At 43.1% G+C, this 115343-nt stretch carries 98 protein-coding genes and 3 pseudogenes (1 of these 101 running past the window's edge); 60 read left to right on the top strand and 41 right to left on the bottom strand.

The features are described 5' to 3' along the window. The first annotated feature begins 89 nt into the window (after positions 1-89). The 15 genes from queF to MHI27_RS16480 all read left to right on the top strand — a co-directional run bounded on the left by queF (position 90) and on the right by MHI27_RS16480 (position 15373). Entirely contained in the window at positions 90-563 is a 474-nt protein-coding gene (queF, locus tag MHI27_RS16550) for a preQ(1) synthase (protein WP_042193989.1), read from the top strand. A 29-nt stretch (positions 564-592) separates the two neighbouring features. After that, positions 593-1255: a 7-cyano-7-deazaguanine synthase QueC gene (gene queC, locus MHI27_RS16545; RefSeq protein WP_405174230.1), complete on the top strand. Its 663-nt coding sequence runs from the start codon at positions 593-595 to the stop codon at positions 1253-1255. Further along, positions 1255-1737, top strand: coding sequence for a 6-pyruvoyl trahydropterin synthase family protein (locus MHI27_RS16540; protein ID WP_405174229.1), 483 nt, complete (start codon positions 1255-1257; stop codon positions 1735-1737). The genes queC and MHI27_RS16540 overlap by 1 nt, the downstream gene beginning before the upstream one ends. Beyond that, positions 1730-2452, top strand: coding sequence for a 7-carboxy-7-deazaguanine synthase QueE (gene queE / locus MHI27_RS16535; protein ID WP_405174228.1), 723 nt, complete (start codon positions 1730-1732; stop codon positions 2450-2452). The genes MHI27_RS16540 and queE overlap by 8 nt, the downstream gene beginning before the upstream one ends. Positions 2453-2579: 127 nt before the next feature. Further along, a complete protein-coding gene (locus tag MHI27_RS16530; protein ID WP_042188616.1) occupies positions 2580-3104 on the top strand; it encodes a cysteine hydrolase family protein in 525 nt (174 codons plus the stop codon). Next, positions 3105-3923, top strand: coding sequence for a VanW family protein (locus MHI27_RS16525; protein ID WP_262495755.1), 819 nt, complete (start codon positions 3105-3107; stop codon positions 3921-3923). It abuts the gene before it with no gap. Between the two features lie 81 nt (positions 3924-4004). After that, positions 4005-5141 carry a zinc-dependent alcohol dehydrogenase gene (locus tag MHI27_RS16520; RefSeq protein ID WP_405176756.1) on the top strand — a complete coding sequence of 379 codons (1137 nt, stop codon included), beginning with the start codon at positions 4005-4007 and terminating at the stop codon, positions 5139-5141. 141 nt (positions 5142-5282) lie between these two features. Further along, positions 5283-6197 (top strand): DMT family transporter, encoded by a 915-nt coding sequence (locus MHI27_RS16515; RefSeq protein WP_405174227.1) that lies wholly within the window; start codon positions 5283-5285, stop codon positions 6195-6197. Positions 6198-6229: 32 nt separating this feature from the next. Next, positions 6230-7075 carry a bifunctional 2-polyprenyl-6-hydroxyphenol methylase/3-demethylubiquinol 3-O-methyltransferase UbiG gene (locus tag MHI27_RS16510; protein ID WP_042188610.1) on the top strand — a complete coding sequence of 282 codons (846 nt, stop codon included), beginning with the start codon at positions 6230-6232 and terminating at the stop codon, positions 7073-7075. Positions 7076-7316: 241 nt separating this feature from the next. Next, on the top strand, positions 7317-8816 hold the full coding sequence (locus tag MHI27_RS16505) for a sugar ABC transporter ATP-binding protein (RefSeq protein WP_405174226.1): 1500 nt from the start codon (positions 7317-7319) through the stop codon (positions 8814-8816). A 32-nt stretch (positions 8817-8848) separates the two neighbouring features. Further along, positions 8849-9841 carry an ABC transporter permease gene (locus MHI27_RS16500; protein WP_076283610.1) on the top strand — a complete coding sequence of 331 codons (993 nt, stop codon included), beginning with the start codon at positions 8849-8851 and terminating at the stop codon, positions 9839-9841. A 60-nt stretch (positions 9842-9901) separates the two neighbouring features. Further along, positions 9902-10882, top strand: a complete 981-nt coding sequence (locus MHI27_RS16495) for an ABC transporter substrate-binding protein (RefSeq protein WP_060623448.1) — start codon at positions 9902-9904, stop codon at positions 10880-10882. Positions 10883-10995: 113 nt separating this feature from the next. Continuing rightward, positions 10996-12606 (top strand): response regulator, encoded by a 1611-nt coding sequence (locus MHI27_RS16490; protein ID WP_405174225.1) that lies wholly within the window; start codon positions 10996-10998, stop codon positions 12604-12606. Continuing rightward, positions 12603-14387, top strand: a complete 1785-nt coding sequence (locus MHI27_RS16485) for a sensor histidine kinase (RefSeq protein WP_405174224.1) — start codon at positions 12603-12605, stop codon at positions 14385-14387. Before MHI27_RS16490 ends, MHI27_RS16485 begins: the two co-directional genes overlap by 4 nt. Beyond that, positions 14384-15373: a substrate-binding domain-containing protein gene (locus MHI27_RS16480; protein WP_405174223.1), complete on the top strand. Its 990-nt coding sequence runs from the start codon at positions 14384-14386 to the stop codon at positions 15371-15373. The genes MHI27_RS16485 and MHI27_RS16480 overlap by 4 nt, the downstream gene beginning before the upstream one ends. A gap of 65 nt (positions 15374-15438) precedes the next feature. On the opposite strand, the gene MHI27_RS16475 is transcribed toward MHI27_RS16480, so the two are convergent. Continuing rightward, positions 15439-16323 carry a LysR family transcriptional regulator gene (locus tag MHI27_RS16475; protein ID WP_405174222.1) on the bottom strand — a complete coding sequence of 295 codons (885 nt, stop codon included), beginning with the start codon at positions 16321-16323 and terminating at the stop codon, positions 15439-15441. A gap of 332 nt (positions 16324-16655) precedes the next feature. On the opposite strand from MHI27_RS16475, the gene MHI27_RS16470 reads away from it, so the two are divergent. The 10 genes from MHI27_RS16470 to MHI27_RS16425 all read left to right on the top strand — a co-directional run bounded on the left by MHI27_RS16470 (position 16656) and on the right by MHI27_RS16425 (position 23996). Continuing rightward, positions 16656-17588: a phosphate ABC transporter substrate-binding protein gene (locus MHI27_RS16470; protein ID WP_042132223.1), complete on the top strand. Its 933-nt coding sequence runs from the start codon at positions 16656-16658 to the stop codon at positions 17586-17588. A gap of 91 nt (positions 17589-17679) precedes the next feature. Beyond that, a complete protein-coding gene (pstC, locus tag MHI27_RS16465) occupies positions 17680-18582 on the top strand; it encodes a phosphate ABC transporter permease subunit PstC (protein ID WP_042128137.1) in 903 nt (300 codons plus the stop codon). Then, positions 18579-19475, top strand: a complete 897-nt coding sequence (pstA, locus tag MHI27_RS16460; RefSeq protein ID WP_042128135.1) for a phosphate ABC transporter permease PstA — start codon at positions 18579-18581, stop codon at positions 19473-19475. The genes pstC and pstA overlap by 4 nt, the downstream gene beginning before the upstream one ends. A gap of 39 nt (positions 19476-19514) precedes the next feature. Next, entirely contained in the window at positions 19515-20291 is a 777-nt protein-coding gene (pstB, locus tag MHI27_RS16455; RefSeq protein WP_405174221.1) for a phosphate ABC transporter ATP-binding protein PstB, read from the top strand. 119 nt (positions 20292-20410) lie between these two features. Then, positions 20411-21013 (top strand): nitroreductase, encoded by a 603-nt coding sequence (locus tag MHI27_RS16450; RefSeq protein WP_076283615.1) that lies wholly within the window; start codon positions 20411-20413, stop codon positions 21011-21013. 240 nt (positions 21014-21253) lie between these two features. Further along, positions 21254-21433: a helix-turn-helix transcriptional regulator gene (locus MHI27_RS16445; protein ID WP_042132222.1), complete on the top strand. Its 180-nt coding sequence runs from the start codon at positions 21254-21256 to the stop codon at positions 21431-21433. A gap of 2 nt (positions 21434-21435) precedes the next feature. Further along, on the top strand, positions 21436-21903 hold the full coding sequence (locus MHI27_RS16440) for a DUF6773 family protein (protein WP_405174220.1): 468 nt from the start codon (positions 21436-21438) through the stop codon (positions 21901-21903). Positions 21904-21986: 83 nt separating this feature from the next. Continuing rightward, positions 21987-22703 carry an MBL fold metallo-hydrolase gene (locus MHI27_RS16435; RefSeq protein ID WP_405176755.1) on the top strand — a complete coding sequence of 239 codons (717 nt, stop codon included), beginning with the start codon at positions 21987-21989 and terminating at the stop codon, positions 22701-22703. A gap of 1 nt (position 22704) precedes the next feature. Then, entirely contained in the window at positions 22705-23277 is a 573-nt protein-coding gene (locus MHI27_RS16430) for a TetR/AcrR family transcriptional regulator (RefSeq protein ID WP_405174219.1), read from the top strand. A gap of 26 nt (positions 23278-23303) precedes the next feature. Then, positions 23304-23996 carry a hypothetical protein gene (locus MHI27_RS16425; protein WP_405174218.1) on the top strand — a complete coding sequence of 231 codons (693 nt, stop codon included), beginning with the start codon at positions 23304-23306 and terminating at the stop codon, positions 23994-23996. 71 nt (positions 23997-24067) lie between these two features. Here the strand turns inward: MHI27_RS16425 and MHI27_RS16420 are convergent, their stop codons facing one another. From MHI27_RS16420 to MHI27_RS16410, 3 genes are all read right to left on the bottom strand, one after another. Continuing rightward, positions 24068-24250 (bottom strand): hypothetical protein, encoded by a 183-nt coding sequence (locus MHI27_RS16420; RefSeq protein WP_042128123.1) that lies wholly within the window; start codon positions 24248-24250, stop codon positions 24068-24070. Positions 24251-24471: 221 nt separating this feature from the next. Beyond that, complete coding sequence (locus tag MHI27_RS16415; protein WP_405174217.1) at positions 24472-25701, bottom strand: aminopeptidase; 1230 nt, start codon at positions 25699-25701, stop codon at positions 24472-24474. A 51-nt stretch (positions 25702-25752) separates the two neighbouring features. After that, positions 25753-26985: an aminopeptidase gene (locus MHI27_RS16410; protein ID WP_042188585.1), complete on the bottom strand. Its 1233-nt coding sequence runs from the start codon at positions 26983-26985 to the stop codon at positions 25753-25755. Between the two features lie 177 nt (positions 26986-27162). Here MHI27_RS16410 and MHI27_RS16405 point away from each other — a divergent pair, with 177 nt between their 5' ends. Beyond that, positions 27163-27438 (top strand): hypothetical protein, encoded by a 276-nt coding sequence (locus MHI27_RS16405; RefSeq protein WP_042188584.1) that lies wholly within the window; start codon positions 27163-27165, stop codon positions 27436-27438. Positions 27439-27499: 61 nt separating this feature from the next. On the opposite strand, the gene MHI27_RS16400 is transcribed toward MHI27_RS16405, so the two are convergent. Then, positions 27500-28846 (bottom strand): TrkH family potassium uptake protein, encoded by a 1347-nt coding sequence (locus MHI27_RS16400; RefSeq protein ID WP_081393020.1) that lies wholly within the window; start codon positions 28844-28846, stop codon positions 27500-27502. Between the two features lie 161 nt (positions 28847-29007). Between MHI27_RS16400 and MHI27_RS16395 the strand changes: the two genes are divergently transcribed. The 3 genes from MHI27_RS16395 to MHI27_RS16385 are packed head-to-tail and all read left to right on the top strand — an operon-like array spanning position 29008 to position 30193. Beyond that, positions 29008-29361 carry a VOC family protein gene (locus MHI27_RS16395; RefSeq protein ID WP_042193979.1) on the top strand — a complete coding sequence of 118 codons (354 nt, stop codon included), beginning with the start codon at positions 29008-29010 and terminating at the stop codon, positions 29359-29361. Positions 29362-29386: 25 nt separating this feature from the next. Continuing rightward, complete coding sequence (locus MHI27_RS16390) at positions 29387-29815, top strand: GNAT family N-acetyltransferase (protein WP_340969834.1); 429 nt, start codon at positions 29387-29389, stop codon at positions 29813-29815. A gap of 24 nt (positions 29816-29839) precedes the next feature. Further along, complete coding sequence (locus MHI27_RS16385) at positions 29840-30193, top strand: hypothetical protein (RefSeq protein ID WP_405174216.1); 354 nt, start codon at positions 29840-29842, stop codon at positions 30191-30193. 36 nt (positions 30194-30229) lie between these two features. Here MHI27_RS16385 and MHI27_RS16380 read toward each other — a convergent pair whose 3' ends face one another. After that, positions 30230-31555, bottom strand: a complete 1326-nt coding sequence (locus MHI27_RS16380) for a hemolysin family protein (RefSeq protein ID WP_340969830.1) — start codon at positions 31553-31555, stop codon at positions 30230-30232. Positions 31556-31668: 113 nt separating this feature from the next. Here MHI27_RS16380 and MHI27_RS16375 point away from each other — a divergent pair, with 113 nt between their 5' ends. The 13 genes from MHI27_RS16375 to MHI27_RS16315 all read left to right on the top strand — a co-directional run bounded on the left by MHI27_RS16375 (position 31669) and on the right by MHI27_RS16315 (position 49729). Beyond that, on the top strand, positions 31669-32436 hold the full coding sequence (locus MHI27_RS16375; RefSeq protein WP_042188578.1) for a DUF1836 domain-containing protein: 768 nt from the start codon (positions 31669-31671) through the stop codon (positions 32434-32436). A 91-nt stretch (positions 32437-32527) separates the two neighbouring features. Then, positions 32528-33730 (top strand): MFS transporter, encoded by a 1203-nt coding sequence (locus MHI27_RS16370; protein ID WP_405176754.1) that lies wholly within the window; start codon positions 32528-32530, stop codon positions 33728-33730. 192 nt (positions 33731-33922) lie between these two features. After that, positions 33923-35527, top strand: coding sequence for a TerB N-terminal domain-containing protein (locus MHI27_RS16365; protein ID WP_405174215.1), 1605 nt, complete (start codon positions 33923-33925; stop codon positions 35525-35527). Between the two features lie 15 nt (positions 35528-35542). Further along, the gene (locus MHI27_RS16360; RefSeq protein WP_405174214.1) at positions 35543-36862 is read left to right on the top strand and encodes an ATP-binding protein; all 1320 of its coding nucleotides are present in this window, start codon (positions 35543-35545) and stop codon (positions 36860-36862) included. Then, the gene (locus MHI27_RS16355) at positions 36859-39057 is read left to right on the top strand and encodes a DEAD/DEAH box helicase (RefSeq protein ID WP_405174213.1); all 2199 of its coding nucleotides are present in this window, start codon (positions 36859-36861) and stop codon (positions 39055-39057) included. The genes MHI27_RS16360 and MHI27_RS16355 overlap by 4 nt, the downstream gene beginning before the upstream one ends. 178 nt (positions 39058-39235) lie before the next feature. After that, entirely contained in the window at positions 39236-40906 is a 1671-nt protein-coding gene (locus tag MHI27_RS16350; protein ID WP_405174212.1) for a spore germination protein, read from the top strand. A 37-nt stretch (positions 40907-40943) separates the two neighbouring features. Further along, positions 40944-42047, top strand: coding sequence for a GerAB/ArcD/ProY family transporter (locus MHI27_RS16345; protein WP_405174211.1), 1104 nt, complete (start codon positions 40944-40946; stop codon positions 42045-42047). Further along, positions 42040-43230 (top strand): Ger(x)C family spore germination protein, encoded by a 1191-nt coding sequence (locus MHI27_RS16340; RefSeq protein WP_405174210.1) that lies wholly within the window; start codon positions 42040-42042, stop codon positions 43228-43230. Before MHI27_RS16345 ends, MHI27_RS16340 begins: the two co-directional genes overlap by 8 nt. Before the next feature lie 190 nt (positions 43231-43420). Further along, the gene (locus tag MHI27_RS16335) at positions 43421-44794 is read left to right on the top strand and encodes an extracellular solute-binding protein (RefSeq protein ID WP_042188568.1); all 1374 of its coding nucleotides are present in this window, start codon (positions 43421-43423) and stop codon (positions 44792-44794) included. 76 nt (positions 44795-44870) lie between these two features. Beyond that, positions 44871-45764 carry a carbohydrate ABC transporter permease gene (locus MHI27_RS16330; RefSeq protein ID WP_405174209.1) on the top strand — a complete coding sequence of 298 codons (894 nt, stop codon included), beginning with the start codon at positions 44871-44873 and terminating at the stop codon, positions 45762-45764. Between the two features lie 17 nt (positions 45765-45781). Beyond that, on the top strand, positions 45782-46705 hold the full coding sequence (locus MHI27_RS16325; protein ID WP_405174208.1) for a carbohydrate ABC transporter permease: 924 nt from the start codon (positions 45782-45784) through the stop codon (positions 46703-46705). A gap of 77 nt (positions 46706-46782) precedes the next feature. Next, entirely contained in the window at positions 46783-48564 is a 1782-nt protein-coding gene (locus tag MHI27_RS16320; protein WP_339241375.1) for a sensor histidine kinase, read from the top strand. Further along, positions 48545-49729, top strand: coding sequence for a response regulator (locus tag MHI27_RS16315; RefSeq protein WP_405174207.1), 1185 nt, complete (start codon positions 48545-48547; stop codon positions 49727-49729). Before MHI27_RS16320 ends, MHI27_RS16315 begins: the two co-directional genes overlap by 20 nt. A 74-nt stretch (positions 49730-49803) precedes the next feature. On the opposite strand, the gene MHI27_RS16310 is transcribed toward MHI27_RS16315, so the two are convergent. Both MHI27_RS16310 and MHI27_RS16305 read right to left on the bottom strand, forming a co-directional pair. Beyond that, the gene (locus MHI27_RS16310; RefSeq protein WP_283907517.1) at positions 49804-50118 is read right to left on the bottom strand and encodes a DUF4190 domain-containing protein; all 315 of its coding nucleotides are present in this window, start codon (positions 50116-50118) and stop codon (positions 49804-49806) included. Positions 50119-50142: 24 nt separating this feature from the next. Then, positions 50143-50922 (bottom strand): GNAT family N-acetyltransferase, encoded by a 780-nt coding sequence (locus tag MHI27_RS16305; protein WP_405174206.1) that lies wholly within the window; start codon positions 50920-50922, stop codon positions 50143-50145. Positions 50923-51097: 175 nt separating this feature from the next. Here MHI27_RS16305 and MHI27_RS16300 point away from each other — a divergent pair, with 175 nt between their 5' ends. Together MHI27_RS16300 and MHI27_RS16295 are read left to right on the top strand one after the other, a co-directional pair. Beyond that, entirely contained in the window at positions 51098-52321 is a 1224-nt protein-coding gene (locus tag MHI27_RS16300) for an MFS transporter (RefSeq protein WP_405174205.1), read from the top strand. Continuing rightward, on the top strand, positions 52318-52842 hold the full coding sequence (locus MHI27_RS16295; RefSeq protein ID WP_076283636.1) for a GrpB family protein: 525 nt from the start codon (positions 52318-52320) through the stop codon (positions 52840-52842). Before MHI27_RS16300 ends, MHI27_RS16295 begins: the two co-directional genes overlap by 4 nt. A gap of 11 nt (positions 52843-52853) precedes the next feature. On the opposite strand, the gene MHI27_RS16290 is transcribed toward MHI27_RS16295, so the two are convergent. Next, positions 52854-53717, bottom strand: a complete 864-nt coding sequence (locus MHI27_RS16290) for an AraC family transcriptional regulator (RefSeq protein WP_405174204.1) — start codon at positions 53715-53717, stop codon at positions 52854-52856. A 254-nt stretch (positions 53718-53971) separates the two neighbouring features. Here MHI27_RS16290 and MHI27_RS16285 point away from each other — a divergent pair, with 254 nt between their 5' ends. The 13 genes from MHI27_RS16285 (at position 53972) to MHI27_RS16225 (ending at position 65863) form a co-directional block, all read left to right on the top strand. Then, complete coding sequence (locus MHI27_RS16285; RefSeq protein WP_405174203.1) at positions 53972-55270, top strand: alpha-glucosidase/alpha-galactosidase; 1299 nt, start codon at positions 53972-53974, stop codon at positions 55268-55270. A 130-nt stretch (positions 55271-55400) separates the two neighbouring features. Continuing rightward, a complete protein-coding gene (locus tag MHI27_RS16280) occupies positions 55401-56078 on the top strand; it encodes a succinylglutamate desuccinylase/aspartoacylase family protein (protein ID WP_405176753.1) in 678 nt (225 codons plus the stop codon). Between the two features lie 160 nt (positions 56079-56238). Next, on the top strand, positions 56239-56619 hold the full coding sequence (locus MHI27_RS16275; RefSeq protein WP_042188506.1) for a GntR family transcriptional regulator: 381 nt from the start codon (positions 56239-56241) through the stop codon (positions 56617-56619). Then, the gene (locus MHI27_RS16270) at positions 56616-57485 is read left to right on the top strand and encodes an ABC transporter ATP-binding protein (protein ID WP_405174202.1); all 870 of its coding nucleotides are present in this window, start codon (positions 56616-56618) and stop codon (positions 57483-57485) included. Before MHI27_RS16275 ends, MHI27_RS16270 begins: the two co-directional genes overlap by 4 nt. Beyond that, positions 57478-58113 (top strand): ABC-2 transporter permease, encoded by a 636-nt coding sequence (locus MHI27_RS16265; protein ID WP_405174201.1) that lies wholly within the window; start codon positions 57478-57480, stop codon positions 58111-58113. The genes MHI27_RS16270 and MHI27_RS16265 overlap by 8 nt, the downstream gene beginning before the upstream one ends. A 17-nt stretch (positions 58114-58130) precedes the next feature. Next, on the top strand, positions 58131-58769 hold the full coding sequence (locus MHI27_RS16260) for an ABC-2 transporter permease (RefSeq protein ID WP_405174200.1): 639 nt from the start codon (positions 58131-58133) through the stop codon (positions 58767-58769). A gap of 83 nt (positions 58770-58852) precedes the next feature. Next, positions 58853-59950, top strand: a complete 1098-nt coding sequence (locus MHI27_RS16255; protein WP_405174199.1) for an ATP-binding protein — start codon at positions 58853-58855, stop codon at positions 59948-59950. A gap of 146 nt (positions 59951-60096) precedes the next feature. Continuing rightward, positions 60097-60519, top strand: a complete 423-nt coding sequence (locus tag MHI27_RS16250) for a MarR family winged helix-turn-helix transcriptional regulator (protein ID WP_231573276.1) — start codon at positions 60097-60099, stop codon at positions 60517-60519. Positions 60520-60545: 26 nt separating this feature from the next. Further along, on the top strand, positions 60546-60770 hold the full coding sequence (locus tag MHI27_RS16245) for a DUF896 domain-containing protein (protein ID WP_149647472.1): 225 nt from the start codon (positions 60546-60548) through the stop codon (positions 60768-60770). A 277-nt stretch (positions 60771-61047) separates the two neighbouring features. Continuing rightward, positions 61048-61986, top strand: a complete 939-nt coding sequence (locus MHI27_RS16240) for an alpha/beta fold hydrolase (protein WP_405174198.1) — start codon at positions 61048-61050, stop codon at positions 61984-61986. A 106-nt stretch (positions 61987-62092) separates the two neighbouring features. Beyond that, positions 62093-63274, top strand: coding sequence for a hypothetical protein (locus MHI27_RS16235; protein WP_405174197.1), 1182 nt, complete (start codon positions 62093-62095; stop codon positions 63272-63274). Positions 63275-63445: 171 nt separating this feature from the next. After that, the gene (asnB, locus tag MHI27_RS16230; protein WP_405174196.1) at positions 63446-65323 is read left to right on the top strand and encodes an asparagine synthase (glutamine-hydrolyzing); all 1878 of its coding nucleotides are present in this window, start codon (positions 63446-63448) and stop codon (positions 65321-65323) included. Between the two features lie 15 nt (positions 65324-65338). After that, positions 65339-65863 carry a putative immunity protein gene (locus MHI27_RS16225; protein ID WP_405174195.1) on the top strand — a complete coding sequence of 175 codons (525 nt, stop codon included), beginning with the start codon at positions 65339-65341 and terminating at the stop codon, positions 65861-65863. A 946-nt stretch (positions 65864-66809) separates the two neighbouring features. On the opposite strand, the gene MHI27_RS16220 is transcribed toward MHI27_RS16225, so the two are convergent. From MHI27_RS16220 to MHI27_RS16170, 11 genes are all read right to left on the bottom strand, one after another. Then, the gene (locus MHI27_RS16220) at positions 66810-67808 is read right to left on the bottom strand and encodes an NADP-dependent oxidoreductase (protein WP_405174194.1); all 999 of its coding nucleotides are present in this window, start codon (positions 67806-67808) and stop codon (positions 66810-66812) included. Between the two features lie 80 nt (positions 67809-67888). Then, a complete protein-coding gene (locus tag MHI27_RS16215) occupies positions 67889-68971 on the bottom strand; it encodes an alkene reductase (protein WP_340969773.1) in 1083 nt (360 codons plus the stop codon). A gap of 43 nt (positions 68972-69014) precedes the next feature. Continuing rightward, complete coding sequence (locus MHI27_RS16210; protein ID WP_076298629.1) at positions 69015-69713, bottom strand: SDR family oxidoreductase; 699 nt, start codon at positions 69711-69713, stop codon at positions 69015-69017. Between the two features lie 239 nt (positions 69714-69952). Next, a complete protein-coding gene (locus MHI27_RS16205) occupies positions 69953-70531 on the bottom strand; it encodes a TetR/AcrR family transcriptional regulator (protein WP_405174193.1) in 579 nt (192 codons plus the stop codon). Between the two features lie 465 nt (positions 70532-70996). Continuing rightward, positions 70997-72868 carry a M56 family metallopeptidase gene (locus MHI27_RS16200; RefSeq protein ID WP_405174192.1) on the bottom strand — a complete coding sequence of 624 codons (1872 nt, stop codon included), beginning with the start codon at positions 72866-72868 and terminating at the stop codon, positions 70997-70999. After that, positions 72865-73278, bottom strand: coding sequence for a BlaI/MecI/CopY family transcriptional regulator (locus MHI27_RS16195; protein WP_405174191.1), 414 nt, complete (start codon positions 73276-73278; stop codon positions 72865-72867). The genes MHI27_RS16200 and MHI27_RS16195 overlap by 4 nt, the downstream gene beginning before the upstream one ends. Positions 73279-73353: 75 nt before the next feature. Further along, complete coding sequence (locus tag MHI27_RS16190; RefSeq protein WP_341044391.1) at positions 73354-74085, bottom strand: hypothetical protein; 732 nt, start codon at positions 74083-74085, stop codon at positions 73354-73356. Between the two features lie 412 nt (positions 74086-74497). Next, a complete protein-coding gene (locus MHI27_RS16185) occupies positions 74498-74893 on the bottom strand; it encodes a BlaI/MecI/CopY family transcriptional regulator (protein ID WP_076283655.1) in 396 nt (131 codons plus the stop codon). A gap of 579 nt (positions 74894-75472) precedes the next feature. Next, positions 75473-77674, bottom strand: a complete 2202-nt coding sequence (locus MHI27_RS16180; protein ID WP_405174190.1) for a M1 family metallopeptidase — start codon at positions 77672-77674, stop codon at positions 75473-75475. A 435-nt stretch (positions 77675-78109) separates the two neighbouring features. Continuing rightward, a complete protein-coding gene (locus MHI27_RS16175) occupies positions 78110-78490 on the bottom strand; it encodes a hypothetical protein (protein ID WP_405174189.1) in 381 nt (126 codons plus the stop codon). Next, positions 78481-79560, bottom strand: coding sequence for a DUF418 domain-containing protein (locus MHI27_RS16170; RefSeq protein WP_405174188.1), 1080 nt, complete (start codon positions 79558-79560; stop codon positions 78481-78483). The genes MHI27_RS16175 and MHI27_RS16170 overlap by 10 nt, the downstream gene beginning before the upstream one ends. 532 nt (positions 79561-80092) lie before the next feature. Here MHI27_RS16170 and MHI27_RS16165 point away from each other — a divergent pair. After that, a pseudogene (locus tag MHI27_RS16165) lies at positions 80093-80416 on the top strand (IS3 family transposase); the annotation flags it as partial. Between the two features lie 64 nt (positions 80417-80480). Here the strand turns inward: MHI27_RS16165 and MHI27_RS16160 are convergent. From MHI27_RS16160 to MHI27_RS16065, 20 genes and pseudogenes are all read right to left on the bottom strand, one after another. After that, positions 80481-80684: pseudogene (locus MHI27_RS16160) on the bottom strand (hypothetical protein); the annotation flags it as partial. Between the two features lie 10 nt (positions 80685-80694). Then, entirely contained in the window at positions 80695-81663 is a 969-nt protein-coding gene (locus tag MHI27_RS16155; RefSeq protein WP_405174187.1) for a glycoside hydrolase family protein, read from the bottom strand. A 208-nt stretch (positions 81664-81871) separates the two neighbouring features. Further along, complete coding sequence (locus MHI27_RS16150) at positions 81872-84151, bottom strand: chondroitinase-B domain-containing protein (RefSeq protein WP_405174186.1); 2280 nt, start codon at positions 84149-84151, stop codon at positions 81872-81874. 157 nt (positions 84152-84308) lie between these two features. Further along, on the bottom strand, positions 84309-85439 hold the full coding sequence (locus MHI27_RS16145) for a glycoside hydrolase family 88 protein (RefSeq protein WP_076299866.1): 1131 nt from the start codon (positions 85437-85439) through the stop codon (positions 84309-84311). Between the two features lie 21 nt (positions 85440-85460). Then, on the bottom strand, positions 85461-86336 hold the full coding sequence (locus tag MHI27_RS16140; protein WP_076299865.1) for a carbohydrate ABC transporter permease: 876 nt from the start codon (positions 86334-86336) through the stop codon (positions 85461-85463). Positions 86337-86348: 12 nt separating this feature from the next. Then, on the bottom strand, positions 86349-87302 hold the full coding sequence (locus tag MHI27_RS16135) for a sugar ABC transporter permease (RefSeq protein ID WP_042188470.1): 954 nt from the start codon (positions 87300-87302) through the stop codon (positions 86349-86351). A gap of 106 nt (positions 87303-87408) precedes the next feature. Continuing rightward, a complete protein-coding gene (locus tag MHI27_RS16130) occupies positions 87409-89079 on the bottom strand; it encodes an ABC transporter substrate-binding protein (protein ID WP_405174185.1) in 1671 nt (556 codons plus the stop codon). A gap of 173 nt (positions 89080-89252) precedes the next feature. Then, on the bottom strand, positions 89253-91613 hold the full coding sequence (locus MHI27_RS16125) for an AraC family transcriptional regulator (RefSeq protein ID WP_405174184.1): 2361 nt from the start codon (positions 91611-91613) through the stop codon (positions 89253-89255). 21 nt (positions 91614-91634) lie between these two features. Next, entirely contained in the window at positions 91635-92816 is a 1182-nt protein-coding gene (locus tag MHI27_RS16120; RefSeq protein ID WP_405174183.1) for a polysaccharide lyase 6 family protein, read from the bottom strand. 282 nt (positions 92817-93098) lie between these two features. Next, a complete protein-coding gene (locus MHI27_RS16115) occupies positions 93099-93809 on the bottom strand; it encodes a metallophosphoesterase (protein WP_076299862.1) in 711 nt (236 codons plus the stop codon). 941 nt (positions 93810-94750) lie between these two features. After that, complete coding sequence (locus tag MHI27_RS16110) at positions 94751-95677, bottom strand: VanZ family protein (RefSeq protein WP_405174182.1); 927 nt, start codon at positions 95675-95677, stop codon at positions 94751-94753. A gap of 788 nt (positions 95678-96465) precedes the next feature. Then, positions 96466-98217 (bottom strand): S41 family peptidase, encoded by a 1752-nt coding sequence (locus MHI27_RS16105; protein ID WP_405174181.1) that lies wholly within the window; start codon positions 98215-98217, stop codon positions 96466-96468. A 539-nt stretch (positions 98218-98756) separates the two neighbouring features. Beyond that, positions 98757-98849, bottom strand: coding sequence for an S-layer homology domain-containing protein (locus tag MHI27_RS16100; protein ID WP_405174180.1), 93 nt, complete (start codon positions 98847-98849; stop codon positions 98757-98759). 400 nt (positions 98850-99249) lie between these two features. Next, positions 99250-99825 (bottom strand): CPBP family intramembrane glutamic endopeptidase, encoded by a 576-nt coding sequence (locus tag MHI27_RS16095; RefSeq protein WP_405174179.1) that lies wholly within the window; start codon positions 99823-99825, stop codon positions 99250-99252. Positions 99826-99970: 145 nt separating this feature from the next. Beyond that, complete coding sequence (locus MHI27_RS16090) at positions 99971-100738, bottom strand: ABC transporter permease (RefSeq protein ID WP_405174178.1); 768 nt, start codon at positions 100736-100738, stop codon at positions 99971-99973. Continuing rightward, on the bottom strand, positions 100735-101508 hold the full coding sequence (locus tag MHI27_RS16085; RefSeq protein ID WP_405174177.1) for an ABC transporter permease: 774 nt from the start codon (positions 101506-101508) through the stop codon (positions 100735-100737). The genes MHI27_RS16090 and MHI27_RS16085 overlap by 4 nt, the downstream gene beginning before the upstream one ends. Then, positions 101505-102218 carry an ABC transporter ATP-binding protein gene (locus MHI27_RS16080; RefSeq protein ID WP_405174176.1) on the bottom strand — a complete coding sequence of 238 codons (714 nt, stop codon included), beginning with the start codon at positions 102216-102218 and terminating at the stop codon, positions 101505-101507. The genes MHI27_RS16085 and MHI27_RS16080 overlap by 4 nt, the downstream gene beginning before the upstream one ends. Positions 102219-102310: 92 nt before the next feature. After that, on the bottom strand, positions 102311-103318 hold the full coding sequence (locus MHI27_RS16075) for a sensor histidine kinase (RefSeq protein WP_405174175.1): 1008 nt from the start codon (positions 103316-103318) through the stop codon (positions 102311-102313). Further along, positions 103315-103992: a response regulator transcription factor gene (locus tag MHI27_RS16070; protein WP_042188454.1), complete on the bottom strand. Its 678-nt coding sequence runs from the start codon at positions 103990-103992 to the stop codon at positions 103315-103317. Before MHI27_RS16070 ends, MHI27_RS16075 begins: the two co-directional genes overlap by 4 nt. Positions 103993-104242: 250 nt before the next feature. Then, complete coding sequence (locus MHI27_RS16065) at positions 104243-106123, bottom strand: peptidoglycan D,D-transpeptidase FtsI family protein (protein ID WP_405174174.1); 1881 nt, start codon at positions 106121-106123, stop codon at positions 104243-104245. A gap of 1159 nt (positions 106124-107282) precedes the next feature. Here MHI27_RS16065 and MHI27_RS16060 point away from each other — a divergent pair. Together MHI27_RS16060 and MHI27_RS16055 are read left to right on the top strand one after the other, a co-directional pair. Beyond that, a pseudogene (locus MHI27_RS16060) lies at positions 107283-108431 on the top strand (glycosyl hydrolase family 8); the annotation flags it as partial. Beyond that, positions 108408-109124, top strand: coding sequence for a discoidin domain-containing protein (locus MHI27_RS16055; RefSeq protein ID WP_405176752.1), 717 nt, complete (start codon positions 108408-108410; stop codon positions 109122-109124). The pseudogene MHI27_RS16060 and the gene MHI27_RS16055, both read left to right, overlap by 24 nt. A 384-nt stretch (positions 109125-109508) precedes the next feature. On the opposite strand, the gene MHI27_RS16050 is transcribed toward MHI27_RS16055, so the two are convergent. After that, positions 109509-115343, bottom strand: the 3' portion of a protein-coding gene (locus MHI27_RS16050; protein WP_405174173.1) for a stalk domain-containing protein. The gene runs 939 nt beyond the window's last position; only the last 5835 of its 6774 coding nucleotides appear in the window; its start codon lies off the right edge, out of view — the gene reads right to left on this strand; its stop codon occupies positions 109509-109511.

Raw genomic sequence — 115343 nt, 5'->3', positions numbered from 1 at the left:
GAAATCTCGTTCTTCTTTCCATTACCGGCCAAGGCCGAAGGAAAAGAGAGGGGTTTTTTGTCGTGTCAGAAGGAAGATTGAAAGAGGAAATGCAAGAAGTCACTTTACTTGGTAATCAGGGAACGCAGTACAAGTTTGGTTATGATCCAGCTATTCTTGAGGTGTTTGATAACAAGCATCCAGGGCGTGATTATTTTGTTAAATTCAACTGCCCTGAGTTTACTAGCTTATGTCCTGTTACAGGCCAGCCGGATTTTGCCACACTGTATATTTCGTATATTCCTGAACAGAAAATGGTGGAATCTAAATCATTAAAGCTGTATCTGTTTAGCTTCCGTAACCACGGTGACTTTCATGAGGACTGCGTCAACATTATTATGAATGATCTGATCTCACTGATGGACCCACGATACATTGAGGTATGGGGCAAGTTCACTCCGCGTGGAGGAATATCTATTGATCCTTATTGCAACTATGGAAGACCGGGTACGAAGTATGAGGCGATGGCGGAGCACCGCTTAATGAATCACGACCTCTATCCGGAAAAAGTGGATAACCGCTAATCCCAACAAGTTGATAAGGAGAGATTAAGATGAACAAAAAAGCACTCGTCGTATTTAGCGGCGGACAAGATAGCACCACTTGCCTGGTTTGGGCAATGAAGCAGTTTGAGGAAGTGCAGGTAGTTACCTTTAATTATAATCAGCGTCATGCGGCTGAAATCGAAGTTGCTACAGAAATAGCAGCTAAGTTTAATGTAAAACAGCATATCCTTGATCTTGGGCTGCTTAATCAGCTGGCACCAAATGCACTAACCCGCCAGGATATTGATATCGTTGCTGGCGAAGGTGATGAGCTTCCTAGTACATTTGTTGACGGACGGAATCTGTTATTTTTGTCTTTTTCCGCAATATTAGCTAAACAATTGGGTTACTCCCATATCGTCGCTGGTGTCTGCCAAACGGACTTTAGCGGGTATCCGGACTGCCGTGATGTATTTGTGAAATCATTGAATGTTACGCTGAATTTATCTATGGACTATGAGTTTGCGATACACACTCCATTGATGTGGCTGGATAAAAAAGAAACGTGGAAGATGGCAGATGAACTTGGTTATTTTGATTATGTTCGCGAACACACATTGACCTGTTACAACGGTATTATTGGCAGTGGCTGCGGTACTTGTCCAGCCTGTCTGTTGCGTCAGCGTGGTCTTGAGCAATATGAGGCGGAGAGAATGGAGGCCGGTTCTTAATGCTTAACGAGGTTTCAGTCTGCAAAATATTTACGTTTGATGCGGCGCATCAACTAATTGGTCACAAAGGGAAATGCAGCAATCTGCACGGACATACTTATAAGCTCGAAGTAGTGCTTAAGGGCAAACCAGAGGCTACGGAAGGCCATTCAGACGAAGGGTTTGTTATTGACTTCAGTGATATCAAGACGACAGTGCAACAAAGCCTTGTAGACCGTCTAGATCATGCTTTTCTCGCTATGGGAAATGAACCTGTGTTAGAGACGTTAACGAATACGGGCTCCAAAGTAGCCTTGTTGTCTTTCCGCACCACAGTGGAGAATATGTCTTCATATATTGCCTACAAGCTTAAGCAAGCAGGGTTGCCTTTGTACTCGGTAAAGCTATGGGAGACTCCAACCTCCTGGGCAGAGGTGCTGGCTGAAGATGTTCCGGATGAAGGGCCATCCTACAGTTTATATGGAGGCTGTGACTGTGAGTAAGATTCCTGTAATTGAAATGTTCGGTCCAACTATTCAAGGCGAAGGTGCGGTAATTGGAGTGAAGACGATGTTTGTCCGCACCTATGGCTGCGATTATCGCTGTGGCTGGTGTGACTCTGCTTTTACTTGGGATGGTACTGCTAAGGATAAGGTTCGAATGATGACCTCGGATGAAATTATGAATGAACTTTTAGCTATAGCTGGAGATAATTTCGACTGTGTTACGATTTCAGGCGGAAATCCTGCTTTGATTGGTGACGGGATGGGCACTTTTATTAACCTGCTACATGAGCGCGGGATTCAAGCTGCAATAGAAACTCAGGGGAGTAAATGGCAGGAGTGGTTCAATGACGTGGATGTGCTGACAATTAGCCCTAAACCCCCAAGCTCAGGAATGACGACGAATTGGGAAATTCTAGATAACATCATGAGTAAAATGGAGAAACTGGGTCGTTCTATGCATAGCTTGAAGGTCGTAGTGTTTGACGATAAGGATTTTGATTATGCAAAAGACATTCACCAGCGATATCCCAATGTAAAGCTCTTTCTGCAGCCTGGGAATGATGATGTCACTGAAGAAGGCGACATTTCTGCTCGACTTTTGGGAAGGCTGGAATGGTTGTTTAATAAAGTAATCATAGACTCTGAGATGAATAGAGTACGTGTCCTTCCACAGCTGCATGCATTGATCTGGCATAATAAGCGTGGCAAGTAAAAAGTATTTAAATGTAATGGGTGTCTGCTCAGCAGATGCCCTTTTTTTATTGATTTAAGCCTTTAAATAGTAGATAGAATGTCCCATAATCTGGTATGATTTTCATAAAAGTTGTAGGAGGTACTAAATGGGAAATTCAACTGCACTATTAATTATCGATGTTCAAGAAGCTATGTTCTCCTATCCTGATCAAAAGCTGTATGATGAAGAGGGTGTAATGGAGAGAATTATTTCCCTTCAGAACAAAGCTAGGGTAGCAGGTACTCCAATAGTTTATATTCAACACACCGAGGATGAGGAATATACAAAAGGTACGCCCACATGGCAGATCAGTCACCGCATCACACCGCAGGAAGGTGAAGTTATTGTGGAGAAGCCTACTTGGGATGCTTTTCACCGAACCGAACTGCAAGAGGAGCTACAGAAGCTGGGGATCACGAATCTGGTGATTTGTGGGATGCAAAGTGAGTTCTGCCTAGATACGACAATAAGACGCGCATACAGTATGGGTTATAAGAGTGTTCTCGTACAAGATGCTCATAGCACCTTTGATAATGGGGTACTGAATAGTAGTGAGATCGTTAAGCATCATAATGCAGTAATCGGAGGGAGATTCGCCCAGTTACGAGCTGAAAGCGAGGTTCAGTTCTAGATGAGTACACCTCAGGCTGCCATGAAACCTATTCAGCGTTCTCGACTTAGACTATTTGCCGGAAAGCGATATTTTATTTGGAAAAGATATTTGAAATGGTGCACTAGCCGCAGCAAGGTGGCGAAGCAGCGCACTAGTGAAATTTTATCTAATGAAGTAATGACTCATGCTACACCGTTATTAAGAAGTCTACGGAATGTAGATATGGTGCTTCAATACAATAAAATAACCAATTTACGTCTGGCGATAACGAAGCTGGATGGGCTCATGGTGCGCCCGGGTGAGACTTTTTCCTATTGGAGAAGCATCGGTAAGCCCAGTAAGCGAAAAGGGTATCTAGAGGGGATGGTGCTGCATTATGGTGGCTTCCATTCTGGAGTCGGCGGGGGACTGTGCCAGTTGTCCAATCTGATCTACTGGTTGACACTGCATACACCTCTTACGGTTACAGAACGGCATCGGCACAGCTATGATGTATTTCCAGATGAACAGCGTACACAGCCATTTGGAAGCGGGGCCACCTGTTCTTATAATTATTTGGATCTTCAAGTGAAGAATAACACGAATCAAACGTATCAATTAAAGCTCTGGCTGGATGACAGCCATTTGCATGGGGAATGGAGATGCGATGAGCAGTCCCTTTATAAATATGAAGTGTACGAAAGTGATCATCGGATAAGCCTAGAACCATGGGGCGGATATATCCGTAGCAATAAGATCAGTCGAAAAATATTCACACGTACCGGCGACCTAGTTGGAGATGAAGCTGTAACGGATAACTATGCGCTTATGATGTATTCTCCGCTTCTTCATGGATAAGAGGATAAGGTAATGGGTTATAACATAGAAGACACGTTATCGTTCTATCCTATGCTATACTCAAAGGAGCGGCTTAACAGCATGAAAGCATTAACCTACCAAGGGAAGAAGAAAGTGAAAGTTAAAGAGGTTGCTGATCCGAAGATTGAGAAAAAGGATGACATTATCGTTCGAATTACTTCTACAGCGATTTGTGGCTCAGATCTGCACATTTTTAACGGTGAAATTCCAGGTATGCATGATGACTATGTTATTGGTCATGAGCCCATGGGCATTGTTGAGGAGACCGGTCCAGACGTAACTAAGGTCAAGAAAGGCGACCGGATCATTATTCCCTTTAATGTAGCCTGTGGTCAGTGCTACTTCTGCCAGCATGAGATGGAGAGTCAATGCGACAATGCTAATGACGCCAAGGATACAGGCGGATATCTGGGTTATTCCGATACTTATGGGGGCTTTGCAGGAGGGCAAGCCGAATTACTGCGGGTTCCTTATGGTAATTTCGGCCCTTTTGTCGTTCCTGAGGATGCAGAAATGGAAGATGAGAAAATTCTTTTCTTATCTGATATTGTTCCTACTGCTTGGTGGGGAGTAGAAAGCGGCGGAGTGAAGCCAGGGGATACAGTCATTGTTCTCGGCTACGGGCCTGTTGGTCTGCTTACTCAGAAGTATGCCTGGATCAAAGGCGCCTCAAGAGTAATTGCAGTTGATCATATTGGCTACCGTCTGCAGCATGCGAAGCTGACCAATAATGTCGAAATTTACAACTTTGAAGAGATTAAGGATATTGAAGCTCATTTGAAGGAGATAACACATGGGGGAGCAGATGTAGTTATTGACTGTGTAGGTTTGGATGCCAAAATATCTGCTTTGGAGAAAGTGGAAACCACTCTGAAGCTACAGGGAGGCTCACTCAGTGCATTTAGAATGGCCTCGGATATCTTACGTAAATTCGGAACTATTCAGCTTGTAGGAGTTTATGGGCTTAATTACAATATGTTCCCTTTGGGTCATCTATTTGAACGCAACATTACTTTAAAAATGGGACAGGCTCCAGTGATTCACTATATGCCTTTGCTTTATAAGATGATTAAAGAGAATAAATTTGATCCAACAGATATCATTACACATCGCTTGCCTATCAGCAAAGCGGAGCATGGCTATGACATTTTTAGTGAGAAAAAAGAGGATTGCATAAAGGTGGTTCTGAAACCTTAGCCTTTAAGAAGCATGAGCTCTCGTCAGAAATGACATTGCTTATGCTTTTTTTAGTGAAATCTAATGAAAATAGATGCATTTTTTCACGGTCTGCGTTAAATTAACATAAGTGACTTAAGATAGTGAAAGGACGCGTACCATGTGAAGCTTAAAAAACCGCCACTTCCTATTCCGATTTTAATGTTGATTGGGATTGTGGCCATCTCTTTTTCCGCCATTTTTATTAAGTGGTCAGCAGCGCCAGCATCTATACAAGGAATGTATCGGCTGTTGTTCACCTCGCTGCTGATGTTGCCTTTTGCAAGACCATACAGCGGAGCAGCGTTCGCTCTTCGTAAAAAAGACTGGATCATGCTAGTGCTCTCAGGCACTATGCTAGCTCTACATTTTTTGCTTTGGATGGGCTCTTTGAAGTATACTTCGGTAGCTAGTTCAACGATGATCATGGCGCTGGAGCCAGTGTTTATTATGCTGGGCGTTTATTTTTTGTATAAGGAAAGAACGGCTGTGTCTGCTATTCTGGGGCTGAGTATTGCTATTGGCGGAGTAGTGTTTATCGGCTGGGGAGATATTGGTATCTCTGCAGATAATCTTAAAGGTGATTTGTTATCGGTTGGAGGAACAGTAGCGGTAGCTGTGCATATGCTTATCGGTCAAAAGCTTGTAGTGCGCATGCCCTCATACCTGTACAGCTTGATAGTTTTCTTATCAGCGGCTGGTGTGTTTGCCATATACAATCTGATTATGGGGATTTCCTTTTTCAATTATCCTGCGAAAGAGTGGGGGATTTTCCTATTGCTAGCAGTGGTTCCTACGGTGTTTGGCCATATTTTATTTAATTGGCTGCTTCAGTATGTATCCGCAACTACGGTATCTATGAACATCTTAGGAGAACCAGTGGGGGCTAGTATCCTTGCTTATCTGCTCTTGGGTGAACAATTAACTGCGCTACAATGGGCAGGTGGACTTTCGGTTATGTTAGGACTTGGCGTATATTTGTACGCTGGAAGAAAGAAAACGATTCAGGTGGCAGATGCCATTCAGAATGCTTCATAACAGATATTTTAATCATAAAGGGGTCGCAAGGTATGGAAGAACAAGATCAAAATTTAGAACTGCATCCTGGAAAAGGCACTGCGCCAACGAGTGAGGAACTATGGAACGAAGACACGTACACAGCTTGGGTTGCTCGATTTGGTACACCGTCTGAGGCTGCAGCCAAGTTAATTAAGGAACCAAGTGCAAAGCTGTACCCGCTCTCTTCTTATTTTGGAGATGTACAGGGTAAAAAGATGATGAATCTCATGGGATCAAACGGAATGAAAGCAGTCGCGCTGTCATTACTTGGAGCGGACCTTACTGTTGCTGACTTCTCAGAAGCTAATGCGCGTTATGCAGCTGATCTCGCACAAGAAGCAGGTGTTCAGCTTAACTATATCGTATCAGATGTTCTTAAGCTGCCAGATCACGTGCTTGATGGTTCATATGATATCGTATTTGCTGAATTAGGAATTGTACACTACTTTACCGACCTAGCACCGTTTATGGAAACCGTCCGCCATTTACTTTCTCCTGGTGGGATTTTTGTTCTACGTGATTTCCATCCTGTGACAACTAAGCTTATATCCTCTAAGGGTTCTACAGCGAAGGTTCGTAAGCACAAAGTTAGCGGGGACTATTTCGATACGACATTGGAAGAAAAAAAGGTCTCGTACTCTAAGTATTTGCCTTCCACAGGCAAACCAATAGACGAACAGGAACATAGCGTTGTATATTGGCGCCGCTGGACGCTTGGAGAAATTGTAACAGCTGCTGCCAGTTCCGGGCTTGTGATCCGCCAATTGATCGAAGAACCCAATCTATCCTCGGATGTTTATGATAAAGGAATACCAAAGACATTCACCTTGGTGGCAGGAAAGGGTCAGAACCTGTAGGCTATTCGAATGTAAGGATCACAACTGTTATACACATATGAGCTGATCTAAAGGCTACTTCGTCCGTAAAAGGACGGTGTAGTCTTTTTTGCTTGATTCAAAACATAAAATTTTAAACTTTTTTACGGAGAATATTCCATTACATTGGAAACTTATAGGTAATACAATAATTTTACATTCAACATTTGAAAGCGATTACTTTACAAAAAGGCAATCATAAAGGATTTGAGGTGGATATGAAATGGACGAAGTATTACTACGAATGGCGGGGATTGATAAATTTTTTCCTGGTGTTCATGCATTGAATCAATGTCAATTTGAGCTGAAGCGTGGGGAAGTGCATGCCTTAGTCGGTGAAAATGGCGCAGGAAAGTCTACCTTAATGAAGATTGCAACAGGAGTCTATTCCAAGGATGCGGGTCAGATGTGGTACAAGGGATCTGAGGTGGAGATTGCTAATACTCGCGCTGCGCAGGAACTCGGGATTAGTATCATTCATCAGGAACTGAATCTAATGCCGCATCTTACAGTGGCCCAAAATATATTTATTGGTCGTGAGCCGCGCAAGGTACTGAAATGGTTCGTTGATGATCTGGAGCTAAATCGTAAGGTGCAGGAACTGTTTGATCAGATGAATCTAAAATTAGATCCGAAGACTTTGGTCTCAGATCTGACAGTTGCTAATCAGCAAATGGTTGAAATCGCAAAAGCTTTGTCCTTCAATGCGGAGGTACTGATCATGGATGAACCAACTGCAGCGTTGACAGATACGGAAATTAACGAGTTATTCCGTATGATCGAGCAATTACGAGAAAAAGGTGTAGGTATTATATACATCTCTCACCGCATGGATGAGTTGAAACGGATCACAGACCGCATTACAGTCATGCGGGATGGTTGTTACGTGGATACTGTTCGGACGGATTCAATAACCATTGATCAGATTATTAGCATGATGGTTGGTCGTGAACTGTATCAAACGTCGAAGCCAACACATTCGTTACAGACAGAGCAAGTCGTACTAGAGGTTCGAAACTTATCCAGTGGGCAAATGTTGAAGGATATCAGCTTTCATCTGAATAAAGGTGAGATTCTGGGCTTCGCTGGATTAATGGGCGCTGGACGTACTGAGGTTGTTCGTGCCGTATTTGGGGCTGATCCTATCGATAAGGGTGAGATTAAGCTGCATGGAAATACGGTTCGTATAAAACATCCTCATCAAGCCGTGCAGCATGGAATTGGCTATTTGTCCGAAGATCGCAAACGCTACGGGCTGCTTGTAGATATGGACATTAGCATGAATAATGCGATTGCTTCCTTCTATAAATTCCGTAATGTATTCGGATGGATGAGGGATCGGGAGATGCGAAAGTCCGCGGAGCAGCATGCGGAAGCACTAGCAACCAAGACTCCAAGTGTAAGTCAAAAAGTCAAATTCTTATCCGGTGGGAATCAGCAAAAAGTAGTTATCGGGAAATGGTTAACAAGAGATTGCGATGTGTTGATCTTCGACGAGCCAACACGTGGTATTGATGTAGGAGCGAAAAGTGAGATCTATAAGTTGCTTGATCAGCTAGCAGGTGAGGGAAAAGCGATCATTATAGTCTCTTCAGATCTCCCAGAGATTCTAAGAATGAGCCATCGCATTATTGTCATGTGTGAAGGACGTATAACTGGTGAACTACTCGCAGAAGAAGCATCGCAAGAAGCGATAATGAAATATGCGACGATGCGTTCATAATCGTTCAAGAGTTTATCGGAGGTGTCAAGGTCATGAAGATCGCAGATAAAGGGATTAGCCAGCCTATCAGCTCGAAGCAAACCGGGGCGCAATCAGGGTTTAAACAAAAATTACTAGCATTCGCAAGTTTGATCATTCTGGTCATCGTATTTTCAGTAGCATCAAGTAACTTTTTTCAGTTTTCTAACCTAGTTGGAATCCTCGTCTCGACAGCTGTAATTGGGGTATTAGCGCTGGGTGCAACCTTTGTAATTATTACGGGCGGGATCGACCTTGCTTTGGGTACTGTGATGACCTTCTCCTCGGTGATGGTTGGCGTCATCATTACATTCTGGGGCCTACCTGTTCCACTCGGAATAGTAGGCGGGATTCTAGCTGGTGCACTATGCGGTTTTATAAGTGGTTTAATGGTGGCGAAAATGAATATTCCACCTTTTATTGCTACTCTGGCGATCATGATGGTCACTAAAGGATTATCACTTGTCATAACGGGTGCCAAGCCGATTTATTTCAATGATGATCCGATTTTTGCCAAGATTGCAATGGGCAAGATGATCCCAGGCATTCCTAACACCATCGTAATCTTCCTATTGCTCGGTGTTATCGCAAGCATCATCTTATCGAAGACAATTATTGGACGCTATAACTTTGCACTTGGCAGCAATGAAGAAGCAACTCGCTTATCAGGTGTGAATACGGTCAAATGGAAGATTGTGATCTATACCATCACAGGGATTTTCAGCGGAATCGCTGGTATCCTGATGGCATCACGTCTAAATTCAGCCCAGCCATCACTTGGCACTGGTTATGAACTTGAAGCTATAGCAGCTGTCGTCATTGGAGGCACATCTTTAAGCGGGGGCGTAGGTTCTATTCTAGGTACAATTATTGGTGCACTGATTATGAGTGTACTGACGAATGGCTTACAGATTATGTCCGTTGCTCAGGAATGGCGGACAGTCATTGTTGGTGTTGTCATCATCATAGCAGTGTATGCTGATATTCTTCGCAGACGGAAGCAATGAACGAGGTATTATCTCCATACGGAGTGATATACAAAGCAAATGACGAGGGGGAAGATTTAAATGAAACAACGTCGAAGAGGGATTATCATGCTTGCTAGTTTGTTATTGGCTACTACCTTACTTGGTGCTTGTAACAACAGTGATAGCAAAAAGAGTGCATCCGGTTCAGACAAACCATATATCCCAGTCATTTCAAAAGGCTTCCAACATCAATTCTGGCAAGCGGTGAAGCAAGGAGCCGAGAAGGCTGCCAAGGAGTTTAATGTCGAGATTACGTTTGAAGGACCTGAAAATGAGAGTCAGGTAGATAAACAAATTGAGATGCTGCAGACAGCGCTAGATAAGAAACCAGCAGCAATCGCGTTAGCAGCTCTCGATAGCAAAGCAGCGATTCCATATCTGGAAAAGGCAAAGGAAAACAATATTCCAATCATTGGCTTTGACTCTGGTGTAGATAGTGATATTCCTGTAGCAACCGCAGCGACTGACAATAAAGCGGCAGCAGCTTTGGCAGCTGATAAAATGGCTGAGTTGATCGGCAAAAAGGGTAAAGTAGGTTTAGTTGTACATGACCAAACAAGCAGCACAGGTCAACAGCGTCGTGATGGCTTCTTAGAACAAATGAAAGCGAAATATCCAGATATTGAAGTGTTAGAGCCGCAATATGGCGGCGGAGATCAGTTGAAGTCCACGGATCTTGCAAAAGCGATGATGCAAGCCAATCCGGACCTTAAAGGAATCTATGGATCAAACGAAGGATCTGCAGTAGGAGTAGCTAATGCAGTAAATGAATTACAGATGGGTGGTAAGATTGTGGTTATCGGCTTTGACTCCGGTAAACAGTTAATGGATGCTATTCGTAGTGGTGTTGTAGCTGGCGCTGTTACACAGGACCCCATTGGTATTGGATATCAAGCGGTGAAGGCAGCTGTGCAGGCGATTAAAGGGGAAACCGTAGAAAAGAATATTGATACCGGGTTTCACTGGTACGATAAGAACAATATAGATTCCGATGAGATCAAACCTCTGCTGTACGAATAGAAGAGATTAATAATAGAGGTTGCCTCAAGAAGGCAACCTCTATTATGCTTATCCCAAAAGGTAAACATTTACATTACATGTACTCGATGAGTCAATAGCTGAGGAGGTGTTGGATGTATAAGATTATTCTAGTTGATGATGAAGACGAGGTTCGTGAGGGGATTAAACAGAAGATAGCATGGAATAATCATGGTTTTGAACTTGTTGGAGATTTCGATAACGGCAGAGATGCCCTTGATGCAGTCGAGCAGTATCGACCGGATGTGATTATTACAGATATTTGCATGCCCTTTATGGATGGACTAGGATTGGCTAAAGCTGTAATGGAACGATACCGGGACATGAAGGTCATTATCGTAACTGGTTATGAAGACTTCGAATACGCTAAACAGGCTATAACCTTGAAGGTGACGGAATATTTGTTAAAACCAATTAATGCTCGTGAGTTTGCCGAATATCTAAGCAAGATGAAGCAGGATTTGGATGAAGAGCATTTACAAAAGGCCAATATCGCTAAGCTTCGTATGCAATTAAATCAGAGCTTTCCTTTGCTTCGCGAACGTTTTTTGGAGAAGCTTGTTACTACTCGTATGAAAAACGACGAGATCGAGAATAAAATGAATTATTTTCATATACAGCTGCAGGGTGAGGCTAACCTTGCAATCGTAATCGATATAGAAATGGACAATCGTAGCCTAGATATTGCTTCTGATGCTGAGCTACTGCGCTTTGCTGCTTTTAACATTGTGCAGGAGCAACTTGAGAAGGAGCAGGGCGGTGTCGTATTTCAGACGAGAGATGGGAAATTCGCTGCGATATTATCAGGGGATTCCGAAGAGATCGAAGTCATAACACAACTTCTTGCAGATCAAGTACAAACCAGCCTGAACAAGTACTTGAAGCTGACGGCAACCATCGGCATCGGTAGAAAATACGCTGATTTACAGCAAATTCCACAATCATTCCAGGAAGCGATTTCATCCATAGAATATCGATATCTTTTAGGTATAGATAAGGTTATCTCCATACAGGATCTTGAGTTCGGCAAAGGATTGGATCAAGCACATTTCTCTTCATGGGAAAAGCAATTCATATCCGCGTTGAAGACAGGGAAAGCATCAGCGATCTCGGAGGTCCTCTCAAAATGGTTTCAGGAGCTAAAGAGCAATAGCTCTTCAATAGAAGACTGCCGCAGTAGCATCTACCAAATGCTCGTCTCTCTAATGAACTATGTGGTCGATATCGGATTCCCAAATACAGAGCTTGTTTCGCATAATATGTTTGCTGAGGTTGCAGCCCTTAAGACTTTAGATGAAGCTAGGAATTATTTGGAGAGAACTTGCCATGAGTTGATACTCAAGCTATCGGAACAAAGAACAACCGTCAGAACCTCTCAGATGAAAGCAGCAGAAGCTTATATTCGGGAGAATTATTGTAATGACAGCTTTTCACTTAATGAGCTGTGCAGTCATATTTTTATGAGCATCAGTTATTTCAGTGCGACTTTTAAACAGCATACTGGAGAGACTTTTATTGAATATTTGACTCGTCTTCGCTTGGAAAAAGCTAAAGAGCTCCTTACCGTCACACAGTTGAAGACTTATGATATCGCTGCTAGAGTTGGCTATGCTGATCCTCAGTACTTTAGTGTGATTTTCAAACGTAATGTTGGGATCACACCGAAGGAATATCGACAGCGACAGAAGGAGAATCTCCTTCTATGAAACCTCACCGCTTCTTCCGAAGTCGAAGTATTCATAATAATATCGCTATTTCTTTTTCACTTCTTATCCTCTGCACGACTATAGTACTAAGCTATACTTCATACCGACTCTCCTCAGCTGCCGTCATGGGGAATTCCGTAGCCTATACTTCACAATTAATAGAACAAGTAAAACTGAACATCGAGAATTATATTAGCAACATGGAGAGTATTGCTGCTTTGGTATTAACTAGTAGTGATCTTGAGAGATATGTAAAAGGTTCGAGTTCGGGACAAGAAGGGAAGGTCAAAGATAAGCAGTTAGCCAGCCAATATCTTCGATCTGTCGTCCAATCCCGCACCGACATTTCTTCTATAGTGTATGCAAGCTCGGAGGGGATAACGGTTTCGGATCGACTGGACGCAGTTTTGAAACCGCTTCCTGAGTTGATTGCTCAAGAGTGGTATCAGCAAGCTTTGAACCAGACGGAAGTGGCTGTCTCCTCCTCACATGTGCAGCATTTATTTCAGGATGAATATCGTTGGGTAGTGTCGATCAGTAGAAAGCTATCAGATACCTTTTCAGAAATGGAAGCAGATCGACAAGGTGTGCTACTTGTAGATCTTAATTACAGCGTTATTAACAATTTGTGCAAACAAATCGAACTGGGAAAACGCGGTTATGTATTCATCGTAGATCCGTCAGGGAGCCTAGTCTATCATCCTCAACAGCAGCTGATCTACTCGCAGCTCAAGTTCGAGCAATTGGAAACCGTTCTTGGGATTAAGAGCGGGTCGGTTACAGTGAACACAGGGAACGAGCAGAAGCTGTACACGGTGGATACAACCAGCTTTGGCTGGAAGATTGTAGGGGTGACCTATCCGGATGACCTGGTTGCTAACAAACAGCAGATGCAAGGTACAGCTGCCTTGTGGGGAGCTGTAAGTCTCATCTTTGCCATGGCTATATCTGTGCTTCTTTCGTACGCACTAACTAAACCACTTAAGAATCTAGAAATAAACATGAAGAAGGCTGAACGCGGAGAGTTCGACATTCGCGTGGAGATTGAAAGTACGAACGAAATTGGCAAGCTTGCCCGAACATTTAATCTGATGATCATGAAGATTAAAGAGTTAATGAGCCAGATTGTGATGGAGCAAGAGATGAAGCGTGTGAGTGAGTTGAAGGCATTACAAGCGCAGATTAAGCCCCACTTTTTGTACAATACGCTAGACTCGATCATCTGGATGGCAGAGACCGGTAAGATGGAGGAGGTGGTCGAAATGACCTCATCATTATCGAAGCTGCTGCGTTCTACGATTGGTGAGGGCGAGGAATTGATTCCGATCGCAAGAGAATTAGAACATATTCGACACTATCTAACGATTCAGAATATGCGCTATCGCCATAAATTCACATATTCGATAGAAGTGGATGAAGACATTCTTGAATGCAGTATATTGAAATTGGTCCTTCAACCCTTAGTTGAAAATGCGATTTATCATGGGATAAAGCATAATCCTGAGCAAGGGCACATCCTGATTAGAGGTAAAAAAGAGCAAAACGATATTACCATTCAGGTTATTGATAATGGTGTTGGTATGAATCCAGAGCAGATGAACAAGTTATTGCTTCAAAAGGCAGATTACAGGATTGGCAGCGGGGTTGGCGTCGCAAATGTGAACCATCGCATTCAGCTATATTTCGGGGACCATTACGGGTTGTCTTTTACGAGTGAAATGGAAGAAGGGACGACGGTCACTTTAAGAATTCCTGCGCTCTATGAGGAGGAGAATCCATGAGCTCACTATTGTCGAAAATAGGCTTGTCTGCTCTACTGGTAATCTTCATTGTAGCGCTCGGGTGGGCAGGTTATCGTATGTTTATGAACGATCTTGATCCAAAGGTCAGAACCATTATCTACGTTCCTAAGACTATCGATACCAGTATTGAATTCTGGGAGGTAATGAAACAAGGAGTGGCGACTGCTGCCAAGGAATTCGGTGCAGATGTTCATACGGTAGGAACAGATACCGAGCTAGATGTAGATAAGCAGATTCAATTACTGGAACAGGCGATTGAGGAGAAGCCCGATGCCATTATTTTAGCTGCTACCGACTATTATCGTCTCGTTCCGATTGCAGAGAAGATTAAGGCTGCTGGTATCACTCTTATTACGGTGGATTCGGGACTGAACGGCGGTGTATCGGAGAGTTTTATCGCCACAGATAATTATGAAGCAGGCCGTAAAGCAGCGCAGAAGTTGATTGAAAATATTCAAAGCGACGATCAAGTCGCCATTATGAATTTTGTACAAGGCTCCGCTACAGCTATCGAAAGGGAGAAAGGGGTTCGGGATGCTTTATCTCAGAATGGAGTTAATCTTGTGCAGGATACTCTTTACAGTAACGGATCTTCGAAGAAGGCATATCAATTAACTGTTGATCTTCTAAAGAATCAGCCACAACTAAAGGGAATCATTGGCTTAAATGAGCCCTCTACATTAGGTGCGGGACTGGCAATTATGGATATGGGCTTAAAATCAAAAGTGAAGCTGGTTGGGTTCGACAATTCCAGTAGTGAGGTTCAGTTGCTGGAGAACGAAACGATGCTGGGAACGGTGATTCAAAAACCTTTTACTATGGGGTACTTGGCTGTGAAAACTGCACTTGAAGTCGTTTCAGGTCACAAAGTAGCTCCTGTTATGGATACAGGCTCCGAATTCATTACGAAGGAAAATATGTACACAAGTGAGAATGAAAAGTTAATGTTTCCCTTTATAGAATAAGCAAATAAGAGCGCTCAAAACCATTTTGGCTTTGGGCGCTCCCTTTTATAAAATAGAAGGACCTATTAGTTGTTGTTTAATATATCGGCAAAAGATTGCTGCAACGGTGTTAATATATGATCTTTTCGCCAAGCCAGTACAAAACCACCGCTCTCAGGCAAAACTCCCGGTAGAGGAGCATAACAAAGACGACCTAACGCAAGTTCTGCTTCAATGCTAACTCTAGAACAAATACCTACGCCATCTCCCTCGCCAACTAACATCTTTAGAGTTTCAGGTGAATTCAACTCGGATCGGTTCCACAAGCGAATATGATTTATTTCTGCCCATTGATCCGCAAATCCCCGTAAACAAGAACCACCCTCATACTGAATCCAAGGCTCAAGCGCGATCTGTTCTGGTGTTAACTTCTCTATAGTTGCAAAAGGGTGACTAGGGGCAAAAATGATCACAGGCTCGTCGCGGACAACCAGCTGAAAGTTAAAGGATTCATCATGCCAATCAGAAGTGTGTAAAATAGCCATTTGAATTTCTCGGCTTCGGAGTCGTTCCTTTAACAAAGTATCACTTTGGATCGACATTGAATTATTAATCCCAGGATATTGTTTCATGAATTGGATTAGCGCTTTAGGTAAAATATAAGTTGCAGGTATATAACTTGCTTCCAGCTTTAAAGTACCTTGTGTTGGTGAAGAAAACTGTTTAACAGTACGTTCAGCTTCAGCTGTAAGTGAGACAATCTTGAGCGCATATTGATAAAGGGCCCGACCCGCATCTGTGAGCAGTACTCTTCCACTTCGATATTGGAATAAAGGCGTTCCAAATTCATTCTCTAGATTCTTCATATGAAAAGATACTGTGGGTTGTTTAAGGCCTAATTCAGCAGCTACATCGGTTACTTTCTTATATTTTTCAAGTAGGATAACGATCTTTAACTTCATAATATTCATGACTTTCCTCCGTACAATGATAAGTTGGATAACAAATTATATCTCCATTATAGATTAAATCTATACATATATATAGTTTCTATTGGTATTTTTATCGTTGGCTTTACAAAGTTAAGAAGTTTCTCTAACGAACGAGCTCTAGAATAAGAAGAGTCAGAGGGGCCAAGAAGCTCCGGACAACAACAATAACATATGCGTACAATGCACTTTTACAGTAAACAAGCATATGGGGGCCAAAGCTCCACAACACCATGTTAAAGCTTTCGAAGCCAGTTCCGTATGAACTGTATGAGGAAGCCGTGCTAACAAAACATTTAGGAGGAGACAAAACAATGCAATTCAAAAAATCTTGGGTTATGACTTTGGCTTTAACAAGCGTACTAGCACTTTCAGCTTGCGGTAATGGTGGGGCAAACAACACGGGAGGAAACGCTGCAGCTACAAATGAAGGTAGCGGCGCTAAAATAAGTGGTTCGATTCTAGCTTCAGGTTCAACAGCATTACAACCATTGGTTGAGCTGGTAGCCGAGAATTTCATGGATAAAAATGCTGGTGTGGACATTCAGGTTCAAGGCGGCGGCAGTGGTACTGGTCTTACTCAAGTAGCTGAGAAACAAGTAGATATCGGTAACTCTGACGTATTCGCAGAAGAAAAACTAAAAGATGCAGATGCAGAAAAAGCAGCAGCTCTTGTAGATCATCAAGTAGCAGTAGTAGCGATCGCAGCAGTAACTCATCCGGATGCTGGTGTAGACAGCTTGACTAAGCAACAACTTATCGATATTTTCACAGGAAAAGTTACAAACTTTAAAGAAGTTGGCGGAGCGGATCAAAAAATCCAAATCATTAACCGTCCAGGCAGCTCCGGTACTCGCGCAACCTTTGAAAGCTTTGCACTTGGAACTAAAACTGAAGATATCCCAGGATCGATTCAAGAAGATTCCTCCGGTACTGTTAAGAAAATGATCGGAGAAACTCCAGGGGCTATCGGTTATCTGGCTCTTTCATACCTTGATGATTCAATCAAAACACTTAGCCTTGATGGTGTAGAGGCATCTGTAGACAATGTTATTTCTGGTAAATATCCAGTATGGGCTTACGAGCACATGTACACAAACGGCGAACCAAATGAAACAGTAAAAGCATTCCTTGACTTTTTCTTGACAGACGAAGTACAAACAGGTGAAGTCGTTGAGCTTGGATACATTCCAGCAGTAAAAATGCAAGTTACTCGTGACGTTGCAGGAAATGTTACAGCTAAGTAATTCACTTCTAAGTAATTAGTAAGGATTAGAATCTCAAGTGATTAGAGGCGGATACATCTGCCTCTCTTTTCACTTTAGAAAGAGGGAGCAATTGAGGGTGAAACTAAAGAACTCACGCATCGAGAAACATCATATTGAAGATTTTGTGGGACGTACATATATGTCCTTCTGTGTACTGCTATTGATAACAATCATTGTATCGATGGTATATTTTGTGGCGTCTAAAGGTATTTCAACTTTCACAAGCGGTGATGTTAGCGTTACTGATTTTCTATTCGGAACAAAGTGGTCACCTGAAGCAGATACGCCATCCTTTGGTGCTTTTCCGTTTATTACTGGATCCTTCTTAGTTACTCTACTTGCAGCATTGATTGCTAGTCCACTTAGCCTTTGCGCTGCGCTGTTCATGACTGAGATTGTCCCAGGATGGGGCAAAAAATTGCTTCAGCCCGTAATCGAGCTGTTGGCAGGTATCCCTTCAGTTGTTTATGGTTTCATCGGATTAAGTGTTATTGTACCGTTTCTACGCAACAACCTGCCTGGTCAAGGCATCGGGGTAGCTGCAGGCGCGCTTGTGCTCTCGGTCATGATTCTTCCGACGATTACAAGCGTGGCTGCAGACGCGCTGGCTTCATTGCCGCAAAATTTAAAGGAATCCTCCTATGCGCTTGGTGCCACCCGGTGGCAGACGATCTCTCGAGTGATTATTCCGACAACGTTTCCTGCTATTATGACTGGTATTGTACTGGGGATGGCACGTGCATTCGGTGAAGCCCTTGCTGTACAGATGGTTATCGGGAATGCGCCATTCGTACCAAAATCACTCTTTGAATCAGCTTCTACCCTGACGAGTGTAATCACGCTTGGAATGGGGAACACAACCATGGGCTCTGCGCACAATAATGCTCTGTGGAGTATGGCACTGGTTCTTATGCTGATGACCTTTGTATTTGTCTTCTTTGTGAGACTGCTTGAAAGGAGAAATAAAATTTGAAGCCGAGAACCGTAAATAAAATTGCCACAAGCCTTATTGTGTTTTTCGCATTGCTCATCGTAGCTATTCTGGTTGGTCTATTAGGATATATCCTCTTTCGGGGTCTTAGTCACATTAGTTGGGATTTTCTATTCTCTGCACCGCAAAAAATTCGAGCAGGTGGAGGAATTGGCCCTCAGCTATTCAACTCCTTATTCCTTTTGGTACTCACGCTAATAATTACAGTACCTCTAGGACTGGGTGCCGGTATTTACATGGCTGAATATGCTCGTCCGGGAAAAATCACCGGCTTTATTCGCTTAATTGTTGAGGTATTATCTTCGTTCCCTTCAATCGTAGTCGGCTTGTTTGGTCTATTGCTGATTGTTAACTATTTTAATCTTGGCTTTTCCTTAATCTCTGGAGCACTGGCATTGACGGTCTTTAATCTACCGCTGATGGTTCGGATTACGGAGCAAGCTTTCCGTAGTGTTCCGAAGCAACAAAAAGAGGCTGGTTTTGCACTAGGATTGTCCAAGTGGAAAATCGTAACCTCCGTGTTGTTCCCAGTAGCATTACCAACGATTATTACGGGTACTATTTTGTCCGCTGGCCGTGTCTTTGGGGAAGCAGCCGCGTTGATGTTCACTGCAGGAATGAGTAGCCCAAGACTAGATTTCACCAACTGGAATCCACTTAGTCCGAACTCACCACTGAATCCTTTCCGTCCAGCTGAAACACTGGCTGTTCATATCTGGAAGGTAAATAGTGAAGGCCTTGCTCCTGATGCCGCGCAAATTGCTGCGGGAGCTTCAGCAGTACTTGTAATTATGGTGTTGATCTTCAACTTGGCAGCACGTTATTTCGGTAGATTTATTTATCGTAAGCTTACAGCTTCAAAAAGAATGAACTAATTCCTAAAAACTAAAGTAGAGATGTAGGAGGAGTAATCGATGGGAACGTCGGCAACAGCAGTGCGTGAATCTTTTCAAACCGAGGACCTGAGTATTTTTTATGGAACATATGAGGCAGTAAAGGGGATTAGTCTTCCTTTTGCTGAAAATACGGTTACTGCACTGATCGGCCCATCCGGCTGCGGTAAATCAACCTTTCTTCGTTCACTGAACCGTATGAATGACGAAATCTCCGGATCAACAACCAAAGGAAGCATCTGGATTGATGACGTTGATATTAATGCTCCTGGCACAGACGTTATCAAACTGCGTCAGAAGATCGGTATGGTTTGGCAAAAGCCCAATCCGTTCTATAAATCCATTTATGATAACATCGCCTTTGGACCGAAGTACCATGGGGTAAAAGGAAAAAAAGCACTCGATGAGATTGTAGAGAGCAGCCTTCGTAAAGCAGCGTTGTGGGATGAAGTGAAGGACCGGTTAAAAGATTCAGCATTAGCTTTGTCCGGTGGACAACAGCAGCGCCTTTGTATTGCAAGAGCGTTGTCAGTTAACCCACAAATTCTACTCTTGGACGAACCAGCATCCGCACTAGATCCGGTTTCCACTGGTAAAGTAGAGGAGCTCATCAAGGAGTTAAAAGAAGAGTTACGCATAGTAATCGTGACACACAACATGCAGCAAGCTGCACGGATTTCTGATTATACGGCTTACTTCTATCTGGGATCCCTTATAGAATACGATAAGACGGATAAGGTCTTTACTAATCCAGAGAATCAAATGACACAAGAATATATCATGGGTCGTTTCGGCTGAAGCCTTCAACATCGTTCCTTAGGGAACGGTGTTTTTTGTTTCTATTATTTGCAAAAGGCAGATAGATAATGTATCATTAATGATAATGATTATCATTATTATTATAGGGAGTGGATCTCATGACACAAACTCAACCGACTCAAAAGAATAGCGTAGCTGAAGTAATAAGAGAAAGACGCTCTATTAAGCTTTTTAAAAAAGATCCACTGCCGCAAGGTCTCTTAGAGGAATTGTTAAATGTAGCTGTATGGGCGCCGAATCATGGGGTGCGTGAGCCGTGGAGATTTATTGCTTTTCAAGGTGATGGTACAAAGTTCTTGGCTGAAGCGGCATTTGCTTTCGTGAAACGTGCTTTTTCTGATCCTGAAGTGGCTGCTAAGCGAAAAGAATATATCTCAAATATTCCTTTAACGTTAATTGTGGTGATGCCTGAGGATCCTCGGCAGAGAGAGTGGGATGAGGATTTTGCAGCAGCGTCAGCACTTGTGCAGAACTTCCAGCTAGCGGCTTGGGAGCAAGGCGTGGGAACGATTTGGAAGACCGATCCTTATATCAATAATCCTGAATTCCGTAACAAAATTGGTGTGAAGCCAGGAGAGAAGATCATAGCCATGATCCATGCCGGATACCCGGAGACTGTGCCAGACAGCCGTCCACGCACGGATGCTTCTGAACTATTGAAGATCATTGATAGCTATCCAGAGAACGATGTAGTGGAATAAGTAGAAGGTTTTACGGTATTTGAATAATGAATATTAAAAGAATATATATCCGAAGCATCCGAAGGGGTGCTTTTTTGTTGTAAGTTCAAGCTCCTTATGTCGTATGGTCGGATAGCAAAATCGCGTTAAATGTTTATAGCAATATATAATGTACATAATGAATGATATTGATTACAATTGGGTTATGTGGATGAATTTAAATAAGGAGGGAAAAGCGTGGGGGAGAACAAGAACATCAAGATGAAACTGGCACGTATACAAAAAGATCTTTCCCAAGAACAGTTAGCGGAAGTTGTAGGGGTTACAAGACAGACGATTGGTCTGATTGAAGCCGGGAACTATAACCCAACGCTTAAGTTGTGCATAGCTATCTGCAAGGCATTGGATCGATCTTTAAACGATATTTTTTGGGAGGAATAAGGGTGAGCAGGACAAGGATTAAGGATGAGCGGATTATCAGTGAAATTCAGAAGTTTAGTACGCATGGTTTTATGATTGTGTTCGTGGGCTTTATGGTTAGTCTTTTGGTAAAAGTGTTTATACTGCAATGGGACATTAAGTATTGGTTGGATACGTTTGTGATTGTGATGGCAGGGTGTTTGTATATAACTGTTCGTTCCGTCAAAAATGGAATATATCTGCTACCGAGTAAAGAAGGCGATGTAAGACGGTATAAGAAAATCAATTTAATTGGGGGAGCTGTCAGTACGTTAATATGGGCCGCTTTAATGTTCCTATCTGATTTTAGAAAAGCCGGGGAGTTGGATATTGCTAAAAGTATCATGAGCACCCTTGTGGGTTCCGTTATATTTTTCGTTGGGATTACATGGATGCAGTGGTTCATTATTAAAAGATCTAATAAAAATGCGGACAAAAGTCTAGAGGGTTAGTTGGGTGAAAAATTCACTCTTGTAAAACTAATATGATTAGTTTATATTTAAGCTAATACCATTAGTTTTATGGAGGGGTAATGATGAGAGTAACGCGTGAAGGTCATTTATTACAGCTAACTTGGATGCCAAGAGTGTTTCCTGTGAATTGTTACATCATTGAGGAAGAGAATGAGTTGACTTTGATAGATGCGGCAATGCCGTTCAGTGTAAAAGGAATTATAGATACCGCAGCGAAGCTTGATAAAAAGATCACTCGTATTATATTGACGCATGCTCATGACGATCATATAGGTGCACTGGATGAGCTAAAGAGACAGCTTCCAGAGGCTCAGGTGTACATTTCAGAAAGGGATGCAGCTTTGCTTAGTGGAGATCGTTCACTTCGTGAGGGAGAACCTCAGACCCCTATAAAGGGAGGCGTGCCCAAGAAGGTAACAACGAGACCAGATGTATTACTCTATGATGGAGATACCATTGGTTCATTAACAGCAATTATAACTCCTGGTCATACCCCTGGATCTATGTCTTTCATTGATTCACGAAGCGGCGCTGTTATCGTTGGAGATGCTTTTCAAACCTTCCGGGGAACTGCAGTTTCAGGAACCATAATTCCTTGGTTTCCGTTTCCGGCTATGGCAACCTGGAGTAAAGATCAAGCATTAAAGAGTGCAATTAAGCTTCTAGAGGCTTCCCCGACTATACTGGCTACTGGACATGGAGATTTACTTAGAAACCCAGTACAAACCATGGAGAAAGCTATTCACAAAGCACAAATGATTCAAGATAGGAGTAATTAAAATGTCACCTAGAGCAGGATTAGATCGTCGTACGCTAGTTATTGCAGCAGCAGAAATTGCCGATCATGAAGGAATAGAGGCCGTAACCTTAGCCGCATTGGCTAACAAATTAGGTGTTCGTTCTCCGTCTTTATACAATCACATTAACGGGCTACAGGAATTGCGCATACAACTTGCGATTTATGGACTAGGCGAGCTTTCCAATGCAATGAACAACGCAGCTAAAGGCTTTAGTGGAGACGCTGCTGTACAGGCGATGGGGCGAGCGTATGTGGACTTTGCTAGAAGCAGACCTGGATTATACGAGACAACGTTGCGAGCCCCTGAACAGGCAAATACGGAGCTGGAAACGGCAAGTGATCATATTTTGAAGCTTATCATTCATGTGATGAAGGATTATCAATTGGGTGAGGAAGGAGAAATTCATGCAGTACGCGGGTTACGAAGCATTCTGCATGGCTTTGCCTCTTTGGAACAAAAGGGCGGTTTTGGAATGGCGCTTGATACGAATGTAAGCCTATCTCGGCTCATCAGTACTTATATTGCTGGGATCGGAAATATGAAGTCTAAATAATGGAGTACATAGGAGATGATGTTGTGATGTATAAGGAATATGAAGAGAAAAGTGTTATCACCTTTGAGGAAACTGCAGAAATCGTTACCAAGATTGGGATTTTGCCGCTTGCCACTCTGATTCCTGAGCACCCATCTTTAAATGGATTAACGAAAGCGGAGAATTGGCATACGGGTTCAGAGCTAGATCCATGGTCATGGCGTGTAAGGTTTCCTGGTGAAGGCCTTGCTGGATACGGTAAATTTGTTAAGAAGAAAGCTATCTTGGTCTCTAGGGAGTGGTTTCCAGCATTTGTGGCAGCTGAAGGTAGTACTAAATCTATAGAAGAACGTTATAATGACGGATTGGCCAGCAGAGAAGCAGTGACTTTACTGCAAATTATCCGTGAACATCAAGGGATTGATACGCGTATACTTCGTGTTGAAGCTGATATGAAGGCTAAAGAAAAGAAGACGGCTTTTGATAATGCGGTTACGGAGCTTCAGGCATCGCTGGACATCGTTATTTCAGGTGTAAAAGAACGCCAAAATGCAGAAGGTGAGAAAAATGGCTGGAGCAGTACCTCGTTTGAGACTGTAAGCCACTGGATGGAAGATAATGGTCTTTTCTCATTTGAAGGCGATAGAGAAGAGGCAATAGCTTGGCTACATTCCAAAATGAATGGCATATGGTCGCCTACAGCAATAGCCTGGACGAACAAAGCATTCTCATGGAAATAAAAACGGTTAATCACTACTCCCATGAGAGTGATTAACCGTAAGCGTTTTCTAATAAAATCATATCCATCACATTATTGTTCCAACATAGGTGCCAAGTAAGCAATCAGGAAATACAAGAATCCGAAAAACAGCATAACATAGGCGGTATATTTGATTGCATTAGATGCAACAATTCTTGAATCCACCGGTGCTTGAATTTCGAGCTGTTCTTCTTCAACGCTGTCAATTTCATTGGATATTGGGTCTCTCAACATGATAATCCCCTCCTTGGAAATTAGATCCTTAACTGTATTGTGACATATTTGTGAACGGAAATCAACAATAGTGTGAACAAATATTGAACTTTTATTCAAATTTGGACTATTTATTTTCTGGATATCTAGTATGCAATAAAAAACAACCTGCTTTTGTCCTCGGAAGAGGAACCAAGCAGGTTGTTTGTCGTTTTATTTATTCAATAATTTAAGCGAACAATTTAAGCCCAATCTCCATCACGGAAGATAGGTACGGTTGTTCCATCATCCTTAATACCATCAATGCTCATTTCAGGTGAACCCATCATAAAATCAACATGTGTATGGCTTTGGTTCATTCCTTTTTCCTGCAATTGTTCTTTGGTCATTGTCGTACCCTCTTGAAGGGTAAAGGCATATGCTGCACCTAACGCCAAATGGCAGGAGGCATTCTCATCATATAATGTGGTGTAATATAGAATTCCGCTCTCGGAGATCGGGGAGTGGAAAGGCACCAAAGCGACTTCTCCAAGATAAGCAGAGCCTTCATCTAACGCGATAAGGGAAGCTAGCGTTTCTGAACCTTTTTCAGCGGTGAAATCCGTTACTTTGCCGTTCTCAAAGGTGAGGGTGAAATTATCAATAAGATTACCCCCATAGCTAAGCGGCTTAGTGCTGCTTACCTTACCATTCACACCAGACTTCAGTGGGGCAGTAAACACTTCTTCTGTAGGGATATTGGCTAGGAAAGGAACTCCTTTGCCATTGACAGCTCCTGCTTGACACCAAATATGCCCTTCTGGTAGCTCAATCGTCAAATCGGTTCCATGTCCTGTATAGTGCAGCTTGCGGAACTTATTATCATTCAAAGCAGTACAACGTGCTTTCAGGCCATCTAAATGTTGACTCCATGCTTGAATAGGGTCAGCTTGATCCGCACGTGTAGCTTTAAAGATAGCATCCCATAGAAAATCAATCTGCTGATCAGGTGATGCTTCAGGGAATACCTTTGCCGCCCACGATGCTGATGGGAATGCTACAATACTCCAGCTTACGTGATTCCCCATTAACAATTCACGATATGGAGCTAACGTTTGTCCAGAGATCCGCTGATTATCTGCAATTCTTCCTGATTCAACACCGTTCAACAGATCTGGATTCGTTGAAGTTATCGATAGAAATGCTGCACCTTTTTTAGCCAGATCTTCTAATTCATCTGCTTGCCATTGTGGCGGTTCCAAGAAGGAATCGGATGGAGCGAGGTCATAACGTGTACGTGTAACAACCTCGTCGCTATAATTAACCTTGACGAGCTTCGCACCCGCTTCATAGGCATTGCGTACGACAAGACGTACTAGTTCTGCCGAAACGATGTCGGCATTTACAACAAGGGTCTGCCCAGGTTGGATATTAACCCCAATCTTCACTGCCAGCAACGCATAGTTCTCCAGTTTTTGCTTGAAATCTAACATAGTTTCAACTCCTCCCAATATCTCTAGTCTTTTATTTCATATTTGCAATAATTAGAACGCCCAGTTTCCATTCAGGAATACAGGTTCTTCGGTTCCATCAGCAGATATACCATAAATGTTCATTTCAGCTGAACCGATCATGAAATCCACATGGGTAACGCTATTATTCAATCCATGTGCAATCAGTTCATCCGGAGTCATATCTTTACCGCCTTCTAAACAGAAAGCATAAGCCATACCTATAGCTAGATGATTGGATGCATTCTCATCAAACAAGGTATTGTAATAAAGAATATTGGACTCTGAGATAGGGGACTTATGTGGAACTAATGCAACTTCACCTAGGTATTTTGCTCCTTCATCCATACTAATGAGGTGCTCTAGTGCTTCTTGTCCTTGCTCTGCACTAACACTAACAATTCGTCCGTTCTCAAAAGTAATAGAGAATCCATCGATAATGTTGCCGCCATGGCTAAGAGGTTTGGTGCTTCGTACGGTGCCATTTACACCAGTCTTTAGAGGAGCGGTAAATACTTCCTCGGTAGGCATATTGGCTACAAAAGAATGACCTTTCGCATTAATGCTGTCACCTTGTGCCCAAATATGACCTTCTGGAAGCTCGATGCTTAGGTCCGTACCAGGTGCTATGTAATGCAGTTTCTTATATTTTTTTGCGTTGAGTACATTTGCTTTTTGATCTAAGGTGTCGAGATGTTCTTGCCATGCAGCTACTGGATCTTCACGATCAAGACGTACGGTGTGGAAAATAGCTTCCCAAAGTTTATTTACACGTTCTTCAGCTGGAACATTCGGGAATACTTTATCCGCCCAAGCCTGACAAGGTACGGCAACAATACTCCAGCTAACTTTGTCGGACATTTGCATTTCACGATATTTGGTGAGTGCGGCTCCCCGTACTTTTTGATAATTTGAAATGCGTACAGGATCAATACCTTTAAGTGCATCAGGATCTTCCGCGATCACGTTAAGAATAGCTGCACCCTTCTCGGCGAGTTCGGTCATTTCACCTGCGTACCAAGTAGGAGGCTCAGTGAACACTTCTGGTGCAGCATGTTCAAACTGCTGGCGTGTAATGCTTGCATCACTCCAGTTCACCTTCACCAAGCTTGCTCCAATCGCATATGCCTTGGCGGTAATCATACGAACGAAATCAGCTGCAAGAATCGGTGCATTCACCACCAGAATTTGCCCTGGTTGAACGTTAACCCCAATTTGCACAGCTAAATCTGCATATTTACTAAGCTTTGCCTCGAAATCAGTCATCGATATTTCCTCCAATTACTAATAGTTTGGTACTTTACAAGTATTGTACTAAATTATTAACCGCCGGATGAAAAAAGTCAATTACATGGAATTTACAGTGTAAATTGAGGAATTACATTCATTTCAATGCTATACTGAGAGGGGAAATGATTTGATGAATGGAAGGAAGATTAGCGGATGAATTTAGAGATCGTAAGTGCTGAAATGAGCCGTAAAGAGGATAAAAGCTATGTAGGGAGGACGATATTTACTCTCGAAAACCATAAGGCTCCATATGAGATTACTTTTTTCAGTACAAGAGGAACGGAATGGGATTACAGCCTAAGCTTTGCTGGTGAGCCTGGAAGTGAAGAGCAGTTCTTAGAAACTGACGCGCTACTTGAAAATGATGACGATGTATACAATCAATTGCTTGATGCCGCACTAGATAAACAAGAGATCGTTGAAGAGTAAAACATACAAGTGTTGATTGATTACCAGCGGCAATATTCATTGCCGCTGGTTACATCTCGCCTTATCCGATTGTAATCTTACCTTCAGGATATCTGTAAAGTTCCTTACTACCCTTAGGTTTGAGTGCATAAGCTAGAGTAAGCGGACCTGTCCGACCCAGAAACATTAGAAAAATAATGAGCACTTTACCCGCCGTAGTCAATTCTGGAGTAAGTCCCATGGAGAGACCAGAAGTCCCGAATGCAGATACGGATTCAAAGAGTACAGCAAGAAAGTCAGCCTTTTCTGTCACGGATAACAACATCGTAGCAATGACCACTAACATTAGAGACATCAGTGTCATCGTCACGGCTCTATAGACATTTTCTTTGGCGATCCGATGACGAAACATTACAATATCCTCTTTACCCCTTAGTCTTGCAGAAACCGCAGCCACTAGAACAGCGAACGTAGTAATCTTAATTCCCCCACCAGTAGATCCAGGCGCAGCCCCTATGAACATTAGCAGAATCATTAGAAATTGCGTTGATTCCCGCATCAGTGGAATTTCAATTGTAGTGACGCCACCTGAACGTGGTGTTATCGCTTGTAAAAATGTAGCCATCATCTTTCCACCTGCACTCAAGGGCTTCAGCGTAGAATTAAATTCTAGTAAGAAAAATAGAGCAGCCCCAATGACAATCAATATCATAGAGGTAGAAAGAACAACCTTAGAATGTAGAGTAAGCTTTTTGCGTTTTGGAAAGTCAAAAACATCAGATAGGACGATAAAACCGACCCCTCCAAGAAAGATGAGAATCATTGAGGTGAAATTCACTATAGGATCATTTACAAAACGAGTAAGTCCACTAAAGGGCCCATGAATGTCACCGAATAAATCAAAGCCTGCATTATTAAAAATAGATATGCTGTGAAAAATTCCATAATATACAGCTTTCCCGAAAGGCATATCCATCATAAACCTACCGGCAAACACGATGGCACCTGTGAGCTGAATAACAAGGGAATAGATCAGGACTCTGCGGATCAACTGAACAATACCTTGCATGGAATTCTGGTTCATAGATTCTTGCATAAGAATTCGCTCTTTAAAGGATATTCGTTTATTAAGGACCAAAGTAATCAAGGTGGCCATCGTAATAAAACCCAATCCCCCAAATTGAAATAATACGAGTAGAACAACTTGTCCAAAAGTAGTCAACTGTGTGCCCGTATCAATGACTGCCAAACCTGTAACACAGGTTGCCGATGTAGCCATGAATAATGCATCAATAAAAGAAATATGCCCTTCTACTGAGGCGACCGGCAAACTAAGTAAAAAAGTTCCGGCAGTGATAAGTATTACAAATCCTAGTGATAAGACTTTTGGTGGAGTTAATTTCAATCCACCGAAGTTCAGATTAGCCAATTCAATTCTCCTGTCATACGTGAAATTAGAGTAGTGCACACAAAATTATAACATAACTTGCCAGACCTTCCCTAAGTGGAGGGAGGTAATTGACATATTTTATCGAATTATTCTAGAATAACACCCTATTCTGCAACTTTAAAGAGGAGGCTTTCTTAATGGTGGTAAGTCCGATTCTGAATCAGATTGGTGCAGTTTTTATTCCGGTAAAGGATATTGAGAAATCCAAAGAATGGTATTGCCAATTGCTTGGTTTGCCTTTGGATGGTGAAGTATTATTCGGGCATCTATACGTGATCCCCATGCAAGGACCAGAAATCGTATTAGACAGCAAAATTTACACTTCTGAGTCCGTTCTTAATATCCCCTCTTTTCATCTAAATACCGAGGATATTGATGCTGCTTATGACTATGTGAAAGCAAATGGCGGAGAGATTCTTACGGATATCGAGCATGACCATTGGTTTAATTTTAAAGATCCGAATGGCAATGTTATCATGGTCTGCCGTTGTTAAGAACGATTAAGAAAGGAATAAACAAATGATAAGAGAGGCTGTTCCTGAAGACGCATTGTATATTGAAAACTTATATCGAATGTTGTTGCCTGAGCAGACAGCTATACAAGTGTCCCCGGACCGACTGAAGCGGATAGCTGACAATACGGATAGTTTTCTTTATGTGTACGAAGAAGAAGGGGCTATTGTTGGGACGCTTCATCTTCATTTATGTATGGATGCTTTATGTGACGATCGACCCTTTGCTGTCATTGAAAGAGTCATCATATCACAAGAGGTGAGAGGGAAAGGATACGGTGCGAAACTAATGAGATACGCTGAGCACGTAGCCACTTCTAGGGGCGCCCTTAAGATCATGCTATCGAGTGCGGTCAGAAGAGAGGATGCACATCAATTTTACGAGCATCTTGGATACAATAGCAGCTCCAGTAAGCTGTTCAAAAAGTACTTATAGCTACTTATGATTGGAAGTGATGATATGATGGTTACACTTAAAGTGCTTATACCAGAGGATGCAGAAGAATTACTTCGATTACAGTATCAGTTGGATCAGGAATCCAAATTTATGTTATTAGAGCCGGATGAACGACAATCCAGTCTAAATCAGGTCAAAGAGATGATCGAAAGCTTCGCTTTAGCAAATACTTCAATCCTTATTGGGGCAGCGGTTGATATGACCCATAATGAGCTAGCTATGTCGCTATATATCAAAAATGGGTTTGAGATCGAAGGGACGAAAAGAAAATCACTTGTAATTGATGGCCAATGGGTAGATGAATATTACATGAGTAAGATTTTGATAAAAGAAAAAAGGATAGAGGATCAGATTTAATCTGATAACTCTATCCTTTTTTTTATGATTAAAAGCTTATGAATTCTCAAGCTCTGACGATTCAGTGTCACCAGTGGTCTCAATGATGACCTCAACCTTGCGTACACGGTATCTGTTCATTTCACGAATGATTAAGGTTACGTTGTCATGTACAATGCTTTTGCCAACGGCAGGATCTGGGATATGACTATATAACCAGCCTCCAATCGTTGTCACTTCCTCATGTTCAAAATCAAGACCGGTAAGCTCCTTGACCTCAATTAAAGATACCTTACCATCGAACAGATAATTTGTATCGCTTAGTTTCTCAACTTCTCGGCGCTCATCACCGTCAAATTCATCTCGAATTTCACCAACGATTTCTTCCAAAATATCTTCAATCGTGATGAGTCCAGACGTTCCACCATATTCATCAAGCAGCAGGGCGATATGCACCCGCTCCAACTGCATACGTGTTAAAAGGTTCTTAACAGGTGTTACCTCAGATACGGTTAGGACTGGCTGAATCAAGCCTTTGAAATCAAAATCAGGGTTATTGTCATATTGCAAATAAAGCTGTTTCGTATTAATCATTCCGATGATATTATCCTTGCTACCTTCTGCAACCGGGAAGCGAGTATATTGTTCCTTACGGATAATCTCAAAATTTTCTTTCAATGAATGATTGGTGAAAAGACATACCATATCTGTTCGTGGAACCATGATTTCTTTGGCCAACATCTCGTCAAAAGTAAAGATACGGTTGACATAGCCGTATTCAGCTTTATTGATTTTTCCACTTTCATAGCTTTCGGATAAGATCAAACGAATCTCATCTTCACTATGAGCGTCTCCATGCTCACTGGCAGGCTTCATCCCGAAAAGGCGAACAAGCAGATTTGCGGAACCATTCATAAACCAAATGAGTGGGTACAAAATTCTGTAGAACCAAATAATCAGCGGTGATGTAATTTGACCGATTTTTTCCGGAATGTTTATAGCTACTGTCTTCGGAGCAAGTTCCCCGACAACGACGTGTAGGAATGTTGCAATGACGAATGCGAATAAGAACGCAAGAGGGTGACTCACACTTGGACTAATATTAGCCCAGTCGAATACCGGAAGGAGCAACTGCTCAAACGCTGGCTCTGCCAGTGCACCAATACCCAGTGCAGTGATTGTAATCCCAAGCTGACAAGCAGATAAGTATCCGTCAAGATTAGCAGACACTCGTTGTACAGCTAGCGCGTTCTTCTTTCCCTCGATCACCATCTGACTGATCTGACTACCTCTAAGTCTCACCAATGCAAATTCCGTTGCTACAAAAAAAGCGGTTAAAATAATCAAAATAGCCACCAACGTCAAACTAAGTCCTATACCCATATAATCTTTACCATCCCTTTCGTTCCTAAAATAGGTTATACTCATATTATGAGTTCTTATGAACTATTCTACGAACTTTTCAGAGAAATATCAAATGGTGGAGGGAAACAGATATGGAATCATTTGCATTGACTCGTGTGGAGATGTCCAGTCTTCTGCTCTCATTGACCGGATTATCAGACCGGAAACCGCTGAATATCCTCCAAGAGGCATGGACTAAATTTCATCTTGATGAAGTACAAAAGGGGACTTCGTTACCCGCTTTTTTATCTACAGATGTTCCACCCATTTTTCAAAAGATCATTAAGGGCCATGATGTAAAAGGCTTTTCACTCGGTGAAATTGCTTCATTAGGCCATCTAATAGAGTATTCCACTTTGACTGTGACTACTATGCAAAATTGGGTGAAGCGTGATTTTAAAGAGTATCTCGGTTCTCCAAGAGAAGGAAAGAAGTATTCAGTTAATCAGGCAGCACTTCTGTTTATGATCGATGATCTCAAATCGGCTCTAAATTTCGAAAGTATTCGTCAGCTATTCCGATTAATGTTCTTAAAGCCAGATCGAGACGATGATGATCTTATAGAACCGACAAAGCTGTATTACGCATATGCTGGACTGTTTGAAGAGATCAAGAGCAATCCAACTATACAAACCCAATGTAAAGTAGATCAACTTTTACACAAGGAGTTCTCCTGGAAAGAAGATTCCCTACTTAGAAGTTCCACAGATCGTGTGATCAATCGGCTGACGCATCTTACGAGATCTCAGAGAGAGTCTGTCCGCAACATACTTCTGATAGCCACGATAGCTGTTCAGACCTGTTATTTTCAATCGCTTGCCAGACAATACTTTAATGCAGCTTTATTTCTTGATTTTTGAACGCTTCAATTTTAATATGTATAAGTGAAACAATCAAAAGTAAGTTTCATAAGATATATGTTGGATATAAGGGGGCTTAGAAGTGAATCAAATGACACTGCTGCGGAATCCGAAGCAAAGGAAATTACTCTTCAGTGCAGGCTTAAGCTGGATGTTCGACGCGATGGACGTCGGGATGATTTCTTTTGTTGTAGCGGCTTTAGCCAAGGATTGGAATCTGGGACCGGAGCAGATAGGTATATTGACAAGTATTAACTCCGTGGGCATGGCTGTGGGTGCTGCGGCAGCAGGGATATTAGCCGATCGTTTTGGACGTAAACCGATACTTCTATGGACACTCCTAATTTTCTCGGCTGCGAGTGGGTTATCGGCTTTTGCAACAGGCTTCGGAATACTCTGTGTACTTAGATTTATCGCTGGATTTGGACTAGGTGGGGAACTGCCCGTCGCCTCAACATTAGTGTCTGAAAGTATGCCTGCCCGTGAGAGAGGCCGTGCGGTTGTGCTACTAGAGAGCTTTTGGGCGGTTGGATGGATCGCTTCTGCTTTAATTGCATTCTTCGTGATTCCTGATTATGGCTGGCGTGTAGCATTCGGTATTGGTGCTGTTCCTGCTCTATACGCTCTATACTTAAGACGTGCTATAGACGATTCACCGAAGTTTGCTGAGATCAAGAAGGCGCCTGTGTCCTTGAAAAAACGTATCACAACAGTATGGTCACCAGAGTATCGTCGTTCTACGATTATGCTGTGGATTTTATGGTTTACTGTAGTGTTTTCGTATTATGGGATGTTTTTATGGCTACCTACAGTTATGGTACTTAAAGGCTTCAGCTTGGTTAAAAGCTTCGAATACGTGCTTATCATGACGCTAGCTCAGCTGCCGGGTTACTTTACTGCCGCTTACTTCATCGAAAAGTTCGGACGTAAGTTTGTCCTGGTCCTCTATATGCTGTTCACTGCCGTTAGTGCGGCATGGTTCGGAAATGCAACTACAGAAGGCATGCTGATGGCGGCCGGGATTTGCTTATCGTTCTTTAATCTCGGAGCATGGGGTGGCATGTACGCTTATACACCAGAGTTGTACCCAACAACTATTCGCTCAACAGGCGCTGGTTTAGCGACTTCCTTTGGCCGGATTGGCGGCATCATCGCTCCTTTGTTAGTAGGGGTGCTGGTAGGTAAATCTATAGCGATTGGCTCGATCTTCATGTTATTTTTTGTAACGATTATTATCGGTGCGTTAGCGGTGCTCTTCCTAGGAAAAGAGACAAAGGGAACGGAGCTCCTGTAGAGGATAATTCTTCATTACATACTTGATGTTAATCTACCAACAATGCTAAAATTTAATAAGAACAAAACGGTTCCTTCACAGTTGTGAACAGGGCCGTTTTTTTTAACATTAGAAACTATATATTTAGGGCCCCCGCAAAGAAGGCGTTATGCTTGCATTAGTCCTTCTTTTATAAGAACGGAGCGATCGAACATGAGTAAGGATAGGAATCAGCCTCATTTCACGGAATTAGTCTGGGAAAGTACGGAACAAAATGTTCCTATTCCCCCGCGAAATTCATCAGAACCAGCGCTGCCAAAGTTATCTACTGCAAATGTAGGGAAGCCTAAAGCGTCGTCTGAACCTTCTTTACAGCTTCAGCTTTGGGATCTGGAGACCGACACGCCGGAGCCTGTGACAACCACCGAAGGTCAGTTTGTAGCTAGAGCGAAGGAGTTGGAACATAGAACCGAGGATTCGGCGCTATTTATTCCTTTTAAGAGTTACTGGCCAACGTATGGTCATATGACGGGCACGCAAAGTAGATGGTATTTTTATTGGCGCAATGAAGTTAGACAGGGTAGATATCCGAAAACGGATCTTTCATATATTTTTCTGCACGTGTATGAGCTTATTAATGGTGTAGGTTGGCAAGATCCTTATGATGGCTATAAGCAGCTCAGTCAAATCTGGGAAGCTTATCGTGAAAATTATAAACGTCTGGATCAATATTTGGGTGGTTGGATCGCGGACTTCTCGTTTGTTCATCATTTGAATGTGCCTCTATCTTTAATCGTTGCTCGTTCACGCGGTCTTGCCGGAGATCTGGCAGAGCTAGAGTTAGAGAGATGTCTTACTGTAGCTCCTGAGCAGTTAACCTTTACGGTATTAACAGCAATGTCAGACTACGATATTAGTAAATCGAAGTTTTATATGGGGGAAGGTAAAGAAGCCCTTGAACGATATATTCCACAGGTAGTGGCATTAATCAACGCTTATGTCAGTCGGAAACATGGCTCGAATTTGGTTGAAATGTTCCCACCAGGCCCCTCAGTAATGAGGGAGCGTTATTTATTTCGTAGCGCCGTATATGATATTTCGCTATATGGTTATTCAGTACTTATACCGGTTGTGCGTATCAGTAAATCTCCACCGCTTCGCAGTTTGATTACAAGGCTATTCCGTTTGACTGAGAATAAATTACGGGAACTGCTGGGGTATCGAGGACGGCTCAAAGGGGTTAATGTGGATGCGGATATGGATGACCTTATCACTCGTTTTCTGAAGCGGGAATTTGAGAAAGAGAAACAGGAAGATAAGGGGCCGGCAGTAGTTATTGATCGTGAGAAGCTTGAAAGGCTGCAGAGTGATTCCGAGATTGTACGAACCATGCTTACGGTTGAGGAAATGAATGAGCTGGAAGAACTTGAGGATAGCGGTTTTGAGATTACTAATGAGGAATCCGAGCTTGAAGAAGTAGTAGAAAAAGAAGAATTTGAAGATATTGAAGATGAAATCATTGTACCGCTTCAGTCTCTTGAGCCTGAATTAACTATAGAAGAAATTCAATCTGCTAACGTAGATACGAAGTGGGAGCAGTTCTCTAATGCTTTAAGTCCACTCCAACACGAAGCTCTGATTGCGCTTATGAACGAGGATGGAACACAAACCATACAGAAGCTAGCGGCTGCAAATGGCACGATGTCAGAACTCTTGATTGATGAGATCAATGATATCGCAATGAACATTCTAGGTGATTTGATCATAGATGGTGAAGAAATTGCAGAAGAATATAAAATTCATCTGCTTAATATTTAATGGGGTGAACTTTGGATGAATGGTTTAAAAATACCCAAACGCATGACGACAGCGCTAGTCAATTCACTGACAGCCGGTGTGGTTCCGCGTATCGGACTAGAGCATATAGCCGTTGGCCGCAGGCCAGAGATTGAAGCGATATTGAGAGATATGGATAATATTGCGGAGGGTGGAGCTGCTTTTAAGCTGATTACCGGCAAATTCGGTAGCGGCAAAAGCTTTCTTTTGCAGATGATCCGTAATTATGCGATGGATCGGGATTTTGTAGTAGCCGATGCGGATCTATCCCCTGAACGAAGATTAGTGGGAACGAAAGGACAAGGTCTTGCTACATATCGAGAGCTGATGAGTCATTTGTCTACCCGGACGCGTCCAGATGGAGGCGCTCTGGAGATTATTTTGCAAAAATGGATCATTACGCTTCAGCAGTCTGTGATGCAAGAGAATGAATATGGCCCTGATCACCCCCAGCTTGGAGACGAGGTAGAGAAACGAATCTTTGCTGTAGCCTCCGAAATGCGCGGTTTGGTGCATGGATTTGATTTTGCCAAGGTGCTGGCTTCTTATTGGAATGCCCATAAGCTGGCTGACGATGAATTGAAGCAGGATTCCCTTCGCTGGCTAAGAGGTGAATTCGCCACTCGAACGGAAGCACGAAAAGCACTTGGTGTTGGCGTGATTATTGATGATGATAATTGGTATGATTATATGAAGCTGTGGGCAGAATTCACTTCTGCTATCGGTTATAAGGGACTGCTGCTGTTCATAGACGAAGGCGTCAATCTCTACAAAATCACGAACAGCATCTCACGTCAGAGTAACTATGAAAAGCTGCTTACGATGTTCAACGATACGATGCAGGGCAAGGCAGAAAGCTTAGGGATTTTTATAGGGGGGACTCCGCAATTTGTGGAGGATGGACGGCGTGGATTATTTAGTTATGAAGCGCTGCGTTCAAGATTAGTTGCAGGAAGATACGGCGCAGCAGGTCTGAACAATTATACTGGGCCTATTATTGCACTGGACATGCTCTCACACGAAGAAATTCTGATCCTTTTGCAAAAGCTTAGAGATATCCATGCCCTTCATTATGGTTACGAAGCACAGTTAACACAGGAACAATTGGTTCATTTTATGGAAGAAGCTGTGGGCAGATTAGGGGCAGACGAGCTCTTGACTCCGCGTGAAGTGGTGCGTGATTTCATGGATCTACTGCACACCTTACACCAGCATCCGGAGATCTCTTTCGAGAAGTTAGTGGGCGAACGAACCTCTAAACCTGCCGATACTGAACAAAATGAGTTAGATGGATTCCTCGCGGAGTTTGAATTATGAGTGATAATCCGTTTTATAGGCTGGCTCCCTTTATTAAAGAGTTTATCTATAAGAACCGTTGGGAGACTTTGCGCGAGGCGCAGGTGGATGCCTGTCGTGTACTGTTTGATACGCCGCATCACTTACTGATTGCTTCGGGTACAGCTTCAGGTAAGACAGAGGCGGCTTTTTTTCCAGCGCTTACTGAGCTGTATGAACGTCCTTCCGGCTCGGTTGGTATTCTGTATATCGCTCCGCTGAAAGCATTGATTAACGATCAATTTACACGGCTGAACGATTTGCTCCGTGAAGGCAATATTCCGGTGTGGCACTGGCATGGGGATGTTCCGCAAGCCGATAAGACGAAGCTGGTGCAGAATCCTTCCGGCGTGTTACAGATTACCCCTGAATCGCTTGAAGGACTATTGATGAACCGTCCGAATGCTATCCCGGCACTGTTCCATGATCTCCGTTATATTGTCATTGACGAAGTGCATGCCTTTATGGGTGCTGATCGGGGGATTCAGGTTCTGAGTCAGCTGGCGAGAATCTCACGAATGGCGGGATGTCATCCGCGTAGAATCGGTCTATCGGCTACGCTTAGCGACTATGCTTCGGTGACGGAGTGGCTGGCGGCAGGGACGCGGGAGAGCGTAGAGGTGTCCGCTCCACAGGGCGGGCGTAAGCTCCGTATAAGTGTGGAGCATTTCTCTTTCCCGGATGCACGGGATGAAGTGCAGGCGGAGCATTTAGAACGCGCGAAGCAGTCTTATTACGATTTCATTTATGATCATACGCATCTTAAGAAAGCGTTGATCTTCACGAATAGCCGCTCGGATGCGGAGACGGCGACCCTTGAGCTGCGGAGAACGGCCGCGAAGCGTGGGGAACGGGATGTTTTTCACGTTCACCATGGCAGCATCTCCGCGATGCTCCGCGAAGAGACGGAAGCCGCGCTGCGGCAAGGCTCCGGACCTGCAGTTGCGGCAGCGACTTTGACGCTGGAGCTGGGCATTGATCTGGGAGAGCTGGAGCGAGTGCTCCAGGTCGGCGCTCCTTATAGCTGCGCAAGCTTTGTGCAGCGGCTCGGCCGCTCGGGCAGGCGCGGTGACGCCGCATCCGAGATGATCTTTGTCACGCCCGAGGAAGAGGATGAGGAAGCACAGCTTCCGGCACGGATGCCTTGGACGCTGCTTCGGGCGATAGCGGTTATTGAGCTATATGTACGCGAGAAGTGGGTTGAACCACTGGTGGTGCGCCAGCTGCCAGTCGGGCTGTTATACCATCAGACGTTGAGCATATTGAAGAGTATGGGGGAGGCGGAGCCGGGGGATTTAAAGGAGGCTGTACTAAGCTTACCTTCCTTCAATAGCATTGATCCTGCGGACTACGATACCTTCATGACTTATATGCTGGGCATGGGACAAATCGAGAAGATGGATGAAGGCAGCTTGATTATTGGGATGGCGGGGGAGAAGATCGTGAACAACTTCCGCTTCTACGCAGTCTTCAAAGACGATGAAGAGCATGTTGTCTATAACGGGACTGAAGAGATTGGTTCGATCACAACTGTACCACCACCGGGTTACTGTTTTACTCTGGCAGGGAAGCTCTGGAAGGTAGAAGAGGTCGATAATCGCCATAAAGCTGTTTATGTAAAAACCTCACGCGGTAAAGTGGATACGTTGTGGCTTGGAGCGGGCGGGGATGTGCATACACGAATTATGACCAAAATACGTGAAGTGTTAGGCGCAACATCCTTGTATCCGTATCTTGCTCCGAGTGCGGCTGCGCGGCTTGAGCGAGCTCGTCGTTTAGCGAAGGAAAGTGGAATGCTTGAACGTTCCGTTATGCCAGCAGGTGGAGATTCGATGTTTATCTTACCGTGGGCGGGTAGTCGGCAATTCCGCACACTAGAGCGCCTTCTTAAGAACAATTTGAAAAGCTCACAGGGTCTTCGTTCTATCGTGCCGATGGAGCCTTATTATATGGTGGTTGCAGGCAAAACAGATGCAGAAACGCTGGAAGCGGAGATCATCGCTGAGAGTATGGCTGCCGCTGATCCTTTAACATTGTTATCTCCAGATGAAGCACCCTACCTCGGAAAGTATGACGAGTTCATCCCACATGAGCTGCTGCGCAAAGCTTTTTCTTTGGATGGATTAGATGTTCCAGGGCTGCTAGAAGTGTTAAAACAATGGCGGCAACCACAGTAACTATCTTAAATATTTTTAATCGAGACGCCCGCTTATGCGGGCGTCTCTTTATGTTCGGACGCACAGCAACATTTATCCCCTTGCGCCGATCTAGACTTTCCTCCTATTCCAGAAGTTGTATAAAAATAGGGCAGGCGGAGAATAGTATCTAGAAGATTCCTATTAAAGGATGATAACGATGTGGTCTAAAATAGTCTCGTATATTCCGGATTGGACAATTTTTATGCAGGCGGCGATCACGCTGCTCTTTCCCATAGGGATTTATTATTTTTACAAGCATTTGTATTTTTATGTTGGAAGCGGACGCTCCAAGGAATCAGGGGCTAAATCTCAGGATTCGGAACCGAAGAAGGCAGACAACGAGGAAGCAAATCAGCAGCGTCCTGTGACTACTGCGTTTACCCAAGACTATGATGCCAACCTAACAGCGATAAGAACGGCATTGCGGGAAAACAGTGATGTGCATTTCCGTGAATTCTCAGTTAAAAGTATTCAGGCACGTGCCACGTTGGTTTATGTTGAGGGAATGCAGGATGAAGAACTAATCAATCAACAGGTGCTGCAAAATCTGATGTTTGCCGGTGAAATGCAGGCTTCAGAAGGAATATACACCTATATGAAACAGAATATGCTTCCGCTGGTTCAGCTGAATGAAACCAGAGATTTGGACTATCTGCAGGAGTCTGTCCTGTTTGGCTACACTGCACTGATTGTCGAGGGAATGCGTGAAATGCTGCTGGTTGGCTTTCCACATGGAGCAGTCCGCGCAATTACTGAGCCGACCTCCGAAGCATTACTGCGGGGACCACGGATTGGCTTTACCGAAGTGCTCAGCGAGAATACCTCTATGCTACGGCGCCAAGGACTCAATAAGAATCTGGAAATGAATAGGGTTGAAGTGGGCAGCGAAATCAAGAAGAATCTGGTTATCGCTTATATGAAAAACATTGTAAATCCTGATCTGTTACAGGAAGTAAAGGACCGAATCTCCAAAATTGATATGGATTTCATTCTGGAATCTGGTTATGTAGAGCAGCTAATCGAGGATGATTATTTAAGTCCGTTTCAGCAAACACAGAACACGGAAAGACCCGATCGTGTGATTGCCTCCTTATTAGAGGGAAGAGTTGCAATTTTGCTTGATGGCACACCGTTTGCACTTATTGTTCCGGTGACATTCAGTATGCTTTTGCAGTCTCCCGAGGATTACTATGAGCGCTGGTTTCCAGGAACACTATTACGTGTGCTACGGTTTTGCGCATCATTTCTGGCTCTGTTAGCCCCGGCGCTGTATATTTCTTTTATCTCCTTTCATCCGGGGCTAATTCCTACACAACTGGCGATTTCCATTATCGAAACACGCCAAGGTGTACCCTTTCCTGCTTTAATTGAAGTCTTGATTCTGGAGATTTCTATTGAAATCTTACGTGAAGCTGGAATTCGTCTGCCGAAGCCCATAGGTCCAGCAATGGGAATTGTCGGAGGTCTGATCATTGGAGATGCCGCGGTACAGGCCGGTATTGTAAGTCCCTTTCTAGTAATTGTCGTAGCCGTGACAGCGATCTCTTCGTTTTCCATACCGATGTACAGTGCCGGCATTACCCTCCGAATCTTACGATTCGCAGGCATGTTATTTGCGGCGGTCCTGGGCATGTTCGGAACCATCCTGTTTTTTCTGCTGATTTGCAGTCATCTGACTCGACTTTCAAGCTTCGGGGTTCCTTACATCACCCCTATCTCGCCTTTCCGGGGAAGTGACTGGAAGGATTTATTCGTCCGTGCGCCGTTATCCATCATGAAGCGAAGACCAGAGATGCTGAAGACCCAAAAGAAAAAGCGGAGATCCTAGAGAATGTATTCTTATCAGGAGCAGAGGGGAGACCACAGTGTTCAAACGTACGGATGACAAGATCACAACCTCGCAGGCTGCCATAGTATTGACGAATTCGATGCTAGGAGCTGGTATTCTGACCTTGCCCAGAGATATTGTCCAAGCTGTGAAGACTCCAGATGCCTGGATTTCTGTGGTGCTGGGTGGTATTATCGTGTTTTTAGTGATAATGGTAATGGTGAAGCTTAGTCAGCAATTTCCAGGTAAAACTGTTTTTCAGTATTCTAAAAAAATTGTTGGAAATCTTCCAGGCGGTGTGCTGAGTTCTTTGTTGATTCTGTACTTTATTGTGATTGCGGGATTCGAAATCCGTGTATTGGCGGAAGTAACATTGTTCTTTCTTCTGGAAGGGACACCAACCTGGGCGATCGTGATGCCGTTCATCTGGGTTGGTACTTACTTGGTGTACGGTGGGATTAATTCCATTGCCCGCGTGTTTCAGATTGTGTTTCCAATCAGTATCTTTATTCTGATCATTTGTTTTATTTTAAGCACCAGGATTTTTGATATCCAGCATTTGCGTCCTTTTATGAGTGAAGGTCTGATGCCGGTCATCCGGGGCATGAAGTCAAGCATCCTGATCTTTACTGGTTGTGAAGTTGTAATGACAATGACGGCTTTTATGGAGCATCCGCAGGAAGCGGTCAAGGGGATGATGGTCGGATTCTGCATCCCGCTGGTGCTATATCTGGTTACTGTTGTGATGGTTATTGGCGGCCTGACCATTAATTCTGTAATCACCAGTACCTGGCCAACAATAGATTTGGTACGAAGCTTTGAAATTTCAGGGTTCTTTTTTGAACGATTTGAATTTCCGCTGCTGGTCATCTGGCTGATGCAGATGTTCTGTAATTTTTGCAGCTTTTTCTTTAATGCGTCACTTGGAATCTCGCAAGTGTTCAACCTGAAAATCCATCCGGTGATGTTCGCCTTAATGCCCGTAATCTTCATCTGCACGATGATCCCGCAACGCATCAATGATGTCTTCAGTCTTGGTGATTCGATTGGCTATATGGGTGTGCTGATCTTTATATTGTTGCCACTGTTATTGTCGATTGTATTACTCATTAGGAAGAAAGGACTCAAGCAGAATGTTTAGACAGAGGGGTATACACTTACTATTAATATTCATGATTCTGCTTACGCAGCCTGGCTGTTGGAGTAGTAAAGAAATTGAAGACCTAAGTGTTTATACGGGATTGGCGCTAGACAAAGGGGAACCTAATGCGCTTGAACGGGAATTCGAGGAACGTGGAGGAAGCTACCAAAAGCATAATAAAGTTACGGCAACCGTACAAATTGTGCCTGAAAGAACAATCGGGAACTCCGGCAAAGATGGCGAAACACCGAAAACCCATTTTAACAATATTTCAGAGACAGGAGATTCTCTGCTTGAAGTATTCCGGCAGTTCTCCATTCGCCAGAACCGTCCAATTATAGGCCACCATCTCAAGGTTATAGTCATATCAGAGGATCTAGTGCAAAAGGAGAAGATCAGACGGTTGATGGACTTTGTACTGCGAGATAACGATATCCGTCCCAGCTGTCTCATATTTCTTAGTCAAGGTCGCGCGTCCGATACGCTTATGACGACCTCGGAGGAGATTCCTTCCTTTCGACTGGCAGAGATGGTCCATAACAACTTCAGAACCAGTAAAGTTATGAAGGGCATAACGTTGTCGAATCTAGATGCGCTGATGTACTCCAAGCAAAGCTTTGTGTTGCAGAACGTTGTGGAGGCACACGGTGAGGTCGAATTTTCCGGAGCCGGTATTATCAAGGGAGATACAGGACATTGGATCGGCAATCTTGACCAACATGATGTGGAGAGTATTGCCTGGATCAAGGGAGATATAAAAGGCGGGAGCATCAAAGCATATGATCAGTCGAATGACTCGATTACTTATGAGATTAAATCCGTTAAGAGCAAGATTACACTGAATGAAACCGATGATAAGAAGATATCGTTTCATGTTGCAATTGAGTCCACTGGACGACTAATAGAGGATTGGGATGTGAAAGAGCATTCCTCGAGTGTTGGTTACTTCAAAGAACTAGAGAAGATATTTGAAGAGAAATTAACCCAACATATCAATAGTCTTATCCATAAGATGCAGTCCACTTACAAGGTGGAGGTAGCAGGATTCGGTGATTGGTACAGCATTGAAAAGCCGCATGTCTGGAAACAGATTAAGGATCATTGGGACGAGGAATTTACTCGGATTCCAGTGACCTTTGATTTAAAGCTTAAGATTACCGATTTTGGTTCAACATCTGATTGAACGAATTTTCAGACAGAATATCGAAAATATTTTTAATCGAAGCACCCGAATTAGCGGGTGTTTCGTTATGTTCGGACATATATTGTATTTTTCTAGAAAAAACAAACCATATATCTTAAATTTGACACCTTGTTGAAAGCGCTTAACAGTACAATAATAAGCCTATAACGAAAATAGGGGGCGTCAAACAATGGTCAGCAAAAAAATGAAGGCAACTTCAACAATTGCGTTATCAGCAGCTTTGGTTTTAAGTATGGCAGCGTGTGGAAATTCAAACAACAACGAGAGTAAAGGCGCTACAGAGTCGAAAGGGAATACAGCTACGAATGCTCCAGATGCCGGAACTACAAAAACCGAAAGCGGTAAGAAGGTCACGATTACTTTTCAAAATATTTACCCGGATCCAGCAACACCTTCTTATAAGATGCTTCATGAATTAGTTGACCAATATGAAAAAGAAAACCCTAACATTCACATCGAATTGGATACTTTAAATACGGACCAGCAAAAGGTTAAATTGAAAACACAAGCCGCTTCCAAAGAAATTCCTGATATTACGATTGTTAACCCGGCTGCACAAATGAAACCTTTCGTTGATGCAAAGCTGTTTGCTCCTCTGAATGACATGCTGGATCAAAATGGACTGAAAGACACTTATCAATCCGGTCTACTTGATTACTACAGCTTCGATGGTAATGTTTATGCGCTGCCAGATGGTAATAACATCGAGGTAGTCTACTATAATAAAGAACTCTTCGAGCAAGCGGGCATCGCAGACACTCCTAAAACATTCGATGAACTACTCCAAGATGTAAAAACCTTGAAAGCAAAAGGCATTACGCCAATCGCGATCGGTGAAAAAGATTCCTGGACAGGTTCATTCTTGTTCATGAATATCCTGCTTCGCACCAATGGAGGACCTGGCTTCCTTCAAGATGTACTTGATGGCAAAAAAACATTTGAAGATCCTGCTTTCGTAGAAGCTGTAGATCGTTTCCAAGACCTCGTGCAAGCAGGTGCATTCCCAGATGGAGCAACTTCCATCGATGCTAATGCAGGTGGTAATATCTTCAAATCCGGTAAAGCTGCTATGTGGGTTATCGGTTCATGGGAAACAGGTGCAATTGACGCTTCCTCAGTCGCTGGTAAAGCAGGAGCCTTTCAATTCCCAAGTGTTAATGGTAAAGGGGATCCAAATGAATTCATGCTCGCACCAGGTAGCGCCTTTGCGATTTCTGCAAACAGTGAGCATTTACAAGAAACGAAAGATTTCTTGAATTTCTTCACACTGAATCTTCCTAAAAAACAATTTGAACTTAAAAATGCTGTAGGGATTGGTCAAAAAGTGGATGGAGACCTGAAAGGCGCAGGATATTCTGATCTGGCGATCAACATTTCAGGATTGTTCAATCAGGTTAAAGGTGGCGACTTGGCCTTTGACAACACCATGAACCCAGCTACGGCACAAGTCCATCTAAGCAGCATCCAAAATCTTTTTGTTCAAAAAGTGGATTCCGCCCAAGTAGCTAAAGAACATCAAACCGCATTTGAAGCTAATAAATAAGAAGGTTTTGAAAACGCGATGCGAGGGTGCTTAAACGCTTCTTCGCATCGTGTTTACATTCTAGGGGGCGGAAATAATGAAGGTACTAAAGGTTCAAGCGCGCACAATCGCCGTCTTCGTGTTACCTTGCCTGCTTTTGTATGTGTGCTTGGTGTTTGCTCCTATCCTAGTATCCTTTTATACAGGATTGCTGCAATGGGACGGAATTACGACTACGAAAACATTTGCTGGACTTGCTAATTTCAAAGAGATGTTTTTTCATGATCCAGTGTTTTGGCCATCTGTAAAAAGAACGTTACTCTATGCTGTGGCTTCCATGGTGGAAATTCCATTTTGTTTGTTGATGGCTATCCTGCTAAATCGGTACGTGAGAAAAGGAAACACTTTAGTTTCTATTTACTTTACGCCGGTTATTTTGTCGGTGGTTATCATTGGGCAGCTCTGGAAAACGATCTATGACCCTGTCTCCATGGGCGGGATGTTGAATGGCGTCCTGATCTCTCTTGGGCTGGATAGCTGGACTCACAATTGGATCACAGAACCTAAAATTGCGATGTTTGCGCTTTATGCAGTATCTCTTTGGCAATATTTTGGCTACCATTTGCTGATTCAATATACCGGTGTTCAGAATATCCCGGATGAGCTGTATGAAGCGGCAAAGATTGATGGGGCTGACGGATTCAAAGCCGATCGATATATTACTTTTCCGCTGATTATTCCAATCTTTAAAATATCTATCGTACTCGCCTTTATAGGATCTTTGCAGGCTTTTGATCTCGTTATGGTCATGACAGCCGGTGGACCTGCTCATGCTACAGATGTTATTTCCACACATATGTACAACAGTTCATTCTTATCCTTTAAATATGGATATGGTAGTGCTATCGCTTCGTTCTTGGTCATACTGTGCCTTGTGTTTACTGCTAGCATTAATACTATCTTTAATAAGCTTGAGAAAAAATTCAGTTAGCAAAGGAGTGCGCGATCATGCGGAATGTCAAGCATAAACGCCCAAAGCGTCCTTACAAGGACGGTAAGCGTTTAAGCGAGAAATATAAGAATAATGTATTCCGTGAAACTAATACGTTCTTATATTTTAAAAAAGGACTCGTGTATCTTCTCTTTGCGATTCCTGTCGTTACCCAGCTATATCCTCTGCTATGGTTAATGCTCTATTCCTTGAAGACCAATGAAGAGATTTTGGGAGGAAGTTTTTTCTCATTTCCTAAAGTATTTCAGTGGCATAACTATAGCGAGGCTTATAAGTCCGGTAGTTATCTAAAGTATTTATCCAATAGTGTATTGGTTACTGGTGTAACGATGATCTTCGTTATCCTGCTTAGCTCGATGGTAGCTTACGCGATCTCACGGTTCCGTTGGCGTTACGGCAACTTGGTCATGACGATCTTCTTAATGGGGATGATGATTCCCATGCAGGCCACCTTGCTCCCGCTGATGATCATTTTCAAAAATATGCATATTCTGAATACACACTTATCGCTCATATTGCCTTATGTTGCTTTTTCAACCCCTATAGCGGTGTTCATATTAAGTGGCTTTATGAAGAGCATTCCGCATGAAATTGAAGAATCAGCCTTTATTGATGGGGCGAGCGTATATCGGATCTTCCGCACGATCATTCTTCCTGTATCTGTACCACCGGTAATGACTGTATGTATTCTAACGTTCATCAACATTTGGAATGAGTATATCTTAGCGGCCACCTTCATTTCCTCCGAGAAATTGAAGACCTTGCCCTTTGGTGTGTACACATTCGTTAGTCAGTATTCTGTAAATTATGGGAATATCGGTGCATTTCTAGTGATGGGTGCCTTACCCGTCATTTTAATCTATTTCTTCTTATCCAATCAGATTACAAAAGGAATGGTGGCGGGCGCAGTAAAAGGATAAATCTATATTGCAAATTACAATAATGGAATTATAATGAAGAAGCAGCAGGACAGATGAGTTTGAGGAGGGAAGCCTTTTTGAGAAACAGCTTTCATTCCATCCACCATCGATTGTTTTTGCTGTTTCTTTTTTGTATGTCTAGCATTCTATTAATTGTGAGTCTGCTCTATTACAACCGGACAACCGTACAGTTTCATGAGAAAATAAGTGATTTGTCGCAGAAGAATGTCGCTCAGACAGCGGATCTATTCAGCTTACTGTACAAAGGGTATGATAGTCTCTCTAAATCACTCAGCAATAACTTTGAATTGATACGTTTGATTAATGAGACAAGCACAGAGCCCGCGGTAGCTTACATCAATGAACAGACGATTACCAATATTTTAGGAGCTATATTTTATTCTCGGGATGATCTCGTAGGTATTCATGTCATTACAGATAAAGGTAAGATCTATAATTACGGAAACTATATGAATGTGGTTGATCCCGAATATATGAAGGAAGATTGGTACCATCAGCTGCAAGCTTCCTCCGGTAAAATGGTCTGGCTCGGCGTCTATGAACATTCTCTTATCGATCAAGTGGAGGATAGCCCTGTGTTTGCCTTCGGCCGTCAGATTTACGATCTCAATGAACACAAACCGATTGGCATTGTTCTGTACGAGACGAATCCGAAGCCTGTTCTGGATGCGTTGGATAATGTGAAGCTGGGTGAGCATAGCCAGGTGTATTTAATGTCGCAGGATGGACGATTCGTATCTTCTGCCGAAGATCAGGAACCTGATTTAACTCAGCTCCCGTCTTTACAGAACTCCCAGAATGTTGTGGTCGAACAGACAGCCAACCGTCTGCTTGTTGCTTCTAAACTGTCCTTCTCTGGTTGGTGGGTGCTTAGTATCACTCCTAATCGCGACCTAAATGTAGAGTTGGTAGAGATGAAACGGTATCTGTTCATTGTATTTTCGATTCTTGTTCTCGTCTCTACTTTGATAGCTTCTATTGTTTCACGAACGATTTCTTTGCCGCTTAAAAAGGTGATTCGAGAGATGAAGCAAGTGGAGATCGGTAATTTTCGGGGAATGGTGAATGTTTCATCTTATCAAGAGATTAATATTCTTGTTGCTTCGTTTAATCGGATGGTTCGCCGAATCGAAGAACTAATCGAGCGGGTAAAACTTTCTTCCGTCAGTGAGAAGAATGCTGAGCTTCATGCCTTACAATCTCAAGTGAACCCACATTTTCTATACAATACTCTGGATATGATTTATTGGATGCTGGATGAGGAAGGGAATGAGCAACTGGGAGAACTTGTTCTCTCGCTATCTTCGATGTTCCGGTACAGCAGTCATTGGGAAGTTGACGTAGAAGTCACGTTACGAGAAGAACTGGAACAAATCGGGCACTATCTAAATATTATTTCTATCCGGCTGGAAGGTCGTCTACGGATTGAGATAAATATAGATGAACGATGGCTTGAGGTTCGCCTTCCCAAGATGACTGTACAACCGGTCATTGAAAATGCTGTAAAACATGGCTTGGAATCGCTCGATCGTCAAGGTATTTTGAAGGTGAGTATACTTGAAGAAACTGGAGTGCTGAACATCGTCGTTCAAGATAATGGCAAAGGTATGGATGCAGAGAAGCTGAATGCGCTGGTGGAATCCTTGGATCGACCTACAACGAAAGAAAATGGAAAAATGGGGATCGGTCTTCAAAATCTGCATCGGCGGCTCCAGCATATGTTCGGGGAATCCTATGGTCTTGTGATTCGAAGCTTACCTGGAGAAGGAACCGAGGTTGCTATCATGCTGCCGATTCCGCAGGAAGGAGAGCATAGTCGTGAACATTCTCATAGCTGATGATGAACGGGTGATCCGAGAAGGCATTAAGCGCACTATAAGAAGTATCTATCCAGATTATTGTGTACATGTTGCTGCGTCGACAGAAGAAGCTGTCAAGATTATGGAGGAACAGTCCATCCATATCGTCTTAACAGATATTCTTATGCCCGGTATGAATGGCCTAGAGTTCATGAGGATTTCTAAGCGGCGGTATCTTTATGTCAAATGGGTGGTCATCTCTGCACACAGTGAGTTCGCCTATGCGCAGGAGGCCGTTCGTCTTGGAGCGAGAGATTATCTACTTAAGCCGATCGGCAAAAGCAAGCTACTTGAGATTATTAGTAACTTATCGCTAGAAATAGAGCAGGATCATAAGCTTATTAAAGATGAAGACCGATTAAGGTCAAGTCTGAAATATTTAAGAGAAGGTGTATTTCAAAGGCTCGCTTCTGGTTTTAATCTCGGTAATTTAGACATCAGCCAATTAATAGAAGACCATCAATGTTTCTATTTGATTTTGCTACAAATGGATGCGGGTGATAAAAACATTCGGATAGAACATTTTATTGTAGAGAATGTGTTAACTGAGCTGATAGAGCGTGACGGGAGCGGTTTTGTGGTCAGCTATGACCGCCAGAGTCTGCTGGGATTAATCACCTTAAGAGAAGAAGCACGATTAGAATCTTTTCTGGAAGATGGGCGGACCTATTTGAAGCAATATTTAAAAACACCTTTCCAAATGATCCATTCCGGACTTAGCTACGATATAAATACTGTCCCTCAGATCGTAACGAGCTTAAGAGAGGCAGTGAATTCGCAAGTATTGGATTTAACGCCAGCGAAAGGTAGTGGCGAAAAAGCAATCGACATCGCATTGCAATATGTAAAGGAACACTATTACGAAGACCTTACTTTGGAAAAGATTGCTTCCGTTGTATTTCTGAATCCGGTCTACTTCAGTCAATTATTTAAACAGAAGACGGGTCAAGGCTATAAAGAATATGTGACATCCTTACGATTGGAGCAAGCGAAGCTGCTGCTAGTAAACTCGAAGCTTAAGGTGGCAGAAATCGCCGAACGTATTGGATATCAGGACATGCGACATTTTACACAGATGTTCCGCAAGCGGTTCCTCGTAACTCCTACGGAGTATCGTCAGCAGCTTAACAACGGAACCTACTGATTTGTCCATAGGATAGGAAAAAGGATCTCTGTAGCCATTAGGGTGGCTATAGAGATCCTTTTTTTGTGTGTAGATCAGTATGGGTAACTAGAAGCTGCGTATATAAAAAAAATGAAAAATAAAATTAATATGGCGTAAAGTAGAGTGCCGACAATTCCGCATACCAGACCCGCGATAGCTAAGCCTCTTCCTTGCTCATATCGAACCCGTATTTCTTTAAGGGATAGGGCAGACAGAATAACCGCTACAATCCCTAACAAAAATCCGATATAAGGAACAATTATGGAAAGCACTCCTAAGACGAAACCAGCGATTGACTTGCCATTCATCGGTGTTGGTGGGGGCGGGGGAGGATAATAGTTCTGATTCTCGTTCGGCCCATAACTCATTCAAATCACCTCCTATCAAGCGTGTTATTGGATGTAGTTAATCCAGTGTTCAAGCTGTACACAAGGAATGAGTCCAATTGATTCAGCTAGTCTGATGGAAGCTTGATTTGTTTCAAGCACATGATAGCGTGGAATAAACCCTCGTTCTAACGTTTCTTGTATGGCGGTTTGGACCACCTTTTTCGCATACCCGTTTCTTTGAGAGGATTCTAAAGTATGTACAGCGCCGATTTCCCAGATAGTTTCTTCATTACGGAACGCTAAGCAGGTACTGACCGGATTGTCGTCTAGGAAAATTGACACGGAAAAAGCCCCGTTTTGAAAATAGTCTTCTATTTCGTCTTTCGTGTAATGATTAGCGGCCCACAGCGGAATTAATCTGTCGTCAACCACTTGACTGATAACAACATCTTCGTCCTTCGGATAGATTTGTCCCTCAGCTGTACTGTATGAGTAGAACCCCCGGACTTTCTCCATTGAAAAATGTGATGATAATGCCTCTTTATAGTTCACGTCTTGCAGTTTAAAAACAATTTTTGCTTGTGGAGGCAACAATTGAAACAGAGCCGGAAATACATCTGGGCTGCTGTAATCCATAAATACGATGTAATCCGCTTGAGGATATACTCTATGATCATATGCGTACGCTGAAGCAGGAAGAAGCAATAAAACACCCCATTGATTTCCTTGCTCCACAAGATGAGACTCCATGACTTCATGGAATGAGGTTAGCATTTTTAATAAACTGACATTCTTTAACGGTTCTTTGCGCAATCTGGTCATAATTCGGTCATTCTGGTGCATGTTATTTACTCCCCGCTCAATATATTTCAATATAAATTGTACTTATGCAGATCATTGTATTTAGGATAATTATTATATCGCAGAAATACGTCAGCTTGACAGTGACTGCTATAATGTATTAGGAAAATAAAGCTTGCTGTTTATGCAGCATACGTAATCGGAGGCACAGAATTTCATGACACAATCTATCACACCCGCTGCAGTTCGTGTAGGAGGAGGCCTAACTAAGCAATTCATACTTATTTTAGCCATTGCATCAGGATTAAGCGTTGCAAATATGTATTACAATCAGCCCCTTTTGGCCGATATAGGACGAACATTCCATGCATCCTCTAACGCAGTAGGATATGTATCGATGCTTACTCAGATCGGTTATGCGCTTGGGATGTTATTCTTTGTTCCGTTGGGCGACATCCGTGAACGAAGAACACTAATATCCGGACTTCTTATTGCTGTATCACTATCACTTGTTGGTTTCGCTACAGCTCAGAACCTTATTTGGATGTATATCGCCAGTTTTGCTATTGGCATTACTACGGTCGTGCCGCAGGTTATCATTCCTCTCTCGGCGGAGCTCGCTTTGCCAGAAGAAAGAGGAAAGGTTATTGGAACAGTAATGAGCGGGCTGTTTTTTGGTATTTTGCTTGCAAGAACAATATCCGGAATTATAGGAGATATGTTCGGCTGGAGAGCCATGTACTGGATTGCCGCAGCTATAATGCTATTGTTATCCCTTATCTTATACCAACTAATTCCAAAGACGAAACCAGAAAATAATTCATCCTATACAGATCTACTGAAATCAATGGGGAGTTTGATTCGCAGATACTCGACGCTTCGTGAAGCATCATTGATTGGTGCTTGTATGTTTGGTGGCTTCAGCGTGTTCTGGACTTCACTGGCTTTCTTTCTAGAAGGTGAACCTTACCACTATAGTAGCTCTATCACAGGCTTGTTTGGGTTGATCGGTGTAGCAGGTGCTGCGGGTGCTCCATTTATCGGTAGGTTAGCTGATAGGATCGCACCGAAAAAGATAGTAGGTATACTACTATTGCTGACATTGATTGCTTATGGATTCTTCGGTTTAGCTGGATTTACAATTTGGAGCCTGATTGCCGGTGTTATTATCCTGGATCTTGGAGTACAAGGGTCACAGGTTAGTAACCAAACACGGATCTATGCACTTGAGCCGGCGGCGCGCAGCCGAATAAATACGGTGTTTATGGTTAGCACTTTTACAGGTGGAGCTATTGGATCAACACTTGGAAGCTTTGCATGGCAGCATTGGGGCTGGAATGGCGTCTGTCTGATGGGTGGAACGCTAATTGTGGCCGCTATATGCATATGGATAGTCTATAGAGGAATTGAGAAGAAGACATTCAACGCAGGAGGTGCATGAGCATCGCTCAGAAGACGAAAGTCGTAGAAGTTGTCCCTTATGATCCAGAGTGGAAGGTAGAATTCGATAGAATAAAAGAACAGTTGTTATCTTATGTTGGCGACCTCATTATTACGATAGAGCATGTGGGGAGTACTTCCATTGAAGGACTCGCTGCTAAACCCATCATAGATCTTGATCTTGTAATGGATAGCTACGATGTACTCCCACAAATCATAGAACGTTTACAACAGCATGGTTATGAACATCAAGGGAACTTGGGAATCGAGGGCAGGGAAGCCTTCAAAAGACGTCAAGCGGACGAATTCATGAAATATCATCTGTATGTATGCCCTAAGGATGGAAAAGGGTATTTGGAGCATATCGCTTTTAGAGACTATCTCCGTTCAAATGCGGAAGCACGTCAAGCATATGCAGAAGTCAAACAGCATTTGGCGGAACAACATCGCTACGATATGGATGCTTACTGTGAAGGAAAGACAGCGTTTGTCACCTCGATTTTATCAAAAGCCATGAAATAACCCATAAGCAATCATATGCCAGATCGAAGATGGCTTCGATATTCACTGGGGGACATACCGCTCCACTTACGGAACTGCTTGGAGAAATATAACGCATCATTGAAACCGACCGAAGAGGATACCTGGTCGATGGTGAGCGTTCCTCCAAGCAGTTCCTTTGCTTTATCCATGCGAACCTTTAACAAATATTGCTTGGGTGACATTCCGATCTTTTGCTTAAAGGCCTTAGAGAGGTGTGCCCTATGATAACCAAGAGAGGATGCCATGTGGTCGATACTGATCTGTTGATGAAATTGGAGAGAGATCCAGCGGATCGCTTGATTGATCTGGCGGTCGATAACATCCGGTAATTGTGCGGATTTAGGGGTGAGCGAACTTTTGTTCGCAAGACCGAATTTGTGCACCAGAAGGCGCAGCCACCCAGAAGCCTCCAAACTTTCCAACCTTGGATAAGCAGACTGCTGAAAGGAAAAACGAATATGCTCATACAAGTTATGTATTTCTATAAGGTTATCTATGTGTATTAACGGCTTGTCCGGTGTAATCCCCACTTCTTTAAATAGCTGTTGAACGGCTTCCCCTTGCAAGGCCACCCATACATAAGTCCAAGGCTGTTCCATGTCTGCCTGATAGCTGAATAATACCCCTGGGAAAATAACAAAGGTATCTCCTGTACCACATACCTGTGAGTTACTTCCACTCTGAAATATGCCTTTTCCGTCTATTACGGTATGTATAAGGTAGTAATCGTGAACAGATGGCCCCATTTTATGTCCAGGAACCGGTTTGCCTTCACCGCTGAACAATACAGTCAGGTCGGGTTCATCTGGAGCAAGATTAAGCCCTGCTGAGAAATGATAATGCTCTGAAGCCATTTGCTTCTGACCTCCTATACATGATTTGAATTACAATTAGATTATAGGACATATCACTAAAATGCAACAAACATCCATATATGAATTGTATTTCTCCATACTCATTGAGACCGCTCTCATTTATAGTGAATAGTGAAGAGAGAGACGGATATCCTCTGACATTCTAGTGTTTATAAGGGAAATTCATTGAGGTTTTCTGAGTGGCTAGCGATGTCGAGACCGTAGAACTCACTACTTAAGGAGGAATATTTCATATGTCCAAAATTACATTTATCGGAGCGGGTAGTACTGTATTTGCAAAAAATGTTTTAGGAGATTGCATGAGAACTCCAGCCCTTCAAGGCTTTGAGCTTGCCCTATATGATATTGATCTTCAGCGCCTGAAAGATTCCGAGAATATGCTGAGTAATATAAAAGCAAGTAGTGGCAGTACTTGTATCGTGAAATCCTATACGGATCGTAAGGAAGCTTTGCGCGGAGCTAAATATGTGATTAATGCGATTCAGGTCGGGGGTTACGATCCTTGTACCATTACAGACTTTGAAATTCCGAAGAAATATGGCTTGCGTCAAACGATTGCGGACACGGTTGGTATCGGTGGTGTTTTCCGCAACTTACGCACGATTCCTGTCATGCTTGATTTTGCTGCAGATGTGAGAGAGGTTTGTCCAGATGCTCTGTTCATGAATTATACGAATCCAATGGCAGTATTGACCAATGTGATGAACACTTATGGTGGTGTGAAGACTGTTGGATTATGTCATAGCGTACAGCATTGTATTCCAGGCTTATTCGAGCATCTGGGAATGGATCAGACAGGTGTACAGGCTAAGATTGCCGGTATTAACCATATGGCTTGGCTACTCGAGGTTACGAAGGACGGAGAGGACTTATATCCAGAAATCAAACGCCGCGCTGCTGAGAAGCAGAAAGAGCATCACGGGGATATGGTTCGTTATGAAATGATGCTTAAATTTGGTTACTACATTACGGAGTCTTCAGAACATAACGCAGAGTATCATCCTTATTTTATCAAACGTAATTATCCTGAGCTCATCGAACGCTTTCAAATTCCACTCGACGAGTACCCACGCCGCTGTGTAGAACAAATTGAACGGTGGCAGAAGATGCGTGAAGAATTAGTAAATAACAAAGAGCTTGTACATGAACGTTCGCATGAATATGCGTCCTACATTATGGAAGCCATCGAAACGAATGTACCTTTCAAAATTGGTGGTAATGTTATGAATACAGGTCTTATCACCAATCTTCCGAAAGAAGCATGTGTAGAAGTTCCGTGCCTTGTAGACCGCAGTGGCGTTACTCCAACCTTCGTGGGAGATCTGCCTCCGCAGTGTGCCGCACTGAATCGTACGAACATTAATACACAATTGTTAACAATTGAAGCAGCGATTACTCATAAGAGAGAGCATATTTATCACGCAGCTATGCTCGATCCGCACACAGCCGCCGAACTGTCGATGGATGACATTACGAATATGTGTGATGAACTGATCACAGCCCATGGAGATTGGTTGCCCGCGTATAAATAAAATTTCATATTGTTACAATTTTATAATTCTAAAGCCTGAGAAATCAGGCTTTTTTTGCTTATCTGTCTAGGACAACTGGGGCCCTACGGAATACAAATATATGGACACCTAAATGCGGAGGTGAAGCATGATGATCGTTGAGAATTATACTTTAGCATCGTTCACATCCCATGCCACCCCTTATTACGTGATCAGAGGTGGGCTCCCTGGTCCTGTGTTTATGGTGGTGTCCGGCATACACGGGAATGAAACGGCAAGCATTCGCGCGGCGAAAAACATCGTGAATCACTTAAGACAAGGAGAACTATATATTTACCGTGGTACGCTTATTATTGTTCCCCTCATGAATCAAAAAGCTTATCGCAAACGAATTCGGGGCGTGCCCGATTTGAACCGAACGTTTCCGCGTACTCGGAATGGATCTGCCAAACATCCGTTATCCGTAGCCTTGCTTCAATTAGTACGGCGTTATCGCCCCACCTGGTATCTTGATCTCCATGAAGCGAACGGTTTGTCGCAAAGAAATCCGAAACGCCTCGGTCAGTCTATTATTATTAAGCCGGGGAGCCAAGGTACGGTTACGGCAAGACGTATCATAAAAGACATTAATCGAACAATCGCTAATACTTCTTATCATTTTAATATCCGTTTACGAGAGCGCCCCGGGTCGTCACGTGCAGCCGTCTCCCGTATCTTAGGAGCGAAGGCATTTACTGTGGAAACCTGCTGGAGTCTTGATCGTGACCTTCGTATTCGCTATCAGATAGACATTGTTAGTCGCTTTTTAAGAAGTGCTGGATTGATGTGATGATGATTAGATACGCTGTATGCCAAGCAAGCTGACCCTTAGTTCATAGGAATCGGCTTGTTTTGTGTGGATTTGAAAGATCATTGACAACAATGGGTATAGTGTATATATTACATATATACATTGAATACACATAAACTAGGAGTGAGGGCACGAGTTCATGAACATATTGATATCCAACACTTCCGGTGAACCCATCTATGCACAGATTGTAAGTCAGATCCGCCAGATGATCCTGCAAGGAGAGTTAGTCTCAGGTACGCCTTTACCTTCTATTCGACTGTTAGCCAAAGAGCTGCAGATTAGCGTAATTACAACAAAACGAGCTTACGAAGAACTGGAGAGAGAAGGCCTTATCAATTCCATTGTGGGAAAAGGCTCCTTTGTTTCTGGTGCAGATCAGGAGTTTATTCGTGAGCAGCGGCTACGGATCATGGAGAATAAGATGAAGGAGATTATCGACGAGAGTAAAATGTTAGGGATTGATTTTGCTGAGTTCAGTGAGATGTTGAAACTGCTGTATGAGGAGGAGACAGAATGAACGATGTCATTCAATTGAATCAAATATCTAAAAAATATGGCCATTTTAGCCTATGCGAACTTACGTTCGGTATTAAGGAAGGGTATATAACGGGGCTAATTGGACCCAATGGGGCAGGGAAAACAACTTTAATTAAAATGATGATGGGTATGGTACAACCCGACCAAGGAAATATCGAGATTTTTGGCAAAGAAACGTCCATAAAAAATGCAAAGTACAAAGATCGAATTGGGTATGTTTCTGATGAGAATTACTTTTACGAGCAATTAACCATCGATCAGATGAGTAAGATGATTGCCCCCTTTTATAGTCAGTGGGATAAAGAGACTTATAGGAAATACATAGAGATGTTCAAGCTTTCCCCGCGGAAAAAGATTAAGGAGCTCTCCAAAGGGATGAAAATGAAGTATTCGCTCGCCATTGCTTTATCGCACGGTGCAGACCTGCTCATCATGGACGAACCTACTGCGGGTCTTGATCCCATATTCCGAAGAGAACTGCTTGATCTGCTTAGCGAGCATATCCAGGATGAGAAGAAATCTATTCTTTTCTCCACGCATAACACGACTGATTTAGACCGGATAGCGGATTATATTGTTTTTGTGAATGAGGGGAGGTTAGTTTTTAATGAGATGAAAGAATCTCTCCCTAATAAATATATGCTGGTAAAAGGCAACAAGGAGTTGCTTGATCGGGATGTGCGGAAGTGTTTCATTGGGATTAGAGAGACAGCACTTGGTTTTGAGGCGCTTCTTAACAACAATTCTGAGGAGGCGCGGTATTTAAGAGATCAAGCGATATGCGAAATACCTACGCTGGAAGAAATCATGTATTTTACGGTAAAGGGAAACGCTTTGTATGTTTAATCTCTTGCTGTTAATTCGGAAAGACATTATTCTCCTGCGGAATTTCATCCCTTTATTTCTCTTGAGTATTTTGTTTGTTGCATATGTACAATTGGATAGCTCCAGTATGTTTGCTACCTTTCAATCTTTACTACTGCTCGTATACTCCTGTTCAATGGATGCACAGAATAACAACACAAAGTTTGTTATAGGACTGCCAGTAAGTCGGCAAGAGATTGTTTTGGCTAAATACTTATCACTGATTCCTTATAGTTTCATCGGTTTGGTTTGCTCTTTTGCTTTGTTTCTAATTTCCTTTTCATTTGGATATTCCATTAGCCCAGTGTATTGGATAGGGGTATCTTTAACGTTACTTATGATTCCTTTGACTGCGTCTATTTATCTGCCGATTCATTATTGGCTTGGATACAAAAACTATTACTTCAATATCTTTTTTAATGTAGTTATAACGATAACCACCATAAACGCTGGATCTTCACTCTCACATTCATCAGTTTTCGCAAAAATAACCCATTTAAAGCTGCAAGATCATCTGGTGCAGATAGGTTTGATAGGGATCGTTTATCTATTCATTTTGTACTTCTCATATAAGATTTCACTACGATTGTTTAGCAGGGAAGAGTTATAAGCTAAGGAGGACTTATAGTGTATCATTCATTTTATCTTATTCAAAAAGACTTCATTCTTTTGCGTAAATTTCTGATGTTGCTCATCCCTTTCTTTATTTTTATAGCTTACTCGAACTATCATAGCTTCAGTTTATTTACGCTAATGCCACCCATGCTGTTGTTGATAAGCTCCTGTTCTATGGATACTCAGCAGATGACGCAACGGTTTCTCGTTAATCTTCCTGTGCGGAGACAAGAGCTTGTCCGTGCTAAATACTTCTCAATCCTTCCGTATGCTCTTGTTGGGCTGGCAGCAACTGCTTTTACCTATCTCCTGATTATTATGACAGGTAAAGAGGTAACCCCTCATTTTTGGCAAGAGGTTGGTATTGCGATATCTATTTTCCCACTCCTCGCTATGCTTTATTTACCGATTCATTACTGGTTAGGGGCTAAAGGAACGCAAGTGGTTAATCTCGTATTTATGATGATTATAATGGTTGGTCCGAACGTGATCGGCAGCTTGCTTCAATGGTTTCCTGACCTAGAGAACTGGCATAGCTCTGGAGTGAAGTCTAACTTTATTCCTTATATCATACTAGGACTCGCTTACGTGTTTTTACTCAGCTGTTCTTATCTCATTTCTTTGCGGATTTTTGAGAAGAAGGATCTCTGATGCTAATAATTTGAGATTTAGATTGAATTCATATACCATTATCTCTACAAAGATAAATACTGTAGGGGAAGGGTATACATCCAATGCCTAAAATGATTTATAGTTTTCGTACAAAAATGATTATGCTGCTGATGGCCAGTATGCTAGTATCCGGTGGGATAACCTTTTTAATCTATAAGGCGCTCCAGCGATATTATCACTCTGAAGTGAAGTTTGAAAATCCACTAACCAAAGTTCGCTATGTAATAAGAGATATTGGAGATGTGAATACATTTTTAATTATCTTTATACCACTAGCCATTCTATTTTTCTTCTTATTCACTAAGCCTTATGCAAAATACTTCAAAGAAATATCAAAGGGGATTCATCAACTAGCATCAGGTGATTTCTCCGAACGAGTAGATATACCCTCCAAAGATGAATTTGGAATGATTGGTCATGATCTCAATCTAGCCATTGAGAATATGCAAGAAGCCATTGAGCGGGGAGACATTGCCGAGAGCAGTAAAGATCAACTCGTGTTGAACCTGGCGCATGATTTGCGTACACCCCTAACCTCGGTTATCGGCTATTTGGATTTTATTTTGAAAGACAATCAATTAACCCCTGAACAGACCAGGCATTACACGACGATTGCTTATACCAAATCTCAACGTTTAGAAAAATTGATTGATGAGCTGTTTGAAATTACAAGAATGAATTATGGCAAGCTTAAGCTTGAGAAATCCTCGATTGATCTCAGTGAGCTTCTCTTACAATTAAATGAAGAATTATATCCAGTCTTTGAGAAAAATGGCCTAACCTCCAGATTGGATATGACACAACCTCTGATGATTTACGGTGACGGGGAATTGTTAGCACGTGTATTTGAGAACCTTCTTACGAATGCGGCCCGATACGGAAACGATGGTCAATTTATTGATATTCACGGTTACTTAGACGCTAACGAGGTAGTCGTTGAAGTAATTAACTATGGAAATTGTATTGAGCCGGAAGAGCTGCCACGAATTTTTGATATGTTTTACACAGGGGATCGTGCACGAACACATCCAACAGGAAGTACGGGACTTGGCTTGTTTATTACTAAAAATATAGTAGAGCAGCATAATGGAACCGTATCTGCGCAAAGCGGTGTGGTGCGGACAATCTTTGAAGTGAGACTCCCGAGAAACAGTAATTGAAGACCATTTCTATATGATGAAGTACCAACCTAAAGAGGATTCGTTGGTGGGTGATATCTAAAAATCGTCCACCTTTGAAATCCTCTTAAAAACATGATATAATTAGCATGCTAATTAATTTGTAAGGTGGTTCGGGGGAAAAAGCTGTGATTGAAGATGAGATAAGAGAACTACTGGATAGAATTTCAGCGGAAATGCGTAGAGATTATGCAGCATTGCTTAGAGAATTTAATCTTCATGTGGGCCAAGAACAGTTATTATGCCGGTTATGGAGATCAGATGGAATGACACAGATCCAGTTAAGCGAAAGTCTGAATTGTGAGCCTCCAACTATTACGAATATGGTGAAATCACTTGAGAGTCATGGGTTTGTTGTTCGAAAAAGAGATCCTGAAGATGGCAGAGTAAGCCGAGTGTATCTAACTCCAGCCGGACGTAATCTTTGTGAACCTGTGGAACGTATATGGAATAAGCAACTGGATAAATTATTAACAGGAATTTTACCCGAAGAACGTTTATTATTAAGAAGGCTTATGAAACAGATGGTTGTAAATTTATTAGCAAGCTAATCAAAACTTAGAAAAGAGGAACATAGATGATTACCAGTTTGACTCGTATTAATGAACTAGCCAGGAAAGAACGTGAAGAAGGTCTGACAAAAAGTGAATGGGTGGAACAGATCGCTTTGCGTGAAGATTATCTACGTGAAATTCGTGGACAAGTTCGTAACAGTCTATCGGGAGTAACGATTGTAGATCCTGAGGGAAATGATGTTACGCCTGAAAAAATTCGTTTATCGCGTAAAGAATCTTTGAACTAAAATGTAGCTAATGAAGTGAATTTACACCTTTAGAATATCGTTGAATGGTCTTATGGGCTAATCAGCGAATATCTAAAGGTGTTTTTTTATGATATCAAATGGACGAAAGTGGAATCATATTTATAAAAGTTATCTTAACGGAAGCTTAATTTGATTTTGTTAGCTGATGCTGAAAGTTAAGGTTCACTTAAACTTGTGTTTCACAGGATCTAAGACTGGACTGTTAGAATGAAATGGACAGAAGAGAAGATATAAATATGTGGGGAGCGGGAATTACATGATGAAAAAGACATTTTTCTTTTTACTGAAAGCAATAGGAGTTATAGTCATAGCCATAGCGCTTTTTCTAGCCATTGTTTTTACTGTTAATGTGATCTGCAACAAAATCGAGAAAGGAAAAATTGAACCCTATGGTCAGCTTGTACCTGTAGATGGAAAAAACATGAACGTCACGATTCATGGAAATGGCGAAGAGACGGTAGTATTATTACCAGGATATGGAACTGCAGCGCCGGGTATTGATTTTAAGCCGCTTGTAGAAGAGTTATCTCCATTTTACAAAGTGGTTGTGATTGAGCCATTTGGCTATGGATTAAGTGATATCACCGAAAAAGAACGAAGTACTGAAAATATAGTGAGTGAGTTACATGAAAGTTTACAACAATTAAATATAGACCGTTATATTCTGATGGGACACTCCATATCCGGAATTTATGCTCTAGACTATGTAAACAAATACAAAAACGAAGTTAGTGCATTCGTAGGGATCGACAGCAGTGTTCCGGCACAAGGAGCCGGCGATGAACTTCCAACAGCAGCCTTAAAATCACTTAAACAATCAGGTTTCTACAGATTGCTGGTTAAACTCTCGCCTGATCAAATCATTGCACCCGATGTTGATGCTAAAACGAAAGAGCAAAATAGAATGCTTTCGCTTAAAAACATGATGAATCCAAATATCATCAACGAAGCAGATCATTTCTCAAGCAACTTCAAAGACGCAGAAAACTTAAAGTTCCCTAAAGAACTTCCCGTGATGTTCTTCTTAGTAAAAGATAATTCGGATGTTGAGGGTTGGGCAGCTTTACACGAAGAGCAGATCAAAGATTCCTTACATGGGAAGATGATGATGTTTGAAGGCGATCATTATTTACACCATACCCGATCGAAAGAAATTGTGGAGAACTTCAGAAACTTCATGAGTGAGATAAAATAAGAGTGAATAAGAAAACGTCGAACGATTCATATAGTGAATCATTTGACGTTTTTTTTAGCTTATATCATACTACTCATATAACAAGAGATAAACAGCGAGGTAAATCATGAGCAAAAGAAATAGAAAAAGAAACATTCTATTAACGATATTGGCAGCAATAGTTGGAATATGCACGGTATCGATTTTATTAAATAAGACCTACCGTACTACGTTTGAATCCTTGCCTGAAACCGATCGGCGGATGCTGACAGAGTTATCCGAGTTGTATAACCATTTTGAGCAATCCAGTGATCAGCTCTGGAATAAGGATTATCGATTTGACTCCAAACCCTTGTTACTGGTACGAACGACTAAGGATAGCGGTCTGTTTCGTAGCGAAGGGTTTGCCGTGAATGTGCCTATGAAGAAAGGGATTTTTGCTCAAGAAATCAGTCTGCCTGAGTCGATGGGCTTACCGAAGGTATATCGTATCAGTCGTTTTTCACCGACAACCCTCTCAGCATGGTTTCCAGCTAATTTTGGAACGCTAAATCTGAAAGGAATGGAAACAATGTATTTTAAGTATTATCCCAAAATGTTTAGCGATCCCGCGCTGTATTTTGATTTTTCTTCTTTTTTATTGCACGAAGGGTTTCATATCTTCAAACAAAAAGACTGGACGTATGATGCGAATGGTGCTGAGCATATCGATAACTATCCTGCAAATGAAGAAAATTACGCATTGATGGGTATCGAATTCAAGCTGTTGGATCAAGCAATGGCTGAAAGCAATCCTGAACTCGTTCAACAGTATTTACATGATTGGACAGTTGTACGAAATTACAGATACTATAAATGGCCGCAATTAATTGGCGAGACGAAGTCAGAGGCTATCGAAGGTTCTGCAAGGTATTTGGAATATCGTTATAGTAAGTTAACTGGCGGTAATTTAATGGTGCTGGCCACCAAGCAGGAGCCTTACCATGTGACATTTATGCAAGCGTATGATTTTATTGCTAACGGACAAGCGGAGTCGCCTTCTTTCTTAGAAAGAAGTATCCGTTATGAAACTGGGGCTGCTTTGGAGCTAACGATGGATAAGGCAAACTTACCATGGAAAGAAGCGATAGAAGATGTACCTGGGAAGAAACCAGGAATGACACCGTACGAGATTTTGAGTAACTATTTTAAAATGAATGATCTAACTACTATTGAAAGCCAGTTAGGTGAAATTAAAGAAGTATACGATTACGATGCCTTACGCAAACAGGAAGCGAAGATCGTTAAGCAGCTTATTGGCGAACAGTAACTTTATGTAGCCTTATCCAAACACGTCGAACGATTCATATAGTGAATCATTCGGCGTTTTCTTATGGATTAAAGTACGATTCACCTGCGTGATTCTAAAAAAAGATGATTGATCAACGCAATTGTGGGCACTCTATATCCTAATCTTTACTATAGGAAGGACTACAATAGCATGTGCGGAATAGCAGGAATCTTAAAATGTAATGGACAACCCCCGCAAGAAGAAACCTTAAAACAAATGACAGGCGCAATGAATCACCGAGGTCCTAATCATGAAGGCGTATGGCTCGATTCTCGAATTGGGCTCGGTTTTCGTAGGTTATCCGTTATAGATTTACGTGATGGAAATCAACCGATGACGAATGAAGATCGTTCCCTTTGGATTATTTTTAATGGTGAAATCTATAATTATAAAACACTACGAGATCAGCTTAAGTTAAAGGGACATCACTTTCAAACGCAATCAGATACAGAGGTCATTGTGCATTTATATGAGGAATACGGTAAGGACTGTGTCCATCATTTACGAGGAATGTTTAGCTTTGCGATTTGGGATGTTAAGGAACAGACGCTTTTTGCTGCCAGAGATCATTTTGGCATCAAGCCTTTTTATTATTACAAAGATGAGAAAAACCTTTTATTTGCTTCGGAAATTAAAAGCATTCTTGCAGTTCACGGAGTACCAAGAAAGCTTCAGTATCAAAGTTTATTTAGCTACTTAACTTTTCAGTATGTGCCGCAACCGGATACGATGTTTGAACATATTTATAAATTAGGACCTGCAGAGCGAGTATTTGTTAACGCTAAAGGTGAAATGAAGATCGAGAAATATTGGGAACCCCATTTTCATCCGGTAAAACGATCTTTAGCAGACTATGCGGAAGAAATTCAGTGGAAATTGAAAGAGTCTGTAAACCTTCATTTACAAAGTGATGTGAATAGAGGATGTTTTTTGTCCAGTGGAATTGACTCTACAGCTATAGCTGCAATGATGAAAGCAGAAGAATCCACAAAGACCTTTTCGATTGGATTTGAAGGGGTAAACAATGAAACGATCATTGCAAATCAAACGGCAGCTAAACTGGGAACGGATCATTATTTTCACATCTTATCTACAGAAGACTTTTTTGAGAGTATTCCGAAAACGGTATGGCATCTAGATGAGCCTGTCGCGGATCCTTCCGCCATCGCTCTTTATCATCTAAATCAACTTGCAAAAGATCATGTCACGGTTGTCCTATCCGGGGAAGGCGCTGATGAATTATTTGGAGGATACCGAATCTATAAAGAGCCAGATGCGTTAAGACCCATTTCATGGATGCCCAATTTCATAAAGGATTCGTTACGAAAATCATTGTCTATATATCCATATCATTTTTATGGAAAAAACTATTTACTTCGGGGGCTGACACCTTTAGAGGAACGCTTTTTCGGTAATGCTAATATCTTTAACAAAAGCGGAAAGATGAACTTGCTCCATGAGTCGGTACACGCTCAAAATAGCTTTTTACATCCCACGGATATCGTTAAGCCTTTTTATGATAAGACAGTACACCTAGATCCTACGACAAGAATGCAGTTTATTGATATGAATTTTTGGTTGCCTGGCGATATTTTGTCAAAAGCAGATAAGCTGTCTATGGCACATTCATTGGAATTAAGAGTCCCGTTTTTAGATAAAGAGGTTTTCGAAACGGCTAGTAAAATTCCAGTCTCCAATCGGATTGGCAAAAATACAACAAAACTCGCTTTGCGTAAAGCTATGGAAGGAATTGTTCCTGATGCTATTGTGAATCGCCCGAAATTAGGATTTCCCGTACCGATTCGTGATTGGCTTAAGACCCCGATTTCAGATATAATGTTTGAGCAAATACGCTATAGTGGTATTGAAGGAATTTTCAATATGAATATCATCGAAGAAATGTTTATCCAGCATCGGAGTAATAAAGGTGATTATTCGCGTAGAATCTGGCTAATTTACATTTTTTCAGTGTGGTACACGCTTTTTATGAAAGAAGATCTGAAACAATTAAAGAGTGCCGTGCTGTAATGGGGGAGAGATCGTTTGAACATTGAGGAATATGCATGGAATAAACATGAGCAGCAAATAAAATCAACTAACGATTTTACTTACAGTAGTCCTAAGATAAAGATTGTAGACAATAATGAATTAAGAAATCAACTTGAAGAGACACTTGAAAAATTACCGCAGAAGTTCCTGGCCAAATGGGCTTTGAGCGTTGCTATTGAACACCTGGATCATTTGGATCAACATCTTATAAATGACCCGCGAATTGATTTAGGGATAGAAACGCTAGGAAAACGTTTAACTGGTGGTATCAGAGCCTTTGACTTAAGAAAAGTTGGATTCATAGTCAATGAATTAGCGAAAGAGTCCACAACCGAAGCAAGTAAGTATGCTGCTCGTTCTTTTGCACAAGCCATTGCAACTGGACATATGAGAGGACACGCTATGGTAAGCAGTGACTATGCTGTTAAAATGGTAAACATATCCAATAATTCCTCGGTGGCTGAAGCTGCCACTAAAGAACGGGAAAGACAATTAAGGATAGCTAAAGAAATGTTTTAAAATTGAAGCTATAAGACTGAACGTGTATGAAGATACTGATATAAGTTAATTAATGGTAATAATTAGCTTTTTATTTAAGAGGTACGAAAAGAACAATCAACAATAAACATATAAATATAACTACACAAAGTTTAATCCGAGATTCTGATACACTTTAAAGTTTAATACTCGTTAGAGACAAATCAATATCTAAAAAGAGATTCAATTGTTCATGAAAGGGAAGCTATTATGAACAATTTTGAATATTGTATAGATATCAATTATGGACAGCTAATTGGCATTAGTATGGTTTAAATTGGCTTGCTCCATTAATTTATATACTACTTCCTCACAAAACCCGTATTTTGTACATATGTCTATGAGTTGGAATAAGCCCTGTTTACATCTAGGATGTTGTACAATGACAAAAAGTTACCTACATAAATATAAATGTCACCCTCCCTATAATGATAACAAAAAATCTATCATCAAAAAAAATTTTTCTTCAATCAAAACTATCTCCATTAGGTAATAGCCTTCGATATTTAGAAATCATGATTTTGCCAGGAAAAACCCTATCTAACATATCACGCATTTCTTAATGGATATTCTCTTATGTAGCGGTTCTTTAATGTTGTTCTAATTCAGTCAATTTATCTTCGAGATACAAGTACGAGTCAATCCCTCGATGGAATTTTTTACGAACCGTTACACGCTAGATTTTAGGGTCCGAGCCGTACTCTCGTCTAGTAAAGGTTGTGGCTGATTGGGATCCAATTCGCTGGGTAACCTTGTTTTGTTCTCCCCCATTCGAATCCGCCATCTCTTGAAATGGACGAGGTAGCTGCTGAGCAAACTACCAAGCACGTCTCAGCCGTTCATCAAACCGTATGCAGAGTTGATTAACCTCCGAAACGAAGTAGTCTTCTTCTCGGTCACAGACAGTCGGCTAGATTCGCTCTCTCCCTTAGAAAGTTATAATAACTTTGCCTTGTGAGTGACCAGTAGAAACTTGTTGTAGCGCCTTATTAATATCATCAAATTTGTAAGTAGAATCAATTGAAGGTTTAATATTGTCATTTTCAATAAGGCTAGTAATCTCTTGTAGCTGTCTTCCATTGGCTTGCACAAATAAAAAGTGATATTCTTTTTTATCTCTTGCTGCTAAACGGTCTAAACGTGCACCTACTAAAGCAAACAACATTTTTTTCCACATTGGAAGATTATTTTCAACGGCAAAGCGATAATTTGGTAAAGCCTTCAATGATACTAATTTTCCTTGAGGTTTTAAAATATCAAGTTCCCTTTTTATTTCGTTTGTACCCAAGGTGTCTATAACATAATCTATATTGGATAGAACCTCAGCATAGTTTTCCTCCTTATAATTTATAAATTCATCTGCTCCAATCGACAGTACACGTGATCGACCTCTTTCACTGCCACTTGTAATAACGTATAACCCCATTGCTTTAGCAATAGGGATTGCCATAGCACCGAATCCGCCAGTTCCGCCAGGAATAAATAGTTTTGCATTAGGCTGAGCGTTGAGCACTTCTTTCAATGCTTGATAAGCTGTTAAAGCAGTAAGTGGGACCGCAGCTGCTTCAATAAAGGATAGATTTTTAGGCATTTTAAATATAGCTTCATCTTTGACCGCCACATATTCAGCGAAAGCTCCTATTTTATTCACCGGCAACCTCGTATAAACTCGGTTACCAACCTGAAAATCAACAACATCTTTACCACATGCTTCTATAACACCAGAAAGTTCATTGCCTAATGTTAATGGGAAATCATAATCAGCAATCATTCGGATACTGCCATTTATAATAAGAATATCTAAAGGATTTACACCTGCAGCTTCTACTTTAACGAGTACCTCACGATTATCGATTTTCGGTATTTTAACATTGTTTATTTCCAAATGAATTTCTTTTGAGTATTTCTGTATTTGAGCAGCTCTCATGTTCTGCCAGCTTCCTTTCCATTTGTAAATCTTATGGCGTACAATTTTCAGTTGTACGCCATTTGTGGTTTCACTTATACTTATTGCTGTTGAGCTTTTAATTCTTCCATTATAGGGTAGTCTGTATAACCTAAGCTTCCGTTACCAGCGTATAATGTTTTAGGATCAACTTCATTTAAAGGTGTTCCTTTTTTTAGACGTTCCACAAAATCCGGATTAGCTAAAGACCAGATACCGACTGGCACCACATCAGCAGTACCACTATCAATATCTACACTAATATCTTCAAGTGCCCGCCCTGCTCGATTGACCAATAATGGATTTGACCAAATTGAACGAATTTCACGGAGCAGTATTTCATTCCCTAAATGCATAACATGGAGGTATGCTAAATTAAACTTAGCTAATTCTTTTACAAGATGGCGATAAACCTCTGGTCCTTGTGCGCCTTCATCAATCCCACCAAGAGGTGTTCCTGGTGAAATCCGGAAACCGGTTCTTTCTGCTCCAATTTCTTCAACTACTGCTTTTGTTACTTCGATTGCAAAACGAGCACGATTCTCCACAGATCCACCGTATTTATCGATTCGTTTATTAGAATTCTCACCAATAAATTGATTAATTAGATAACCGTTGGCTCCATGAATTTCAACCCCATCAGCACCTGCTTTAATAGCTGCTGCAGCTGCTTTTCGAAAGTCTGCAATAGTATTTTGAATATCTTCTTCGCTTAGCTCTCGTGGAACGGGTATTTCCTGCATTCCTTTATCAGTAAACATTTCTACACCAGGTGCGATCGCTGAAGGTGCAACTGCTTGTCGATGATGCGGAGTATTGTCGGGGTGCGATATACGGCCCACATGCATTAATTGTATATACATAAAGCCCCCTGCTTCATGTAATGCATCGGTAACCTTTTTCCAACCTTCTATTTGCTTTTCAGTATAGATGCCAGGTGAATTTAAATAACCTTGTCCATCATCAGAAGGTTGTGTACCTTCACTAATAATTAATCCCATTGATGCTCTCTGAGCATAATAAAGGGAGCTTAGTTCTCCCGGTGTGCCGTCCTTTTGTGCTCTACTACGTGTCATAGGTGCCATTGCTAATCGATGAGGTAATTCCATATTTCCAATTTTCGTATTACTCCACAATTTGTTCATTTTGTAGTCTCCTCTATAAATTAAGTTAGAAATGAAATTGTTATTAAGAAAGATGAGGGTACAGTGCAGGAACGCCACCTGCAAGTCCACCTTGTATCATTCGGCTGTTATCATCAGCAATAATTTCAAAACTGCCAGATTCTATGCCATCAATAGCTATTTTTGCGATATCTGCAGGGCTTACTTTGGGAACTTCTAAGCTGGATGTCATGTCTGTCTCCATAAAGCCAACATGTAATCCTGCTACTCTCACATTATGTGGATACAAGTTTATACGTAAATCGTTCGTCAATGCCCATGCTGCAGCCTTCGCGGCTGTATAAGCACCCGCAGTTCCGGAACTAAACCAAGATAATGCGGAAAGAATATTTAAAACCGATCCTCCCCCGTTTTTCTCAATGATCGGTGCAAAAGCACGAACCATGTATAGCGTACCGAAGAAGTGCGTATCAAACTCCAACTGTATTTTGTCCACATCACCTTCCAGCAAAGAAGCGCCAGTAGATGATCCTGCATTGTTGATTAAAAGCGTAACGTCCTTAGCGAGGATAGCAGCTGCTTCAACTTCTTGAGTGTTGGTAATATCAAGCTTTACAGGTATAACGCCTGGAATATCAATGGTTTCCGGATTTCTTGCACCTGCATAAACCTTAGCCCCTCTGGATAAAAGTTCAAGGGTGAGATGGCGGCCAAAACCTCGGTTTGCTCCAGTTACAAATGCCACTTGTTCAGAAATTATCATTTTATTTACTCCTTTTATTCATCTTTTAACTACTATATGGGAATGATCATTCTAAAATGAACACAAGAATAGATCATTCATGAAAGAAAACTAAAGCAAGGAAAGAAACATATTTTGAGAACGATCATTCTAAAAAATATTCAAGAAGGATCGTTTAAAGAGATCTATAAACGAGACAACACTCAGTTATGAGAACAATCATTCTAGAATATGCATAAGCAATTATTTTTAAATAATAATTACTTATGTAAAAGTTTAATTGATAAATCGGCTATTCGATGTAATTTTTCTTTAGGCACTGAGGTCCTTGTCATTACCCTTAACCCCACACAAACAGAATGCAGATGTTCCGCTAGATCGTCGGCATTGTAATCCGAGCTAAATTCTTCATCCTGCTGCCCCCACAAAATAATATCTTTGAGCAGCTTCTCTGATAATGTGAACGATTCAGTGGACTTCAAATCCACATTGGCATCGCGCATTGCTAGTTCCACCGCTGAATTCACCATCAAACAGCCTGAGGGCGAATCTTCTTCACCATTTATTATGAAACTAAAGATAAGCTGAAGTGCCTCAGTTGCAGTCTTGGAACGTTTAACTTCCCTCGTAAGCTCAGCATTCACTTTAGCGCGAAAACGGTCCATGGCTTTCAAAAACAGCGTATGCTTGTCGCCAAATGTGTCATATAAACTTCTTCGATGAACTCCCATATGCTCTACAAGATCTGTCAAAGATGTCTTCTCGTAACCCTGTTCCCAAAAAAGCTTCATCGCCTTATCTAATACTTCGTTCTCTTCGAATTCTTTGCTTCTTGCCATTCGATCCCCTCCCTAATAGTAAATGTAACATATTGAGAACGATCGGTAAAGAATAGATTTTCTAATCACTGTTAACGATGTGCTCTCTTAGCTTTCTTCTTTACTCCTTCCGACTGGTCTATGGTGCCTTACCTCCGAGCGGATCCCTTCCCTGTCCTTTTTATTTATCTTAGACTTTTCATACAGGACATTTCTTAGTGCATAAATCATCATAGCGCGACTATGTAAGTAACTTTAAGTCAATAAACCACAATGTAGGCACTTTTCTGTCATTGGACAGTAATAGTTCGTAACTTCATCCATCGAAGCAAACCGCAGTGTTGCCGTCCACTGCCCATCACTCACCTCACTTTTTATATGATAAGCATTTTACTAAGATAATCATTCACTTATATCAATTGTTCCAACATAAAAAGCCCATATCGACCCTAGTTCTAGGGTGATATGGGCGCCTGCCTTGAGATGTTATTTTTTAATTGCAGCTTTCAGAATTTCGATCTTCTCTTGTCGTGATAGATCCGATGAGGTTGAAATGCTATATCCAAATTTACCGCCATCTTGCCAAAAAACGTATTTCGGGAAAACATTTGCCGGTAAATCATCGTCAAAAAATCCATTATTCTTAGTTCCATCGGCGTCCACAGTATACTTCGTAATCGCAAGCGTATCTTTCCCGTTCGTGTATTCCAGACGAATATCGTCGGCTTCTTTCCAGTCCATTTTTTTCGTGAAGACCGGTTTGCCGCTCTTCTTCCCTTCAGCTCTCAAATCATCGATGAACTTGCCTCCCAAGGGTCCTCCGATTCTCGCTTTGGAGAAAGTGTAGCCTTCTGGCAGGTTGGAAGGCTCTTGCAAGACAGCGCCTTTTAAGGTTGCTGCTTTCTGAAGATATTCATCAAAGGAAGCATATTCCTTCGTCAGCCCCCAATAGCTAAGATTAAGTCCGCTGTTCAACGCGTTATATTTATGATAGATGACATACGTGTCACCCGTCTCTTTAACCAATTCCTTCACGCGATTGATTTCATCATCGATATATTTTTTATCCTCTGCAGGAAGTGCCTTAGCTGCATCCGCCGCTAGTTTATTCATTTTATCCATTTCTTGCTTATACAACGTACGGTCTACCTTAGACCCATTGAATTCCTCAGGATAGGTGATATCTAATTGACGATCCCCAGCTTCTGATTGTACTGAAACAGCTATCGTTGCGTTCCCATCATCTTTTTCTTTGGCATTGACCAGCGTCACGCTGCCAAGCGCGAGAATGATTGTCATCCCTAAGATAGAAAGGCGATATGATTTTTTATTGAATTGTTTGATCATGATAAGTCTCCTTTTCATTTGTTTATGTGTCGCAGATAGGCCGGCAAGTCCCGGCAGGCGATGGTCTCCTGAGAAATGTTCCAACACTTGGATGATCGTCTGCCCATACGCATTATTTTGCTGTGGTCTCATCCGATCCAGCACGAAGGCATCACAGGCCATCTCTTGATCTTGTCGCGCTCTGTTCACTGCAAGCCATACAAGTGGGTTGAACCAATGGAGAATCAGAACCAGGTGCATGATCCAATTCACGGCTACATCCCTGCGACGGACATGAGCGAATTCATGCGCCAAGATATACTGAAGCTGTCCTTCATGCAGCGACATCAGTAGACTTGGAGAGATGACGACTGTCGGCTTACAAAACCCAACGACGGCCGGACCGGGAATACGCTCGCTGGAAACAAATTCAACTTTGCGCTTCACGCCGAGCTGCTGCCGTGTATCATGGAACAAGGCCAATAACAAAGGCGTTTCTATACGGCTACCAGCGCGCAGGGCATGTTGCAATCGCAGCTGATCGTATATGGTTTTCGCGACGAGAAGCAGTACACCCGTAAGCCAGATCAGTACCAAGACTGGAACAAAGCCCATCGATGTAATTTCATTCCACCAGAAATGGTTCTCCGGCTTGCTTCCCGATGTATCCGTGGGTGCGGTTAATTCTGTTATCCCAACGACAATTCCATATTTCTCCGCCACAGAACCCTTCACGTGTTCTCCTGTCTCGCTTGCACTTATCGATGGATCTTGCATTTGCTGGTGAATGCCAGGCATGAAGGATTCCAGAGACAATACATTATAAAGGCTAAGAGAAGACTCTGGTGCCCAAGGAAGCAGCAAGCGGATCGCTACGGGTATCCAGAGCAAATATTTCCATCTGGCTTCCAGTTTGTTTTGGAATAAGAATTGCAGAATCAAGATCAGCATGACCAGAATGCCTGCCATGAACGATCCCTGGATCACCCAGCCGAAGAATGACACAACAGTTTCGTATAAGCTTGGACTCATTTAGATTCTCTCTTTTCAAGTTCCCCAATTCTGCTGCTATTGTCGAATAACGTCTTCAAATCCTCAATTTCCTTCGTATTCAGCTTCTCATCTTGGAGGAAATTAGCCAACATCGGCATAATGGAACCACCATACATCTTCTCCATGAAGGAAGTAGTCTCGGAACGCTGATATTCTTGCTCGCTGAACCGAGGATAAAATAATTGCATACGCCTCGAACTCTGCTCCAGCTTCACGCCCGCCGCTTCCTTCTGTACCAGTCGGCTAAGAAGCGTTCGGGTCGTATTCGGGCTCCAGCCCATTCGATCCGTCATTTGTTGAACAACTTCACTAGAATAGCAATCTGGATTTAGCCACAATACCCGCACAATTTCGAGCTCTGCATCCGTTATGGATGGTATTCGGTTCATATATACAACCTCCAAATCTAACTTGCGCAGAATGCATAGGATGGGTGAACTGCTGCGCATTCTCAAGGCAACCTATCACTTCTTGACCGCTGCTTTTAGAATTTCAATCTTCTGTTCTCGGGTGATATCGGATGAAGTTGAAAGGCTGTATCCGAATTTGCCGCCATCTTGCCAATAAATGTATTTTGGGAAAATGTTTGCTGGAAGGTTATCGTCAAAATAACCTTTCTTCTTCCCTTCCTTCGCATCCACCACAAACTTCGTAATCGCAAGCGTATCTTCCCCGTTCGTGTATTCCAGGCGAATATCGTCGGCTTCTTTCCAGTCCATTTTTTTCGTGAAGACCGGTTTGCCGCTCTTCTTCCCTTCGGCTCTTAAATCATCGATGAACTTGCCTCCCAAGGGTCCTCCGATTCTCGCTTTGGAGAAAGTGTAACCTTCTGGCAGGTTGGAGGGCTTTTGCAAGACAACGCCTTTTAAGGTTGATGCTTTCTGGAGATATTCATCAAAGGAAATGTATTCCTTCGTCAGCCCCCAGTAGTTAAGATCAAGTCCGCTGTTGAGTGCCTTGTACTTATAATACATGACATAGGTATCTCCAGTCTTGGCGGTCAAATCCTTCACTCTCTTAATTTCTGCGTCAACCACCTTTTTTTCCGCTGCCGTTGGAGCTTGGACGGCTGCTTTTTTAGCCGTCGACTTCTGGGCTGACTTGGAAGAAGCCGCGTCTACCTCAAGGTTCATCGATGAACCCAATAGTAGAACACTGCTGAGGGTTGCGATGGCTAATTTTGATGCTGCTTTCATGTGAAAAACTCCTTTCTGTGATCCTGTTTTTTAAAACTACACGTGTAGTTATAATTCAATACTACAGTTGTAGTTATACTTTGTCAACACTATTTTATCGGACCCTTTTCGAGTATCCATGAAATAAAAAAAACTCCTCCGGAGAGCAGTTTGATCGTACGATGGATTCGTTATTGCTGTTTTTTTCCACCCCAAGGTTCCGGTTCCGGCGTATCTGGCGTTGGAAGCAGTCCTAGATCATGGAAGATTAAATCGGCGATGCCGGTCTTTACATAAATTGGTTTTTAATTAGGGGTTGTTGCATCGTCTCAATTATATGCTGAGTAATTTTGTGGAATTATACTAATAAAAAAACCGCGATTTACGCGGCGGTTCGACGTTAGGCTAAATGGTTCTACCTTTATCAATTTTCTTATCGATCATCGTTGTTGCGACTCTCGTCAAACAAAGCTTTCAAGTCATCAATTTCTTTCTCGTTCAGCTTCTTATCCTGCAAAAAATTAGCGAGCATGGGTTTCAAGGCGCCGCCATACAGTTTCTTCATGAACGATTTAGTCTCCGACTTCAAATATTCTTGTTCGCTGATGAGTGGATAGAACAAAAAGTTCCGTTTGGATCCCTCTTCCTGTGTTGTTCCCGCCGCTTCTTTCTGCACTAAACGGTTCAGGAGCGTCCTTGTCGTATTCGGGCTCCACCCCACTTGTTCCGCCAATTGCTTGACGACCTGGCTGGAAGGACAATTCGGACTGGCCCACAATACGCGCATCACCTCGAGCTCCGCATCCGTGATGGGTGGTATTTTTGTCATGCCTAAACCCTCCAAAATCAAGTTATGACTACATCTGTAGTCACACTTAAATAGTACAATTGTGGTCTGATCTTGTCAACCTGCATTGTGTTTCATTCTAAAAATAAAGTTTTGCCGATCGATATCTTGACCTTTAGGTTTGACCTAAGATATATCTTGGATATATGCCGAGCTATTATCAATCTATTAAGGCTACAGGATAATGGCTAAGTAAGAATCGTTCGGCACATTCTCTTTTTTTCTCTATATTTAAAGTAATTACATCTGAATTTTTAAATCGTTATTATCAATTGATAAACCAGTCAAATGCAGGTTAATGGTTATATTCTCATCTTGTCCTCGCTTGTCCATGAAAACATAGCCTCCTCTTCTCCATTCTCTTGCTCAACATATTCCTCTATGTTTAGTGTCAATTAAAAGTCACAGAATTTTCTCCAATTTTAAAGCTCGTAAAAATAAAAAAGAACACCGGTTAACTTTGAGCAAGCCCCAATTAACCGGTGTTCTTGAAATTATCCAAGTTCGCTACGTTTTGGCTGCCATGGAACTCCCTCGGGACTAAGACTGCCCTGTGATTTATTATTCTGCAAAAAGTTTCGCATACGGATTTTCGATCTTTTGTTCGCTGCTGCTCTTACCTGTGTTATTCAGAACATAATATTGATAGAAATGGTTTGAAAAATTCAATGATTCCAATGCTTTAGCCATAAATGGATCTTCCGTCTGATCACTCAATTGGTCCCCTGTCCAAAAATAATGCAACATGAGACGATTCTGGTTATACGGATGTTTGATAATGTAGGCTCCGGATTGATTAGACTTATTCATGATTTCCTGCCATTTAAAACCGACTGTATCAGCACGCTTGATGATGCCGGACTTCAAGGCTTGTACAAACCCATTCGCATCCAGTTTGCCTATGACAATGATATTACTGTCCCCTAGCTCCTTCTTAAGCTTGTTTTTTAATACTTGACGTTCCGTTATAATCGTTGGCTTTATTCCTGCTATTTGGAAGAAGCCTTGAAACTGGTTGAGCAATTGATCCTGTTGTTTTGTTGCTTTGTCCGATGTCAAACGGTCGCTCAAGATAATCGTTAGCGGCTCGCCCTGCAACGTTTTATCGATAATTCGGCTCATCGTTTCAGACGGAACCTCTGGAAACTGTACAAACACCGAATGGTATATTGATTTAAATTGCTCGTACATATAAGCGGCTTCCTCGTCCGCTGTTAGACGATATTCAGACTTCAAAGAATAATTGGGCTGGCGTAAATCCGCTTCCCAATCATCTCTGATCTTTTTGCCCGCTTTGTTCTCAACAACCTGAAGCAGTCCTTCGATCGTCGCATTTTTGTATACATACTGGTCAAAATATGTCTGCATCAACTCATCAAACTTCTCTTCGCCAAGCGTACGATACAACTCATAGATGGCTTGACGGCCTTTTTTATAAAAAATGGCGTCGGGAGAATCGCCAACCTTATCATTGGTCGCATCAAGCGGACTATCTAACGATACTTCATCGAATTGAATCACCTTGAATCCATTTAACGGATTTCCTTGTTTCTCATAGAAATATACCATAGAGAAATCGGCAAATCCTTCATCTAGAAATGATTCCTTCTCGGAATTATTTCCAATTAATGCGTGGAACCATTGATGCGCAATTTCATGGACAAATGCTGAATGGTTTGAAATATCTGGCTGACCCTCGATCATACCCATCTGAATCATTCGCGAATATTCAACAGCGATCCCTTCAACGTACGATTCAACAATTCTGAACTCCGGATAAGGATATTTACCATATTTTTCGCTGAAGAAGTTAATGACTTTAAACGCTTGATCAATATATTGATCGATAATCTGTTTTTTGTCTTTCTGATTATCAAAGTAATAGTATTGTATGGTCAGACCATCTCGTGTAACACTTTCTACTTTAAAATCTGGACTCGTGAAGAAGACAAATTCTCTCGTATTATTCGCAGTGGCCGTTACCATCTTGCGGCCTGCTTCGGCATCCTGTACGGTCAGTGTTCCAGGCATGGAAACCTGGTAATCGGCGGGTACATTCATGGTTACCTGATAATCCGCAGAATCATAATAATCGGATTCAAATGTAGTGCTGTAAGGAGTTTTGTCCCACGTATGATCTGCAGGGTTATAGACCGAAAGCACAGGGAACCAATGAGCGCCATTGATGATATTCTTGTAATGGGACAACCGCTGTGAGCCATAAGGAATTTTTACGTCAAATTCAAGTTCCAGTGTGATAGATTGCCCGGGCTGCAATGCTTGTCCCAATGCAACCTTAAGTGCCTGATTCGTATTATCGAACTTCAAGGGTTGACCTAACGACTTCACATTGTTGATGTCAATGCCGCCCAGGAAATCTTCAGATTTTTTATCCGGATTTTCCTTTGCCATTCGTTCATTTGAATTTTCGAACATACCCGACTGTGTTTCCTTTGAACGGTTTGCATCTGCAAAGGTGTGAAATACAATATTGTCCAGTGTATCCTTCGTGTTGTTTCGATAGGTCACAGTTTCTGTACCGTGAATTGTCATCTTCTTCTCATCAAGCCTTGCGTCTACTTGATAGCGCGCAAGCTGATGAACAGCCGCATCCGCTTCTAGCAACGAATCGTTCTGAATCGTTGGTTTCGCCGCCATCGCTATCCCCGTCCCGAAAACAGGGCCTGTACTTAATGCGACAACAAGACTGCCGGCAATCATGCACTTCGGTAGTTTAGTATTCCAATGTTTAAGTTTATTCATGTTGCTCCTCCTAATGATATGTTCCTAATCATGATCGTAGATTCTCGAGTATGTACAAAGACTAGTATAAAGCTCTTACTTTACACGAGTTTTAAAGGAACCTTACATTAACCTTAAAAGGAATCACTTATAGTTTTTTAAAACAGATACTCTGCACAAGTGTATTCCACTAACACGACTGTTGAGAGAATAGAAAACGGCCCATGGATGAGTGGTAAATCGATAAAACAGCGTTCCAAGGAGGTCCGCTCCCGCACTTGGTTTGACAATACATCTAGCCCAACAGGCTGCCGTTATAGTAGCGCCTGTTGGGCTTCAAAAAAGGGTCTTATATGATTCCACTCCATATGAGCGGATGTATCCCCCATTGAGAGATAAACCAATCACCAATGGAAGCTCCCAACGTAATGCTTTTAGCCTCACTGACACGGAACTCTATAAACGAAATGATGATCGATTTGAGCTGCTATATTTAAAGGAACGGGAAAAGGTACGCAATGACAATTTGGAATAATTCAGCTTCCATATATGCCAGGATTCGAACTCGGAGAAAGCCGCCTCATCTTGCTCGGTTAACCAGTGAAAGTCTCCTTTCAGGTATTCTTGCAGCAAGACGTTCTCATCGGCTTCTGAAAAATAAAAAAGATAATCTCCGCTATGCAGAGTGACTCCCGCTTCATTCAATTTTCGGTGAATGATCTTCTCAGACAGGTCTTGTCGTTGATAAAGGCCTACATTATCGGCCATCGCATGCATCAGGACCGCCATAACCCGGCCATCGGTGGTTTCCCCGGACCATACACCACTCAGCACCATTTTCTCATGATCAGCTCAATCGGACCTCTTTTCATCCACTTTCTCCACAGACTCGAAAAGATAATGGAGATAATGAAATAAACGGTTCCGTATGCCATTGCAAAAGAAAGACTTCCGTTTTCCAAATAACCCACTGTCATAAGAAAACCAATTCCGATCACTACGTGACCGATATAATGGGTTAACGATAACTGTCCTGTATGGATCATCGCCTGTGTCAGAAGGGAATTTTCAAATTTATCGACCACATAAAGACAGATCGCAATGATGGTGACAGCTGAACAAATGCCAGAGAAAACATACAGCATTGTGGGCGGCATCGGTTTTGTTCCAAAAAGATAAGTTGCTGCTTCTTTACTCAGTACTGGGGAGGTCCATTTAACCAAGAAGAAAGAAATCGATTCAAAAACAACCGTTCCTGACAACGAATATACTAGTAATTTCGAACGGTTTTCCTTATTCAGCCAACGCTTCCTGCCAATCCACATGCCGATGAGGAAGAAGCTCAGCCAAGGAAAAATGGGATGAAATCCGTTAAATAACAGATTGCGAGTAAACCCTTCTATCGTCCAAAAGCCCATGTATTCCTTAAAACTCGAGTCCCATCCCTTGCTGTAATCGAATACGACTAAAAACAACTGCGATGCTACCAGGATTATCGAAAACAAAACTAGTATTATATTATCGGATACTGTGATCAAGACTGCAGCTACAAGCATAAATACCGCATAATAATGCAAAATATCGGCACTCCAGCCTATTAGCAATAAAAGCACGCCAGATATAAACAGAAAAGCAGCTCTCTTGTACAAGCTGTTCCGGATTTGAGGAATGAGTTCCCAGCTCATTGAGTTACGGGCTTTCGAGGTCATTAATGCCACCCCAATACCAGCCAACACGACAAACAAGGCGGATGCTCTCCCCTCAAAAAGGCCCGCTATCGCTTGCAACCATGCAGGTCCGCCACTCTCTGCCTGCATCGCTAGCTTATAGTTCACCATTACCATGCCGAAGATCGCCAATGCTCTTGCAAAATCAAAGGCAGTTATCCGCTCTTTCGTTTGACTCATGCCGCATCCTCTCCCTTAATACATTTCGCTTTATGACATGACATCGCTCAATAGATAGCAGCAGCTTTTCCCATTGTGAACTGAGTGAGATCCTAATCCGATAAAACTAATACACCAAAATAAAGCACCTCTATAAGCATAGACTTCAATGGTTCAGAACGAAGAACCCAAAATGCCTGTGAAGTATCCGGTTAGCGTCACTCCTAAGGGATGCGGCTTGGAATACCTAAACAATAAACCCTAGGTCTGACCTAAGGTCAATTGTTTTGTTCAAAATTTAAAGAAGTATGTTCTATTTTCCTGCATTTTCTGTATTGAACAACAGACATGCAGGACGCCTCAAGATCACAAGCACGATGCAGCGGATTTGTGGTGCATAGCTCAAATTAATGACGATTGAACTGAAGTTAAGGGATGGGGCAATTATTTTGGAAACAGACTTAGATTTGTCTAAATGGAAGCGTTTTGAAGCAGAGGTCATCCTATTAAGCGTAGATGTTATTTAAAATATAGTTTAAGTTATCGTGATAGATTATCAGATGAAGATAAATCTCTTATTCATTCTGACCAAGGCTGGCACTATCAGATGAAACAGTATCGTCATGCTCTCGAAGAACGCGGCATCAAGCAAAGTATGTCCCGTAAAGGTAACTGCTACGACAATGCCGTCATCGAGAACTTCTTTGGTATCATTAAATCTGATTTTCTATATTTAAAGGAATTCGAAAGTATCGCACATTTTAAACAAGAGCTATTAAATTACATCGATTATTACAACAACAAGCGAATTAAAGCAAAACTAAAAGGCCTGAGTTCAGTACCGAACTCAGGCCCAACAAGTTGCCTAATTAAATAACCTGTTTAACTTTAAGGGAAGTGTTTAGTGCTTGAACAGTCTGATTCAATCAGAAAAGCCATGATTATTTTAAATATTTCCCTGTGAAAGAATGTTTCGCTTAAATGAAATGTATAGGTTCGCCTCAAATATAATTTGGCCACCCCTACTGCCGCCATCAGGCCCCATGTCGATAAATCCAATCCGCCTGACTGATGACGTCAAGGTTATACTCGATAACGATAACTGTATTGCCCTTGTCCACGTGCCGGTTCATAATCTGCCACAGCCCCAGTGAATCATTGCTTCAAAGGTATAACCATGTTCCACGTATCGGAAGCGTCCTTAAAACCATCACTGCCGTCCGAGACGGCCGCGAACAAATGAGTCGGCTTGCCGTTCTGGAACAACAGGAACGGCCGCTCCAGATTGCCCAGCGTCTGCACCGTGCCGTCATCCCAACGCACCGTCCGGGAATAGCCTTGCGGCTGCCCATGCAAGCTCCATTTCAGTCCGTCCCGCGACTTGGCGTAGATGCCGCCGTATTTTTCTCCGCATAGATGCCCTTCCATATCTTTGGCGATCAAATTGTATCCTTCGTTTGTTTGCCAGATAAAAGGGTCTTCGATATGGAACGACTCTGGAGGAAACACCGGCTCGTCACTCAGCACCCGGTACAGCCCCTCGTAGTGATCCGCATACGCAACGCCAATCGTCATGCCGCCATGCAGGTTGCCTTCGTAGTGACGTGCCTTGTAGATCAGCAGCACGGAACCATCCTCCCTGACACACGGAGCCGGATTGGAGGTCAGAAAGCTATCGAATCGGCCGGGACGTGTTGGCAATATCGGTTCGTCCGCTCTGCGCCACGGGCCCAAAACGCTGTCCGCTATAGCCAGACCTACCCGTTTGTTCGCCCGCGCCACGATGCATTGAGGATCTGTTAACCCGAAATTCCCGGGCGGCTCTGGATCGCTTAGCGGATGGGTCGAACCCGTATAATAAAGCAAATATTTGTTGTTGTGCTTGACGATATGGGGGTTGTGCGTGCAGCGTCCGTCCCAATATTCCGCTCCCCTCGCCGGAAGCGCCACCTCGCAGAATCGGTACGGTCCCTCGGGGGTATCCGAGTCTGCCCTGACAATCTCTGAAGCTGTCATCCAGCCGGGATGCATCGGCAGTGTCTTCGGCCAGCGCGAGGCAAACATATGGAATTTGCCGTCCTCGCCCTGCACGACGGAACCGCACCATACCCAATAACCTTCCATACGGAAGCCGCCGCCACGCGGAGCCGGCAACATTGTGCTAGTATGCATGTGCAGTCACCTCGTTTTTTCCCGCTGCTCCATAATTGCTGTGAAACATGGTCTACCATCCTTCCAAATGAAGTGAATAACAGGACTGCTCCATACATCAATGGATCGACATAGTCATGCCGGCGAACCAACCGCCGGCATGCTTGCACATATATCGATCCTAAGGAGTATTCAGCCCCACATCGTCGGCCGCTAGCGGCCGATTCAGTAGAGGCGCGCCGGAATATTCGTCCGCCCCCACATCTGCTGTCGCCCGCATTTGACCGTCCATATCCGCCAGCACGAACGCGTATGTCCCCACAGCTGCATCAATTGCCGGGCTGCTCGCGGACAGTCTCTGAATGCCGTTCACCGCAGTCAGCAGCGGATTGATATTTCGGATCTGCTCCGAGCCGCGCGATATGTTGCTAATAGTGCTTCCAAACCCGATGTTGCCTTGAAACAGCGTATTCGTTGTCGCCGCCTCGTAATAAAGCGTGCCGGTGCTGTTGTATACGATATTGTTCGCCACGACGGAATCCTGCGGAGCATACGCTTTGCCCGAGCCGATGACGATACCGGTTTTGCTGTTTACAATCGTATTGTTGACGATAAGCGCCCGGTAAACCTTCCATTGTTTGCGCAATTGTTCGACCGTCGGACTTGGAGGGGAGCCTCCAGTACCGCCGTCGAAGTCGCCGTTAGGCAAGTAGATTGCTTCGCCAGTCAAATTCTCAAAGTAGTTGTTATAAATCTTATGGTCATTGCCGAACATCCGGATGCCTTCCTGATCCGACTCCACGCCGTCCCCGAGGAAGAAGTTTCCATATACGCTGTTGTTATGGCCATGCCGCAGCGTCAGGCTGCCCTTGGAAGTGCGGAATGTATTGAAGCGCACCGAATTGCTGCTGCTCTTGACCGAAACGATTTCCGGCTCTCCATCGCAATTCTGAAATACATTGTATTGTATCGTATTATAGCCGTGGGAGAGCGTAAGACCCGACAAGCCGAGACGAATGGTCTCTTTGCCGTTAGCTACCCATGGGCCTACATCATGGAAATAGTTGTATTCGATAATATCGTATTGCGAAATTTGCCCTAAGCCATCCTGTCCTTCGTAAGCGATTAGCGGTTCGGTGTCGCTCTTCAGTCCGAAGTCGTTCCGGTCGATGCGGTTATGATGGCTGTTCGTGCCCCGCACTTGCAGCCACATCAGGCCGCTCCCCGAGCTTGGAAGCGCAAACGTATTACGGGTCAGCCGCGCATGGTGCGAGCCTTCCAACACTACTGCGCCATTGCTTGTGTTCGTAAACTTTAATCCGTCCAGCACCACATGCGAGGAGTTCTCGACGCGGAAGCCTGACGCTCCCGAGATGATAGCCTGGCCGCGGTTTTTCGCTTTAATGACGATTGGCGCGTTGGCAGTGCCATTTTTGTTCTGAACAGCAAACGGGCTTGTACGCGAATACGTGCCGTTTGCCAACACAATCGTTTTACCCGCCGTAGCGGTTGCAAGCTCGGCAGCCAACTGCGTGGAAGTGCTAACTTCGACGACCGTCCCTTCGCTACCGCTGCCGCTTGAATCGCTACCATAAATTTCGACCTCGGCAAAGCTGTTCCAGGCGTTCACTGAGTTGCCGTAGCCAACAATACGAACGTAGCGGACGGGGGCAACATCGGCAAAATCAAACGTCTGCAAGCTGTTGCTCAGACTGCTGACCGCTCTCGAAAGCACTGTACTGAAGTTGTATCCATCATATGAAGTCTGGATATCAAAAGCGAAAGTTCGCTCCGCCCCGTTGGGGAAGGCGATCTTCACGTATTCCACCCGCTTGCTCGATCCAAGGTCGTATTGGACCCACTCCCCTTCGCCACTCACTGACCAGCGTGTGTTAAGATCGCCGTCGATTGTATATGCGACGATATTGCCGTCATCTCCGCTGGCCATAAGTTGTGGCACGGTAATCGCCAACTTGCTTGCGCCTGGCGGAGATCCGTTCGCGGTGCCGTAGAGTTCAACTTCAGAATAACTGTTCCACAGGTTGGAGGAATTGCCGTGCCCAACGATCCTCACATAGCGGGTAGAATCGACATCCGGAAAATCGAACGTTTGCAGACCTTCCACAAGGCTGCTCACAACTCCGCTGCTGACGGTCGTAAAGGTGGAACCGTCCATTGACGTCAAAATATCAAAAGTAGAAGTGCGGCTTGACCCATTCAGAAATGCAATTTTGATGAAAGACAATTTGCGATTTACGCCCAAATCGTACTGGATCCATTGCATGTCGCCATTCGCCGACCAACGTGTTAAGAAATCGCCGTCCACCGTGTTGGCTGGAACGTTGCCGTCATCTCCGCTCGCCGTCACGTCGGAGCTGCCAATTGTGAACTTCGTATCAGCCGCACTTGCCGTTCCTGGTATTAACACAACCAGCATACAGATCAAAATAATGAACGTCATACATTTGGTTCCCATAATTCATTTTCATCCTTTCTATTATGAAATGATGGTTATTGAATCATTCCCTTCGTTCCGTCCGGCACCTCCTCTCAAGAATACGAAAGCCGGGAGGAGCTTCCTGTCCTCCCGGCTTCGTGATTACAGCCTTTGATCCCGCTTAAAAAACATGCTGGCTCCAGCCTTTGCTCTTCGCCAAAGCTTCAATATAATAGTAATCGCCGTAAATCAGCGATACGTTGATGTTGGTATTGACTGGCTTATGACCGGTTGCGCCGAGCAGGATGCCTTCATACTCCGGCTTGTCGAGCGCACTGTAGTTGTTCGACAGCGAGCGAAGAATGCGCGTGGCCGCGCGCTGATATAAAGCGGCTTCCTCAGGAGCTACCTGCGACGCGATATCGATCAAGCCAGATGCTGCGCAGCTCGCCGCCGAGGTGTCGCGCGGCTCGTCCGTCAAGTCGGTCGCCGCACGGAAATCCCAATGCGGTACATCGTCTTCCGCCAACGCGCTGATGAAATAATGCGCCACCCCTTTCGCCGCATTCAAGTAACGCGCTTCTCCCGTATAGCGGTAAGCGCAACTCATCCCGTAGAGTGCCCAAGCTTGGCCCCGCGACCAGGACGATTGCGGCGCGAAGCCCTGTCCGCCGTCATAACGCTCCACTTCGCCCGTCTCCGGATCGAAGATAACGATATGATGCACCGAGCCGTCGCCTCGGATGAATGAGCGAAGCACCATATCTGCATGGGCGACCGCAATATGCTTGAAGCGCGGATCATCGCTTTCTTCACTCGCCCAGAACAGAAGCGGCAAATTCATCATCGAATCGATGATCGACCAACCCGTCTGGTTGCGGGGCCAGGCTCGAATGAACTGTCCTGCCGGGTTGTACCTGCCCGCCAGATAGTTGGCGGCGAACAGGCCGCGCCGCCGAGCGTCCGGGTCGCCGGTCAGCTTGTAGCGGATAACCGATGTCGGCAGGAACTGAAAGCCAACATCGTGGTGGAAATGGTTGTCCCGCAAGTAACATTGCTCCATGCGTTCGTCCCAAGGCTCCGCCTCCTCCCGATAACGTTGCTCGCCGGTCATATCGTACAGAATCCACAGAATGCCCGGCCAGAAGCCTGAAATCCACTGATCAACTTTGATCTGGTCATATTTGCCCGCCGCCGAAACATGTGGCGCTTCTGTCCAGCCCGCTTCGATCATATGATCAACTTTAATCTTCACTTTATCCCACCAAGCCGTCAGCTCGGATGGTTTCAGTTTCACATTTTCATTGCTCATCTCTGAAGTCCACCCCTTCTCCTAACCTTTAATGGCACCGATCAAGGCGCCTTTCACGAAATATTTTTGCAATAGCGGATAGACCAGAAAAATCGGAAGGGTTGCTACCATAATCGTGGCGTATTTCAATGTCTCGCCCAATATGATGATCTCATCTTGGGAGGCTCCTTCCGCCATGGAGTTTGCCTCGCCAATAATCAAAATTTCTCGCAGGATCAACTGCAACGGATACAGCGACCGATCCTGAAGGAAGATCATGGCGTTAAACCAGGAGTTCCAGTGGCTTACTCCGTAATACAGGCCTACCACTGCAAGCACGGGCTTGCATAGCGGCAGGAAGATGCGGAACAGAATGCCAAAGTCGTTGGCGCCGTCGATCTTGGCCGACTCTTCTAGCGCATCCGGCACTGCCTCGAACGATGTTCGCATGATAATGAGGTTAAATGCGCTTATTGCGGTAGGCAGGATCAGCGCCCACAGTGTGTCCGTAATGCCCAACCCTCTGACCAGCAAGTAGAACGGAATTAATCCACCGCTGAAAAACATGGTAAATACGATAACCAACGTAAGCTGCTTGCGATATTGCAATGTTTTTCTGGACAAAGCGTATGCGGCAAAAGAAGTAAGCAGCAAATTGAGAGCCACGCCTACAATGACAATAAATAATGTGTTGCGGTAGCCGAGCAGGATCATCGGGTTGCTGAATACCGCCTCATATGTTTCAAGCGAGAAGCCCAGCGGCTTCCAAAGAATGCCCTTATGCGCCATCATCAGCGCTGGTTCGCTGAATGAAGCAAATGCCACGTATAGAATTGGGTACACTGTTACAATCATGAGCGCGGACAAAAACAGCGTATTGCAAACCCGGAATATATGTTCACCCAAGCTTACTCGCATACGAACCCTCCTCTACCACAAACCCGTATTGTTCAACTTCCGGCTTATCCAGTTGGAGCCGATAACAAGCGCGAAGTTAATCACGGAGTTGAACAATCCGACAGCGGAGCTGAAACTGAATTGAAAATCTTGAAGCCCGATCCGGTACACATACGAGGAAATGACATCCCCTGTCACATAAGTGGTCGGGTTGTACAACAGAATAACTTTCTCGAAGCCAACGCTCATAATTCGGCCAATGTTCAGGATGAGCAATATAACGAAAACGGGAAGCAGACCGGGTAGGGTAATATGAAGCATCTGCTTCCAGCGTCCACCCCCGTCGATCTTGCAAGCTTCATATTGCTCGAGATCGATCGCAGACAGCGCGGCCAAATAAATAATTGTACCCCAGCCTATATGCTGCCATATATTCGACGAAACGAAGATTGTCCGGAAAAAAGACGGCTCCAGCAGCATCGTAACCCTCTCACCACCGAAAAATGCGATAATATCGTTAATGACGCCGTCACTGCTCGTAAAATCTTTGATCATGCCGCAAATAATGACAAGCGAAATAAAATGCGGCAAATAAGTAATCGTCTGAACCGAACGCTTGAACAGTGCATTTTTCACCTCATTAAGCAACAAGGCGAGAATAAGCGGAGCGGGAAAACCGAAAATGAGATCGTACAAGCTAATCATCAGAGTGTTTTTTAACACCCGCCAAAAATACATCCCGCCAAAAAAGTCTTTGAAATGCTCAAGTCCTACCCACGCGCTGCCCCCGATTCCAAGCCGGGGGTTAAAATCCTTGAACGCAATAATCGAACCGTACATCGGGAAATAATGAAAAATAATGAAATATAACAAAACAGGAGTAAGCATCATGTACAAATACTTGTTCTTAACCATGTCTTTCGCAATATTAAGCGGCAGACGACCGGCATGCGTGACTTTGCTGCGTCCCAGCTTCAATTGAGCCATCTCCTACTCCTCCTATCCAAATCCAGCATTATCGGCAGGGGATGGCTGCACCATTCCCTTGCCCCACGGCATCATCCTGCAGCCAGCCGTGGGACGATACATGGAGTTATCTGTTGTTGTAGCGATCCAAAGCGCCTTGATAGATGTCGATTACATCACGAATCCCCATATCTTCCAGCTGCTTCACAAAGCTGTCGAACTTGTCGAGCGGCTCGTTGCCCATTACAAATTTGATGAACATTTCTTCCAGATACGTGTTGATTGCCGTCATCGTCTGCGCTACCTTCTTGCTCTCATCTACAGTAGGCGTAATGAACGCGGGCAAAATATGTTTCGCCGCATCGGTCTCCGACCAAATCTGGACCGCCTCGTCCTGTTGTGGGAACGTGTTGGTCGTTTTTTGCTCATGCATCGGAAATGGACCGTTCGGAACCGTATACTGCGCCAACATCTGCTGTGAAGTGTACTTATCGTTTTTTACGATCATATCGGTAAATTTCGGAACGCCGTTGTCCATCGTGTAGCTTTCGCCTTCAACGCCGAAGTTGTACATCATGGTTCCTTGCTCGCTAAATGCGAAGTCCAGCCATTTTACGATCGTTTCTAGGTCTTTCGCCGATGTCGTCACGGCCGCGCTTGCTTTCGGGTTATATTTGAAATCGCGCTGTCCGGTGAACGGTTTTTCGCCTGCTTTCAATACCGGATAAGGAGCCGCTACTAGATCAAAAGCCGGATTTTGGGCTTTACCGGACTCCAGCCATTTGCCCATGCCGCCGCCCAGCAGGAAAACAGTCGCGCCGGACTCACCGTTCAGAAGCCGCTTATCCAGCGTGTCGCGTTCGACGATTGGGAAGTCTTTATCAATCAGCCCTTCGGAATACCACTGGCGGAACAGCGTCATAACATCCTTGTATTGCGGATCTAACGGACCGTATTTCACTTTGCCTAGGTCGTCAATATAGAAGCCGTGCGATGTTTTGTATGCGCCGAAGAACGCGTCCTGCAAATTCATTTTGTTCGCGTATAGCGCCGTCAGCGGTGCTACGGCGCCTTTTTTCTCTTTGAACGCCGTCAGAACCTTATGCCAATCGTCTATCGTTACAGGCAATTGCAGCCCTAGCTCATCCAACCAATCTTTGCGCAGCATTGGTCCGCGGAAGACTAATCCTTCCTCGTTTCGCACCATCGGGAAGACGTAATATTGGCCACTGTCGGTCTTCACCATTTTATCCAGCTCTGGATTAGCTTCCAGCATCTTCTTCAGGTTAGGCGCATATTGGTCGATCAAATCGTTTAGCGGTACGATAACCCCGTCTGAAATCGCCTTTTCCGGTCCACCCGGATAAATACTCCAGTCGTACTCCAGCACATCCGGCAGCTTGCTGGAAGCCAGCAACAAATTAAACTGCTCTTCAGCTTGACTTTCGGTCGGATGGATGTAGTTCACTTTCACGCCGGTAGCTTCTGCAATCGCCTTCCCGATCGGCGCTTCCGCCAGATTCGTTGTAAATGTAATCAGGTTTCCGTTGATTGGAGCCCAGTATGAGAAAGTATCTTTCGTATCCAGCGGATACACCGGCTTATCCGATCCCTCGTTGCCTTTGCTTACGCCATCGCCGCCCTTATTGCTGACGGCGCTTTGAGTCGGCTCTGTCTTATCCTTGTTTCCAGAGCCCCCATTACTGGAGCATGCGGTTAACAACAATGAAAGTACCATTGCGATCCCCAGTGTGAGCTGCAGCCTCTTATGAGTCTTGACGTTGCGATTTTTCGCCATTGTGCCCTCCGTTCTTTTCGTCTCGAATATGTTGGTGTGAATACGCTTTCAACATATCGTTAATCCGGTGCCGCAAGCTATCGTTAAAACCTAAAATATACTGCAATTTCTCAAAAATGAGGGTAACAAAACCGCATGTATGCCACTTTTTCTTGAAAAGAAAAGCCCTAGAGCTACTTGACTTCCCTGTAGCGCCCGGGCGTTATCCCTTCAAATTTTTTGAATATACGATGGAAGGTATTCACATCGTTGTAACCAACCTTCAGCGATATTTCGCTGACCGTATATTTCCCGCCGATAAGCAGCAATTTGGCCTGCACCAGCCGCGTCTTGTTAATATAATCGAGCAGAGATTCGCCGGCAAGTTCCTTGAACAGTTTGGAAACATACGACGGCGTCATGGAGAAGGCTTCCCCGATCATCGAAATGTTCAGGTTCTCGTCCTGGTAATACTCGTTGACATATTTCATGACCTTATCGATTAGCGGATTGCTGCAGTATTCGCGGTTATTATTAACGTAGCCGCACAGAAGCTCTAGCATATCGTAAAGCTGGCTGCGCATCTCCCCTACCGTCTGGCATTGCATCAGGCGTTCGATGGCGCGCACTCCGTCAGGCATATCCGGCTTGCCCGCGATGCGGATTTCGCCGATTACTTTTTGCAGCGTAGCCATTAGATCGAACATGAGACATTTGGCAGTATGAAAAGGAAACGGCTCCTTCGTCACATTTTTCTGAATGATCTCCCCGACGAACGCTTTTGCCTTATCGAGCTGCCCTTCGCGAACCATAACGATCAATTGCTGCTCGACCTTGAGCGGATAAAAATAACCACCTGGAGCAGCCCCTAGGTTGTCGTTACCGCTCAGGTCCCCATAATGAATAATGCCCCCGCTACCTACAATGATTCGGTATTCCATCGCCTCGATCGCTTCCTGGAACGCCTGGAAGATGCCATATTCGCCCTCCTGTTGCGCGCTGATGGCAGCGGTCAACTGTACATGAGCATGATTGGAGATGAACGACATCGTTTCTTCCGCGATGTGCCCCAGCTCTACCCGCTGTTCCGTCGGCGATGCAAGCTGATGGTTGACGATGCAGGCGAGCAACTCCTGGTCCAGCTCTACCGCATAGGCGTTTACTGACTTTCGTGCGACCTCCTCGACCACGTTGGCGATCAGGAAGTGCAGTAACCGCTTATTATGGACCTGATCCTCATCCTCATCCTTCCGATGGAACTTGCCGAAGTGCTCGATGCGCAGCAAAATAACAGAAAATCCGCCCAGCGGGAAACGCAGATCATAGGCTGAGAAAGATTCGTGCAACGGGATATGGCTGTCGAGTTGCCCCTTCAGCAGCCGCTGCAAAAAGTGCGATCTGAGTGTATTGTTATGCTGATTCAGCTTGTAATGAAGCTCCTCCTTCTCATGGAAGGTGCTGCTCAGCGCCTGCTCCAGAAAGGAGTATTCATTGGAGCCGCGATCAAAGGTAAAACCCGCCTTGAACGACAAGCTCTGGATCAGTGCATGGATCGGCAGGTAGTTCCGTTTGAGGAGCCAATACGTCACGCCACCGCCAACAATAAGGCAAAGCAAGATGCTGGCGATCGTCAATTGCTCTACCACGTTCATTTTCTGGTGATATACGTTCGCCGGCAGCGTCATCACATATTTCCATCCCGTAATGGATGAGGTTGTGTAGGATGCAACAAGCCGGTGACCGTCAGTCTCGATCTCAAGTTGCCCCGATTCTTTCGACATATCGCTGTATAATAGAGCAGGTTCCGACAGCGAATCGCCCGTAGACGCAATGAACCGGTTGTCTTTATCCAGAATAAAGATCGTACCTTTCTCAGGCGCCGAAGCTTGCTCTAGCAGCTTACTGCGGTCAATCATGAACAGCAAGACAGCTCCAGATTGATTCATGATTGTTGAGTTCACATTTTGGGCATACATGACCGTAGGCCGCCACTCATTCTCTTCAGACACAACAACGGAGTGGTAGCCTTTAATGTACCCTTGGTCAAAATATTCTCGTAACGACTGGAACGGCATATGCTCTTCAAGGCGAATATGTTCGTATAACGCTTCGATGTTCATACGGTTGTTGCGTGCGATGACCGTATCGCTATTTTTGTAGTAAATATAAATACCTTCAAGAAAATCGTTAGCGATTTCGTATACGCGCAAATCATTAGCGATTTGGTATACATCGTAGTGGTCCGAATCAGACAGATTGGTATCGGCCGAAATAAATGCTGCGATTCGCCTGTTGAGGCTCACCTCGAGGCTTAGATTCTCGATTCCTTTGAACTGGCTATCTATGGCTTGCTCCATCTGAAGAAGAATAGATTGGTTGGCACGGTTAATTTCAGCCTTTACAACGTTCAGCGTCGCGCCGTATATAACGCCGCTGATCAGAATGGGCACGAGCAGCACCGAGGCGTAGGAAAGCATCCAGGTCATGTATACGCTGCGATTTTTATGCCGGAGCTGCTTCAGATAGATTGTCCACCGGTTTCGAGTTTGGGCCATAGGTTCTCCTCCATGTTAGTTTTATTCGGAGTCGGGACCGACGTCAATTCTTGTCAGAATAGCCGGACAACGAATATCCGCGACATCCGCTTTATGATTGTTAATACAAACCGCCGGAGACGGCCGGTATTCATAGATGGCCGGCTGCTCCTTGCCGCATATTCGATTGTAAGCGATTACACATTGCTCCGGCGCATAAGGAATCCGCTTGCCGAGCGTAATGCCGTGACGACAATTGACAATCGTATTATTCACTACACTGGCGCGATAGACGCGCCAATGTTTCCTCAGTTCCTCCTGTGTCGGCGCCTCGGGATAGCCGTCTGATCCGCCATCGTAGTTGCCGCCGTCAATGAGCAGCGCATCCAACGTCAAGTTTTCCATATAGTTATCAAAAATGTGATGGTCGTTGCCGTAAATGCGAAATCCGCCCATTTCTTCCTTCACGCCATCGCCGATAAATACATTATTATGAAAGCGATTTCCATGTCCGTGACGCGCTGTCACTTGGCCGGCGGAGTTAAGGAACGTGTTGTACCGAACTGTATTATAGCAGCTTTTTACCGAAATAATCTCGGGCTCTCCGTCGCAATTTTCAAACAGGTTGTGTTGAATGGTAATATAGCCGTTCGAGAGAGAGATGCCGGACAGGCCGAGCCGGATCGCTTCAAGCCCATTGACGACACGCGGGCCTATATGATGAAAATAATTATATTCAATGACATCATGCTGCGAGATTTGTTCACCGTTGCCATCAAAAATAACGAGCGGCCCGAGGTCGGCTTTTGGCCCGAACTCGTTGCGTTCGATCCGGTTCCAGCCGCTGCCGCTTCCCAGCACAGACAGCAGGCTATACTCCGCCCCAACCTGTCGCGGCTCAAATCTATTCCGTGCAATCCTCACATGCCGCGAACCATCCAGAATGATTGATTCGCGCTGCTCGACCTGAAAATGCAGTCCCCATACCTCTACATAAGCAGAGTTCAAGATGCGTATACTTGATTCTCCAGCGATCGTTGCTTTTCCTTTATTTACAGCGCGAATGCTTAATATTGCGGTGTCCGATCCTACTTTGCCTTCAATAATATAATCTTCATTCCGTTCGTAAACGCCGTCTGCCAACAAGATCGAAGAACCAGGTTCTGCCCGGCCAATGGCTGCCGCCAACTCGTCGCTACTCGATACCCAATAAATAGTAGTCATTTTCCCACCTGCTTCCTATAGAATAGGCGGATATGAACCGCAGCCTCTTCAGGATCATATCCGCAACTTCACAACCTCAATTATGAAAGATACGTTTCCCATGCCATAGTGTAAAAAAATGAAGCAATCATAAAAATGTAAACTGAGGCGCAAAATGAGCAGGAATTACCGCCTTGCCAGCTGTAAATCGCAACCTGCCGGTGTACAATAAATGAGAAAGGACGTATCCCGACACCAAATCGTGGATACGTCCCCATTGTTGTTGCCTGCTCTGCCGCCCGCTTACCCGAAAAAGAAGTACGCAACCTTCATCTCTTCTTCTTTCAACAGCAACTTTTGTGCCGCTTCAAGCAAAGGCGTGCGGTCATAGACGAGACTTTTCATCGCTATTTTGCCATCGGTAATCGTAAAATAGTGCGCTTCTTTCGATGGATCGTCGCGACGGCGGTAGGACACGCTTCCCGGATTCAGCCACAAACTGTCGTCACTCAAATAATGAATGCATCTGCGATGCGTATGTCCGAAAATAATGCGGCGATATTCTTTGGCCTCAATTGTCCTGACGTTGCGTTCCGCCCAGAAAGCATCGTACTTGGGCAAGCTATCAATCGTCAAATAGTTTTCGTACAGATGCTGCATTGTATAGCTATAGCCGTCCATCTCGAATGTGCGGTAGACCGGAATGCTTTCGAGGAAGGAAATTTCCGCTTCGCCGAGCAGCCTTGCATTGTAATGCGCCCACTTGATCTCATCCTCCGCCACATCGTGACCGCTATTGCCGTTTCGGTACAGGTCGATAATAATGTCGTCATGGTTGCCGCGAACACAATTCGCATCGTTCTTATGCACCCATTCGATAACTTCCCGCGGGAAAGGCCCGTAGTCTACAAGATCTCCCGCGCAATAAATCACGTCACAGTCGGATTCTGCTTTGCGGATCGATTCCAGCGCTTTGACGTTGCTGTGAATATCCGAAATAATTAAAGCTTTCATAATCGATTCAACTCCCTAAGATTCAACATTCTCAGCAGTACCGTCACCACATCCGCCACGTAGCTTTATCGTCTGGCATGAAATGGTCCCGCGGCAGACGCACCTCAATGATTCCGGCGGCAGACGCCAAGGAAACAGCCTGTCTTTCCCAGTCGGGGGTGTCTCCACTGTCCTCAAACCACTGCGGCGCAGGGGCGCCGTCCACAACATTGGCCGTAACGGAACATGCGTGTAACCCTATTTGACGATTCCCTTCAATCGGTAGCCTACGGACAATATTCAGGCTGTAGACATTACGTATCAGGCTGTTCTCCCATTTGTCGAGTGCACTCTCCCTCCTTTATATAAAAAGATGAAACCTTGATAAATCGTCAAAAGCTAAAATCGCCCTCAAATATTCCAACTTCTTATCTCCAATTTTTGGAATGAACATCAAATCTTAAAAAAGTCACTCACATCTCACGAATATGCATAGAAACATCTTTGTAGCTATTTTTATATACAGCATTCAATGTTCTTAAAACAAAAGCATCAACAACATGATCCTTTTCATTTGGAGAAATAAACAAAACGATATCCGACCTTAGATGTTTTAGCAAGATTTCATTTTCGCAACTCCTTATGTTCATTTTTAATTATTATGTTTCTTGCCCTGGTCATAATATTGCTTGAAGCCAATTTTGTAGTATAGTTGGGGACCCGCCAACATTTTAACGAAAATATACGCTAAGCCCTGAATCGCGTCCAGCTTGGTGTATTCTCATACTCTTAGGTGGTCCGGGACGTGTCACGAGCGGACGCAACGAAACGTATTGGACAATCATTCGGCAACATTAACGCGGTACTGAATTAAATGATTATGATATAAAAAAAAGCTGTCGAGACTTTCTTGACAGCCTTGCCGCGATTATCGCGGTTTCTATATGTTGCGTGTTTGTTCTTCACTCCCACCAATGCTTCATTTCACTGAATCCAACGTCCCATAGTTTAGCGTTCCCGGAAACGATAATCGTAATTTCGTTCACCTTATCATAAAATGGTATATTTAAAGGTTCTGCTCTATTATTATATTGTTCATTGTACTGATAATGAACTCTTTGGTTTCCGTCTACCAATATAGTGAGTTCTCCCTTGGAATCTCCCTTGTCTGGAATGCCAAAATAAGAATAGAACGTCACATCTTTTTTGTTCCCCAAGATGTAGGTGTATGATTTTCTTTTATCCCCTTCACTGTAATATACGTTTATTTTGGGTTCTATTTTCTTGCCTGCTACGGTGAAACTTGGAAGATTTTCAGTCATAGGCATGGTTCCATTCATTTCTTTCACATCGTGTAATGCTTGAATTGGGCTTTCTCTTTTCGCTACAACATAATTGATGGTTTCCGAGATCACGATTACTCCAACAAGAAGAACAACAATAGATAAGGCTGAAGCAATAAGCTTTTTATAAGAAATTTTTGAAGAACATCCAACTTTATAGGCGATAAATCCTATCGCTGCACCTATTGTATTGGATATAACATCATCTACATCAAAGCTGCCAAGATGAGTTAAAGCCTGCATCGTTTCCAGAACGAGAATCGTCAAGACAAAAAAGGATATGAACTTCCCAAAACTGGAACGATACAACAGAGGAATTACTACTCCAAAAGGGATAAAGGCAGCAATGTTTCCAAAGTTGTATACCCATGAAAAAGTTAGTTTTGGAAATCGAAGTGGAACTCCTTCTGGAACAAGTATAAATGTGTATCCATAATCGCTGTTCCAATGATCTAATCTACTGAAAGCAAAAAACATAAAATATAATATCAACAGCGTGTACAAAATTGTTCCTACAAAGAGGAGTTTCCGTAATTTCACTTCCATAATATCTCCTTTAATAATTCATCGATGGGTTTAGTATATCTTCCCAAAATGACATTAAAGTGACATTGAAGTGACATTTTAGTCACTTAAACGCTCATTAAATGATTTGTTTGTAAAATTGAATCCGAAATCATGCCTTTATTCATCCCACTCTGGACATGAATACCTCCATCTTTCTTGGTTTAATGCTGTGAGCCATCGTAAGACCAATGCAAATGCTACCCTCTCTAGCATTCTTGTCTTATAAAGTGTAATAGAATAATTTTAATCTATCTATTGGAAAAGGGAAAAAAATCTTGTTCTCAAGCGTATTCGGGAAATAATCTTGACAATGAGAAATGACAAGAATATATTCCGATAATACCGCGATTATCGCGGATATTATTCGTACAACATTCTTGTTAACTTACATGCTTTTCTTAGAAAACGCCGAAAAATTCTTCAGTATTTGATGAAGTACTGGTTAAGCCTTTTTGGATATCGCTCCAAAATCTCTCGTACCAATTCGTGATTCCCATAGGAATGGTTTAACTTTACCAAACTAAGGCTCGTGGCAATAGGTACAAGTTCTTCTCTCGAGCAAAGGACAAGAACTTGTACCTATAAATTAATAAAACCGCGCTCAGCGTGGATTTCAATAGGCATATGTTCTTGTCCTCTTACATCGGAACAAAGTACAATTAAGCTGATTAATATGACCCGTCTACTCTTCATCTCATTCCTCCCTAAAAAAATCAGGCCCCGGAAGTGTATAGATGTTCATTTATATTCCAAATACACTTCCATAATTAATAACCACCTTTAATTAATTCAACAGCTCTCTCAATATACTCGTCTCTGCCTTCCATAATCCCTTCAATGGTAGGATCAAGACGAATATCTGGCTGCAATCCTATTCTTTGCGTTGGGTTTTTATCTGGATTAAATATGCCGAGTCCACTAATTACGGTTTTTATTTTTCCTGGAAGCATAATGATACGTATATCACCATCAGTTCCAGCAGACGGCCTACCGAGAACTATGGAGTTATCTGTATTTCTAAGAGACATCGTTGTAAACTCGCCTTGACTAGCAGTATGTTCATTGATTAGAATCACTACTTTCCCTTTATAAACCTCGGCATTTGTTTCTTGGGGCTTCCCTGAAACCATAGGCTCAAGATAATAAAATTCACCGGGTATTGCACGATTGGGGACCGATACTGTGGCAAACTCTTTTTCAGAAGCGATCAGATATTTGGCTAATTCATAAGTAAGTATGCTAGAAGGGTAGTTTCTAAGATCTACAATTAGCCCTTTAGTGTTCCACCACTTTTTCATGATTTTATCAATCTCTCCATCTTTCAAAAGACCAGCATTAATATAGTAGATTTCTCCACTCTCCATTGCTTGTGATTTCGTATCAACCAGGAAATTAATGTCTTGTTGATTGCCTACTGCACTAATGTTCATCTTATTTCCCTGCCGAATTACAGTAACGTCCGTATTTTTCTGTTCAGTTCGGAATAAACCAAGAAAAAATAAGTTGGCCGTGTCTTCTCGCGACTGTGATATATATTTTCTTCTATCTTTTAATAATTCATCTATATTTTTGTCTCCTACTTTTAAAACAATGTCTCCGACCTCAAGTCCACACTTGTTAATTACTTTATTTATAACAATCTGATTGTTAATTTCGATAAAGTTTACGGGAAGCCGATACGTTCCAAAATAATCAGTAATCGTCTCTCTATCTTTGCCCACCAAATATGCATGAGAATCATGTATTCTAGTTGTCAGTTCTGCTAAAGTCATAAAATAGGAGTCATAATCCGATCCATCTACCATTTTAGGGATAAACTCCAGAAGCACTCGATCCCAATTTTCTCCGATGACATCTTTATACGGATAGTAATATTCGATAATATTCCAGTACCGGAATAAACCTAGCAACCTGTAGCCTGTATCATCGAAATTCATATTAGAGTACGGGTTTTCATTTCCCATAGACGGAAAGAATGAATCTTCCTTAAAACTAACATATGCATATTCTCGTTCTGAAATATTAGAATCCAGAAGCTTCGATAATTCAAGACTCAAGTCTGTTCCGAGATATTCTTCATCCTTGGACCAATCTGTAGATGGACTGAGCTGTATGGAATCTTTGGAAAATTGATATTGATCATCAAGCTCTCCAGAAATGGACTCGCTGCCTAATGAATGAACCCACTCATATAGAATTGAATTCACATCTGAATTTTCTTCTAAAATAGAGGGCACCACCCGAAACAGCTCATAATCCCAATTAACATCTCCAGATACAACCTTAGGATGATGGTATTTCACCACTCCCCATACCTTACTGATCTTAGCTAAATCCACGATCTTTTGTTCAGAAAGGCTGGAAAATTTCATTCCACTTCCTTGGTCAAATTCCTGCTCCTTCTCTCTCCCGAGTTGATGAGTCTCTTGGGATGTAGAACATCCTGCAATAATAAAAATAAGCAATACACTGAAAAAAAACACCAGAGACTTCCAGTTACTTCTTATTCCTTCTCCCACCTTTTTCCCACCTTTCAGCTCAACAATTTATCTTTTTGTAATTCTTGTAAATCTAGGATCTGCTTCACCTATCTCTGCAAATCTACTTGTCGTTTTTAAATAAAAAAAACCAGCCTTATAGCTCTTATCGTAGGCTGGGGCGTATGTTGTCTGAGCTTTCACCCTGATTATACATCTAATAAAACAACCCAGCATCAAATAATGACAGATTAGATTTGCGTGTTGTTCATTCAGGCATTAATGTTCCTCATACAATTCATTCATAAATTTCCCGGCACTAATGATCCCTTCTTTCGCTTCTCCAGAAAGGAATGACAGCACAGCCCACCGTGAAACAATGTCTCTTAATGATCTTGCTTGATCCCATAGAGTTTTCCATTCTCATTCTTTACTTCCGTTGGACTATATAGAGGTGCCGACAGTCATCGCATTATTCCATGCAGATATTTTTATTGCCGCCCAAGGAATGGGCTGTACGTACCTAAATTATACATACAAATTAAGGCGACTTTCTTTGTGTGGATTACAATTTAAGTCGTTTAATCATTTATCAGCATATACACTATATTAGCCATTTCTTCCCGCGTGACTTTACCTTTCGGGTCAAAACGAAAGTTAGCTTTGCCCTTCATTGTCCAAGCCTATTTCCGTGCTCGACAGCTTATTTTGCCCAAGAAGATACTTGGTCTTGGTCAGAAAATATACTGACCTGCCCGTTAGATTACTGAAGAAAAGAAAGCAGTAAATACTTATCTAATCGGTAATCGGGACAAGAACTTGTACCGATAAAACAAAAAAAGCCGCTAAAATAGCGACTTTCATTGGGACCATGTTTTTGTCCCTCGACTATTGTTGTCTGATGACAAGAATATAGTCCGATTACCTCTATATCTCTTCTTTCTCTGCATACAATAAAGGCTGATCTTTAACAAATAAAAGATCAGCCTTTTTCTAATTGTCCTTTTTAAGAATTTAATCCGAATCTATGTTTAATCATCGTCGTAGTATAGTCTTATTCAACTAAAGCACCCGCTAGTAGAAGAGTAACACTAATAAATTATACAAAGAATGAATAATAATTACTGACCAAAGAGAATTACTTTTCTTATATACAAACCCAAATATAATACCCAACACAAAAACTGTTAATATGGAACTTAGAATATAAGGGAATTCAAACAGACCTTTATAAAACCAAATAGGAAAATGAATCGATACAAAGAGTAAAGCTGTAACTGTATTTGCTATCCAGAATCTAAAAGAATCCATAAGCTTTCTTAATAAAAAACCTCTAAAGACAATTTCCTCAGTAATACCAACCAATAGAATAGTATTAAGCCATCCGTTAAATCCTATTTGAAAATCGATATTATTATTTAAAACGATAAGATTTATTACAAAATAGAATAGTATCAAGGCTAAGGATACCCAACCTGTCCATTTTAGACTTTTTCTAAAGTTATGATGTAACTGTAAATAGGAAAATGGTTTACTTTTTTCCATAATTATAACTAATAAAATAACAGGAATGACCCAAATAACTATTTTAATAGTGGCTGATGTTATAGCTCTTGGAACGGGTTCCATCAAATCTAAATATTGAACCAACCATAATTCTCTGATACACCATAGGGCGTAAAATATTATGAAATATACCCAAATATAATTTTTATTTACTTTGAATTCTATCAGAAACTCCTCCTTTACTTCTTCGATAATCCTGCCCCGTTAGTTGAATAAGATATAATTATAACTAGGCATCTCGTTTACGGTAAAATACAATAGCTACTGTAATAAAGCTCAGTGTCCATAACATTGAAATACCTGTCCCTTGCATTGGTGTAAGGACACTTATTTCATCAGAGGAAGACGGCATATACATATAAGATCCTGCCGTATCCGGAAAATAATTTAAAAAATTTTTATTACTAGGTAGAAAAACCCTCGTCAATGGACTGACAATGAAATAATAACCAAGCAGTACCACTAAAGCAGGAGTGGTTCGTCTTAATAAAGCACCTACAGCTGCACTGAGAAGTGTGGTTAATGTTAGATAGCCCGTTGCACCTATTAATGTTGTTATCATTGTGTCTATTTCTATCACTACTGTTGTGTCTCTCATCATAATAAAAGTATAGAGTACACCAGATGCAGCAATAATAAACGCCATAGGAAGGGTTATAATCGCCAATGCCAAATGCTTCGTGGATAATTGAAACACACGCCAAGGTATCGTAATTAAAGTAGTTCGAATCTGTCCACCAGTATACTCCGAACAAGTAGCTAAGATTCCAAGAATAATGAACCCTGCTTGAAGATATCCCATAGAAGCAAGTCCTATATTCAGTATATTTTGCGTACCTGTTGCCCCTTGTACACCAACAGAAGTAAAAGCTGCGGCTAAAACTAAATTTAGAATGAATGTACCCGTAAGAGTGAACCATATCAATGGTAATGTAACTAATTTATCCAGTTCAGCACCAAGGATTTGTCTTAACTTTCTACTAGATGAGACACTCATGCTGCAACATCCCTCCTATGGAATACAACAGCTGCAACAATGAAAACAACGAGTACCCAGGCAAACATGACTAAACCGCCTGTGAAGGGGGTGTGAAACCCATTGAATAAAGTGCCTGTGGACGTGTTGTCCGTAAACATAAACATTTCAGCGCCAGCCCTATCTGGTAAGTAAAACGCCAACTTTGTAACCCTATACAACAGGACACTAAATGATACAACGGATGAATTTATTATGAGCACAGCAAGCGGGAGGATGCCATTCTTAGTTAGAAAAGTAATTCCAAGTGCTAAAAGAGCAGTGAATGTCCAGTAACAAACTGCACCGATAAGTCTGGACCATTCAAATGCGGGGGCATATTCACCAAGAATAAGATGCGTTGCTGACACAGTTGTCATAATAGCAACAATACAAAGCAGTATGCTGATCACAGTCACAGCACCTGCTTTTGCCAGTAAAAAATGAAACCGGGATGAAATAACAGTTAAACTCGTTGTTATCTGTTGTCCTCCACCAGATTCACTGCTCTCTGTCAAATACTCACTGCTGACAGCAAGCACACCAAGAATAATAACGCCTTGCACACCAAGAGCTAACCCGATATAGCCAACTTCTGATAGCCGTGTGCTAACTCCAGCTATAATCTCCTCTTTTTGTGCTATGCTGTCCAAGGAAGCAATAAGCGCTGGTGCAAACGCTCCAATGAGAAAAGCAAGCCAAATACCCGGTAAGGAGAACAATTTAGATAGTTCCGCGTTAAATGCTCTCATACAACATCACCTGTATTTTCAGATGTCAGGGCAAAAAAGGCTTCCTCCAGCGTGGAATGGTTACCTATTACTTCATCCAATGTTCCATCTGCAACGATGGTTCCATGCTTAATAATCACCACATCATCAACCGTCTCTGCAAGCTCTCCCATTAGATGACTGGATAATAACACTGTATTTCCAGATTCAGCACGTTCACGTAAAAATGTCCGAATCCACCGAATTCCTTCTGGGTCGAGCCCATTTACGGGTTCATCTAAAATCAATATTTTTGGATCACCAAGTAGCGCAGCTGCTATTCCCAGTCTTCTCCCCATACCAAGAGAATACTGCCCAACTCTTTTCCCAGCGGCATTAGTAAGACCTACTATTTCCAGAACTTCCTCGACACGTGAGTTAGACAATCCTGCAGCACGTGCAATCCAACGCAAGTGTGCCCGTCCTGTTCGCATACGATGAGCTCCAAAGCCATCAAGTGCGGCACCTACTGTTGCTAGAGGATTATGTAATTCTGCGAATGGCTTTCCATTAATGAGTGCACTCCCTGAGGTAGCGCGATCTAATCCAAGCAGGATGCGAAGTGTAGAACTTTTACCTGCCCCATTTGGACCTAAAAAACCAGTTACTCTACCTGGTCTAGATTTAAAACTGATACCTGATAAGATTTCCCTAGTTCCGCGATGTTTGACTAAGTTATTAATTGTAAGCAACCATAACACTTCCTTTCTGTTATGGTTCTAATTATAAAGAAGCAAAGTTACATCTCGGTTATCATGCTGTTTACTTCTGGGTTAACTTTAGGTTAAGCTCTTCCGATAGCTACTCTTGTGCCACTATCATTTGATGTAAAATCAGCTTTCAGCTTCATTTTTTTCAACATATAATTTGAAGTCGATAAACCAATTCCGGCCCCACGCTCATAGGAAGAGTTATCCATACCTGGACCTCTGTCTGCAACAATGATTTGTTCTTTTTCTACATCAACCACAATATTTACATATTTCCCCTCTGCTGCATGACGAAGAATATTCTGAAATAAATTATCCAGAACCCGTGTCATCCATTTAGGATCTGCTTCCCAATAAAAAGTCGCCTCTGTCGGTAAATCAACCTCGATCTGGATTTCTTTTTCTTCAAATACAGGATACCACGCAGCAACAGATGCTCTTACTAAACGTCCAATATCTGTTGAAGTGGGCCTAAAAGGATGTTTCCCTGATGTAAGCAATGTATAGGAAAGTAAATCATCCATTAGATCCCCCACTCTTGTAATCGTATGATTTATTTCTGTTAATGAATTTTGTCCTTCTAGACTCATTGATTCTTTATTTAATCGGGTGACATGTCCTCTCAAAATGGTAAGTGGCGTTCGTAAGTCGTGAGATAAATTCGCTATAAGTCGATGTCGTAACAATTCCTCTTCATGTTCTCGCTTGCGGCTGTCTTGAAGCTGCTGAATCATCCAATTAAAAGAATTGCCTAACTGGTCTATTTCATCCATACGATCACTTTGAACAGATATTGGTCTAGGAAATGAGTTATGATTAGCTGAAAATGACATGGCCTCCTGTAAGCGGGTGAGACGTTTACGAAGTCTTAAGAAGAAAATCCAAGATATTACAACAAATGCGACAATAATAAAACCAAACAAAAGTAGTACAACGTAAAATAGATTTAACGCATTCAGCTCTTCTCCATTAATAGGAGATTCAATGAACGCAGATAAGAAAATAAGTATAATTGGAGGTAAAAAGATAAATAGAAAATGTCCTTTTAGAAAATGACGAAATAATGATTTAGTCTGTTTCATAGTTTCACCCGATAGCCTATTCCCTTCAACGTTTCAATAATCTCTGGGGAATCTGGATGACGTTCCAACTTTTGACGCAGTCGATGGATATGTACCATTAGTGTTTTATCGCCAGTTATATATGTTTCTTCCCAGATGGCTTCATAGATTTGTTCTTTTGGTAAAACTTGATTAGGGTGGCGTAAGAAGTACATTAAAATATGATGCTGCTTCGCTGTTAATATAATTTCTTCTCCTGTGCGTTTGTCAAATACCATTTGGCCTTCTGAATCTACTTCAATATAATTTCCTAATGAAATGCGTTCGGAATGTGTTCCGCCACTTCGACGGATTAGTACTTCTAATCTTGCAACTAATTCATCCGTATGGAATGGTTTCGTTAAATAATCATCAGCAAATTGTAAACCTTCTACCTTATCATCTATCGATGTTCGAGCTGTTAACAGCAAAATAGGAACAGCAGGAGCTGCCTTTTTTAATCGTTTCCCCACAGTAAATCCGTCTAAACCGGGTAACATGATATCCAAAATAACGATTTCATGCTGATTTACTTCTTTTTCAGCGCCTTCACCAGAAAGCAGCCACTGAACTGAAAATCCCCGCTGTTCCAATTCTTCTTTTAGAAAGCTGCCTATTTTCTCATTATCTTCAATGTATAATACGTTTCTTTTCAAGTAACATCCCTCGCTCTAAATTGAATTCACTATTAGACAGATTAACATAATCTAAAAAATATTTGTTTAGATGCTCATGAAATCGGCAATGGGATCAAGTTCTTGTCTTAAGCAAAGGACAAGAACTTGATCCCATAAAACAGAAAAACCGCGCCAGGCGCGGATTCTAATGGGACTATGTTATTGTTCACCGACACCGATCCATAGTCCAGATATTGAGCCTCCGACCGTTTCAAAATAAAAGCCCTAATCAATCAGGAATTTTCTGGCCGCCTGCATCATTTTTTTCGGTCAGATCGGGTGCGGAGCGCTGCGCGGAAGGTGCATTCTTGACGGATATGGAGACACTGCCTCCATCGCCCGATGTAACTTTTGGCACACCTATATATGACAATGCTTCGGATACGATCTCTTTAAACACCGGCCCCGCCGCAGCACCACCGCCAGCAGCATTAGCAGGCTCGTCAATGCCGACATAGACCACAATCTTCGGATTATTAGCCGGTGCGTATCCGAGAAAGGACGAGTGCACCTTGTCGCGGTCATACCCTCCCTTACCGTCGGGTTTAATCGCCGTACCGGTCTTACCTGCTACACTATAGCCTTCAATGTATGCATGGCGGCCGGTTCCATGGACCAGGTCTGCAACGACCTGCTCCAGATAGCTGCTGGTTTCCTTGGCGCTTTCCTCGGAAATAACCTGACGTACCACCTGGGGCTGGGTTACGGTAGTCTTGCCGGTATTCGGATCGGTGGTCGCCTTGACCACGTGCGGCACCATCAGTTTTCCGCCGTTGGCGATGGCCGAGATGGCGGTAAGCTGCTGAATCGGAGTAACAAGCACTTTGCCGTGCCCGAATGCAATCGTCGCGTTCTCTGAAGCATTATTCGGAGTCGGATTGACGATTCCGCTGATTTCGCCCGGCAGGTCAATACCGGTAAGATCGTTAAATCCGAAATCATCCACGTATTGCAGCAGCCTTTCCGGACCGAGCATTTCAAAGCCAAGCTTGACGAAGGCCACGTTACTTGACCGCTTCACGCCTTCCAGGAATGAGATTTCGCCATAACCGCTTCTCTTCTGGTCATACAGCGGCTTGCCGTACCCCTTGATGCGGATAGAACCGGACATGAAGGTTGCGTCCGAATCGAACAAATTCTCCTCCACCGCTCCTGCAAGAGGTACAATTTTGAACGTGGAGCCTGGTTCAAATCTTGTTTTGATGGCATGGTTGAAGAATACCCCTGGATCAGAGGCATATTTCCAGAACTCATTCGGGTTAAAGGTCGGCATATTCGCTAGCCCCAATATCTCCATGGTGCTGGGATCCGCGGCAATTACCGTAATACTCTTGGGTTTATATTCTTCATAGGCCTTCTGCATTGCCTGCTCGATATAATACTGGATTGTGCTATCAATCGTCAGCTTGAAAGTACTTCCATTGACCTCCGGCTGGTAAGTGTCCTCCGAGTCAGGCAGCTTGATGCCTTTGGCGTCGCTCTGGTAGAATAGCTTACCATCCGCGCCCTTAAGCTGCTTGTCAAAATACTTTTCGAACCCCATCACCGCATTGCCATCGCGGTCCGTATAACCCAAAATATGTGCGGCCAGTGTTTGTTGCGGATAATAGCGCTTCTGCTCCCTAATCAGGCCAACGCCAGTCTCCAGAGTGTCATGTTCATCCTTCAGTTTCTCAATGAACTCGTTGACCTTGTCGCGCAGCTCCTGGTCTATCTTCCAGCCTTCATTACGGATCTCCCGGTTCTTCAGATACTTGCCGTTCTCGTCTTTGGCTTCCACGAGCGCCTTAAGCTCATCCTCAGGCTTGCCGAGCAGTTCATGCAGGCCGGTGATAACTTCTTCCCCGATACTGAGAGCGGTAATCGCTTCCGGATTGACCACTACCGTGTAGGCCGGCACATCGCTAGCCAGCATCCTGCCGTTGCGGTCCTCGATCGTGCCACGCACCGCTTTAAACACCGAAGTATGGGCCCATTGCTTTGCGGCCTTGGTTTGCCAGAAATCACGATCCAGCACCTGAATCCAGAACACTCTGCCGAGCAAAACAAGAAAAAAGAGGGTAATACACCCTCCTATAAACAGCGTACGAAGTTTTATTCTCTTCACCATAAGCAAACCCCACAAACATATATATTGCAATTTTCGGCAAATCGCTTGTTAATAGTCATCGCGTTTTGTGCGCTGATATGAATGGTATCGTCGGCATTCGCCTCCTGATATCCTATATCCATGGCTAGCTGAACAACCTTGGCACGGGATTGCTGTTTTTCCTTGTCCTAGTAAGGCTCATTATTGTAGGCATAGGTAATGCCAGGTTTTTTATTAGTTTGATAAATGATCACCTTAATGAACACCAGGCTCGTTACACATTGTACAATGTACAACAAGGTAAAAACAACCATTTTTGTGAATCCTTTGTCACTACGCTATTTCGCGAACTTAGGCTACATGTAATAGACAAATGGAACATCTTTGTGAATTCTCCATTTCACTGTATGCGGTCATTCATATAAGGAGCGCTGAGCCAGCATGAGGTTGAGCAAAAATAAATTCAACGGCTGCCTGCTCGGCTTTTATCTTCTCAATTACCGCCATTTATGCCAAGAGATTAACAGCATCTATTGATGTCCTGATCGTATCCGGCGCCAGTCTGTTCACCGTTGGACTGATGCTCATTTTTCTGACTATGCTATGAAACCGTATGCAATATTTCTTTTTCTTTTTGGATGATTGCAGAATGTTCCTCGTGTCATCTAATCCAGTATGAACATGTTGTTTGCTATAATCTCTTTAGTATAAACGCTTTTACTTTATGAACATTACTTTTTAATTTATTTTAAAGCACCTAGACACGGCGAAAATAGTTGTGTTACATTTGTGTGAATAAAGTAATGCTGTTTGGCTGGTGATTTGTAACCTGTAGGTGAAAAGTGACGTTGAGGATGCGATGATTTCCTATTGAAGCGCGTACCTTCAAATCTCTTCAGTATATATGTAAAATGTCACTTCCGCCCTAAAGTTAAAGCGCTTAAACTTTATAGGTGTGAATAGCACTTATTGTTAAGCGGTTTACTTTGGAGATCAGTCTAAAGGGAAGGAGGATTCATTGACGTTAATTAAACTAACCATCACTAAAGGAGGAATTTTTGTGTACTCATTGAAATCGACCTCAGGCACAATGAAAGTGATGTTACTTGTCATGCTTTCGGCGGTTATGCTTCTAGCGACATTAGCCGCCCCTGCACCGCTTCAACGGAAAGCTCATGGAGCGGGTGAATTGAAACCGTTTCCTCAACAAGTCAGCTATCCGGGTATCATTAAACCAAACCACGTCAGTCAATCCTCGATGAACAGTTCTGTATCTTCCTACTATGACTATTGGAAGGCTACTTATCTTAAAAACAACTTGTCCTCGCTGCCCGGAGGGTACTATGTAAAAGGTGATATTACTGGCGAAGCGGACGGCTTCGATCCTCTCGGCACATCGGAAGGTCAAGGATACGGTATGGTTATTACCGTGCTAATGGCTGGATACGATACGAATTCCAGAACAATCTATGACGGTTTGTTCAAAACGGCTAGAGCGTTCAAGAGCTCTAATAATCCGAACCTGATGGGATGGGTAATAGCAGATAGTACTGGGGCTCAAGGGCACTTCGGTTCAGCAACAGATGGGGACCTCGATATCGCTTACTCCCTTATTCTAGCTGATCGCCAATGGGGCTCGACTGGAACGATCAATTATTTGGCTGAAGCCAAAAAGATGATTGGCGCTATTAAGCTTAGCAATGTGACAACTAACAACAGGCTGAATCTTGGTGACTGGGATACGAAGAGCGCCTTGAATACGCGTCCCTCCGACTGGATGCTCAGTCATCTACGGGCTTTCAATGAAGTTACTGGAGATTCAACTTGGCTAAATGTCATCAACAATCTGTATAACGTATACAGCCAATTTACAGCAGCTTATTCGTCTAGCACAGGTCTGATTTCGGACTTTGTGGTAGGCAACCCGCCTAAACCGGCCCCTCCAAACTATTTGGAAGAGTTCCCTGAAACAAATGAATACAACTACAATGCAAGCCGTGTACCACTTCGTATCGTAATGGATTACGCTTTGTACGGAGACACCCGTGGTAAGGATATCGCTAATAAAATGGTAGTATGGATCAAAGGAAAAACAGGCAACAATCCGAACAATGTGAAGGACGGTTACCAACTGAACGGTTCGAATCGCGGTACTTATGCGACAGCGGTATTCGTAGCGCCTTTTATCTCCGCAGCGACGACTACCAGCACGCATCAAGCTTGGGTCAATGCAGGATGGGACTGGATGAAGAACAAAAAGGAAAGTTACTTCAGCGACTCCTTTAACATGCTGAACCTACTGTTCATCTCGGGGAACTGGTGGAAGCCTACCTACAGTGCAGCGGATACTCAAGCTCCCTCGGATCCAACGAATCTGAACGCAACAGCAGCTTCAAGCAGCCAAATTAATCTGAGTTGGACTGCTTCTACCGATAATGTCGGTGTAACAGGCTACCGGGTATTCCGTGACGGCGTGGAAGTAGGAGCGCCTTCAGACACATCCTTCAGCGATACCGGCCTTACCGCATCGACAGCTTACAGCTATATGGTAAAAGCTGTCGATGCCGCAGGCAACCTGTCTGCTAACAGTAATACCGCATCAGCAACTACAAGTTCAACTCCTGCTGCCGGTATCAACCTTGCGCTGGGCAAGACAGCGGTAGCCAGTTCTATCGAAGGTGTAGGATTTGAAGCTTCCAAGGCAACCGACGGCAACTCTACTACCCGTTGGGCGAGCATCGAAGGAAGCAACAATGAATGGATTTACGTCGATCTGGGCACAACCCAAAGCGTAAACCGCGTCAAGTTGAATTGGGAAGACGCTTACGCTAAAGGCTACAAAGTTCAGGTGTCTAAAGATGCAACAACATGGACGGATACTTACGTAACAACGACCGGTAATGGTTCTATTGACGATATTACATTTACCGCAAATAGCGGACGTTACGTCAGAGTGCTCTGTACTGCTAGAGGGACCGTATACGGATATTCGATATTCGATTTTGAGGTTTACAGCTCTTAATTGAACAAATCCTGGCGGATATGAATCTGTCAGGATTTGTTTGTCTAAAAGAGCAGAATGTAACTTCTCGGGGGGTTTGTTAGTAAACGAATGGCCTCTTTTTTGATCTCATTTGAGTATGTCTTAAACTTCTACCCTTTAATCGCCATAAAAATGCACCCCCTAGAATTTCATCGGACAAACCAGGGGGTTTATCCAATATCTTTTCTAAGGGGTGCACTTCAGTTATCATCAAGATTTTTTGATGATAACTGAAAATGAAATATTCATAATTATTCAGCGATTGCCTTTTCAACGTCCTCGAAACGAATCTTTATGAGACGCTGCAGTGCATGTTAGAGGGTTTCGTGTGTAGCTGCTATTGTTAGCGAATACTAACGAATACTACTTCATGATACTAATGGATTTCGTAGTATTATTGAAGAATACATCTGCACCAAAATATTCAGCAATGAAGCGTAATGGGAGCATAGTACGTCCGTTTACCAGTTCAGCTGCAACATCCATTCCTGGTGCAAGTTCACCGATCGAAATGGACAAAGTCTGACCTTCCAAGGTAATCATTACGGTTTTCGTAATGTTATCCCAGCCTACATTTGCTCCTATGCTCTCCGCAACGAAGCGCAGTGGCACTAAAGTTCTGCCTTTAACTACCATCGACTCAACATCCATACTCATTTCGATTCCGTTTAATTTATACCCTTTCTTACCTAGAGTAAGTTCTAATTTCACAGGTTCAGGCTTGGTTGTAACAAAGATATAGCCTAGTCCTTTTGCCGTGAAGGTAAATTTACCTGTCTTATGGTCATATTTGCCGCCTAAGCGTTCCATGTTACCGTCTAATCGAAGCATGACACCGCATAACATGCTAATATCGTTAGTCGACAACTTCTCTTTTGTCAGATCGAAGGTTACTGGTATAAGCCCTGTATAATCCGTTACTTCCCGGCCATCTGCGAAGATCTTCAACTCATATCCCCGCCCTATAACTCCGTCTCTATCATTTACAGGTTTAATGACAACCTTCATACTCTTGCCTGTATTCAACTGCTTCAACAATTCAGGGGACAATTCAACAGATACGGTGTCATTCGTAACGGTTAGCGGTTTGTTGGCTTTAATAATCGCACCGATCGTATCGTTTTGAATCTCAAGCTCATCTTTTCCGGCTGACATCGTCAATGCAATGGAATTGCCTTTCATCAGCTGCTCTTTGATTGTAGCATCAATAAGATCTGCTACCGGTGTTTCTGGAGAAGGAGTCGGCGTGCTGATTTGGCCACCTGATCCTCCGCCGTTATTATTTGCAGTAATTACGATAGTTAACTCTATCGTATCCATGCCAGCATGGTTAGAGGCCGTAACAGTGAATTTGTATGTTCCCGCTTCAGTAGGCACCCCTGAAATAACACCCGTAGCTCCTTCTAAATTCAACCCTGCAGGTAAATAATTATCACTCACTGTCCAGGTAATCGGTTCGTCGCCGTATACCGCTAATGTTACCGTATAAGGTTCTCCAACTTTGCCGCTTGGCAGATTCTTAGTGATAATCTCCGGAGCTATATCAACTGGCATATCCTCTTTAATCTCGATGCTCAATACTCGCTTATCTATACCAAAATCATTCGTTGCTGCAACAGTGAATTCGTAATATCCTGCCTCTTGAGGCGTACCCGAGATAACGCCTGTTGCTTCATCTAGGTTCAAATCTACTGGTAAATCTCCTCCCTGGACCTTCCAAGTAATCGGTTCGCTGCCGTATACCGCTAATGTTACCGTATAAGGTTGTCCAACTTTGCCACTCGGCAAAGTCTTAGTGATAATCTCCGGAGCTGTGTCAACTGAGACATCTTCAGTGATCACTATATTGAACGTTTTCGAGTCACTGCCTGCGTCATTGTTAGCTTGAACTTTGAATGTAAATTGACCCCATTGATCCGGTGTACCCGAGATAACACCTGCATCTTCATCCAAGCTCAATCCTGATGGCAATTGACCCTCTACAACAGCCCATTTGATCGGCTTATCGCTGTCAGTGGTAAGAACTGCCGAATAAGGTTGTCCTACCTTGCCATCCGCAAGCGATTTCGTCATAATCATTGGCGCAGTACCTGCGTCTTCAACCCATTTCGCATATAATTTAATATCCCTTGTAACAGGATCAGCAACGAAATCCCAGACATCGTTTAATTCTGCATCTTGATACCAACCGCCGAAAACAGTGTTTTCTTTTGTCGGCGCTGTTGGCTCGGTAATTGTCCCGCCCATATCTGCGAACTTCATCACCACTTCGCTGCCACCGTTGGAATCAAAAGTTACCGCATAAGGGTTGTGTGCGCCGATGGAAGGCGTTCTGCCGCTAAGTGGATTGCCGAAGAAGTCTGTTCTCTCCGTCATATGAGGCAGAGCGTTCGCGCGATCCACATATGGGCTTACAATCTCGGCACCTGCACCATAGGCCAGGTTATTTCCGTCAGCAAGACGGAACCCGTTCATCGCACTGTAATCAAGCTTGGCATCCACTGTTCCGCTGTTGGTAATCCAATGTTCCGGCGCAGATTTATAATCATTTAATATAGAGTTAAGTTCCTCTTCCGATACATAGCGGTTGTCTGTTGCTGTTACGCCTGCACCTAGATACCCGTCTCCACCTGCGTTCATGCTACCAAAAAGATTAGCCGGATATACAATGTTGTTCGTAAAACGTCCGGCTGCAAATGAAGCTGATGTTCCCCCGCCTTTCAGACCAACTTGGTTGTTTGCCCCAGTGTAGGCAAAAATATTATTTTGGAAATAAATATGCAAGTTGGAGGCCGTCGGATCAAATACTAACGAACTGCTATTCTTTAATGGTGTGACGATGACATTGTTATAGTATAATCCGCTTAATTCCTCGCTCGTTGAAGAGCCTCCCGCAAGTAATATAAGACTGTTAAAGCTCTTGTTAAAATCCGGGCTGCGACCGTCGTTCACGCTAATGTTATAGCGAACGATATTGCCCTTGGCAGCATTCATCTGTAAGTACCAACCGCCATAATTATTTCGGCTGTAATTGTATTCATACACATTGTCCTGACAATAGTTGTCAATGTCCCATGCCATACCGTCATTACTTGCATGATAAGGGTTGTCCACGGCTTCATTATAGCGGAAGATCGTGCCTTTACTTGCCATAATCCACGCTGCCGCATAGTTTTGCGAACCTAGATATGTTGGCGTTGTATTATTTGGCCCCCAGTTCGTAACCAGGTTACCGCTCTTATCGCTTAAATAGCTGTATCCGCTGTCTGTGACCACATTTCGTTCCACAAGGGAGTTGTTCCCGCCGGACATAACAATGCCATCTCCAACCGAACTAGAAATCCAGTTGTTTCTAAACACAGCGTTTGATGCCCAAGGATAGCTTGAGTTACTCCAAGTAATGCCTGTGTTATTCGTCCCTGGATTGCTTGGCCCGTAGGCATTGTTGCGAATACCTTCGTTATCGCAGCGAAGGGTTTTATTTCCTTCAACCAATATATCTACATAACCATTAATAATGATGCCGCCGGATACCTTACTTGCTCCATTTGCTTGGTGCAGCCCATTAACATCATGAACGTAGTTATCTCGAATGACGATGCCTTGCATACGAGCATCAGCATAATCTTGAATATTAAACTGACCTTGTCCCAGCTTGGAAATCCGTGACATTACAGCGATACCAGAACGGCCGTCACCTGCTTTATTGCCGATGTTCGTTACTTCAATTCCACTGACTACCCAATAGTTAACGTCATATAACTCAATTGTACCGTTTAAGGAAATGCCTGATGGGCTTGACGCTGTTCCTCCACCATTAATTATCGGGCGTTGGTTAGGGTCGGTCGTATTATATTTTGTAAGCGTAATCGGATTTCCTTCCTCACCATCGCCGCGCAGTCTGATTTGTTCGTTCCATACGCTATTCGCATCCAGATAAATGGTTGAACCTGGCATAAATACATATTCATTAATCTTGGAGATTGATTTCCATGCCGTAGCCGGTGTGCGTCCATCTGCATGATCGTCACCGTTATTGGAGAAATAATAATCACGGACTTCAAGTGGTAGAATGTTCAACTCGAATGTGATTTCGGCAGGATTCAGATCCAGTCTAACGGTATATTTTCCTGGCACGATATTATTTCTTGCGAATGATTCTTTGTTAATTTTCAATACATTACCGCTAACCGTATAATCCACATCCCGCTGCAGTGTTACAGCGCCGATCTCTACTCCAGCTAGATCTGCTAAATCAGGATTTACGGTGATATTATAGTCGTCCAGACCAATAACATATGTGCTGTCTTCCAAGTGGCTATACTCTTTGGGCATGAGCTTTAGCGTAATAGAAGATGTTCCGGTTTGGGCCGTTATTCCACTATCGATAACATATACGTCATCGATAAAGTGCCTGTTCTGTATATCCTTAACCGTTCCAGCCTTGTTGCCCCAGTTCGTAGCAAGCTGCAATGCATCGATCTTGGAAATATTGTTCTTAACTAGGGTATCAAAATTGCCGCCATCTGTTGATTGCCTTTGAATGTCTTGTCCATCGATTTTATAGGTCGTTCCCGTTGATGTAACGAACCATTGGAATTTATGCCAGCCTTCGCTTCGCTTGACATCTACAGGATAGAATCTCCCGGATGAACCGGGTCTGACTGCGTAATTGGTCAGATTTCCGGCCCAATCGCCATCTCCATTGCCATAATTTATTGCGATATGTTCATTGGATGATGGGGTTAAACCAAAGACAGCGTGGTCATTGGAAGCCGCTCTGCCATCATCATAGTACCAAGCAGTAACGATTGTTGTCTTACCGGTTGCGGGGGTGTAATTATAGGTACCTGGAACAGTAGCCACCTGACCGGCGCCGCTTGATGTTGCGGCCTTTCTTCCGGTACGGGACATCACATCGCTGTGAACATATCCGTTCGCACCATTTGAAAATTTCTTCTCCCCTTCAAATCCATCGTAAAACATAGTGTCAGCCTTATTGAAGTAATCAACGCTCACTTGAACAGTGACCTCTTCGCTCCCTGTTGGAACATAACCTTTCTTAACCGTCACGAATCCGGCATCATCAACTTCAATCTTATCCTTGTCTTGATCTGCCGGGCTGAAGCTGATGTTATCAGCAACAAACACATCAGAAGTATCAACGATTAACCGCGTTCTATCTCCAGCCCGTAAAGTATCGCTCTGGCGAATTAGCGCAATGTTGGCTGAATATTGTGCACTCTCTCCTGATTCATCAGAGTCTAAGAATCGTGACGTTGCGTTGCCGTTTGCTTTTATTTTAAATGTATCATTTAAAGTCGGGGACAAAGCCGCATCATTGCTTGTTGCTGCAATCGGGCTTCCTTTAGCCACTCCATTACTGAAGAGTTGAACCGAATAGGCATATGCGTTAGCGACACGGTCCCATGTAGCGTATGTGCCGTTCCATCTGACATTTACCGGTACAGGCAATTTCTCGATCTTTAATATTCCGGATGCTGCAACTTCTTCACTGATGTCCCCCGCATTATTAATGACAATGGCTGTAACAGTGTAGTTGCCCACTCCCAGTGCCCTTGCATAGGGCAGAACATGATGCCTTTCATGATTGTTAGGCTGGTCGGGTCCTCCATTTTTCGATAAATAATAACCAACAGGTCCACCGTCTTTGAACAGCGTTATAAGGGTGTCACCGTAATTGGAAGCGCCACTATAAATGCCCGTGTCCGAGTCAAGCGTCGGGTTAATTGGCGCATTCACCTGTGTATTGGTGGTTATCAACAACGGTACAGCATTGGATTTCACCACAATTCCGTCTGCCGAAGACACTTCGCAATAATAGAAATTGCCTTGTTGTGAAGCTGCGTCCACATTGGGAAGCGTTAATAGCGCCTTATCAGCTCCGCTGACTTTTGTCCCGTTCAAGCCAGACTCGTCGTCAGATACATACCATTGGTATGCTGAAGCAACGGCTGATGCCGCAACGCTAAATGTTGCCGTCTCACCTTGTTTCACTTCTGTCGCTGTTGGCTGAGTGATTATTTCTAAATTTGGCAATCCACCGGGAGGTACCAAATTCAATGTTAATGTTCTAGTTCCTGTTGTTGTAGCTACATCTTTAACAACATAAAAATCGTCGATTAGATGTTTATTTTTAATATAAGCTTTGTTGCCTGACTGGTTGTTCCATCCTCC

This window comes from Paenibacillus sp. FSL H8-0261 (assembly GCF_045040645.1).
Classification (GTDB): domain Bacteria; phylum Bacillota; class Bacilli; order Paenibacillales; family Paenibacillaceae; genus Paenibacillus_AQ.
Note: the sequence above shows the minus strand (reverse complement) of the source record. Positions and strands in the feature narration are given on the sequence as shown.

Excerpts from the sequence above, each read along its gene's own strand:
- MHI27_RS16530 (WP_042188616.1), top strand. The coding sequence starts at position 2,580 with ATGGGAAATTCAACTGCACTATTAATTATCGATGTTCAAGAAGCTATG.
- MHI27_RS16390 (WP_340969834.1), top strand. The coding sequence starts at position 29,387 with ATGATAAGAGAGGCTGTTCCTGAAGACGCATTGTATATTGAAAACTTA.
- MHI27_RS16135 (WP_042188470.1), bottom strand. The coding sequence starts at position 87,302 with ATGGCTCAATTGAAGCTGGGACGCAGCAAAGTCACGCATGCCGGTCGT.
- MHI27_RS16145 (WP_076299866.1), bottom strand. The coding sequence starts at position 85,439 with ATGAGCAATGAAAATGTGAAACTGAAACCATCCGAGCTGACGGCTTGG.
- MHI27_RS16175 (WP_405174189.1), bottom strand. The coding sequence starts at position 78,490 with ATGGTGCTGAGTGGTGTATGGTCCGGGGAAACCACCGATGGCCGGGTT.
- MHI27_RS16425 (WP_405174218.1), top strand. The coding sequence starts at position 23,304 with ATGTATAAGGAATATGAAGAGAAAAGTGTTATCACCTTTGAGGAAACT.
- MHI27_RS16420 (WP_042128123.1), bottom strand. The coding sequence starts at position 24,250 with ATGTTGAGAGACCCAATATCCAATGAAATTGACAGCGTTGAAGAAGAA.
- MHI27_RS16380 (WP_340969830.1), bottom strand. The coding sequence starts at position 31,555 with ATGGGTATAGGACTTAGTTTGACGTTGGTGGCTATTTTGATTATTTTA.
- MHI27_RS16150 (WP_405174186.1), bottom strand. The coding sequence starts at position 84,151 with ATGACGTTCATTATTTTGATCTGTATGCTGGTTGTGTTAATACCAGGA.
- MHI27_RS16215 (WP_340969773.1), bottom strand. The coding sequence starts at position 68,971 with ATGAACAAATTGTGGAGTAATACGAAAATTGGAAATATGGAATTACCT.
- MHI27_RS16340 (WP_405174210.1), top strand. The coding sequence starts at position 42,040 with ATGTTTAGACAGAGGGGTATACACTTACTATTAATATTCATGATTCTG.
- MHI27_RS16085 (WP_405174177.1), bottom strand. The coding sequence starts at position 101,508 with ATGAGAGCATTTAACGCGGAACTATCTAAATTGTTCTCCTTACCGGGT.
- MHI27_RS16220 (WP_405174194.1), bottom strand. The coding sequence starts at position 67,808 with ATGAGAGCTGCTCAAATACAGAAATACTCAAAAGAAATTCATTTGGAA.
- MHI27_RS16445 (WP_042132222.1), top strand. The coding sequence starts at position 21,254 with ATGAAACTGGCACGTATACAAAAAGATCTTTCCCAAGAACAGTTAGCG.
- MHI27_RS16115 (WP_076299862.1), bottom strand. The coding sequence starts at position 93,809 with ATGAAAGCTTTAATTATTTCGGATATTCACAGCAACGTCAAAGCGCTG.
- MHI27_RS16475 (WP_405174222.1), bottom strand. The coding sequence starts at position 16,323 with ATGAATATTATGAAGTTAAAGATCGTTATCCTACTTGAAAAATATAAG.
- MHI27_RS16365 (WP_405174215.1), top strand. The coding sequence starts at position 33,923 with ATGAGTAAGGATAGGAATCAGCCTCATTTCACGGAATTAGTCTGGGAA.
- MHI27_RS16120 (WP_405174183.1), bottom strand. The coding sequence starts at position 92,816 with ATGACTACTATTTATTGGGTATCGAGTAGCGACGAGTTGGCGGCAGCC.
- MHI27_RS16110 (WP_405174182.1), bottom strand. The coding sequence starts at position 95,677 with ATGGAAGTGAAATTACGGAAACTCCTCTTTGTAGGAACAATTTTGTAC.
- MHI27_RS16185 (WP_076283655.1), bottom strand. The coding sequence starts at position 74,893 with ATGACAAAAATACCACCCATCACGGATGCGGAGCTCGAGGTGATGCGC.
- MHI27_RS16495 (WP_060623448.1), top strand. The coding sequence starts at position 9,902 with ATGAAACAACGTCGAAGAGGGATTATCATGCTTGCTAGTTTGTTATTG.
- MHI27_RS16430 (WP_405174219.1), top strand. The coding sequence starts at position 22,705 with ATGTCACCTAGAGCAGGATTAGATCGTCGTACGCTAGTTATTGCAGCA.
- MHI27_RS16235 (WP_405174197.1), top strand. The coding sequence starts at position 62,093 with ATGAGCAAAAGAAATAGAAAAAGAAACATTCTATTAACGATATTGGCA.
- MHI27_RS16525 (WP_262495755.1), top strand. The coding sequence starts at position 3,105 with ATGAGTACACCTCAGGCTGCCATGAAACCTATTCAGCGTTCTCGACTT.
- MHI27_RS16265 (WP_405174201.1), top strand. The coding sequence starts at position 57,478 with ATGTTTAATCTCTTGCTGTTAATTCGGAAAGACATTATTCTCCTGCGG.
- MHI27_RS16355 (WP_405174213.1), top strand. The coding sequence starts at position 36,859 with ATGAGTGATAATCCGTTTTATAGGCTGGCTCCCTTTATTAAAGAGTTT.
- MHI27_RS16405 (WP_042188584.1), top strand. The coding sequence starts at position 27,163 with ATGAATTTAGAGATCGTAAGTGCTGAAATGAGCCGTAAAGAGGATAAA.
- MHI27_RS16375 (WP_042188578.1), top strand. The coding sequence starts at position 31,669 with ATGGAATCATTTGCATTGACTCGTGTGGAGATGTCCAGTCTTCTGCTC.
- queF (WP_042193989.1), top strand. The coding sequence starts at position 90 with ATGCAAGAAGTCACTTTACTTGGTAATCAGGGAACGCAGTACAAGTTT.
- MHI27_RS16415 (WP_405174217.1), bottom strand. The coding sequence starts at position 25,701 with ATGTTAGATTTCAAGCAAAAACTGGAGAACTATGCGTTGCTGGCAGTG.
- MHI27_RS16140 (WP_076299865.1), bottom strand. The coding sequence starts at position 86,336 with ATGCGAGTAAGCTTGGGTGAACATATATTCCGGGTTTGCAATACGCTG.
- MHI27_RS16155 (WP_405174187.1), bottom strand. The coding sequence starts at position 81,663 with ATGGAAGGTTATTGGGTATGGTGCGGTTCCGTCGTGCAGGGCGAGGAC.
- MHI27_RS16285 (WP_405174203.1), top strand. The coding sequence starts at position 53,972 with ATGTCCAAAATTACATTTATCGGAGCGGGTAGTACTGTATTTGCAAAA.
- MHI27_RS16490 (WP_405174225.1), top strand. The coding sequence starts at position 10,996 with ATGTATAAGATTATTCTAGTTGATGATGAAGACGAGGTTCGTGAGGGG.
- MHI27_RS16485 (WP_405174224.1), top strand. The coding sequence starts at position 12,603 with ATGAAACCTCACCGCTTCTTCCGAAGTCGAAGTATTCATAATAATATC.
- MHI27_RS16065 (WP_405174174.1), bottom strand. The coding sequence starts at position 106,123 with ATGGTGAAGAGAATAAAACTTCGTACGCTGTTTATAGGAGGGTGTATT.
- MHI27_RS16280 (WP_405176753.1), top strand. The coding sequence starts at position 55,401 with ATGATCGTTGAGAATTATACTTTAGCATCGTTCACATCCCATGCCACC.
- MHI27_RS16500 (WP_076283610.1), top strand. The coding sequence starts at position 8,849 with ATGAAGATCGCAGATAAAGGGATTAGCCAGCCTATCAGCTCGAAGCAA.
- MHI27_RS16505 (WP_405174226.1), top strand. The coding sequence starts at position 7,317 with ATGGACGAAGTATTACTACGAATGGCGGGGATTGATAAATTTTTTCCT.
- MHI27_RS16335 (WP_042188568.1), top strand. The coding sequence starts at position 43,421 with ATGGTCAGCAAAAAAATGAAGGCAACTTCAACAATTGCGTTATCAGCA.
- MHI27_RS16205 (WP_405174193.1), bottom strand. The coding sequence starts at position 70,531 with ATGGCAAGAAGCAAAGAATTCGAAGAGAACGAAGTATTAGATAAGGCG.
- MHI27_RS16295 (WP_076283636.1), top strand. The coding sequence starts at position 52,318 with ATGAGCATCGCTCAGAAGACGAAAGTCGTAGAAGTTGTCCCTTATGAT.
- asnB (WP_405174196.1), top strand. The coding sequence starts at position 63,446 with ATGTGCGGAATAGCAGGAATCTTAAAATGTAATGGACAACCCCCGCAA.
- MHI27_RS16200 (WP_405174192.1), bottom strand. The coding sequence starts at position 72,868 with ATGAGTCCAAGCTTATACGAAACTGTTGTGTCATTCTTCGGCTGGGTG.
- MHI27_RS16325 (WP_405174208.1), top strand. The coding sequence starts at position 45,782 with ATGCGGAATGTCAAGCATAAACGCCCAAAGCGTCCTTACAAGGACGGT.
- MHI27_RS16450 (WP_076283615.1), top strand. The coding sequence starts at position 20,411 with ATGACACAAACTCAACCGACTCAAAAGAATAGCGTAGCTGAAGTAATA.
- MHI27_RS16540 (WP_405174229.1), top strand. The coding sequence starts at position 1,255 with ATGCTTAACGAGGTTTCAGTCTGCAAAATATTTACGTTTGATGCGGCG.
- MHI27_RS16170 (WP_405174188.1), bottom strand. The coding sequence starts at position 79,560 with ATGAGTCAAACGAAAGAGCGGATAACTGCCTTTGATTTTGCAAGAGCA.
- MHI27_RS16350 (WP_405174212.1), top strand. The coding sequence starts at position 39,236 with ATGTGGTCTAAAATAGTCTCGTATATTCCGGATTGGACAATTTTTATG.
- MHI27_RS16245 (WP_149647472.1), top strand. The coding sequence starts at position 60,546 with ATGATTACCAGTTTGACTCGTATTAATGAACTAGCCAGGAAAGAACGT.
- MHI27_RS16270 (WP_405174202.1), top strand. The coding sequence starts at position 56,616 with ATGAACGATGTCATTCAATTGAATCAAATATCTAAAAAATATGGCCAT.
- MHI27_RS16370 (WP_405176754.1), top strand. The coding sequence starts at position 32,528 with ATGACACTGCTGCGGAATCCGAAGCAAAGGAAATTACTCTTCAGTGCA.
- MHI27_RS16290 (WP_405174204.1), bottom strand. The coding sequence starts at position 53,717 with ATGGCTTCAGAGCATTATCATTTCTCAGCAGGGCTTAATCTTGCTCCA.
- MHI27_RS16255 (WP_405174199.1), top strand. The coding sequence starts at position 58,853 with ATGCCTAAAATGATTTATAGTTTTCGTACAAAAATGATTATGCTGCTG.
- MHI27_RS16480 (WP_405174223.1), top strand. The coding sequence starts at position 14,384 with ATGAGCTCACTATTGTCGAAAATAGGCTTGTCTGCTCTACTGGTAATC.
- MHI27_RS16275 (WP_042188506.1), top strand. The coding sequence starts at position 56,239 with ATGAACATATTGATATCCAACACTTCCGGTGAACCCATCTATGCACAG.
- MHI27_RS16240 (WP_405174198.1), top strand. The coding sequence starts at position 61,048 with ATGATGAAAAAGACATTTTTCTTTTTACTGAAAGCAATAGGAGTTATA.
- MHI27_RS16300 (WP_405174205.1), top strand. The coding sequence starts at position 51,098 with ATGACACAATCTATCACACCCGCTGCAGTTCGTGTAGGAGGAGGCCTA.
- MHI27_RS16410 (WP_042188585.1), bottom strand. The coding sequence starts at position 26,985 with ATGACTGATTTCGAGGCAAAGCTTAGTAAATATGCAGATTTAGCTGTG.
- MHI27_RS16360 (WP_405174214.1), top strand. The coding sequence starts at position 35,543 with ATGAATGGTTTAAAAATACCCAAACGCATGACGACAGCGCTAGTCAAT.
- MHI27_RS16435 (WP_405176755.1), top strand. The coding sequence starts at position 21,987 with ATGAGAGTAACGCGTGAAGGTCATTTATTACAGCTAACTTGGATGCCA.
- queC (WP_405174230.1), top strand. The coding sequence starts at position 593 with ATGAACAAAAAAGCACTCGTCGTATTTAGCGGCGGACAAGATAGCACC.
- MHI27_RS16385 (WP_405174216.1), top strand. The coding sequence starts at position 29,840 with ATGATGGTTACACTTAAAGTGCTTATACCAGAGGATGCAGAAGAATTA.
- MHI27_RS16130 (WP_405174185.1), bottom strand. The coding sequence starts at position 89,079 with ATGGCGAAAAATCGCAACGTCAAGACTCATAAGAGGCTGCAGCTCACA.
- MHI27_RS16520 (WP_405176756.1), top strand. The coding sequence starts at position 4,005 with ATGAAAGCATTAACCTACCAAGGGAAGAAGAAAGTGAAAGTTAAAGAG.
- MHI27_RS16180 (WP_405174190.1), bottom strand. The coding sequence starts at position 77,674 with ATGAATAAACTTAAACATTGGAATACTAAACTACCGAAGTGCATGATT.
- MHI27_RS16190 (WP_341044391.1), bottom strand. The coding sequence starts at position 74,085 with ATGAAAGCAGCATCAAAATTAGCCATCGCAACCCTCAGCAGTGTTCTA.
- MHI27_RS16510 (WP_042188610.1), top strand. The coding sequence starts at position 6,230 with ATGGAAGAACAAGATCAAAATTTAGAACTGCATCCTGGAAAAGGCACT.
- MHI27_RS16305 (WP_405174206.1), bottom strand. The coding sequence starts at position 50,922 with ATGCACCAGAATGACCGAATTATGACCAGATTGCGCAAAGAACCGTTA.
- MHI27_RS16100 (WP_405174180.1), bottom strand. The coding sequence starts at position 98,849 with ATGAAGGGCAAAGCTAACTTTCGTTTTGACCCGAAAGGTAAAGTCACG.
- MHI27_RS16075 (WP_405174175.1), bottom strand. The coding sequence starts at position 103,318 with ATGAAACAGACTAAATCATTATTTCGTCATTTTCTAAAAGGACATTTT.
- MHI27_RS16330 (WP_405174209.1), top strand. The coding sequence starts at position 44,871 with ATGAAGGTACTAAAGGTTCAAGCGCGCACAATCGCCGTCTTCGTGTTA.
- MHI27_RS16195 (WP_405174191.1), bottom strand. The coding sequence starts at position 73,278 with ATGAACCGAATACCATCCATAACGGATGCAGAGCTCGAAATTGTGCGG.
- MHI27_RS16210 (WP_076298629.1), bottom strand. The coding sequence starts at position 69,713 with ATGATAATTTCTGAACAAGTGGCATTTGTAACTGGAGCAAACCGAGGT.
- pstB (WP_405174221.1), top strand. The coding sequence starts at position 19,515 with ATGGGAACGTCGGCAACAGCAGTGCGTGAATCTTTTCAAACCGAGGAC.
- MHI27_RS16310 (WP_283907517.1), bottom strand. The coding sequence starts at position 50,118 with ATGAGTTATGGGCCGAACGAGAATCAGAACTATTATCCTCCCCCGCCC.
- MHI27_RS16090 (WP_405174178.1), bottom strand. The coding sequence starts at position 100,738 with ATGAGTGTCTCATCTAGTAGAAAGTTAAGACAAATCCTTGGTGCTGAA.
- MHI27_RS16470 (WP_042132223.1), top strand. The coding sequence starts at position 16,656 with ATGCAATTCAAAAAATCTTGGGTTATGACTTTGGCTTTAACAAGCGTA.
- MHI27_RS16125 (WP_405174184.1), bottom strand. The coding sequence starts at position 91,613 with ATGGCCCAAACTCGAAACCGGTGGACAATCTATCTGAAGCAGCTCCGG.